Genomic DNA, 115,343 nt, shown 5'->3' on the forward strand with positions numbered 1-115,343 from the left:
GCACACCACTCGAAGCTCTGCGCGACCACGACGGACTCGGACTCGCGGCATAGAAGGACAGCAAACAAGGCGTCCGGAAAACGCGGGGCCCCTCAGGCGGTTGTGCTCATGTGTTGGGGTGGCGTAGGTGGAGGGTGGTCAGCGGGATGAAGCCGGGCTGGGGGTGTTCGGCCGGGGGGTTGGGGGTGGGTAGGTGGCGGAGCATGGATCGGGCTATTCGGTCGGCTTGGGATTTTGCTCGTTCTGCTCGGGTGCCTGTGTGGGCGCCGTCCACCGCTGCGTGCCATAGCTGGAGCCAGCGGCCGAAGTGGTGAGCCGTGAGGGGGGCTTTCTCGTGGAGGGTGCGGTGGATGGCTAGCGGGTCGCCTCGGTAGTCGGCGCCGCGTAGCAGGGCGCGGTCCCAGAAGTCGGTGATTCGTGGGAGGTGGGTCTCGAGGTTGGTGCCCGCGATCTCGGTGAAGTGGGCGCCGATGACCGGGTCGGCGAAGGCGGCCTCGTAGAAACGGCGCAGGAGGGTTTCCAGGTCGGCGCGGGTCTGGATGTCCGGGCGGGGCGTGCCGAGGGGTGCGGGTTTCACGCTGCCAGCGTAGGTGGACGGGCCGCGCGGGCGAGGTCCTGGGACCTCGCCCGCGCGGTTTGTGCCGAACCCGTCGTCCGCGCCGGTGGACGACGGGCCCGCCTTGGGGGTGTCGTGACCGGGCACCCCGGTGGGCCCGGTCACGACCGTGCGGTCACGAAGCGGTGAAGGCGGCCGCGTTCGTGGCCGCGCCTTCGGGGCTAGCCCAGGCCGTTGTGGATCGCGGCCGCGAGTTCGCCGTTGGTGGTGTCACCGCTGAACTCCCAGAAGAACGCGCCGCGCAGGTTCTGCGCCTTGGCCCAGTGCATCTTGGAAGCGACGGTGGCCGGGGTGTCGTAGCTCCACCAGTTGCTGCCGCACTTGGCGTAGGCGGTGCCGGCCACGAGGCCGGTGGTGGGGCAGCTGCTCTTGAGCACCTTGTAGTCCTCGATGCCGGCCTCGTAGGTGCCCGGGGCGGCGCCGGTGGCGGTGCCGCCGGGCGTGTCCTGGGTGACGCCGGTCCAGCCGCGGCCGTAGAAGCCGATGCCGAGGAGGAGCTTGTTCGCCGGTACGCCCTTGGTCTTGAGCTTGGCGATGGCGTCCGAGGAGTTGAAGCCGTCCTTGGGGATGCCGGTGTACGAGGTCAGCGGCGAGTGGGGGGCGGTGGGGCCCTTGGCGTCCCAGGCGCCGAAGAAGTCGTACGTCATCACGTTGTACCAGTCGACGGACGCAGAGGCGCCGCCGTAGTCGGCCGCGTCGATCTTGCCGGCCGAGGAGGCGTCGGCGGTGATCGCCGCGGTGACCAGGTTGTTGGCACCGAACTTGGCGCGGGTGGCCGCGAGCAGCGTCTTGATCGACGCGGCGCCGCTGGTGTCGCAGGTCAGGCCGCACGCGTTGGGGTATTCCCAGTCGAGGTCGATGCCGTCGAACACGTCGGCCCAGCGCGGGTCCTCGACCAGGTTGTAGCAGGACTCGGCGAACGCGGCGGGGTTGGCCGCGGCCTGGCCGAAGCCGCCGGACCAGGTCCAGCCGCCGAAGGACCACAGGACCTTGATGTTGGGGTACTTGGCCTTGAGCTGGCGCAGTTGGTTGAAGTTGCCGCGCAACGGCTGCTCCCAGTTGTCGGCGACTCCGCTGACGCTTTGATCGGCCGTGAACGCCTTGTCGTAGTCGGCGTAGGAGTCGCCGATGGTGCACTTGCCGCCCTGGACGTTGCCGAAGGCGTAGTTGATGTGGGTGATCTTGGCGGCCGAGCCGGACGTGACGATGTTCTTCACGTTGTAGTTGCGGCCGTAGATGCCCCAGTTGGTGAAGTAGCCGAGCTTGACCGCGTTGCCACCGCCGCCGGGGTTGCCGCCGCCGGTGGTGTGCACGGTGACCGGGGAACTGGCCGGGCCGGTCTGGTCGGCGTTGTCGCGGGCGACGACGGTGTAGGTGTAGTCGGTGCCCGCGGCGAGGCCGCCGTCGGTGTAGGTGGTCGTGGCGACGGTGGCGACCTTGGTGCCGCCGCGCAGCACGTCGTAGTTCTTGACGCCGTGGTCGTCGGTGGCCGCGGTCCAGGTGAGCGTGGCGCCGTTGTCGCCGACGTTGCTCGCCACGGGCGTTCCGGGTGCCGATGGCGGGTTGTCGCCGGGGTTCGTGGGTCCCCCGTCGCAGGAGGCGCCGTTGATCTTGCAGCCCGTGGGGTTGCCGGGACCGGTGCCGTTGAAGCCGAAGGTCACCGAGGCGCCGGGGGCGACGGTGCCGTTCCAGCCGACGTTCTTGGCGCTGTAGTGGTCGCCGGTGCGCGTGACGGTGGCGTCCCAGGACGAGCCGACGGCGGTGCCGGCGGGGAAGTCCCATTCCAGGGTCCACGAGCTGATCGCGGCGGTGCCGGTGTTCTTGACGGTCCAGCTTCCGCCGAAGCCGGAGCCCCAGTCGGAGGTCTTGACGAACGTTGCGGTGGTGCCGGCGGCCTGTGCGGGGGACGCGAGGCCGACCATCGCCGCGAGGGGAAGCAGCAGGGCGCTCATCATGGCGACGAGAGTGCGTCGGGACAAGGTGGTGCGTTGTTTGGTTCCTGTGCTCAAGGGTGCTCCTCGAGTGGGGCCAGACATGCGGGGACGTGCACCAGCCGGTGGGGAAACGATTCGACCACCACCCCACCGGGGTTCCCGTGAGCGTAGGAAAGGTCTGGACCAGAGGTCAATGGTCTGTACCAAAATGGTCTGGACCAACCACCGCGGCCGGCGCCGAAAACGCCGCACGCGGGCCCCGAAGGACCCGCGTGAGCTGGGGTTTCGACGAACTTTCCGGAATTTTCTGGCAGTTGCTCCGGTACGAAGTCAGCGACGGGCCGGTGCGTACGGCGCGCCGGGAGCCGGCGCGGTGCCGTCCACGGCGGCCCGCCAGCGGTCGTGCAGCCACATCTGGGTGCGCCGTCGGGCGGCCCGCTCGTCCCACTGCACGTCGCGCTCGTAGGTGAGCACGGACAGGTCCCCCGCGAGCACCGCCCACGTGTAGAGCCCGTTGATGTGACGCGCGTTGACCCTCATTCCGCTCACCGAACCCGCCCGACCGGAGGCGGTGGCGATGGTCTCGTCGTGCTGGGCGACCCACTGCACGGTCAGCCCCTCGGCGTGCAGCGGATCGACGTGGTGCCAAAACGCCTCGGCGGCGGCGTGCGCCTCCTCGGTGCCGGGCAGCGGCCCCGGGCGCGGGCCGTCCAGCCGGGTCCAGCCCAGCAGCGTGCCGTCGGCGCGGTCGACCACCACGCTGGCGTGCGCGCCGCCGGGGCGCGGATCACCGGCGGGTTGGTGGCGCAGGACCACGACGGGGCGCTCGTCGTGCCACGCGTAGTCGAGCGCGGTGAGTATCCACGTGCGGGGTATCGACAGTCGGCACTTCGCCAGCAGAGCGGCGACGGCGGTGGTGACGTCGGAGTCCCTGCCGGGGAACAGGGTCATGGTGCGTCCTCGCGGTCGTGCGGGATTCGAACGGGCTCGAAGCGGATCAGGTCGGTGCGGCCGCCTCGCCGCTGGGGCGCGGCGCCGCGAACTCGCGTACCGGATCGGGACCGAGCCGCCGGCAGGCGACCTCGATCACGCCGCGGTGCGCGGGCGCCGCCAGTTTGCCGCACACACGTTCGCCTTCGCCCGTGAGGGTGAGTCGACCGGGCGCGGCACGGGCGGGCGGTGCGGTCGCGAGGCTAACCCGGGGCGGGCCGTGGCGCCGAGGCCGGGCGCGACCGTGGTCCGCGCCCATCGCGATCGGCGCCGAAGGGCCGATCGTCGCGGCGGCGCGCAGGAGAACTCCATGGACGGGACCCTAACGATCGGCGAGCCGGATGAGAACAAGTTCCACGGTTTCCATACGCTCACGTATGGACTTTTGCCCACCGTTGGGCTACCTCGCGTGCGGTTGGTGCTTCCGTTCGTGTGACGCGGGGCACGAACTCGGGGAAGGCCATGTGTCCTTGGGCTAGTGTCCGGGCAACCCCGCTCGGGAAGGAGCGCGTGTGTCCACCACCGTCGACACCGATCTGCTCGTCGTCGGCGCGGGCCCGACGGGCCTGTACGCCGCCTACTACGCGGGATTTCGGGGCCTGCGCACCGCGCTCGTCGACTCGCTGCCCGAACCCGGCGGGCAGATCTCCGCGATGTACCCGGAGAAGATGATCTACGACGTCGCGGGCTTCCCCGCGATCAAGGGCCAGGACTTGGTCGACGCGCTGGTCGAACAGGCCGCCCCGTTCGAGCCGAACTACCTCCTCGGGCACCGCGCCGAGCAGTTGGCGCAGGACGAGGAGGGCGTCACGATCACCTGCGCGAGCGGCCTGGTGGTGCGCACCAAGGTGGTGTTGATCAGCGGCGGCATCGGTACCTTCAGCCCGCGCCCGCTGCCGGCGGCCGACGCGTTCACCGGCGAGGGTGTGCGCTACTTCGTGCCGCGCCTGGCCGATCTGGCCGGACTCGACGTGTTGATCGTGGGCGGCGGCGACTCGGCGTTCGACTGGGCGACCAGCCTGGAGCCGATCGCCAAGTCGATCACCCTGGTCCACCGGCGGGACAAGTTCCGTGCGCACGAGCACACCGTGCGGCGGGTGTTGGCCTCCACCACCGAGGTGATCACCTCCGCCGAGGTCACCGCGCTGCACGGCAACGGGCAGGTGCGGGCGGCGGATGTGGTCGGCAAGCTCGACGGCGCGGTACGCACGCTGCCGGTCCAGGCGGTGGTGGCCGCGCTCGGCTTCGTCGCGGACCTGGGCCCGATGACCCACTGGGGCCTGGAGCAGCGCAAGCGGCACATCGTGGTGAACCAGGCGATGCGCACCAACCTGGAGCGGGTGTTCGCCGCAGGCGACATCGTCGACTACGACGGCAAGGTCAAGCTGATCGCCACCGGCTTCGGCGAGGCGGCCACCGCGGTCAACAACGCGATGACCGTGATCGACCCCTCGGCGCACGTCTTCCCGGGCCACTCCTCCGACGTCCCGTAGGTCGCCGTCGGGCCGCGCCGGCGACCGCACGGTCGACCGCGCCGGTCGGCCCACCGGCGTCGGCGATATCGCCGGCGCCGGGCCTGCGGGTATTGCCGCCCGATGCGGGTTTTCGTACCCCCGCCACCGAAAAGCGGAATTACCACTTGTTGTCGCCACTACGGACTCGATAGGCTCTCGCCGGTACGGATATCGATCCATTGTTGTCGAAGGACGTCATGACGCTCGTGGTGCCGGTCACCGCCTCCACCCCCGGGGTCTCCTCGCGGCGTGTCGAGGCCGTCGCGCCCCTCGGCGCGGCCGTGCACCGCCCACGAACTCCCCTGTGCACGCGCAGGCATGTCGATTTCGGCCGGGTCCACAGCTCGGCCTGTCGAGCCCGCTGACCGCCGCGGACCGGACTGCTCCGCCGCCGGACCCCCTCGTCGATCCCGCCGATCCCGGTGATCGCGAGGCGTCCGCCCGCCGTTCCACATTCCTCCCCTCGATTCGCCGCGTCCCGCGCCGGCCCGATTTCCGTCGGGTTTCACCCGCCGCGCGCGCGTGAATCGATGGATATCCCCTGCCCGAAATCACGCGCGCCGCCGCGTGAATTCGTCCTGCCCGGAGATATACATGCGCCTTTCGCGATTCGCCGCCGACCCCGCCTCCGCCGCCTTCCGAAGACTGCGCCGCGCCGCCGGCTCCGGCGCCGCCGCGACCGCCGCCCTGGCCCTGGTCGCCGCCTGCAACGGCGCCGGCGGCCCGGCGGCGAGTTCCGCCGAGGTCGGCCCGCCGAAGGCCGGCGGCACGCTCACCTTCGCGCTGGCCGCCGACCCCGTGTGCCTGGACCCGCAGCAGTTCGGCACCAACGCGAGCCTGAACGTGGGCCGCCAACTCGTCGACTCGCTGACCGACCAGGACGGGCGTACCGGCGAGATCAAGCCGTGGCTGGCCACCTCGTGGGAGGTGAACCCGCAGGCCACCGCGTTCACCTTCCACCTGCGCCCGGGGGTGACCTTCGCCGACGGCGCCCCGCTGGACGGCGCGGCGGTCAAGGCCAACCTGGACGCGGTGCTCGCGCTGGGCGCCAAGGCGACCGTGGCGAGCAGCTACCTCGCCGGTTACCGGGGCACCACGGTGCTCGACCCGACCACCGTGCGGATCGAATTCGCCGCGCCCAGCGCCCAGTTCCTCCAGGCCACCTCGACCATGTCGCTGGGCCTGCTCTCCCCCGCCACCCTCGCCAAGACCCCCGAACAGCGCTGCCAGGGCGACCTGGTCGGCTCGGGCCCGTTCACGCTGCGCTCGTACAAGCCGAACCAGAGCGTGGAGTTGGCCAAGCGCGCCGGGTACGGCTGGGGCTCGTCCCTGTTCGCCCACCCGGGCGAGGCGTACCTGGATCGGCTGGTGTTCAAGATCGTGCCCGAGTCCGGGGTGCGCGCCGGCAGCCTGGAGTCCGGTCAGGTGGACGCGATCAGCGACGTACAGCCGCAGGACGAGGCCCGCTTCGCCGCCGGCTACACCGTGTTGACCCGGCCCAACCCGGGCGTGGTATTCGTCCTCCAGGCCAACGTCTCACGCCCGATCCTGGGCGAGGACGCGGTCCGGCGGGCCATCGCCAAGGCGGTGGACCGGCCCGAGGTGGCGCAGACCGTACTCACCCCGAAGTACAAGGCGGCCACCTCGCCGCTGGCCTCGGTCACGCCCGGCTACGTCGACCTGTCCGCGCAGCTGGGATACGACCCCGAGGGAGCGAAGCGGCTCCTGGAGGAGGCCGGTTGGCGGGCCGGCTCGGACGGCGTCCGGGTCAAGGACGGGCGCCGGCTGAGCGTGGATGTGATCTTCGCGCCGCTGTTCAACGCCAGCCAGTCCGTCCTGGAGCTGGTCCAGCAGCAGTTGCGCCGGGTCGGGGTGGACCTGCGGCTGCGCAAGTTGGCCGCCGGTGAGCAGAACCAGGTGCAAAACGCGGGCGACTACGACTTCGCCTACTACAACGTCACCCGCTCCGACCCGGACATCCTGCGCACCCTGTTCGGCACCAGGACGGTGAACCGGCTTCGGATCCCCTCCGGCGATCTGGACACCGTGCTCGACGACCAGGCGCAAAACCTCGACCCGGCGCAGCGCTTCGCGAAGGTCGCCGAGGCGCAGCGCATCGTCACCGATCGGGCCTATGTGGTGCCGCTGTTCGAGCTGGCGCAGGTGCACGGGCTCGGTCCGAAGGTGCACGGGCTGACCTTCGAGGCGTCCTCGCGCCTGCAGTTCCACGACACGTGGGTGGGCTGATGCGCGGATATCTGCTGCGCCGGCTGCTGCAGGCGGTGGTGGTGTTGTGGGCGGCGTTCACCGTCTCGTTCGTGGTGTTGTATCTGCTGCCCGGGGATTCGTTGTCGATCAAGCTGGGCGGCCTGGAGGGCACCGCGACACAGGCGCAGGTCGACGCGGTGCGCGCCGAGTACGGCCTGGACGATCCGCTGTATGTGCAGTACGCGCACGCCCTGGGTGACGCGCTGGGCGGGGATCTGGGGCGGTCGGCGCAGACGGGGGCGCCGGTGGTGCGCACGATCACCGACGCGCTGCCGCAGACGTTGGCGCTGACCGGGTGCGCGATGGTGTTGGCGGTGCTCGGTGGTGGGGCGGTGGCGCTGGCGGCCACGTTCACCCGGGTGCGGGCGCTGCGTCAGGTGTTGTTGTCGTTGCCCGCGATCGGGATCTCGATGCCGGGCTTTTGGGTGGGTCTGCTGTTGGTCCAGGTGGTGTCGTTCCAGTGGGGGCTGCTGCCGGCGATGGGCAACGAGGGATTCGAGAGCCTGGTGCTGCCGGCGATCACGATGGCGCTGCCGGCGGGCGCGATGATCGCGCAGGTGTTGGCGAAGAGCCTGAGCACCGCGTTGGCCGAGCCGTATGTGGAGACCGCGCGGGCCAAGGGGGCGGGCCGGGTGCGGATCCATCTGCGGCACGCGCTGCGCAACGCGTCGTTGCCGGCGCTGACGCTGGCGGCGGTGGTGGCGGGGAATCTGCTGATGGAGTCGGTGGTGGTGGAGACGGTGTTCTCCCGGGCCGGGGTGGGCCGGTTGACGGCGGCGGCGGTGGACACCCAGGACCTGGCCGTGGTTCAGGGCGTGGTGTTGCTGGCGGCGGCGGTGTTCGTGGTGGTCGCGCTGGTGGTGGATCTGCTGTATCCGCTGCTGGATCCGCGGGTGGGGAGGACGGCGTGACGACGGCGACCGGATTCGGCGCGCGGGTGGGGCCCGCGGCGCGTGGGCATGCGTGGTTCGTGGTGCGCCGGCCCGGGTTGTTGCTCTCGCTGGTGGTGCTGGCGCTGGTGTTGCTCGCGGCGCTGGTCCCGACGCTGCTCGCGGACGGGGATCCCCTGGTGGGTACGCCGCGCGAGCGGTTGCAGGGGCCGAGCGCGGCGCACCTGTTCGGTACCGATCAACTCGGGCGGGACCTGTTCACCCGGGTCGTGCACGGCAGTTCGCTCTCGCTGCGGGCGACGGTGGTCGCGGTGGCGGTGGCCCTGGTGGTGGGCGGCGGGCTCGGTCTGGTGGCCGGGTTCGTCGGCGGGTGGTTGGACGCGGTGTTGATGCGCACGGTGGACGTGGTGCAGGCGATTCCGCGGCTGTTGTTGTCGCTGGCGCTGGTGAGCGCGCTGGGTTTCGGCACCACGAAGGTGGCGATCGCGGTGGGGGTGGCCAGTGTCGCGTCCTTCGCCCGGGTGATGCGCGCCGAGGTGTTGCGGGTGCGTTCGTCGGTGTATGTGGAGGCGGCGCGGGCGAGCGGGGTGCGGTCGGGGGCGATCCTGGCGCGGCATGTGTTGCCGAACGCGTCCGGGCCGGTGTTCGTGCTGGCCGCGTTGGAGTTCGGGGTGGCGATCCTGTCCGTGTCGGCGCTGAGTTTCCTGGGGTTCGGCGCGCCGCCGCCGACGCCGGAGTGGGGCGTGTTGATCGCCGACGGGCGCGGGTTCGTGGCCACGGCGTGGTGGTTGACCACATTTCCCGGGCTGGTGATCGCGGCGACGGTGTTGTCGGCGAACCGCGTCTCGCGGGCCCTGGACGGAGAGCGGAGGCGGGAGCGATGAGCGGCGGCTTGGTGCGCGGTGGGCGGGCTCGGCGGGTGGAGGGGGCGGTGGCGGGCGTCCCGGGAGAAGCGGGGGTGGCGGGTGCGCTCGGTGCGTCCGGGGCGCCGGGTGCGCTCGGTGCGGTGGGCGCGTCGGCTGTGGCTGCGCCCGAGGCGCCGTTGCTGGACGTTCGCGGGTTGCGGGTGTCGTATCGCACCTCGCATGGGTCGGTGGACGCGGTGACGGCCGCCGATGTGAGCGTGTTGCCGGGTGAAGTGGTGGCGGTGGTCGGCGAGTCGGGGTCGGGCAAGAGCACCACGGCACACGCGATCGTGGGGTTGCTGCCGGCGGGCGGACGGGTCGGCGCGGGGCGGGTGTTGTTCGAGGATCGGGACCTGCTGGGGCTGCGCGAGCGGGATCTGCGTGCGGTGCGCGGCCGTTCGATCGGGCTGATCCCGCAGGACCCGATGGTTTCGCTCAATCCGGTGCGGCGGATCGGCGACCAGGTCGCCGAGGCGCTGATCGTGCACGGGTTGGCGAGCGGGAAGGAGGCCGCCGAGCGGGCGGTGGCGGCGCTCGACGAAGCCGGCCTGCCCGAACCGGCGTTGCGGGCCAGGCAGTTCCCGCACGAGTTGTCCGGGGGCATGTGCCAGCGGGTGTTGATCGCCATCGCGCTGGCGTGCCGGCCGAAGCTGGTGATCGCCGACGAGCCGACCAGTGCGCTCGATGTCACCGTGCAGCGGCGCATCCTGGACCACATCGAGGAGCTGACCCACGCGCACGGCACCGCGATGTTGTTGATCACGCACGATCTGGGGGTGGCGGCCGACCGGGCCCGGCGGGTGGTGGTGATGTCGCGCGGCGAGGTGGTCGAGCAGGGACCGGCGGAGCGGGTCCTGACCGATCCGGAACACCCGTACACCCGGGGGTTGATCGCCGCCGCGCCCAGTTTGACCCGGCGGCGGGCCCGGCCGCGTCCGGTCCGCGATCCGGTGCCGCGGACCGAGCCGCTGTTGACCGTGACCGCACTGGTCAAGGAGTTCGCGCTGCCGAGGACCAAGGAGGGGCCGCGCACGGTGCGCGCGGTGGACGACGTCTCGTTCACCGTGCGGCGCGGTGAGACGTTCGCGCTGGTCGGCGAGTCGGGTTCGGGCAAGTCGACCACGGTGCGGATGATCCTGGGCCTGGAGACGCCCACCGAGGGCCGTGTGCTGATCGAGGGCCGGGACGTCACCCGGCCCGGGCGCGGCGAGGCACGGGCGCTGCGCCGGCGTATGCAGTTGGTGTATCAGAACCCGTACGCGTCGCTGGATCCGCGCTTCACCGTGTCCGAGATCGTCGAGGAGCCGTTGCGCGCCTATCGGGTCGGCACCCGGGCGGAGCAGCGGGCCCGGGCGGCGGCGCTGATCGATCAGGTGGCGCTGCCGGCGGACGTGTTGCGCCGCAAACCGGCGGAGTTGTCGGGGGGACAGCGGCAACGGGTGGCGATCGCCCGGGCGTTGGCGCTGGAGCCGGATCTGGTGGTGTGCGACGAGCCGGTGTCCGCGCTGGACGTGTCCGTTCAGGCGCAGATCCTGGATCTGCTCGCCCGGCTCCGGGAGGAGTTGGGGGTGAGCTATCTGTTCATTTCGCACGATCTGGCCGTGGTGCGGCAGATCGCCGACCGGGTGGGTGTGCTGCGCGCGGGTCGGCTGGTCGAGAAGGGCACCTGCGAGCAGGTGTTGGCGGCGCCGACCCATCCGTATACGCGCGAGTTGATCGCGGCCATTCCGGGGCGGCGGCGCCCGCGACCGCTGGGGGCGGTGTCATGAAGTTCGCGGTGTTCACCCTGGGCGCCAACGCGCCGCATCCGCTCACCGGCGAACAGGCGCCGGCGCACGCGCGGTTGCGGGAGTTGGTGGAGAGCGCGGCGCTGGCGGAGGAGTTGGGGTTCGACGCGTTCGGGGTGGGTGAGCGGCACGGCGAGCCGTTCCTGTCCTCGGCGCCGCCGGTGATCCTGGCGGCGGTGGCGCAACGCACGTCGCGGATCCGGCTGTTGACCACGCTGACGGTGATCAGTGTGCTGGATCCGGTGCGGGTGGCCGAGGACTACGCGACGGTCGACCAGTTGTCCGAGGGCCGGCTGGATCTGATGGTCGGCAAGGGCAACGACCCTCGGCACTTTCCGCTGTTCGGCCTCGACGAGGCGGATCAGTGGGAGTTGCAGGAGGAGAAGTTCGAGTTGTTGCGGCGGTTGTGGAGCGAGGAGAACGTGACGTGGTCGGGGCGCTTTCGTACCCCCCTGCACGAGGTCACCACCCAGCCGCGCCCGTTCCCGCGTGCGGAGGGGCGGGCGCCGGTGATCTGGCACGGCAGCGCGACCAGCCGGGCGTCCACGGAGTTGGCCGCGAAGTGGGGGGATCCTCTGTTCACCGCGAACGGGTTCCATCCGATGGCCAAGTACGCGGATCTGATCGACCACTATCGCGAGCGCTGGGCGGCGTACGGGCGTGATCCGGCGGACGCGGTGGTCGGTTCGGGTGCGGGCGGCTGCTATGTGGCGCCGACCTCGCAGGAGGCGTTGGCGCGATATCGGCCGTACTACGACGCGTTCGCGAAGTCGGCGGCGGCGCAGCACAACCGTTCGCCGTTCACGTCGCTGGAGGACAACGTCGCCAACGGCCCCGCGCTGGTGGGCAGTCCGGCGCAGATCGTGGACAAGATCGGTCGCTACCACGCCGCGTACGGACATCAGGTGCAGGCGATCGGGACTGAGGGGCTGGATCGGACGGAACGGCGGGCGGTGTTGGAGCTGTTCGCGGACGAGGTGGCGCCGCAGTTGCGTCGTGCGTTGCCCTCGCGGGTGTGGGAGGGGGCGGGATCGGCGGGTTCGGGAATCGGTGCCGGGGATCGGTGAAGGCCCTTGCGGGGGCGGTCCACAGCGCGAATAATCCGAGCCATGGACGGCTGCGTGTGTCACGCGGGCCCCCGCCCGGTTCTGCCGAGGGCGCGGGTCCTGATCGCCGTTCACCTGTTGATCCGCCGCCACATCGACTTCCTGCGCGTGTGCAGCGCGAGTTGTCGCGCGGTCTGAGTTTCACGCCACCGGTCCGCCCGGATTTCGGGGTGGGGCCGCGCCGTGCCGTGCCGTCTCGACCGTTGCCACACTCAACGACCCGCGCGAGGGAGACCCGTATGTCCACGACATCCCCGAAGGCCGCCGGACCGATCGACTTCCGCACCCACGGGCGCTACCGTGCCCGCCACTCCGGGTCGCCGCTGCCGGGCCTGGAGACGATCCGCCCGCCGATGCAGCGCTTCCGCGGCCGGATCGGCGCCGGGTTCCGCGCCGAGCCGTACCGCTTCCACCTGTATCTGTGCCTGGCCTGCCCGAAGTCGCTGCGGGTGGCGATCACCCGGGATCTGAAGGGCCTGGGCGACGTGGTGGGCACGTCGCTGGTGGACCCGGTCCGCGACGGGCGCGGCTGGGCGTTTCGCGACGGGGACGGCCACGGCCTCGACCCGGTCGGCGGGTTCGCGTTCCTGCGCGAGGCATACGAGGCGACGGAGTACCACTACGACGGGCCGGTGAGCGTGCCGGTGTTGTGGGACCGGTGGAGCGGACGCATCGTCAGCAACCACGCGCCGCACGTGCTGCGCGACCTGGCCACCGCGTTCGGGGGCGGGCCGGATCTGTATCCGGCCGATCGGCGCGAGGAACTGTGCGCGCTGGACACCCTGTTCGAGGAGGACGTCACCGACGCGGCGCAGCGGGCCGGGCGGGCGCCGGCCGGTTCGCGGCGGGCGGAGGCGATGGACACCGTGCTGGCCACCCTGGCGGTGGCCGAACGGCGCCTCGCGGTGCGGCCGTTCCTGCTGGGCGATCGGCTGACCTCGGCGGACGTACACCTGTGGGTCACCCTCGTGCACCTGGACGCGGTGCACAAGCGGCACTTGGACGCCGCGGACGTGCACCGGCTCGCGGCGCACCCGCATCTGTGGGCGTACGCAAGGCGGTTGAACCTGATCCCGGCGTTCCGCGACAACCTGCGTCTGGACCACATCGCCCGAAACCACCGGAGCCACTGTCGTGGCCCGGCGGCTTCGGGGGTCTCGATCGCGCTCAACGACTGGAGCTGAGTCGGCGGGGCGGTGGGGGCCTCGGTTTCGGGCCGGGGCTCACACCGCCACGTCGTCGTGGCGGTGGGTGCCGGCCGCCGGGCCGGGGGCGGGCAGGTTCAGGTGTTCGCGCAGGGTGGTGCCCTCGTATTCGGCGCGGAAGACGCCGCGCTCCTGGAGGATGGGCACCACCTGGTCGACGAAGTCGTCGAGGCCGGTCGGGGTCAGGTGTGGTACGAGGATGAAGCCGTCGCTCGCGCCGTCGCGCACGTGCACCTCCATCCGGTCCGCGATGTGCTCGGCGGTGCCGATGAACGTCTGGTGCGCGGCCACCTCGATCACCACCTCGCGCAGGCTCAAGCCGCCCTTGGCCGCCGCGAGTTCGCGCCAGGCGCGGGCGGTCTCCAGCGGGTCGGTGCCGGAGCGGACCCGGCCGCGGCTGATCGAGGCGGCGTCGGCGACGGGGTCGAAGTCCGGGAGCGGCCCGTCGGGGTCCAGGTCGGACAGGTCGCGGCCCCAGACCTGTTCGGCGCTGTGGATCGCGTTGCGTGGGCTGACCTGTTGCCGGCGGATCCAGGCGGCCTTTTCCTGTGCCTCCTCGGTGGTGGCGCCGACGACGGCGGTCACCGCGGGCAGGATTCTGATCTCGTCGGGGCCGCGCCCGTGTCGGGCGGCGCGGCCCTTCATGTCGGCGTAGAAGGCGCGTCCGGCGTCGTAGTGGCCGTGCCGGGAGAAGATCACGTCGGCGTACGCGGCGCCGAACTCGCGGCCGTCCTCGGAGTCGCCGGCCTGGATCAGCACCGGCCTGCCCTGCGGGCCGCGCGGCACGGTGAATCGGCCCTCGATGCCGAAGTGCCGTCCGTGGTGCGCGAATCGGCCCGCGTCGGGGGTGGCGAACGTGCCCGTGTCGCGGTCTGCGAGGAGTGCGTCGGGGGCCCAGCTGTCCCACAGGGTGCGGGTGGCCTCGACGAACTCGGCGGCGCGTTCGTAGCGTTCCTCGCGGGGCAGGAAGCCGCCCCGGCGGAAGTTCTCCCCCGTCCAGGCGTCGGGCGAGGTGACCACGTTCCAGGCGGCGCGGCCGGCGCTGAGGTGGTCGAGCGAGGCGATCCTGCGGGCCAGTTCGTACGGCTCGTTGTAGGTGGCGGTGGCGGTCGCGGCCAGGCCGATCCGGTCGGTGACCGCGGCCAGGCCCGCCAGTACGGTGAGCGCGTCGGGGCGTCCGGCGACGTCGAGTTCGAGGATGCGGCCCTGGTGTTCGCGCAGCCGCTGGCCCTCGGCGAGGAAGAAGAAGTCGAATCGGCCGCGTTCGGCGGTGCGGGCGAGGTGTTCGAACGAGTCGAAGTCGATCTGGCTGCCCGAGTGCGGGTCGCTCCACACGGTGGTGCTGTTCACGCCCGGGAAGTGCGCGGCGAGGTGGATGCGCGTGCGGTGGCGGGGGTGCTGGGAGTGGGGCATGCGTACCCTCCTCAGGTGTGGGCGTAGCGGTTGGCCGGGCGCGGCAGGTCCAGGTGGCCGCGCAGGGTGTCGGCGGTGTAGGCGGTGCGGGCGAGGCCGTGCTCGCGCAGGATCGGCACCAGGTCCTCGACGATGCGGTCCAGGTCGTACGGCAGCACGCCGGGGAGGAGGGTGAAGCCGTCGACGGCGTTGCCCGTGTACCAGGCGGCGATGCGGTCGGCGAGGGCGGCGGCGGTGCCGACGAAGGCGAGTCCGTCGGGCACGGGGACGTCCGAGCGCGCGTCCAGCAGGGCGCGTTGCCGGCGGGCCTGGGGTTCGCTTTCGGCCAGGTGCACGGTGATGTCGGCGAGTACGCGCAGTTCGGCGGGGTCGCGGTCGTTGCCCTCGGCGATCGCGTGGGCACGTTCGCGCAACCGTCGGGCCTCGTCCGGGCCGGAGGCGTCGACGAACAGCACGTCGGCGAACCGGGCCGCGATCTCCAGCGTGTCCGGGCCGTCGACGGTGATCCCGATCACCGGCCGGCCCTGGGGCGGGCGGGGGGTGATGGAGGGGCCGCGGACGTCGAAGTAGGTGCCCTCGAAGTCGACGTAGTGCAACTTCTCCCGGTCCAGGAAACGGCTGGTGGCCACGTCGCGGATGATCGCGTCGTCCTCCCAGCTGTCCCACAGCCGGCCGACGACGTCGGTGAACTCGCCCTGCTCGTCGGTGAGTTCGCCGTCGGGGGCGACGGGTTTGCGGCCGAAGTGGCGGGCCTCGGCGGCGGTGCGCGAGGCCTTGGGCCACCACCCGGCCCGGCCGCGGCTGACGTGGTCGAGGGTGGCGATCGCGGTGGAGACGTGGAACGGCTCGGTGTGGGTGGTGGTGGCGGCCGGGATCAGGCCGATCGACGCGGTCGTCGGCGCCACGCGGGCGGCCACGGAGACCGCGTCGAGCCGGCCGGGAAGGCGGGCCGACGGTGGGCCGAGCGAGTCGTCGAGGCGGATGAAGTCGAGCAGGCCGCGTTCGGCGGTGCGGGCGAGCGCGACCCAGTAATTCGGGTCGAACAGGTCGGCGGGGCGGGCGTGCGGCGAGCGCCACGCGGCGGGGTGGCGGCCCGCGCCGTCGAGGGCGACGCCGAGGTGGGGGTGGCCGGTGGTCATGCGAACTCCCTGGGGTGAGGGGTGGATCGGACCGGGCCGGTCGGCGGGGCGGGGCGCCGAGCGGCGCGGATCAGGCGACGGCGGCGGGGCGGCGCAGCCGGGCGGAGAACGCGTCGGCGAGTTCCTCCAGCGGCGCCACGCCCTCGGCTTCGATCCCACCGGCGGCGGTGACGAAACGTTCGTGTACGAACCAGCCCTGGGCGACGTGGTCGGCGCCGAGCGAGGTCAACACCGGGCGCAGCGCGTAGTCGAGGGCCAGCACGTGTGCGGGGGTGCCGCCGGTGAGGACCGGAAGGATCTCCTTGCCGCGCAGCGCGAATTGCGGAAGCACGTCGAGGAACGTCTTGAGAACGCCGCTGTAGGCGGCCTTGTAGACGGGGCTGGCGATGACGAGGGCGTCGGCGGCGGCGACCCGGGCGAGGGCCGCGCGCAGGTCGGGGTCGGCGAAGTCGGCGTACAGGAGGGCCTGGGCGGGCAGGTCGCGCACGGCGAGGGTGGACACGTCGTGCCCGTCGGCGGCCAGCCGGGCGGCGACGTGGCGGGCGACGGCGCCGGTGCGGGAGGTCGCGGAGGGGCTGCCCCATACGGTCAGGACGGTTGCCATGGGATTACCTCGGTTCGGGTGGTTCTGGGGTGGGGGGTGCGGGTGGGGCGCCGGGCCGGGGGCACCGGGTTGTGCGGCGCCGGGGTGGGGCGTGCCGGGGTGGGGGCGGGGGGTGCGCGGTGCGGGTGCGCGGCGGGTGGTCGGGCCGTGGGCGGCCGTCCGTACCCGGGTGGCGACTCGTGCGCCATATCCGTCCGGCGCCGGGGCGTTCGCCGCCGATCGGCCGCTGAAGCGGGGCCGTGGCGGGTCTACGGGTCTACCCGTGTGCCTCGACGGCGCGCCGGGCGTGGCGACGGTGGTGTGCGACGAGTCGATCGGGTGCGCCGATCCGGGACGATCGGGCGCCGGCCGCGCGGCCTCGGCCGCGTGCGCGTACCCCTGCTGCGGTCAGCGACAACAGGCGGCGCTGGTGACGCGCCCGAGGTCGATGTGGAGGCGGGCGGACAGCAGCCAACCGGCGGCGGACCTGACCGCCCCGTCGCTGCGTCGCGCGTGGTGCGCCACCGGGATCCCCTCGCTGAGCCGTGGCGGAATGCCACGGCGAGATGGTCCGGAACCTAACCCGCCGGGCGGTGCTCGGTCAATTGTCCGAAGCCGGCCGCGGTGGTCGGCGTCGGGCATGCGTCGGGTGGCCGGGCGGTGTCGGTGGGGTGCGGACTCGGCGGCTGCCGTAGCGTGGACCGGGCGTCTGCCGGGCTGCGGACTCGGGTGCTGCCGGGCTGCGGCCCACCTCGGGCGTGGCCATATCGGGGGGCGCCATAGGTGAAAGGTTCGCTCCGTGGACAGGGAAAGATGCTCCGCCTCGGAGCACATCACGCTCACCCTCGGCCGGAAGACGGAGTTGGCGTCGGGCCGGTTCGGTGGACCGAGGTCGTCCGGGATTCGCTGTACGGGATCGTCGTGACGGTGCTGGTCGCGCTGGGGATCTTCGTGCTGTTCAATCCGCTGCCCGCCGGTGGCTTCCTGGGCCTGGTGCTGCTCCTGGAAATCATGGCGCTCGTCTGGCGCCTCGGGTCGGGGCACAGGTTCGGATGCGCCGCCAAGTTGGCGACACTGACCATGTTCCGCGTCTACGACTACGTGTTCCAGGCGCTCGAACTCACCTTGCCGGCAGGCGACTTCCTGCTCTCCGGGAGCGCGGCGACCAGGCGTTCACGGTCGTTCGGCGTTGACAACTCGTCGGACGGCTCCGTAGCGTCGACGTCGTGAGCCCCGACCTCTTCCTCGTGTCGTGCCGCCCCATCGACCTGTGTCGTGTGGCCGGCGGGCTGTGTCGTCCGCGCGGCTGACCTCGCCGCCGCGCTCCTCGGTATGACCGTGCGCCGCCGTTCGCGGTGCCGCCCCGAGGACTCCTGAGCTCCCGCCCGGGTTGCGCACCCGGCCTTGTGGCGCAAGGCCCCTCTCACCCGATTCCCGCCGGATTCCCACCCGATCGAACCGCCGCCACGTGGCGTCCCGTCGTCCGGACGCCGGCGCGCCGGTTCGTGTACTCCTGCTGTGCCCCACGAGGGGAGAGCCATGCCCGACCATCCGTCCGGCCGCCTCCGCCCCGTCGCCGTCTGCATCGTCGGCGCCGGTCCGGGCGGCGCGTCCGTGCTCGAACGCCTGTTGGCCAACGTGCCCGAACTCCTCGGCGACCGCCCGCTGCACATACACGTCGTCGACCCCTACCCACCGGGTGCGGGTCGGGTGTGGCGGCGGGCCCAGTCGCCGCTGCTGTGGGCGAATTCGTTGGCCGCCGACATCACCCTGTTCACCGACGAGGCATCCACGATCGAGGGGCCGATCCGGCCGGGACCCTCGCTGGCCGAGTGGGCCGCGGACCGCGCCCGGGAGTTGGACGAGGGTCGCGGTTCCGACGAACTGGCGCCGTTTGCAGTCGAGTTGGCTGCCTGCACGCCGACGTCGTTTCCGTCCCGGCCGTTGCTGAGCGCCTACCTGGCCTGGTTCTTTCGGGCATCGGTGGCGGGGGCGCCGGCGAACGTACGGGTGTTGGTGCACCAGACGGTGGTGGTGGACGTCACCGACGGACCGCGTCGCCAGCGGGTGCACCTGGCCGGGCGCAGGCCACCGCTCCAGGTGGACGCGGTGATAATGGCCCAGGGTCATCTGGACGTCGAACCCTCGCCGGACGAGCGCGAGCAAATCAGGTTCGCCCGCCGGCACGGGCTTGCCTACATCCCGACGGGCTACACCGCCGACCTCGACCTGGACGCGCTGCGCCCCGGCGAGCCGGTACTGGTGCGCGGGATCGGGTTGGCGTTCGTCGATCTGATGGTGCGGCTCAGCCACGGACGCGGCGGTGCGTTCGAGCGCGACGCGGAGGGTGTGTTGCACTACCGGCCGTCGGGGCGTGAGCCGCTGTTGCTGGCGGCGTCGCGGCGCGGGGTGCCGTACCGGTCCAAGACCGGCTATGCCTGGTCGGGCGAACGGCCGCCGCTCCCCCGGCACTTCACCGTGGCGGCGGCGCGGGAGGCGACGGACCTGTGGCCGTTGATCCTCCGGGAGTTGGCCGGCGCGCACTACCACCGACTGTTCACCGCGCACCGCGAGCGCACCACGATGGACTGGGCCGAGTTCGACGCGGAGTTCGAGGCGGCCGAGGATCCGGACGAGGTGGTCGCGCGCGCGGTGCCGGATCCGGCCGACCGGTTCGACCCGGAGCGGTTGGATCGGCCGGTACAGGGACGTCGGTTCGCCGACGAAGGCACGTTGCAGGACTGGATGTTCACGCACATCGAGGGCGACTTGGCCCGCCGGCACGATTCCGGGTACAGCCAGGATCTGGCGGTGATACACGCGTTGTTGAGCGTGTACGGGGTGCTGCTGCGGCTCCAGGACGGGGGCGAGGGCGGTGCCCAGTCTTTGGCGCAACTGCCAAGGCTGCTCGGCTTTTTCAGCTATCTGGCCAGTGGTCCACCGGGGCCGCGTCTGGAGGAGATGTTGGCGTTGGCCCGGGCCGGCGTGGTGCGTTTCCTGGGCGAGGATGTGACGATCACCGCCGACGAGGAGGCGGGTGGGTGGTGGGCGTCGAGCCCGACCGTGCCGACGGCGCGGGTGCGGACCCGGGCGCTGGTGGAGGCCCGGTTGCCCGAGCCCTCGCTCGCCCGCACCCGGGACGCGCTGCTGCGCCGGCTGGCCGCGCGCGGCGACGCGTCGGCGGATCCGAGCGGGCGACTGGCGACCCGGGCCGGCGACCGCAGGTTGGTCGACGCGCGGGGCGCGGTACACCCGGACCGGTTCGCGGTGGGGCACGGCGTGGCAGGCGGTGCCGGGAGCGCGGGGTTCTCCCGGCCGCGCTTCGACGCACCGTCGTTCCGGGTCAACGATGCCTTGGCCCGGAACGTATTGGATCATGTACGGACCGTCGATCCGACGGCGGAGCGGGCGGTCGACGGCGCCGCCGACCGGACCGGGGCCCGGACCGGGAGGCGACCCGGTGCGCCGAGCGGCGATCGGTTGGAACTCGTGACAGGAGCAAGTCAGTGACCACACAACTCGGTTATGCGAGTCCCGTCGACGTCGACCGCTACGGACCGTACAGCGCGACGAACCCGGAGTATCCGTTCGTCGGTGCGATCGGTGATGCCGAGTTCCCGGCGGAGGCCGGGCGATATCACGTGTACCTGGCGCATGGTTGCCCATGGGCGCACATCGTCGCGATCGTACGACATGCGCGCGGTCTCACCGGGATCGTCGGCGCGTCGTACGTGGACGAGGAACGCGACGCCCGGGGCTGGGCGTTCCGGGAGCGGTTCGGCCCGGATCCGGTGAACGGGTTCACCCTGCTGCGGGAGGCGTACGAGGCGACCGTGCCCGGGTACGCGGGGCACATCTCGGTGCCGACGTTGTGGGATCGCGAGACGCAGCGGATCGTGTCCAACGCCTACGACGTGATCCCGAACGATCTCGCCGTCGCCTTCCCGGAATTGGTCGGCGAGCAGGCCGCGGACCTGTATCCGGAGGATCTGCGCGAAGCGATCGACATCACCGATACCGACTTCGCCACCGCCGCGCGCAAGGGCGGGCTGTGGACGTCGGAGGAGGGCGAGACGATCCACACCCTGGAGCGCTCGGACGCGCATCTGGCCGACAAGCGCTACCTGTTCGGGGATCGGCTGACCATCTCGGACATCCGGTTCTGGGTGAAGCTGGTGCGCTTCACCGAGACGTACCGGGCGGCGATCGCCGAGGACGGACGCACGCTGGTGGACTACCCCCACCTGTGGGGATACGCGCGTGACCTGTACAGCCGGCCGGAGTTCCGGGAGACCACGGATCTCGCGGTGCTGGCGGAGAGCCGGCGGCGGCGATTCCCCGAGTCGCCGGAGTCGCCGACCGCCGCGCAGTGGGCGTCGGCGCACGATCGGGCCGCGTTGGGGTGAGCCGGACGGTGAACCGGACGGTGCGTCGAATGGTACGTCGAACTCGCGGAGTTCGTGGAGTTCGTCGAGTTCACGGAGTTCGTGGAATTCACGGAGTTTGTGGAATTCACGGAGTTCGTGGGGTTCGCCGGGCCGGCTTCGGTCGGGTCGGTGTCGGTCCTGTGGGATCTGCGCACGTCGGGACGCGTGCGTGACGGGGATCCCGAGGTGCGGGACCGGTTCGAGGATGCGTCGCCGGACGGAGGGGGCCGGCGGCGCAGCCCCGTAGGGTCCGGGCGATCCGGTGCGGAGGACCGACGGATCGCCCGGCCGGGGGCAACGGTGGTGGGTGGCAACGAGGTTGGGGAGCAACAAAGGCTGAGAGAACAAAGGCCCGGTGGAGTGGCCGAGAGGTTAGGCAGCGGCCTGCAAAGCCGTTCACGCGGGTTCGAATCCCGTCTCCACCTCGTAGTCCCGATGGAGTGGCCGAGAGGCAAGGCAGCGGTCCGCAAAACCGTGTACGCGGGTTCGAATCCCGCCTCCATCTCCGAAGCGGCGCGCGGGCGTCGCACAGATGTCGATACGTGCCGGCTGCTGCTACACGCCGCGTGCTGCGCTGTGTGTTGCTTGGTGCTTGGTGCTTGGTGCTTGGTGCTTGGTGCATGGTGCGTCGTTGTGCGAAGGCCGACGGGCCCGAAGGGGTCGGGCGGAAAAGATTCGGGCGCCGGGTGAACCTTGGCCCTCTTCGGGCCGCCCAAACGATGGACGCCGTTCACCCTGAGTCCGGAGAATGTCCCGAACCTGTCCCTTTCCCACTTCGGAGGCTCTGGGTGACATTCCGTCAGCAATCGTCTCGACGACGATCCGCGTCGGGGTCGCGGCGCCGAATCGGTGTCGTGGCCACGACCGTGGCCGGCGCCCTCGCCGGCACCGCGCTCGTCGTCGCGCCCGCTCCGGCCGTCGCGGCGCCGGCCGTGGACGTACTGCTCGCCGAGGTGTACGGCGGTGGCGGCAACACCGGCGCGACCCTGACCAACGACTTCGTCGAGTTGGCCAACAAGGGTTCGGCCGCGGTCGCGGTCGACGGTTGGAGCGTGCAGTACCTCCCGGCCGCGCCCAAGCCGACCTCGGCCTGGCAGGTCACCGCGCTGACCGGCTCGGTGGCGCCGGGCGGCCGGTACCTGATCGGCGAGGCCAAGGGCGCAGGCGGCACCGTCGCGCTGCCCGCCCCGGACGCGGCGGGCTCGATCAACATGTCCGGGACCGCCGGCACCGTCGCCCTGGTCCGCGGCACCACCGCGCTCACCTGCCTGACCGCCGCGGACTGCCTCGCGGACGGCCGGGTCGTGGATGTGGTCGGCTACGGCGACGCGGTGGTCCGCGAGGGCACCCCGACGGCCCCCGCCACGAACTCGACGTCTGTGGCCCGTACTTCGGCGCTCGCGGACACCGACGACAACGGCGCCGACTTCGCGGCGGGCGCGCCGACGCCGCTCAACGCGCACGGGCAGGGTCCGACCGACCCCGGCGGTGGCGAGCCGGAGCCGACCAGTGCGCGGATCCACGACATCCAGGGCACCACGCGGGTGTCGCCGAAGAAGGGCGCGCGGGTGACGAGCGTGCCCGGTGTGGTCACCGGTGTTCGCGGTTTCGGTTCCGCGCGCGGCTTTTGGTTCCAGGACACCCAGGCGGACGACGATCCCCGCACGTCCGAGGGGCTGTTCGTGTTCACCGGTTCGGTGACGCCGAAGGTCGCGGTCGGCGACGCGGTGAAGGTGACCGGTCGGGTCGACGAGTTCTACCCCGGCGGCGCGGACATCGGCGGCCAGTCGTTGACCCAACTCGCCGACGCCACCTGGGTGATCGACGCGTCGGGTCAGGCGCTGCCCGCCCCCGTGCTGCTCGACGCGGCCTCCGTACCGGATGCGTACGTGCCCGTTGGGGCGCCGTCGATCGAGGCGCTGCCGCTGGAGCCGACGAAGTACGCGCTGGACCTGTACGAGTCGCTCGAAGGCCAATTGACGCGCGTAGCCGACTCGCGTGTGGTCGGCCCGAGCAACACGCACGGCGAGTTGTGGGTCACCGTCGAGCCGACACAGAACCCGACCGCGCAGGGCGGCACGCTGTACGCCGGCTACGACGCGCAGAACAGCGGTCGGATCAAGGTCTCCTCGCTGATCCCGTTCTCCCAGGAGCCGTTCCCGCAGGCGAACGTCGGCGACACGCTCTCCGGCGAGACCACGGGCCCGCTCACCTACGACCAGTTCGGCGGGTACACGCTGGCCGCGACGACCCTGGGCAAGGTGGCCAAGGGCACGTTGACGCCGGAGACCACGCGGGATCAGAAGAACTCCGAACTCGCGGTCGCCACCTACAACGTGGAGAACCTCTCCCCCAAGGACCCGCAGGCCAAGTTCGACCGCCTCGCGAAGGGCATCGTCACCAACCTCTCGACGCCCGACGTGGTGGCCCTGGAGGAGATCCAGGACAACAGCGGACCCACCAACGACGGTGTGGTGGCCGCGAATCAGACCCTGGACCAGTTGGTCGCGGCGATCAAGGCCGCGGGCGGGCCCGCCTATTCGTGGCGTTCGATCGAGCCGGTCGACGGCAAGGACGGCGGCCAGCCGGGCGGGAACATCCGCACCGCGTTCCTCTTCGACGCTACGCGCGTGGAGTTCGTGGACCGTCCCGGCGGCGGCTCGACCAGCGCGGTGGGTGTGCGCAAGGACTGGCTCGGACGTACCCAACTGACCCAGTCTCCGGGCCGGGTGGCGCCGACGGACGCGGCGTGGGACAACAGCCGCAAGCCGCTCGCGGGCGAGTTCCGCTTCCGTGGCAAGACCGTGTTCGTGATCGCGAACCACTTCGCCTCCAAGGGCGGCGACCAGGCGCTGGACAGCCGATTCCAGCCGCCGACGCGCGGTTCCGAGGTGCAGCGGGTGGCGCAGGCGAAGGTGCTGCGCGGCTTCGTGGACGAACTGCTCCGCTCCGACCCGCGGGCGAACCTGGTGCTCCTGGGCGACCTGAACGACTTCGCGTTCTCCCCGACGCTGAAGACGCTCACCGACGGCGGGGCGCTGCGCACGATGGTCGACACGCTGCCGGCGAACGAGCGGTGGGGGTACGTGTTCAACGGCAACAGCCAGATGCTCGACCACATTTTGACCAGCCCTCGGCTCAGCCGGTTCGAGTACGACATCGTGCACGTGAACGCGGCGTTCGCGGACCAGGCGAGCGATCACGATCCGCAGGTGCTGCGCGTGCATCCGAGTACGGGCAACGACTTCTTGGACCAGCTGGAGCGGTTGTGGGAGGAGTTGTTCGAGCGTTCGTAGCCGGAACTTCGAGGTGATGGTGCGTCGACTCGCGCCCGGTGTCGGTGGTTTCGGCATCGGGCGCGAGGCGTGTGTGGGGGCGAGGCGGGTGTGTGTGGGGCGAGGCGTCTGCGTATGCGGGTCGGTGCCTATTCGGGCTGCTCCGGCGCCAGCGCCCGGGCGGCGGCTTCGGCCAGGGCGCAGGCGTCGGCGACGCAGTCGTAGTCGACGTGTTCGGGCAGGTCGGTGTGCAGGTGGTAGTGCGGGATCAGCTTCTGGTCGTCGATGGAGACCAGCGTCGCTGTGGGGTAACCGTGCCGGTTGGGCACCACGCCGTCGGTGGAACTGCGTGAGCGCAGGCCGGTCAGGACCTTGATGTCGTTGCGGGTGGCGCACTCGGAGAGCAGGTTGTTGAACGGGACGTCGTAGGGCTCCATGCGCAACGGGCCCTCGGCTTCGAGGAGTACGAGGTTTCCGGAGCCGACGGTGTCGACGTTCAGGAACCAGGTGCGTTCGCGATCCAGGTCGGGGAAGTGTCGACGGGCGAAGCCGCGGATGCCTTCCTGCAGGGCCTCCTCGGCGCCGGCGGAGACGAGCAACACCCTGACGCCGTCGATGGGTTCGTCGCGCAGTGTGCGGGCGAGGGCGACCAGTACGGCCACCCCGGACAGGTTGTCGTTGGCGCCGGGGACCGCACGGCTGCGGCCGATCTGGGTGAACGCGGCGGTGGACAGGGCGGCGAGGCCGATGCCGGCGCGGCGCAGGCTCTTGGCGCCGGTGGCCGCGCCGAGCGCGATCAGGGCCGGACCGGCGACGACCGGCCACCACAGCGGCGGATTCTCGTTCACCCGGTCGAGCAGGTGCGGGTAGCGGGTGGCGAGCCGGCGTGCGGCTCGTTCGTCGAACACCGCGCCGGTGGGCGCCGCGTCGTGGTGCGCGGTCACCACGAGGGTGCGTGGCGCGTCCGGGTCGCCCACGGAGGCGACCACGTTGTGGGCGCTGCGCCGGCGACCGCCGAGGGCCCTGCGGGCGTATTGGCGCCGGTAGGAGATGTCGTCCGCGATGCCCACGGTGGCGGCGGTCGCGACCGCCGTCGCGGCGAGGCGGGAGCGGCCTGCGAGCAGGCCGGCGGCGGTGGCCAGGGCGGTGAGGGTGCCGATCGGGCGCGCGTAGGAGGTGTACGCCGGCTCCTCCTCGACCGCGGCGTCGGTCGCGCCCAGTGTGCGCAGCAGGTCGGCTATCCGGTGTGCGGCCTCCCGCTCGCCGGGCGAGGTGGGCAGCCGTTCGATCCGGGCCAACGGCTCGATCACGGCGCGCAGTTCGGCTTCGGTGGGCCGGCGTGAGCGGTGCCTTCGGCCGGTGCCGCTCGGGTGCGGATCCATTCCCCCATGGCTCGTCATCCCGCCACGATGCCACGCGGGGTCGGGCGGTGTCCGAGGGGAACGGGCGTTTGTTACCGATGGGTTGTGATGGGGCGAGGGCTTCCGGGGACGGGGGCAGGCGCGCCTTCCACCGACCGGGGGTCAGCTGCTCTGCGTCGAGGCGTCCATGGCTCCGGGCAGTTCGTCGGTCGTGGTCGTCGCCTCGGCCGCCTCGGCCGCCTCGGTCTCCCCGGCAATCGGCGCGGCGTTCTTGCGGGTGGCCAGTACCGCCCCGCCCAGGATCAGGACGAACGACGCGCCGATCGCGAGGGTGAACGTCTCGTCCAGGATCAGCACGCCGGCCGCCACCGCCACCGCCGGGTTGACGTACGTGATGACCGTGGCGCGGGCCGCGCCGACCTCGCGGACCAGTTCGAAGAAGATCACCATCGCGATCGCCGTGCACACCAGGGCCAGTACGCCGATCGCCCCGAGCGCCTTACCGCCCGGCACGTGCGCGGGCCACTGCACGGCGGCGAGCGGTGTGTACACCAGCGCGGTGAAGCCGAGGCAGACCACGGTCATCGGCAGGCTCGGCACGTCCTTGAGCCGGCGCTCTGCCACCAGCGCCGCGCCCGCGTAGCACAGGGCCGTGGCCAATACCTCGACCGCCGCCCAGGGGTCGCCGCCGCCCAGCGTCGGCCCGGCCAATACCGCGACCCCGCCGAACCCGATCGCGAGCCCGGCCCACCGCACCGGCCCCATACGCTCGGTGCCGCCGGCCAGGTAGACCAGTACCGCCCCGAAGATCGGCACGGACGCGATCAGCAGCCCGGTGGTCGAGCTGGACAGCCGCCGCTCGGCGTCCGAGAGCATCCACCACGGCCCGACGAACTCGGTCACCGCGAAGACGAGCAGCGGCCACTTGTACGGGGCCAGCCCGCGCATCCCCCCGCCGCGCAGCGCGAACGGCAGCAGCAGCAGGGCGCCGAGCCCGGTACGCGCGAACACCAGCACGCCCGGCGACACCTCGTCCACCGCGACCTTGATCAGCAGGTACGGGATCCCCCAGATCACGCACATGCACGCGAACAACAACGCTCCACGACGACTCACGGCCGTGTCCCCTCAATCTCTGGATCGAAAAGGATGATCAACCACACGGGGCCGATCGGTCTAGAACGTTGTTGCACAGCACGCTGTCGCGCAGCACGCTGCTGCGGTAGCCGGCGGGCGTGACGCCGAGTACGCGGCGAAACCACCGGCCCAGATGCGCCTGGTCCGCGAAGCCGACGGCCAGGGCGGCCCCGGCGGGCGTCATCCCGCGGGCCAGGAGCTCCTGGGCGCGGGCGACGCGGTGCTGGGCGAGCCAGGCGTACGGGGGCAGGCCCGCCACGTCGCGGAAGGCGCGCAGGGTCTGGTAGCGGGACAGGCCGATCCCGGCCGCCAGCTCGCTCAGCGACGGCGGCTCGACGAGCTGGTCGGCCAGCCGTTCCCGAACGGCGCGGGCCACCCGGGCGGCGTCCGGCGAGGTACGGCGGCGCGCCTGTTCACGGACCGCGTGTCGGCCGACGAGGGCGCGCAGCACCTCCACGAGCCGGGACTCGCCCTCGAAGGCGTCACCGCCGGTGGTCAGGTGCACGTGTACGGCGACCATCTCGGCGGCGAGCGCCGGGTCGGCGACGATCAGCGACGGGAAGTGCGGCGCGGGGCCGGGCAGGTCCTCGCCGACCAGGGTGGTGGAGGGGTAGAAGACCCGATAGGCGTACCCCTCGGGGACGCCCGGCCCACCGGTGTGCGTCTCGCCCGGCTCGGCGACGACCACCGCCCCGGGGCCGGAGCGGTGTACGGCACCTCGGTAGTTGATCTGCTCGATGCCCTCGACGCAGACGCCGATCGCGTACTCCTCGTGCGCGTGCGGGGCGTAGCGGTGCCGCCGGAAGCGGGCGGTCATCAGGTCCAGGGGCGCGTCCTCGACGCCGTGTACGCGAGTCCACACGGCGCGGTCCACGGCGGCGGGGCCGAGGACGTCGCCGCCGCCCCGGCCCGCGCGTCGTGCCCCGGGGTCGGGCTCACCACTCATGTCGGTTCGCTCTCAGATATCCGTGGACGGCCCGTCCGGGCACGATGGGGTCGAACCACTCCTCCGGGCCGGGGTCCGACAGGCGCGGCTCGACGGTCTCGGGGTCGTCGGAGGCCGCGTCGCTGAAGGTGACGAAGGCGGCCTCGACGTCGTCGTCGTACAGCCCTTGCCGCTCCAGCAGCGACGCCGCCTGATCCACCAGCAGCCGCAGTGCCATCTCCTCGGCGAAACAGCCGGGCGGCGCCCACTCGGTACCGGCGAGCCGCCCGGTGACGGTGACCGCGGCGACCACGAAGCGGCGGACGAACCCCTCCTCGGTCAGCGGCAACGCGTCGAGGACGAAGAACGAGGCGCCGTCCTCCTCGCGCAGATTGACGAGGTCGGTGAACAGGAGGTCGATCAGCACCCCGACGGAGGCGGCGACGGCGCCCGCCGCGAGTCGGGCCTTCTCCTCCGGCACGTCGGGCTGCGCGGTGTCGGGCTCACACCCGAACGCGTCGAGTCCGAATGCCCGCACCCCCGCGGCCTGCCGCTCGATCCGCAGCCGCTCCTCCGGCATCGGCCGCCGCGCCCGCATGGTCGGATCCTCCGCGGGCGCGTCCGGCCCCTCGGCGGCCAGCAAACTCTCGTACACGAGCTCGTCGTGCAGCTGCACCTCGCTCCGCACCACCCGCCAATCCGCGAGCAACACGCTGGCCTCCAACACCGCGAGCACGATCTGCCGAGCCGTCCGCTCGGCCGCCTCCAGTGTCGGCGCGTCCACCGACAACAACACCCCGGCCCCATCCGACCGGGGCGTGACCCGATGGTCCACCAGATCCACCCCGACCCCGTCCGCCTCCTCGAACCCCTCCACGGCATCGAGCCCGTCACTCAGCAACGCCCCGACCCCGAGCCGCTGGAGTTCATCCAGATCGGGATAGGTCTCGAGGGGCACGACATCGACATTCACCGGATAAGCCACCCGAAGATCTTCCCGGACCCACGCCCCTTCCCCACCCCCGACACCACCGAACAACCACGTGGCGGACCACCCCCCCAAGTGCGATATGGTTTCCGTGTTCGGCCAGCCGAACACCGGGACGTGGCGCAGCTTGGTAGCGCACTTGACTGGGGGTCAAGGGGTCGCAGGTTCAAATCCTGTCGTCCCGACGGTGTTCAAGAGGCGCTGACAGGGGCAAAAGCCCAGGTCAGCGCCTCTTGCAGGTTTAGACCACTCGCAGGTTGGTTGTACGGTTCAAGATCATCTGTGGACCATTTGTGGACCAAGCCGGGTCGAGATGCACCTGGAGCGCCCCTCCGGCGTCGATGATCGACTGCCTCGCGGGGTGCAGATATCGCTGTGTCGTCGACAGCGATCCGTGCCCGGCGATCTTCCGCAACACATGCACCGGGATGCCCGCGTCGGCCATCCACGTCAGCCCGGTGTGCCGCAGATCGTGCCGGCGCAGGAACTCGTACCCCAGCCCCGCGACCACTTCGTCCCAGTGCGTCGCGTCACGCAGCACCGCCGTGGTGATGCGTCCTCCGCGCGGCCCGGTGAACAGCCGGGCCATCGGGTCGGGTTCCGGCCCGAGGAGAGCGATCCGGCGCAGCACGAGCGGGCGGACCTGCGGAATGATCGGCACCCATCTTCGGCGCTTGCCCTTGGTGCCCTTGTCGACGAGCCCGCCCGGCGAAGGCGTGGTCTGCCGGCACAGGTTCCACATCCACTCGCGCGTGTCGATGTCCTTGAGCCGAACCCCGGACACCTCCCCGATCCGCGCCGCGGTGCAGCCGGCGAAGCGAACGACGTCGCCCCAGCCGCCGAAGTCGCCGTGTGAGCGCCGGACAAGGGCGTCGGCCAGGGTGTCGAGCGCGGCCCAGTCACGCAGCGCCAGTTCGCGCGGGTTGTCGAGCTCATCCTCGGCCATGCGAAACGCGTGCTGCCACCCGCTGATCCGGGCCGGGTTCGTCTCGACGAGACCGTCCCGCTGTGCCTGCTGCATCACCCGCACGAGTACGGCGATGGTGCACTTGATCGTCGAGCGACCGGCCCCGTCCTCGATCCACTCGTACACGGTCCGGTCCACCGCGCCGTAGGTGAGCGAGTGCACCGGCAGGTGGCCCAAATACGGCTTCACCCGCAGCCGCCAACCGGCCATGTACGGGTCCGTGGTCTTCTTCTCCAGACCGCGCAGCGCCATGTCCATCACCAGGTCCCCGTATTCGCCCAAGGGCATCGTCGCCATCCCGGGATCGACACCCGCAAGCGCCAACCTCCGCAACCGCTCGATCCACGCCTCTGCCGCCTCCTCCGTATCGAGACTCTCCGACGCGGACCTGCGCTCCCTGCTCACCGGATCCACCCACCGCAACCGCGCCCGGTACGGCGTCGGCCGATCCTTCAAAAACTCGATGTCGGACGACAACGGGATGCCGGCAGGCGGTATCCGAGGAGGCATCAGGCGGCCACCTGCGGATCCACCCGACGGCTCGCCAGCCACGCCTCGACATCGGCGGCGCTGTATACCGTCGTCCGCGCCGAGAGCGGCACGAACGGCGGCCCCTGCACCGGCCGCCCGGTCCGCCACCGCCGCAGGGTCGACGGATCCACCCCCAGCAGCTCCGCAACCTCCTCGGTGGAATACCACCCGCCCTCCAACAAGCCCGCCCCGGCCATGTCCCGCTCCGCACTTTCGGGCCGAACTCGCGTCCGATGCAGATGACGCATCGCCACCACCCCTGTCCGTACATGTCGTTCTTTGCATCGGCCAGTTATCGATGCATACCTTCGAAACGCCCGAGCTTCCGCTCATCGATCCGGTCGAGCACCCGCGCCGTCCGTCGACACGGACTTGACGGGCCATGCGGATCCTTGTCGTGATCGACTCCGACTCCGCCTCCAGGAATGGCGGTGCCACTCCAAGCCGGCGATTCCCCGCGCACGCCGTAAGCTCTGCGGGCACAGTTCTCCGCCCCCGATGGCCACTCGGTCGTGTTCGGAGTCATCACCTCAACGGCGTTGATGCGGCGAGCCGTTCACGCGCCGGACGCCTCCGTCGCGGCGCCGTCGTCGACGTGAGCGAGTCCGGCGGGAAGCGCGGGCGGCTCCAGGCCCCGATCGCGCATGCGCACACGCAGATCCCGTAGGGCCAGGACGTCCTCGAACGCCAGCCGCTCGTACCGTGCCGCAACCTGCCCCAACCGCTCGTGCTCGGCCGGATCGAGGTTGACCGTAGCCAGGCGGCGCCGATCGTGCGCCAGCCGCCCGGACGCCACGGCCGCCTCGACGGCAACCGCGTGCTGCCGGAAAGCCTCAAGCCGCGCACGCGGCGAATCCGCGGGCGGCAACTCGGACAACGGCGTCTCCCCCGTAAAAGCGGCAAGCCCATCCCACGTATCAACGACGACGCCAGGTGTCGGAGAAACCGTGGCAACCTCACCCACGGGAAACAGAAGACTGATCGCCGGCACACCCAACGCCTGAGCCAGGGCCACCAGTTCGGTCACATCAAGCGACTCGCGCCGCCCGATCTCCAGATTCGCCAACACCCCACGCTGCATCTCCACACCCAACGCCGTACACGCGTCCGCGAGCTGCTGCGCACTCATCCTCCGCGCCTTGCGATGGCGCCGCACCTCACCCGCGACAACCGCCACCAGGCTCGATGCCGATTCGTTTTGCGTCATGAGTGAACAGTACATCATTATTCTGATCTTTGACGAGACAGTCTTCGCTCGCGAGACATCACTGGCTAGACCGGGCGCAAGAATTGTTTTCTCTTGACACAAGCAGCGATTCACGGCGCTGACGCGCGATGAGAGGGGTGACACTCCGAGCTGTCGTGAGCCCCAGGCACCCTCGACCGATCCCGCGAACGGCGGATCCATACCTGGTCGACTCCACGCTTCAGGGCAACGCGTACGCCACAGCCCGACGCAACAGGACCCGGCACGCCGCCCCGGAGGGAGCCCGATCAGCCCGACCGGACTGGGCTCGATTCGAGGGGGCCCAACGAGCCGAACCACCCACCCCTGCTTTGTAAGTGCCGATGGGACGGTGCCGAGGGATGCCACAGAGGGGCGCTGTGTCCCGTTTTGGATCTCCCAATGCCGCGAAATCGGGGGATACCGCCGGATGTCGGCGGGTGCCGGAACCGTCGTGCACGCGCCGTACGCGCAAATGCGTGCACTGGTCGGAGGTTTCCGTGATGCGCCCCGGGATTCTTCCGGGGCGCATCACGTCGCGTTTTACCGCCCTCGATGGCTGTGTTCGCCGCGACCTCGACAACCACCGTGGACGCGACTGACCTCTGCCCTATCGTGCACATCCGACTCACTAGTGGGTCGCGATCACGGACGCCCGGTGGTCAGTCGATCGAGGTGTTCAAGCATGGTGGCCGCATTCAATGAGCAGCTTTGCGCCACTGCCCACCACCAACGACTGGGCGTGGTCGGATAGGGATTGCCCTTTTTGGATATACGTGACCTGGCCGCGGTAACCACGAGGCCGTGTCGGGCTCGGGAGAGCATGACGAGCAGCACGCGCAGTTCCTCGGCGAGGTCTTCAGGCTTCGACTGTCCACTGGGGATGTGGAATTCCTCGATGCCGGGCACGAAGACCCAGTCGAATTGGCGTCCCTTACCGGTGTGCGCATTGAGCAGGTGGACGCCGGGCTGCAAGGATCCGCTCATCTCCGGGGGGCGCAGTTGGCTGAGTGCCGATGCGGGCGACCCGAAGAGTTCGGCCTGTTCGAGGAATGTGTCCAGCGCCGTTGCCACACGATCGTGGGTCTCGACGTCGGACGGTTCGACTGCAGACAGAACGAACTTGCGCAGGTTGTCGCCCTCGGCCTTGGGGTGCTGCGCGGCGACGGTGTGCAGAAGTTGCAGCACTTCCTCGTCGTCGATGGCGAGGTCCCAGCGTTGCCGGGGCAAGTGCGAAGCGTGGCCGAACTTCTCGTCGGTGACAGCGCGGCGCCAGCCCTCCCGGGTTATGACGCCGATCGTTGCAGTTGGGTCCGAGTCCAGGATCTTGGTGGAGATGTCCACAATCCATTGCGACTCCTCGTCCTCGGTGTCGAAGACGTGAGCCACGGCGGCTCCCCCGCCTATCCAGTTTTCCGGGTGGGCCGCGACGAGAGTCTCGCCACCGGCCAGTACGGCCACCTTGTTCACCACACCCAACACAGCGGGCGAGGAGCGGTACGACATCGTCAGGCGGTGTGGAGGGCCGCAGACGACGCGAAGTTCGGCCTCAATCTCCACGGGTCGGGCGCCGGCCCAACTGTAGATGCCCTGCAGCGGATCGCCCACGCACGTAATCGATTCCGTGCAACTGCCCAAGGCTATACGGAGTTGCTGGGGTGACAGGTCCTGGAATTCGTCGACCAGGATCGCTCCGAAGTGGGCCCTGTACAGAGCGCCCACGGCCTCGATGCCCAGTAGGCGTTGTGCATGTCGAAGCAGGTCGTCGTAGTGAAACAGGCCGGCCGCGGCACGGTCGCGTTCTATCTCACGGGCGAAAGGGTTGCCGATGCGGTCGAGTTCGCGGCCGACGGCGTCGTCATCGTGTGCGTCACTCTTCGCTTCCCGGAGTGCGGACTCGATGCCCTTTCGGGCGTCCGCAGCCTGTTCTCTGGTCATGTCGACCGTGTACCGCGCAACGGCGCAGGTCAGTGTGTTGCGGGTGGGCATCGGGAACTTCGGGTCGATGCCGATGGTCTGTCCGTGAGCACGGATGATCTCCGCCGCGTACCCGTGGAAGTTTCGGACATGTACGCGGCGGCGGAATTGTTGAGCGCCCACGGCGCGGATGAGCCTGTCCGTCAGGTTCTGTCTGGCCCGATTGGAGAAGGTCAACGCCAGGATCTGCTGGTGGGGACCGAGTCGTGGGATGAGGTAGTCCGCGCGTCGGGCGAGGAGTTCGGTCTTGCCACAGCCTGGTGGCGCAATGACCAGCATGTGGGGGTCGGGGTTCAGGGCTGGGTCGGCTTCGACCGGGATGCTCATCGCGCGGCCAACTCCCTTACCTTCTCCAGAATCCCCTTGACGGCGGGCATCCTTGTGACCTGCTCAGCCGTCAAGGACGCGCTCACGGCCTCCGCAGCCGCCGTCTTGTTGTTACGGCAGAAGCGGGCTATGCCCTCAATAGTGAGGTCGTCGTCGCCGGCAACTCCGGAAGCCTCCCGGAGGGCCCCTTCGCGGCAGACCTTGGCAGCGACGAGGAGCTCGTTCATGCCGGTTGCGGTCAATGCGGTGCAGTACTCGTGCTCAAGATCGATTTGGCAGGCCCACACGCGGTCGCCCAGCACGATCGACTGCTTGCCGCCGTAGGCCCCGCAGAAGATGCCCTTCTCCGCCTCGTCCACCAGGCCGAGGACACACACGCCGAAGCCGTTCTTGCCCAGGAGAGCGTAAACGTGCCGAAACTTGTCCGCGCCGTCGAGCGTGAACACCATCGCACCGATGCGGTCCAGATCGATGCCCAGGACGCGCGCGGCACGCTGCACGATCCGACGGTCCGAGATGCCTTCGACCGCGATCACGTATCGCGCGGTAAGCGCTTCCAGCAGGTGCGGTGACCACCACTGCAGCCGCAGCTTCTCGATCGTGTCGAACCTGTTCTCATTCAGTTGGTGCGCGCTGCCGTCGGGGGCGATGACCAGCACGTGCGCAGGTTCGAAACACTGAAGGACGTAGGCGGAATGCGTCGCCACGATCTTTTGGTTGGCTCCGGAGGCAAACAGTGTCGCGACGTTGCGCTGATTCGAGGGCTGCAGATGAAGCTCCGGTTCGTCTACCGCGACGATGTTGGCACCGGCTTCGGCGAGGTCGAACAACGTCATCGCGACCAACTGCCGCATCCCGTCGGACTGCTCGATCAGCGGGACGTACTGTCCGTTGCGGCTGAAGAACATCGAAACACCCGCGAGGACGGAAGCGGCGGGATCCGATTGAGTGCGTATCGCCAGGTCATCGGCGGTGACGGTCTGCGGCATCGCCTTGCTGAGGTGATCCGCTACAGTCCCGCGCAGCTCTCCCAGCCGCTCGCTCACGCCGAGCTTCTCATTGAAGTCATCGAGCAGGCCAGTCAACTGGTGTGCTTCGGGGCCCATGTCGATGGCGTCGAGCAGAGTGCGCAACGCGCTGTTGGGGCCGTCCAACAGCGAGGCACCCGCCGTGCGGTTTGCCGACAGGTACCGCCAGCCCAGAGCGGCGATTTGGTCCCGCGTGGGTGCCCGACCCTCCGCGGTTCCGGGCAGCCATCGGCGGATGGTGATGGCCTCCGGATCACCGTCCACCGGCTCGACATCAAGGCGAATCTTCAAGGTCGCCGTCGTTTGGTCCTCGGGATCGATATCAATCTCGCGATAGAAGAGTCGCCGCTCTTCGCCCGTGAGTTCGGCGAAGGCCGCCTCGACTATCAGCGGCCTCATCGGGTCGCGAAGGTCGGCCCGGGACAAGCTTTGGTAGAGCTGGCCGACCGTGCACGCGAACGTCAGATTGAGTAGGCGCAGCAGCGACGACTTGCCCACGTCGTTCGCCCCGACGATCACCAAGTGCTCGCGGACCCGGATCTCCAGGTCCTGCAGGCGTTGGGAGTTGACGATCTTGAGCCATGTGAGCTTCACGGGGCTGCCCCGGTTTCTAGGATCACGACCAGCAGGTACCAGGGCAGCTTCGGGTTGCCGAACAACTTGCGAACTGTGCCATGGATCACCGACAGCCTACGCATCGATTTGGAGGGCATGCGTGCGATTTACGCTCCCGAACGCGCCGAACCCGGTGGGCTTACAGAGTCTGATGACCGATCTCGGCGCTGCCGGCAACGTCTCCCGCTGAAACGCCACCACGTCCGGGGCCAGGCATCCCACCTTGATGCACGGCGGCCTGCTCCCTGGCCGCCGTGCCGAAGGCTTGAACGCGGTGGATGCCTGTCGCGCGGTGGATGGCGGCGAGGCGAAGCCCGGCCGTCCAACCGCTCGGCACCCGCCCGTCTTTCGCCTGTCGACCTACAAGCCGGAACCCGACAGTCGGGCCAGTGCGCGGGGAATGCGCTTGAGCAGAGCGACGGGCGGGAGTTCGTGTTCGGCGCGCAGGAGGTACCCGGCGGGCGAACTGCCCATGGCGGCATCCCGGGCGGCGGCGGTGGTTTGACGGAGCGCGACCATTCCTAGGGCCACCGTGCCACCGGTTGCGACAGCGGTCGCGAGGGCGCCTTGGCCGAATGCGGTGGACGCGGCGTATGTGGTGGCGCCGCTCGGCACGAGGCTGAGCCCCATGATGCCGGTCGCGGCCTTCATGGGGGCGCCACGCAGGGCGGCTCGGAGTTCCCGCAGCGGTTCCCGGAAGCTGTTGTTCACCGCCTGGTCGAGGTACAGCCGGAGCGCTTGCGGGTCCTCGATTCCGCCGAGAGCCGGTTCAAGTTCCCGTGCGAGGTCGGCCACCGCGCTGGTGAACGCCGTGAACTCCGCGCCGTGATCGGTACGCAGCTTGATGATCCGCTCGACCGGAACGCTCTCCAGGTCGGCGGGTACCACCAGTTCGATGGCAAGGTGCCCGACCATCCGCGCGATGTCCTGGTCCGGCACGGGCGTGGACTGCCCCAGCAGGACCTCGGCGATTCGGGTGTCGTCCCACGTTCCCGTCGCCGAGTGCGCCCCGACCCGATCGGTCAGCGGAGCGAAGCGCGTGCGACGCGCCAACTCCTGGGTGAGCACGCACTTGTACGCCCACGCCAGACTCGGATCGGTGGCGACCCACTCCCCCGGCCACGCGTCCGTATATCGGGACCGCGACGTCGCCACCGCCAGGCCGGACGCGAACAGGGCGTCGCGCAGCGCCGGATCCACTTCATTCCAGTACAGACCGGCGAGCGGCCTCTGCCGGGTCGGCAACGCAAGGTGGGCGGTCGAGGATGCCGGTTCGACGGTCACCTGAGCACCCACACCGCGCACACGGTGGCCGGGATCGTTGACCTCAAGCAAGCGTCCGGGGCCCGCAAGATACCGCCGGCGCAGATCCGCGCTGTGATCGTTCAGGATCCGTAACCAGCCCGGCGCGATTGCCGAGGCCGCCGCCGAAGGATCCACGTCCACGAGGAAATCGAGGCCGTCCTTCAACGCATACGCGGTCTCCGTGTCGTGGACCCGAAAGCCCTGCGGCACCACGCGCGCGACCTGCGGCCAGTACAACGCTGCGGCCTTTATCCAGCTCTCATCCCGAACATGCACGTACGGGTAGTACAGACCTATTCGCTGCATAACCGTCCTTTTGCATAGGGCCCCTGGCCGCCCACGAGGCTCACGCTCCATCCAAACGCATGCCTGGCAACAGTGAACCTCACATTCGCTCACCGCCCCGATGCTCCCACCGGTGCCACGCGGTGGCCGTCACGCACACGGTCCGCATTGGGATATCCGTGCGCTGGTGGGGGGTTTTCGTGATGCGCCCCAGGGGCCCCTGGGGCGCATCACGTCGCACAGGGAGCGCGGGATCAGCCTTTCGGGCCGTCCTGTCGTTGCGGCGGTGACGAAACCAGGGCAGTGTCCGCAATTCGAGCCCCGGCATCGAGTGCTCTCGTGGCCGCGCCACGCCCCAACGGTGACCACGCGATCGGCGCTGCGATGAGTACAGCGGCGGCGGCCAACGCGCGTGTCCACGTTTCGGCCCTGCCAGCCGTTCCAGCGCTCAGCGCAGTTGCGCGGCGATGGCGAGGGTCCATCCTCGCCGCGGCGTCACGGGCCCGATTTGCGATCCCCGAGCAGACTTGGGCGGCACGGGCCAGTAAACACACCGCGGCAAGCCACAGGCCGACGCAACCAACAAGCCCGCCGAGCACGCGCTGCGGTAAGGACGGCGGAGCATCCGCAGTGGTCTGCACTCCGACTACAGCGAAAACGACGGAGGTCATGCAACCGACAGCAAGGAAAGTCGCCGCCAACAATCGAAGCAGCGGCCGTTCCTTGGCTTGTTGACTAACTTCCTGTTCCTCATCGGTGGAACCGGGCGCTGGCCCAGGCGGCGGACGATCTATCGCCGCACGAGACTCGTTGGCGTGATGATGGTGGATGTGTATGCCACCGTCGACGTAGCCGTCGACGAAAACCCCTGAGCCCTCGTTGCGTTGCACGTGCGGGCGCTGTACAGGTTCGGACATCTCCCGTCACCGCCGCAACAGCTGTGGGTCGCGATCCGAAGGCTGCAAGTCCTCTCTTTGTTCGTGGAGCTGAGGAGCCGATTGGTCTTGGATGAACAGCCGCGGCGCACGATGGATCGACCGACACGTCATCGCGGTTCGGCACCGTACGTGTTGTGCACGCCTCCGAAGATGTTGCCGTTCACCAACATCCCCGATCCACTGTTCAGTTGCGTCCCCACGTTCGTTGCGCGTGAAGCTTCGGCCAGCGCCTGGAGATCGCTCCATGCTTCCGGGTGAGCCGACACATGGTCGTGCAGACGACTGACCCACGCCTGCGTGATCCGCTCCCGCATCAAGGCCAGCTCGGGGCCGAACGTCGCGTCGGCTTCTGCGGCACAGGCCAAGTCAATGAGGATTCGCTCGTCGTTGTCATGTGTGGCGATCGCATCTCGCTGCGCTTGGGGTGTGTCGTGGCGGAACAGCCGTACGAGTCCGGCTCGGGCCGCACGGCTTCCCCCGGACACCATCGAGGCCACCAGGGTGCCGGCAGCACCCGTCACTATCGCCATGGTTGCGGGATCGAGCATGGTCCAAAACCCCCCGGAGCTGGAATGTCACCGCATACACGCACAGTCCGTAGCTGACGAGTCCAGCCAGGGTGGGTGCGGACCAATTACCTTACGCGATAACGCAGTACGTGTTGGCGCCTCAACGAAGGCCTTTCGCACCCGCTCCTGACCTGCTCAGCTACCGAAACGATGTTGGAGGATTGGGAGCGGCTCGTCTGGCAGGCACGTTTGCCGCCCGCTCTGGCGTCGGCTCTGACATACCGGGGGCACGGAACGCGGTGGTCCGTGATCGTGCGGCGCCCACAGTCGCGTCGTTCACAGGCCCAGCCGTCTCGCCTCGGGTTGAGTACGTGGGTTCTCCGAGGGCTGTGTGCCAGCGTCTCCGGATCTCGTCGAGTGGGCCCATAGCCAGGCGTGTTACGGCGAGGAGGTGGCGGATCGGCAGCGTCGGGTTGTTGGCATGGGTGCGGGCGGTGTGCGCGGTGGCCGCGGCGGTTCGGAGGAGGGCGGCGCGCAGGACGCGTCGGGCGTGGTAGTCGGTGCTGCCGCCGGTGCCGTATGCGGTGATGGTCAGGGTGAGTTCGGGGGTGAGGGTGCCGTCGGCGAGATGTCCGCGGCGTTGGGCCTCCCACAGGACGGTGAGGGGGTCGATCGTCTCGCCGCGGTGGGCGAGGCCGGCGATGCTTTGATACAGGGCGCGGTGGGCGTGGTCGGCGAAGTCGTCGGGTCGCAACCAGTGGCCGATCCGGGACAGGGGGGTGGGGTCGGCGACGAGGGCTGCGATCAAGGCCTGTTCCTCGGTGAGGTCGCGCGGACACGGAGTCGTGGGTGGCAAAACCACGGGGGCGGGTGGGGTGGTGCCGTGGGGTTCGCCCCAGCGGTGGGCGAGTTCGTCGAGGGCGGCGTGGAGGGCCTGGTGGTGGGTGAGGGTGTCGGCGAGTCCGTCGCGGGCCTGGTCGGCGACGGCGACCTGGCCGAGTCGGGTGGCGTGTTGGGCGATGGTGCGGTGGTCGGCGGCTTCGACGATCATGCGCGCGTACAGAACCGCGTTGCGCGGGTAGGGGCACGCGGCCATGAGGGTGTGGGCGTAGACGGGTGTGATGCCTGCGGCGTGTTCTCCGGCCGCGGCCACCAGGGCGAGCACGCGCGTTGCCATGGTGGCGGTGGCGTCCGGTGGGGCGGGGTGTTCAAGCAGCGCGCGGTACAGGGCGGTGTGTGCGGGCCGATACATGTGCTCGGGCAGCAGTCGCCCGCGTACCTCCTCCACACGGGTCGGCTCCAGCAACAGCGCGCCCAGGAGCGCTTGTTCCGCGTATAGGTGGGGGTGCACGTCGCCTCCTCGGAGTGGCGCCCGGGCCGGGAGCGGAGCGGGTCAGCGGGTGCGGCGGAGCGGAGGCTCGCCGGCGGGCAGCGGCGCTGATGCCGCGGGTGTGGTGGCCGGGCCGGGCCTGGCGGTGGTGCTCGTGGTCGCGGCTCGGGTGACCATGTGGCTCGGGCGGGGGCTTCGGCGGGGTCGCGCTTGATAATGGCGGCGGCTCGGTCGAGCAGGGTTGCGGCCTCGGCGAGACGCGCGCTGTAGGCGCCGTCGTCGAGGCGTTGATCGCTCCACGCACTCAGCGCTCGGGTGAATTCCGTGGTCCGGCGGAGGGTGGCGTCGATTTCCGTGGTGGCCTCCGCAACGTCGTCGGCGTCGAAGCAGAAGTCGAGTTGCTCGGTGAGATCGGCGATGCGGCGTTCAGCACGGCCGATGTCGTGGTCGGGGCGCGGATTGGTAAGGAGGGACGTTTGAATGCTGACGCGGTAGCCGACGGCGCTCAAGAGGTCGAGGGCCGTGCTGGCGATGTGGGCGCGTTGCTCGGGTCCGGCGCCGTAGGGGGTGCGCCATGCCCGGAAGCCGGCGCCGAGATCGGCGGAGCGGAACCCGGTTTTGCTCAGGATGAGTTCGGCGAGGTTGTCGGCGCCAAGCGTGTGGGCGATGCCCAATTCAGGGTTGTCGCGGATGACGACGGCTTCGTGGTCGAGGTCGTCGGCGCCGATGTGCTCCAACGGAGCGTGGTTCTGGTCGTGGATGCGGGTCTCGATCTCGCGGCAGACGTGGTGGACGTGTTCCGTTTCGACACGTAGCGGTTCGTCGTTGTTGCCGACCGTGGAAGCGATCAGGTGGAGGGTGTGGTCCTGGCGGGAACGCGCCGCTACCCAGCGTGTGGTGGGGCGGGCGCCGTCGTGGAACCCTGCGGCAGCCGCGACGTCGTGGGTGATCGCGGCACACTCGCCGTCGTCGAGGTCCGCGATGTCGGTGATGCCGCCGATGGCGATGTGCCAGACGCCGGTGTCCTCGGTGTTCGTTCCGTGGACGCGGTCGTGCTTCGCGGCGGGCTCGGCGAGGTCCTGGACGAGGCGGTCACGGGGGTGATCGGCGAGCGCCCAGGAAGTCTGGACGCTGTCGTGGACGATGCTCGGCGCCGACCATGGGTTGGCGGCGTGGAGGGCTTCGGCGGCGTGTCGGGCGGTGATGTGGGCGAACATTTGGTGCGGGGCTCCCCTGTTGCTGGGCTGTGAGGTTCGATCGGAGGAATCGGCGGGTGCGCGAGCTGCCCGGTGCTTGAGAAGGAGTGGCACGGGTTCTCGGGGGCTCGGTGATGCTCGCGCCAGGACGACAGACGTTGTCCACGAGCCGGTGAAGGGTTCGCGCTATGCCGCGAGGTCGAAGTCCTCACGCGTCGGGCATATGTGCGGGGCCAAAAGGTGGCGAGCCATGAGTGGTGGGACCGCGTTGCCGATCTGGGAGAACTGGCGGCTGCGACCCCCCTGCCACGGGTAGTCGGGCGCGAACGATTGGAGCGTCCCGGCCTGGGCCACGGTCAGACGTAGTTCGGGAGTCTTCGTCTTCGCGATCGCGGGCGTACGTGGCGGAATCTCGGAAGCTGACTCCCAGCGGGCCTCGTTGGCACGGTGTCCGAAGAACATCGTCGGTGCGGGTTGGTCGAGAGCGCGGACCGCGGCGTGGGCCTGGCTGTTCGAGCGCAATACCCAGCTGCGGGCGCTGCCGGTGAGAGCCCACGAGGGCTGCTCGGATCCGAATTCATTGCCTCCCGCGCCGGGGCGGCGTGCGCCTTGGGTGTTGACGGTCCCGGGCCATTCCCAGCCCAGCGCCTCGGCCATCGAAAGCCAGCGGTCGCGTCCCGGACCGAACAACCCGACGGGTTCGGCGTGTTCGGCATGGGTGGGTTGAGGTGGCGTGGCGGTGCGGGTGCGGGAGGCGATGAGGATGGCGCGTCTTCTGGTCTGGGGCACCCCGTAGTCCGCGGCGTTCAGCAATCCGGTCCACACCGAGAAGCCCCAGCCGCGCAGGATTTGGGCGTACTGCTTCCACAGCGGCAATACGTCGGGGACTTCCTCCATGCACACCCACCGGGGTTGACCAGAGTGGATGTGGAGGGCGTGGAGGTAGCGCATGGGCTCGGCGGCGAGCAGGGATCTGGGGTCGCGGCAGGCGGTCAGGAGGTGTTCGCGTTCGTCAATGCCGCGGGCAAGGTCGGCGACGGCGTGGTGAACCAGGGGTTGGTCGAGCAGGCCGAGGCGTTTGCCGGCGGTGCTCCATGCCTGGCAGGGCGGGCTGGCGATCACTCCGTCGACCCAGCCCAGGAATGGTCCGGTCGGCTGGGCGGCGACGTCGACGCGCAGGGTGCCGTGTCCTGCGGCCAGGCGGGTGGCGCAGGCCGCTGGGTCCCATTCCAGGCCGAAGTCGAGGGCGCCGAGGTCCCGTAGGCCTTGGGACCATCCCCCGGGCCCGGCGAAGAGGTCGAGGATCATCAGGCCGCCAAACCGAGGTCTTCACGAACCGGGGCCCCGGAGCGGCATGACCACGGGGAGCAGCCATCCTGGTCGCCGAGTTCCATCTCCGCGTCGGCGACCGCGTCGAACACGTCGACCTGGCGGGATCTCCACTCGTGCGAGGTGACCCGGTCGATCGGAGCGATCGACAGTGGCAGGAGGCTGCGGTGCAGATACGCCTCGCCGAGGAGCGGGCTGCCCTCGGCGGTCGCCCGGGCGTTGCCCGAGCGGATGGCCGCGTCGAATTCCACGACGTCTCGCCATTCGTCGGGGGATTCGTCCCGCAGGGCTCTCCACTGCTGGTTGCCGTGGAACGGGCAGCCCAGGCATGCCGATTTCGGGGTCTGTCCGAATCCTCGTGCGCGGAGGAGTCTTTGGCAGTCCGCGCGGGTGTATCCCAGATCCAGGAGTGGATGCCGGTTGCGCATGTAGCCGATTCCGGAGTCCTTGGCGCGATGAACCTCGTCGACCGATATCCCGATCCACTGTTCCACGAATACTCCGGGCGGCACGCGGATCGGATGGGGGTAGCCGAGGAGTCTTCTGACCTGCTGCTTGATCGGCTTCAGCTTGTATTCCGAGGTGCACTGACGCCGTGTCAGGCCGTGTTCGCCGTTCGCGTTCTTGATGTGGAGTGGCATGGACGCGAATCGATGACCGGGGTCGAGTGCGTCGGCTCTGATGTTCCCCGACGATACGCGCAGGATCGGAATGCCGGCGGGTACTGCGATTTCCCGTTCGATGCGATCCAGGTGGGAATACACCGACTTGGGCTCCCATCCGGTGTCGGCGAAAATCGCGAAGTCCAGTTTCGGGAGATGGCCCTCCGCGGCGAGGAGCAGGCAGGTGGTGCTCTGCACTCCGGCACCGAGGCTGAGCACGCGATACCTCGGCTCACCCGTGCGAGTGTCGGGGGTCCGTCCCGACGTGCCTGCGCAGGTCATGCGGCCCGCCCGAGGTCGTCACGGAGCAGCGCGGTGTACTTGGCGACGGCGCGTTCGGTGATCTGTGCGGTGGCGCGGGCGGAGTCGGCGCCGATCGCCTTCGCCGAGGGCTCCCTGTACCAGGGTTTGAGGTCGAGGAGGCCGGCTCGGATGCCGGTGGCCATGAGGAGGGCCTTGCCCTTGGGGAGGGCTCGGATCGCGTCGGCGGGGAGGATGCGTTCCTGGCGCATGCTGGTGCTGGTGGAGCGTCCGGATTCGCTCGTGGAGTGGGACACCGTTTGTACGTCGTGGTCGCCGACGAGTCTGCTGAGCTTGTCCGCGAAATCGGCGTCGTCGATGCCGCTGCCGATCATCTTGATGGTGGCAGCGCTCCACAGGGAGTCCATGCCGGATTCGCCCCAGACGCGTACGCCCTGGCGGTAGCTCTGAAGGATCGTGATCGGGATGACGCCGCGCGATCCGAGGTGGGAGTACAGGTCGGGCAGGTCCGAGATCTTGCAGACGTTCGCGGCCTCGTCGAGGATCGCGAGCATCGGCGGGTCCAGGCGACCTCCGGCGCGTTCGGCTTGGGCGACGGCTGCGCGCATGACGGCGTCTGCGGCTGCGGCGATGATCGCTCCGGCGGAGCCTCCGCCGTCCTTGCTGAGCAGGAACAGGCTGTCGGTGCTGGTGGCGAAGTGTTCGGGGCGGAACTGGGCCAGGCCGCGGGTGGGGGTGACCCAGGCGGCGATGCGGGGGTCCAGGAGGCAGGCGGCGTACTGCCTTGCCGTCTCGTAGATGCCGTCGCGGGTCTCGACCGCTCCGGACACGGTGCCCTGCAGTTGGGCGGCGACCGCGTCGAGGTGGTGGTCCTGGAGGAGGTCGACCGGGGTGCGGTCGGCGGGTGAGGCGAGCCATGCCAGGACGTCGGTGATGGGTCGCTTGTCCTTGGCCGCGGCCAGGAACAGGGCGGTGAGCGTGTTGGCGGCGGCGGTGCTCCAGAAGTCGCCCTGGTTGCCCTCGTCCACCGAGGCGGACACGAAGTGACCGGCCAGTCGTCGGGCTCCGGCGAGGTCGTCGGCTTCGCCGAGGATGTCCCACCACATCTCCTGCCGGGCGTGCGCGATCTGCTGCGGGTCGAGCGTCCACACCGTTCCCAGTCGCGAACGAGCGTCGATACAGGCGGTGTAGGCGTCGTTCGCCGCCTTGTTGGACGTCAGCAGCACGGGGCCGGGGGCGGCCAGGACGGCGGGGATGGCGAGACCGCTGGTCTTGCCCGAGCGCGGGGCCATGATCGCCAGGAGGACGTCCTCCCAGGAGGAACGCACCTCGTGGGAGCCCGGTGCGAGGGTGCCCAGGAGGATGCCGCAGTCGTCGGGGTTGATGCCCTTGGCCGTTGCGTTCTTCAGTGACGGCCGCAACGACTGGGCTCTGGTGGTCATTTCCTTCGGCAGCAGGATCTCCAGTTCGCGCCGACCGGCCAACCCTGCGCTGTGGCCTTTGAATCGGGCCCTGATCTTGAGACCCAGCACGGCCGCGATGGCGAGGACGAGCGCCGGAACGAGGTAACACGTGATGGTCAGGACCGGGTGCGGGAGCGCGGGCCATATTCGGTCGGGGTGAAGCAGCGCCGATATCGGCTCGTATGGTGCCCACTCCCCCTCCCCCATGAAAGCGTTCACGGTGTTGGCGGTCAGCCAGGCGAGGGTTCCGCCGCCGGCGGCAAGGGCGGCGGCACCGAGCATGGCGTAGAGCGCGGCGTCGGTGCCGGGGGTGTTCGAGGGTGTGGATGCGCGCGGAGGCAAAGTGGGTGGCTCCTTGGGGCATGGGTGATCGACACGCGGCTGTCTCACGCAGAGCCGGTGCCTTCAATCGGGCTGGTGCCGGGAGGAGGGTGAAGCTCGGGCGGTGGTGCTGTGGCCCGGGTGGCTTCAGCGTGCCCGGCGAGGTCGAGAGCCAGCCGCAGCAGAGTCGGCGTAGGCCACGGTGCCCGTGGTCGAAGGAATCCGGCGAGGCGACGCGGGCGTAACCGCGTGTTTTCGCGTGGTGCCGGGCAAGGGGCGAGCCAGTCGACCCTGGGCTCGCGGAGACCGAATGAGTCCCAGGGCGGGGTCCGCCCTCACGATCCAGCCAGCGGCGACCAGCCGGGAACGGACATCGCGGGCGAGGTCGACTACCTCGGTCGCATCGGCGCCGAACGGAGTCCGATGCCAGTTGGCCTGATATCTGGGGGCGGGAATCCAGTCGAGGTCGCGCAGGATCTCGGCGATGCTCTCGTCGCGGTATGCGAGCGTGGCCACACCTTCCGGGTGGGTGCCGATGTGGGCGACGCCACGTTCGAGGGGTGGTTCGGGATCCGCGATGTCCAGAGCGGCCAGGATGTTTCCGATCGTCCGGCATTCGGCAAGGACCCGCGCCTGGTCGACCTGTCGGGGCGCTTCCATGACTGCGGCGGTGGAGGCGACCAGGTGCACGTTGTCGTAGGTGTCGCGCAGCAGGACCCAGGGACAGTCGCGGCCCTCGCCACCGATGAGACCGGCGGCGCCCAGGACCCGTCGGGCGATGGCGTCCCATTCGCGGTCTCGGGGCCACGATCCTCCGGCGTAGCCGCGCAGGCCGCAGTACCAGGTCATGTCGGGAACGGCCTCGTCCGGCGGAACGCCTTGTCGGTGCAGGATCGCGGGGAGGTCGATGCCTCGGGCGAGGCGGTCCAGGGAGTGACCGCACCACGGGACGGTGTCTCCCTCGGTGGTGGTCGCGGCATCGTGCAGAACAGCCACCGGCCGGACACCGGATTCGCGCCGTCTGGTGAGGAGTTCGAGCAAGGTTCGGGTGTCACTCACGGTCGACATTGCGGGCAGCAGCGACCCTGCCCCGGGGATGGGTGTGGAATTCACGTGCGCCTCCTACCTGCTTGCGCGCTCGTCGTAGCGACGGTGTGCGCGGTCGGGGTCGCGGACGCGGTGGCTCGGCTGGAGAGTGCTCGTGCGATGTGCGTAACCACTCGGGTGACGTCGATGTCGGGGCAGGATTCGATCAGCCAACCGATCGCGTCGGTCAGCGTCGAATGGTGCGTGTGGTTTGCCACGTACAAATGCTCGGTCGGGCTGTTCCACAGTACGGACGCGAGGTATCGCCGGTGGTGGGCCGCGGCCTCGTCTCGGGCTATCGTCGCGCGGCCGGGGTGATCCCACCTGTCGCGCGTGGGCAGATCCACGGCCCAGGCCAGACGTGGCCTTCGAGTGGCGACGTACCATGCGGACCCTGCCGACTCGGGGTCGGCCGGGATACAACCCGGGGGCTCGATGCGGTCGTATGGCTCGGGCTGTGCCTTTTCGGCTTCGCCGGTCACTGGAAGGGGTTTTCGCTCAGGCGATCCCTTTCCGTGGCAGCTTCGAGTAGTTCGGGGAGGTCGCTTGGGACGTTGTCGCGCTGGTCGATCCACCATCCCGCGCGAGTGATCGTTCTGGCCGTCTCCTCGATGGTCTGCCACTCCTCCTCGCCGAGGTCACCCTCGACTACCAGGGCGGCATAAGCGGCCGAGACGAGGTCGTACCGGCAGCGAGTGCCCCAGGCGACTGCCCGCTCGGTGCCTTCCAATAGGGGCATCGCGTACTGCTGCGACCACGCGTCGGCGGTCTCCTGCTCGGCGGCGCGGCGCTGCTTGAGCCAGGTGGCTCTGCCGGCGTCGTCACCGGCCCGGCTCGCGCGCCAGCAGTCGCTGCAGTCCCGGGTCGCGAGCCAGCGCGCGAATCCGCTGCGTTCGTCCGCGGGCTTGTGGGAGAGGTCCTTCTCGGCGCTGTGGCCGCAGACGTGGTCGACGGTCCAAATGGTCTGCACGGGCATGACTCCTCCGGGTCGTTGGGGTGGGCGGTGACGTGACCACGTCACCGGGTAGCCCTGCGGTCAGCGCGTACGTCGACCGGGCATGGGGGCGGTCCATGTCGAGTGGGCAACGACGGGTGTGCGGCTGGTCGGTGGGGTGGGCTGCTTCGCGGCCGAGCGGGCCGCCGCAGCGCGGGCGGTCGTGGCTGTGTCGACGGGACGTCGGGGCATGTCGGCGAGGTGGTCGCTGACGTGGATCAGGGCGCCTCCGACCCGATCGAGGGTTCGGCCTGCCTCGCGCAGTTGCGCAGAGAGTTCGACGCCCATGTCGCCGGGGAGTTCAGCGCATCGACGGGCGGCCTGCTCGACGAGTTGGTGCACCGCGGTCAGGGCACCGGCGTCATCGGTGACTCGGTCCAGGGCCGTGCCGATTTCGGCGGCGCCGGCCTCGGCCTCCAACGGCGCGACGAACCTCGGGTCCGTGGTCGGGTTCCGTGCGGTGGTCGTGGTCGTCGTGATGCGAGGGCGATCTGTGCGAAGGCGCTCGCTCGCCTTGTCGAGGGCGGCTTCGACGCGAATCAACGCCTGGGCCGCGTCCGTGAGTCGGTTGGCCACGTGGGCACCGGCGACGGTAGCGCGGGTCGTGCACCATGCGGCGGCGGCTTGGATCAGTCGCCGGATGGCCTCCAGCAGCGCCTGAGCGCCGGTGGGTCCGTCGAGTTCATCGACAGTCTCAGGGGGTTCGTCGAGGACGGACGGCTTTGGTGTCCACGTGCTTTTGGTCGATGCGGACTCCGTTGCCGGCGTGGTCGTTTCGGTGCTCAAAGTGCCTGGTACGACGTGGACCGTGGATCCGGTGGCGGTCATCACCTGGCGAGCGTTGCGGACGATGTCACTTGCGGCGGCATGATCCGTACCGGTGGGCAGGGTGTACACGTCCAGGTCGGGGTCGTGCCTGAAGCCGGCTACACGCAGGACCATCCGGGCGTAGGGACGGTCGTCCGAGACGGCGGCGACAATCCCCTTGGTGGGGTGCTTGCCGAAAGCGACGTCCGGTTCCTCTCGCGTCGGAGTGGCCCGTGTGGGCTGCGAGTTGGATGCGGCCCGCAGCGTGCCGGGTTCGGGTTCGTAGGCGAGGTCGGTCTGGACCTCGAAGCGTGCGGCGCGCAGGATCGCGACCGCTTGGGCGGCGCGGTCGGCGGCGGGTCGGTTGCTCGCGGTGAGGGTGTAGAGGCCCTTGTCCGCGGTGCGTTCGAAGCCGAGGCGGTTGAGGAGTTGTTTGGCGGCGGGCTGGTTGGAGTGGTTGTTGGCGACGACGCCGAGGGTGGGGTGGTCGCCGATGACGATGTCGGGGGTGGTGGCCATGGTTCGGCTCCTGGGGTGGTGCGATGTCAGCGGTGCCGGGCGGGGCGCGGGCTGCCGGTGAAAGGCGCCGGTGGAGTCTGCGGTCGGCTCGCGACTGCTGGCGTCGCGGCGCGCGCGACGGTGGTGGTGGTCGATGCGGGTGGCAGGTCGGAGCGCACGGGGACGCCGGCGTCGCGCAGGACGGTGACGACGTTGTGGGCGTGGAGCAGGTCGTCGACCTCGTCGTCGGTGGCGTCAAGGACGTGGATGCCGGTCCCCGTCGCGTCGAAGCCGGCGACGGCAAGCAGGCGAACGGCCAGGGTTGGGGTGTCGTCGGTGGTCAGGGCGACGATCCCGAAGCGGGGGTGGATGCCGATCGAGAGGGTCGGACGAACGTGTCCTGGTGGCTCCGGGGTCGGTTGAGTGGCCGTTTCCGTGACGTGGTCGGTCATACCTGGGGTGGAGCTCGAATCGGCAGACGACCGGGAGCCGTGGGCGAGCCGGATGTTGTGCTGCATCGCGGCGCCGACGGCTTCGCCGATGCTCGGGTAAACCTCGGGCACAGGTCTTCCTTGGTGGTCGGTGAGACGGAATTACGAACTTCGCGAATGTGCGGCGCGAGTCAGCGGCGGCGGGGCGTGGGGCGCACGGGTGGGGTGCCGGGAGGGCGCGGCGGGCTCGGCGCCGGTGGGCCGGGCGCGGTGGTCACGGTGGTCGCCGAGGTCGCGCCGCTTTTGCGCGCGGCGCCGGCCGGCGCGGGAAAGTCGGGTCCTCGGCGTACGCGGATACCGGCGTGCTGGAGGTGTTCGACGAGGTGTTCGGCCTGCTGCTGGTCCCAGTCGGCGCGGGTGTAGACGCAGTGGTCGGTGCGCGTGAGCCCGTGGTATTCGAGGTCGTTGACGGTTCCCCAGTGGGCCGTGTCGGTGACGTGGGCGGTGAGTTGGCCGGCGTGCCTCCAGGTCCGTCCGACACCGACGACGACTTCGGTACCTCCCGCGACGGCGGACTGACGCAGCGCGGTGACGGCAGCCTGCTGCCGGGGCAGCAGGGTCGCCGCGATGGCTTCGACGGCGCGGTGGGGGTCTGCGGGGACGTGGAGCACGGCCGGGGCGTGGGGGTCGCGGGTCCAGTCGTGGTCGAGGTTGACGTGCGTGGGGGCCAGGCACGCGGCGAGGAAGATGTCGGGATCGGTCGGGTGCCGGACCAGCAGGATGTCGCCGTCGCGGCGCAGGCACAGGTTCAGCTTCTGGCCCGGGGTGGTGGCAAGGGCCTCGCGCATCTCGTCGGCGCCCCATAGCTCCTCCCCGAGTTCGATCATCGATGCGCGGTCCAGGTTGTATCCGCCGATGTGGAAGGGGATGGGGATCCGGTCTGCGGCGGCGGCGCCGATGGCCCGGAACCTCTTCGCAAGGTCGATGTCCTGGGCTGCGGCCTCCTCTTCGGGGGAGGCGAACCCGATGCGGCGGGGGCCGCTCATGACCTCACGGCTTTACCGCGTGGGCTCGCGGGATCGGCGGTATGGGCTGTTGAGAAGCCCTCGGCGCCGGTGAACTCGGCGGCTCTCCGGTGCATGCGGGCGTCGGTGTCGAAGAGGTCGAGCTCGAAGGGGTGCAGGAGGTGTTGGACGATGAAGGACCGGCCGGCGACCTTCCACAGGCCGCGGCCCTTGGTAAGGGCCGCGACCGCCTGCGTCTCCACGCCGGTCAGTCCCAAGAGCCCGGCAGCTGTGGCGAGTTGATCGGGTTCCTGGCGGTAGATGATGCGTGTGCTGCAGTCGGCGAGCAGGCCCTCGGCGAGGGCTCGTCCGCGGGATCCGGCGTCGCCGGCGCTCATCAGGTCGCTGAGGCGGTGGATCACCATGAGGTTCGCGATGCCGAGTCCGCGGGAGAGTTTCCACTGGGACTGCATGCGCTCAAGCAGCGGGACGTGGCGCATCACGCGCCAGGCTTCGTCGTAGATCACCCACCGTCGGCCGCCGTTGGGATCGGCGAGAGCCGATTCCATCCAGGCGGACGCACAGGTCATGGCCAGGACCAGGCCCGTGTCGTCGCCTCCCGCACCCAGGCGGGAGAGGTCGATGCTCAACATCGGCGCCCTGGCGTCGAATCGGACCGTCGACTCCGCGTCGAACATCCCGGCCAGGTCGCCCGCCACCAACCTTCGCAGCGCGTGGGCGAGGTCCCGGGCTGCGGCGCCGAGGTGGCCGGCGGGTTCGCCGAAGGCGGTGTCGAGGGCGGTGGGGTTGCCCATGATGTGGGCCACGTCGCCGAGGAGCGGGGGGCGATTCTCGTCGGCGGCGACGGCAACGGCGCGGTCGAGGGCGACGTCGAGGCCGGTGTGTTCCATCGGCAGCAGGTCGCGCCGCAGGACCGTGCGCGCCAACGAGCCGAGGAGAAGAAGGCGACGCTTGCGAATCTCCGTCGACCAGTCCCGTTCGTCGACCCCGTCCGGTCGGGCGGGTGCGTCCAGGGGGTTGAGCCTGCCGGGGAGACCGGGGCCCAGTGCGATCGTGTCCCCGCCCAGGGCGCGGCTGACGGTGGTCCACTCGCCCTTGGGGTCGCAGGGTACGTAGATGCGGTAGCCGTGGGCGATCGCCCGCACCGCCAAGGACTTGGCCAGCGCCGACTTGCCCATACCGATCACGCCGGCGAGCAACACGTTGGGATTGGTGAAGCCGTCGAGCTTCCCGTAAAGAGTGAACGGGTCGTAGGTGAAGGCGGCTTCGGCATGGACGTCGCGGCCGATATAGAGGCCGTTGGCGCCCAGGCCGCCCTCGGCGAGGAAGGGGTAGGCGCCACTGGCGATCGCGGTGGTCATGCGGTGCGCCGGGAGCCGAAGTCTGCCGCCGCGTGCCGAGGCAGGCCCGGGGCGTCCGGCGGACGGGTACAACGGCGCAACGTCGGGATCGACACCGGACGCGCCGCGTCGGCGGTCGCGGCGCCCGGCGAGGCGGGCCCGGCCCTGGGCGCGGTCGAGTTGGGCTCGGGCGGCCTTGCGTTCGGCACGCGGGGCTGCGGTGGGGGTGAACAGGGGGCTGGCGCTGGCGCGACGGAGGCTCACCTCTACTTCTCCTTCGTGTGGTGGGCCGGTCCCGGTGCGCTCTTGCGCAGGTCGGCGGGTGTGGCGTGGCGGCGGACTCGGGTCAGGGCCGCGATGTGGCGTTGGCACACGGTGAGTTCCGGTGCGCCTTCGGGGGTGCCGCGGCGGCAGACGTCGCGGTCGGGTGTGGCACCGTCGGTGTGGGGCGCGTGGTGGTAGGCGTGGTGGAGTTGTTCGGCGGCTTGCCACAGGTGGGTGCGGGCGGCCTTGAGGTGGTCGCCCTCGGCGTCGGCGATCGGCGTGGTGCGGGTGGTATGGGCGTCGATCAGGTGGTGCAGTGCGATCAAGTGGCCGTGCAGGTCGTCGAGTTCGTCGCGGGTGGCGGCGCCGGTGAGGCTCGGTAGGTCGATGGTGCGGTGGCAGTCGAGGGCGATCGCGGCGAACAGGAGGAAGTTCGAGTCCGGTGCGTGCGGCTGTTCCGGGATGCGGGGCATGGCGTCCGTCTTTCGCGGTGGGGTGGGTGACGGCGCGTCAGGCGGCGCGGGCGATCGGCAGGGCAGCGGTTGTGAACGCTTCGCTTTGTTGCCAGGTCAGGCGGCGCAGGTCGACCAAGGCCGCGACGGCGGCGGTTTCGATCTGTGCGCAGGCGGCGTCGAGGTCCTTGCCGGTCTCGGCGCTGACGGTGACCAGTCCGGTCAGGGCGACGTCGGCGTGGCCGGCGATGAGTTCGCGTTCGCGCTGCTTGATGTCGGCGTACTCGACGCTGTCGGATTCGCTGTCGACTTGGCCCTTGCGGATGCGTTCGTTGGCGTCGGCGATCACCGTTGCCTTGCGGCGCTGGACGTCGCGCAGCGCCGATTCCAGGCCCTGTGGGGTGTAGACGAGGGAGAGGGTGCGGCGGACTCCCGAGGTGAACAGCAGCTGGTGGAGGAATCCCGAGTGGGTTTCGGTGCGCGGCCAGTTCTCGATCCAGAACGTGGCGTGGTGGGCGGTGTCGGTGCGGATGCGATCCGCCTCCTCGACGACAACCACCGGTCCGGCCGCCGCCGGTTCGGCCTGGGCGCGGCCCTCGTCGGACCAGCGGTCCAGCGCGGTCAGGGACGCGGGGTCGTAGGCGGTGCGTACGACGGCGGCGATCTCCTGGGCGGTTAGCCATCCGTTCGGTACGACGCCCGCCGGTCGTGCGGCCTGGTCGAAGGTGGCGGTCAGCTGGGCGAGGACGGCAAAGGCGCCGGTGAGGCCACCTCCGGCCTGGTTGATCAGGCGACGGGCCGCGGTGAGGTCCAGCGCGATGGCCACGTACGCCTCGTGGGGTGCCGCCGCCGGGCCTGCGGCGGTGAGCAGGTCGGTGTAGATGTCAGCCGCGAAGGGCGCGTCCGGGTTGCCGTTCTCGGCCCAGTACCGCTGGACGGCGTCACCGCTGGAGGGCACGGTGCGCTCCAGGACCTGGACCCTGGCAACCTGCCCGGTCCGCGCCATCGACGCCAGCACTCGGCCCCAGCCGTGCACGTTGTGGTTCTGCGTCGCCGGGTCCAGGAGAGCGAAGGCGCGTGAGGCGACGCGGACGACGGCGGTCAACGTGGCCGCATGCGGGTCGTGGACCGCTGCGAGTTCGCCGTTGGCGGCAGTAACCACACGCGCCGACGCGGCGGTCCCCGGCAGGTGCAGGACGCCGTCTCGGCGCGGCCGTGAGGCGGGGCGGGCGAGCCAGACGAGTTGGCCGCGGGCACGGCGGCGGGCGTAACGGCCGGCGATGGGCGCCCATTCGGCGAGGGATCGGCCTCGGTATCGGACGATCACGAGTGCGGCCAGTAGTCCCCATAGGGGGATCAGCTTGAGGGCTGCGAGCAGGCCGAGGGTGAGCATGGTGGCCAGGAGCAGGACCCCGATGGTGGCGGCGACGATGAGCTGGGGCCAGGCGAGGCCGAGGAGGACGCCGCGCCGGGAGCGGTGCGGAAAGCGCACGGTGGCAGGGATCTCTTCGGGAGTCATGGGTGGTTCCTTCGACGGATGGTCGGCGGGGCGGGTGCCGTGCCCGCCGCCCATGGGGATAGCGGCGGGCACGGCTGTCGGATGGCGTCCGTCAGTCGCCGGTGGGCGGCTCGTCCGGGTACACCCAGCGGTTCGGCGTCGCCGAACCCTGTGGGGACGGACCCGTGCTTCCGGCCCCGGGCGCGACACCCGGATCGATCGGCACGGGCGTCGCGGCCCGTCCACCTCGCGCTGCGGGCGAAGGAGTTGCCCCTGTAGCGCGCGGCGCGGAAGCCGGAGCCGGAGCCGGAGCCGGAGCCGCCGAGGAAGATCCGCCTTGAGGTGCGGACCTCAAGGGTGATCCCGGGCGAACCGAGGCGACGGCCGGTGCCGAACCTCCGCTCGGAGGTGGCGTCGATCCCGACTCGGGTGTCGCCGCGACGCCTACAACCTCTGTCGTCGGGCCGGACGCACCGCCGGTTGGCGCGGGTGTGGATTCCGGTGCCGCAGCCGACCCGGAATCGGGGGTGGCCGGGGCGCTCGCCGAGGCGGACACACCACCGGTGGGGGCCGGTGCCGAGTCGGGGACCGCTGCGGAGTCGGACTCGGGCGCCTTGATCGAGGGGCCCGCTTCTCCCGCCCGGCGGATCAGGGGCTGGCCCTGGTCTCCGTCGGACTGTGGCCTCTTGATGAGTGGCTTGCCCTTGTCGCCCGGAGCGCTCGGGTCCTCGCCGAACTTGAACCGCGTAGGACCTCCCCCACCACCATTGCCTCCGCCAGAGGGGTTGATCCCCCCGATGACGCCGTCCTTGCCCATGCCGGGGAACTTCAACGGACCTTGCGGGGATCCATGCTTGGCGGCGGCGCCCATCGCCATGCCGCCCGCCTTCTGCGCAGCCGCCGCAGCGGTGGACAGCCCCGTAGAGCCACTGCGGTGCAGGTCATGGCCGTTGCCGCCCTCCCCGGCCCAGTGGATGAACTTGTACGTCACCATCGGGCAGCAGAGGACGATCGCCATCACGACGATCCCCGCCATCGCGTCGCTCAAGGCCGCGAGGCCGTCAGAGGTGTCCGACTTGCCTATGGCCGCGACGCCAAGGACGAAGACGATGGTCATCAGAAGCTTGCTCACGACGAGTGTCGCGGTGGCCTCGATCCAGCCGCGCCGCCAGCGGCGTGCGGCTTCCCAGCCGCCGCCGGCGCCCGCGAAGACGGCCAGCGAGACCATGATCAGGATGGACACCTTGCGGAAGACCATCACGCCCCAGTAGAGGAAGCACGCCACGGCGCACCCCAGGGCGACCAGCGCGGCGACGGCCCAGCCCAGCGGATACATCGAGCCGAAGCTGGACACCTGGACGATCCGGCGGATCGACGCCTCGATCGAGGTACCCGCGGCCTGGAACAATCCGGCGGACAAGGCGTCCACGACGGTCAGGGCGACGGAGGTGAAGGCGATCGCGCCGAATTGGAACATCACGCCGATGACGGTGCCGGTGACCGCCTGCGCGAGTGCGCGCTCATCCCGGCGGATCGCGGCCCGGATGAGCTGTGCGCAGAACGTCCCGACGATCATGACCAGGCCGATGGGCAACAACAGCGCGTAGTTGTCGCGGAACCACCCGGCGTTCAGATCGACGCCGGTGGTGTTGTCGACGGCGCGTGCGGCCAAGTCGGCTGCGCTGGCGGCGAGTTCGCCCATGCTCTTGGCCATCCACGCGCCGATGCCGTCCGTGATGGCCGCGCCGGTGCTGGAAACGACGCCCCCGACGGCGTCGCAGACCTTGTCGACCAGGGGCACATTGCAGACCCCCATGGGGTTTCCTCCTTTCTACGTGGATGGGTCAAGGTGCGATGTTCGGCGTGATGCCGACGAGTGCGCAGTCCTTGTCCGGACGGCACTGGACGGCGAGTGTCACCGTGCGCGGTTCCGCGCCGCCGCCCGAGCCGTTCCAGCGGATGGTCTGCTTGCCGGTGACGGTCACCGCGTAGGCGTAGGCGTCGGTGATCCGGTCGGGCTCGGCATTGAGCGCGGCGGTGAACGAGGCCGGGATGTGGCCTTCCGCGACGTCGGCCGTGGCGTACTGGCCGCCGTCGCGCATCCGCGACCACAGAACCGGATCCGGAACCGCGCGGGCGACGGACTCCCCGTCGGCGTAGTCCCTCTCGCGGGTCAACCAGCCTTGCAGAGCGACGAGATGCCCCGACTGCGTGTCGACGCGCGTGTCGTACGACCAGAGCTGCTTCGCGAACGCCTTGGCGAATACCACCGGGTCCGAGGTCCGCGAGGGACTCGCAATCGGGGACGCCGGAGCATCCGCGCCTCCGGCATTCCCAGGCACCGCCGCGGGGTGCTTCGACGACCCGGATCCGCGACGGGACGGCGCGTCGTCGGTGGTCGCCCAGGCCAGCAACGCGGTGGCCGCCATCAGGACGAGCAGCACGGTGCTGCCCAGCAGGATGCGGGTGCGCATGTCCAGGTTCGCGCCGAACGCGACCGGGTCCTTCGTACGGCCCTTCACTGGATCTTGGTGCCCATGGCCGAGAAGAACGCGACGATGCCGTTGGCCCCGCCGAGCAGCAACGCGGCGCCGCTGCAGATGAGGACGCCCTTCTTGCCGTTGGCCTCGGCCTGGTGGGAGCCGGAGTGGTTGCCCCAGGCCCACACGGCGCCCGACACGCACAGGGCGCCGACGATCGCGATGATCCCGAAGAGGTTGACCGAGGAGACGACGTCCTTCAGGACGGACAGGCCCGGCAACCCGCCCTCCTTCGGCTGGACACCGGGGTCGAAGGCGAGGTTCTGGGCCTTTTCGAGCAGCTTCATGAGAACTCCTGGCGCGGATGCGCAATCAGAGGGAGGAGCGCCGCGGCAGAGCGCCTGCGGCGAGAGGTCGCGCGGCACGTGCGGCTGCGCGGAAGGGCTGTGGCCGGATCAGCCGGTGACGATGCGGCGGGCCGCGAGGATCTGCGGCTTCCAAGCGGCGATGGTCGCGACCCGGGTCACGTCACCCGTCTTGGGCGCGTTGACGATCAACCCGCCGCCGATGACCATCCCCACGTGCTCGGGGACCGCCGCAGTACCGCGCGTGAACACGAGGTCGCCAGGGCGAAGGTCGGTGACGGCGACGGCCGTACCTTCGTTGACCTGGGTGTACGTGGTGCGGGTGAGCTGGATCCCGGCCGCCGCATACGCCCGCTGCATGAGCGAGCTGCAGTCACAGCGACCCATCGGATCCGGTCCGTGTGGATCCATACAGGTGCCGCCCCACTGGTAGGGCGTACCGAGCTGGCCCAGCGCCCACCGGATCGCCGTCTGCACGGCGGGCGGCGCGTCCGTGGGGATCGCGTAGCCGTCCGGCAGCGCCCCGGCGGGAATGGTGCCGAACCCCGATCCGTCACCGCCGGCACCGGACCCGGCCGTCGTCCTGCAGCCGGCCAAACCGGCTCGGGCAGGGGGCGGGGGCGGTGCAACCGGCGAAGAGGGCGTGGTCGAGGTGGGCGGAGTGGTCGCGGGCGGTGCGGGAGCGCCGGGCGTCGGCTGGTCGACGAAGGTCGGGCCGACGACGGGCGGTGCGGTGGGGTTCGTCGGCGGGGTTGCGTTCTGGGGCAGGACTCCTTCAATGGCCCTCTGGAGTGCTGTGGCCAGGGGTTCCCACTTGTCGTACGCGTCGGGGAACCCGGACTGCTGGACGGTCTGGGCGGCCTGACCCAGCGTCAGCTGCTCCCAGCCCCGGACCTTCTTGAGGGCCGTGTAGAACTTCGTACTCGAATAGACCGGATCCATGATCTGCTCGACCGAGCCCCAGCCCTGAGAAGGGCGTTGCTGGAACAGACCGACCGAATCCCGGTCCCCGTAAGGCAGGTTGATCAGCGTCGACTCCTGCATCGCCACGGCCAAGGCGATGGTCTGCCCACGGGCCGAGACCTTCAGGGCCTGTCCGGTCGCAACGATCGTCTGGGCGTTGGGGATCTGTTCGCGAGGGTTGAGCAACTGCGGGATGTACACGTTGCCGCTGAGCCCGGCCAGGATGCGTTTGACCTCCTCGGCGATCGCGGCCGAGTCGACCGCACCCTCTGTGGTGGTGGCGCACTTGGCGGACGCGGTGCCCGACAGCGCGATCACGATCGGGGTGATCATCACCAGCGGCGATAGGGCGATCGCTCCGACAACGAGGCCCGCCTTCTTCACGGACGACCCTCGCGCATCCGCCCGGGCCATGAGAGTCGCTGCACCGCAGGGGCTCCCGGCGGCCGTATCCCTTGTGATTCCATAACCCCTCGATTCATCGGCGAATGCACACCGCTGCTCGGTTTCCGATCGCAACGCGTACCCGACTCCGTCCGGACATCCGGTGTTGGTACACCGAGAATCCGATTCGCCCCACCTGGACACGGGGCATCGCATGCGACGTCAATCCAATCCGCACAATCGACGCCATGCCGCTCCACGGATTTCGCCTCACGGTCCAGGAGTTTCGGTGTCGGGTCTTCCCTTGGAGCACGACCGGAGACTAGACCCGAGCCGTGACGCCGCAAAATCGCGACGACTCACGGTTCCACGTGATTCGACGAGTGCGGACTGCGTGGCATCGTGCGGCATTACCAGGTGCCCCCGAGGCTACCCACCTGCAGATTCATTGCGGGCGGGGCTGCTCTCGGCCGCCGGTGGACGACGCTGCGGCAGAGTCCGCGGCGTCCCCGATGAATTCGAGAGTGCGATTTTGCGGCGTCACACATCGGGTCTAGTCTCCGTTTCCCATCGCCGGCGTGAATCGCTCATCAAGATCCCGGGATGATCTCCTCAGTATTCTGCGAAAGGCCGCACGCCTATGCCCTACACCTTGCATCGAGGGGATGCCTTGAGCGTCCTCTCGACGCTTCCGGACGATAGCGTGGACGCGCTCGTCACCGACCCGCCATACAACAGCGGCGGGCGCACCAGTTCGGACAGGACCACACGCAGTGCGCGCTCGAAATACACGTCCGAAAAGGGCGGGCTCCCGGATTTCGGCGACGAGAACAAGGACCAGCGCGGTTTCACCAGGTGGATGACCGAGATCCTGCGCGAGTCGTACCGGGCCACGGTTCCCACGGGTACCGCGATCGTGTTCATCGACTGGCGGCAGCTGCCGTCGCTCACGGACGCGATGCAGATGGCCGGGTGGACGTGGCGCGGCGTCGCCGCCTGGCACAAGCCGGCGTCCCGGCCGCAGAAGGGCCGCATCAAGCAGTCCTGCGAGTTCATCGTGTGGGGCAGCAAGGGAAGGGTCGACGCCGCCCGAAATCCGGTCTACCTGCCCGGTCTGTACACCGCGTCACAGCCGCGCAAGGACCGTAAGCACATCACGCAGAAACCCTTGAGCGTGATGCGCGAGTTGGTCACGCTCTGCCCGCCGGGCGGGACGGTCCTTGACCCGTTCGCGGGTTCGGGCACGACCGGAGTCGCGGCCCTGATGGAGGGGCGGCGCTTCATCGGCGTCGAGTACTCGCCGCAGTACGCGGACATCGCCGAGGCACGACTGGCCGGGACCGCCCAGTACGAACTCGCGGCATGACTCCGAGCGGCCGGGTCGACGCCCGGCCGAGGATCGACCCGGCCGCTCGGCCGGCCGCCCCCGCCTCCCGAGAAAGGGCATCTCCCCATGACCGGAACCGACTGCGAGCCCCTGCCTCCGGACCCGCGTCCTTCCGATCCCGACGCCGACGGACCCGAACGTGACACCACCTCGGTTGCGTCCGAGGACGTCGCGACGGAGGAACTGTGGGCCATCATCGACCGGCTGACCCGCGAACTCCTCGCGCAGCGCCAGGTACTGGACCATCTCACGGTCGCGAACGAGGACTTCGACGACGCCGCGCATGAACCGCCGAGCGCGGACGGCGCGAGGAACGAGTCAGCGTCGACGAACACGTCGATCTGCATCCTGGCATTCGATCCGCCGCAGTACGCCGCCGAGTTGGCCGCATTGCGCATGTGGGTCGAGGACCTACTGCTCCCCGTATACGGACGCGAGACCAGCACCAACCGGCCCTGGTGCTCGCAGTGGCAGGAGCACCCCGAGGCAGTGGTACGCCTGCACGGCTTGTGGCTGGCATTCCAGCAGCTCACCGACGCCGACGCCGGTCTCACCGGCCCGGCGACCTGGCACCGCGACTATCTCGACCCCACCCTCGCCCAACTGCGCGACCCGGCAGGACCGTTCGGCGCATGCACCACCAACGCGGCCCGCCCCAATCACCGGCTCCTGGCCGGCCCCGCCGCCGCACCTGTAGCCACCCTCGCACCCGCCCTCGTCGACCTGCCGTCGGCGGCCTGAACCTCGTCCGAGGAGTTCCGTGTACGACTTCGACCTGGAGGACTGGACCCCAGCCGACGACAGGGTGGCAAAGGCCATCGAGGACCTGTGGCTCCACGCACCCGACCTGCATCCGGTCGCCGCACAGATCGCGCCGGACGGCAACGAGCAGTTCCTGGCGCTCGGCGATCTGGCCACGCCCTGGAGCCCCGACGGCTACCCGTGGCTTCGCGTGGTGCACATCGCGCGGGACCCTTGGACGGCCACGGTCCACGTCGAACACGCACGCGCCGCCACCCTCGCCCTGGCCGAGGGCTGGCTTCTGGAGCGCGGTGCCGACCCCGATCGGCTGGTTCGTGATGCCGACCAACTCGCACCCGCCGACACCGTCACACGCGAGATCGAGCGCCGCACCCGCGACGCCGGCAACCGGCTCCGCCTCCTGGCGCACTCCGGCGCATACGACACCGACCAGGACGTCGAGACCTGGGTTCTCATGCACGATGACGCCCCCGTTCATGCCGAACTGCCCTTCGTGGTGCAAATCGAACGGATACTTCGCGAACCCTGGGCCTACGCAGTGCGCGAGGAATGCTTCCCCGACCGGGATACGGCAGAGCAATGGATCACCACCCGCGAAGGCTCCCGGTCACAGCCATCCGCCGCCGACTCGTCGGGCCGCACACAAGCGGCGGCCCACAGCCGCACCGCGACGCCGTCGTGCCCGGGGCCCACCGGACCGACCGTGGCCCATCTCGCGCAACGACCAGGCACTTCCCCGACGACCGGACCCGGTCGATGAGCGTCGTGCGGTGGGGCTTCAACGCCCTACCCGAAGCCATCGAGGACCTGGACCGCATGCCCCGCCACATCCGGGCCGACGCCCTGTCCCTGATCCACGACGTCATGCGCACCCACATCCGCGGCCCCCGGCTCGACAACCAGCAAACCCGCGAACTCGACGGCTGCCGCAAGCTCTACGTCGGCCCCGCCGCCGACTGGCGCGTGGTGTACATCGAAATGCCACAGCCCTCCGGCCCCCGCGACCACCGGGACATCGTCATCGTCGCGGCCGGCCCCCGCGCCGACCTGAGCGTCTACGAAACCGCAGCGGCCCGCCTGCGTACCTGCCGGCCCGGCGGCGACCGCACCCCTCAAGCGGCCCGCGCCCGCTCCGCCCACGCCGGCCCCTCACCCACCACGCCCGCCACGCGCATCCCCGCCGCCGCACCTTCATCGCGCACGGCATCGCGCCGCTGAGCCACCCGCACGAGGCCCCATGGACAACGAACTCCCCCCGCCCGTCCCGCTCATGGGAACCCGCGTCCTGGACGAACTCCTGGGCGCGGACGCTTTGCGCACCCTGCGGCATCGACGCCACAAGAATCCCGCTCAGGAAGAGCTGGCCTCGCTGATCGTCCAGCGCGCACTCAACCTCAACACCCGCGACCTCGTCTTCCGACAAGTCGCACACGCCGCCGCGAAGATCCTGGCGGCGGTGGGCACCACTGCCGAAACACCACCGGGAACCACATCGGGCGTGGCGACCGCACGGATCGAATTCCTGGCGGGAGAACGCGAACAGGCCCGCTACCACTTGGGCCTGCTCATCGGCGCCTATCGCGCCTGCACACCTCCGCTCCTTCCTCCGGAGCGCGAACAACGCAGGGCTCGCGAGGTCGGTCCCGAGCACCGCACGCTGTCGGTCGTGTCCAACCCGGCCGGTGACACCGCGAATCGAACGAGTCGGCCCCCCGTGCCAACGCCCACCGCGCAACCCCCGGAGGCCGGCCGCCGCCGGGTTCGCTGACACCGAACGTCCACTGCCGCCACCGCACCCGCCCCCAAGGACCGTCATGCCTACGATCGCTCCGCCGCGCGCCGACGAACGCACCGAACGTGCCGTGGCAATCCTCCATCCCCGTTGGTCGACCTGGGTCCTGCAGACCCTCGCGCACGCAGCCGACACACACCTGCGCGCGGGCGAAATCGCCCGCGCGCTGCCCTGGATCGCCGACGGAGGCGTCTCGCGGCGGCTGGGAATCCTCGCCCAAGACGGCCTCGTCGAAGCCGTCACCCGCCGAGGTAAGCCCGGCTACGCCCTCACCGCAGCCGGCCGGGCCCTCGAACCCGCACACGCGTCCCTCGCCGCCTGGTCGCAAAAGCACTTGCCACACAACAACCCCGTGCCCGCCGCAGAAGCCACCGAAGAAGCCCTCGCCGTACTGAGGAATCGACACACACTCCCGATCCTCCAGATCCTGCGTGATCGTGAGCTGGTCCGATTCAGTGAACTCAAGGAGGCAATCACCGGGATCCAAGACCCCCTCCTGGCCCAGCGACTCCACCAACTCCAGCACAACGGCGTCATCGCCCGCACCAACGGATGGCGCGGCCACTACGCGCTCACCGACCGCGCACGCGCCCTGGAACCGACCATCGGCGAACTGACCGTCTGGGCCCATCACCACGTCGCTTCCGCCGACGTTCCAGCCACCCGGACAGCGGCCAATCCCACCGCAGCCACAGTCCTCAGCGCGCCCTCGCGTGCTGCGGCCCGGACAGCGGCAACCGGCCGCAGCACAGTTCACGCCGCCACGTTCGCAGTGACCTTCTCCCACCCTGGCGACGCTCTGGGGCCCGGCGCGGCCACCCCGACCGCCGCCGGGCCACGGCACGGTGGGATACGCCGGTGACGCCCGAGGAACTCGACGCCCTCACCGCCCACGACGACCTCGAAGAGCTGTTCGTCTCGCCACGCCACCTGGCCGGGTCACGCGCCGACGGGGACGGTGCTATCCGGCCCTTGCTGAACGCAGGTTGGTCCCACCGGTACGACGAGCTCGGAAACGTGTACGTCGACTCGCCCTGCATGAGGGTGCGAGTGGCCTTCACGCCCGAAGGCGACGACATCGGACTGTGGCACGTCACCGCCGCCACTCTGCCGATGCACCTGCCCAAGTGGAAGATGGTCGCCGACGCACAGGTCCCGATCGAGGCCGTCGCGGGATTCACCACCGCCTTGGCCGCGAGCGTCACAGCCGAAGGTGACGAGTTCCTGGTCGCCCCGTTGGGCGCCACGCCGGGCTGGTATCCGCTCTCCGAGGCGGGTTGGCGGGAACGATTCATCGGCACTCGAGCCACCTTCGTCTCGCCCGAGGGCGCGGCCCAGCTGATCTGTAACCGCTCCCCCAGCTCCTACGCCGGGGAGATGTCGAGCGGTCCTCACGCCTGGGACCTGGTGATCGGGGACGGCCGGTATCGCGATCACGCCACGTTCACCAGCGACACCCCCGCGCACTTGATCGCCGCGTTCAGCACAGCCCTCGCCGATCCCGCTCCCGTCCCGCGCACCCGGCGCGAACTCCCGAAGGAGCACCTGCGCTACCTCACTGCGGCACTCGCCATCACCGCAGATGCAGGGCCCGAATCGGCGTGCGCAACCGCGGCGGCAAGCCGCAGCACCACCGGCGCCAAGGCGACACCCACCGTGCCCACGCTTCCGACCGGAGCGATCGTCGCGGCACCGCCTCGCTCGACAGCGAAGCGATAGCACGTGGCCGGTCCCGATTGCCGTCGCCGTATGGCCGTGCCACGTCGCACGGATCGAACCACATCGCCAGGGAGCGCAGTTGCACACGTACTCGGAGATCTCCGTAGTCCTGGAGGAGGACGTCCTTTGCGAAGCGTGGATCTCGCCCCCGTACCTGGCCGGGATGGGCGACAGTGACCATGCCTTCCGCGTCCTCGAAACGGATTTCGGGTGGACGTGGACCAAAGACCCCGGTCACACCGAGAGCGCCCACAGCCCGTGTGACCGCGCCAGGGTCACGCTCGCCAAGCGGGAAGACGACCCGGACGAGCAGTGGGACTGGACTATCCACGTCGACCCCGGTTTCGGTCCCGACGAAGCATGGCGAGCAGAGTTCGAGCATGAGACCCCGGTGGAAGTCGTTCGCGCAGCTGCCACGACCATCGCCCGCGACCTCGCAGGAGACGAACCCACCCGAACACCGACCGACATCGCCCTCACTGCGGTCGTGGACGGCGCAGGTTGGCCCATCCGCCTGTACGGCCACACTGCGGTGGGCACGATGGCTCCGGACGGCCTTCTGGCCATCACCCGCTCGTACCCCTCATCCGGACCGCGCGCCGACGACTGGACGTGGCATCTTCGCGCCGGCGAGGTCGACGACATCGTCTGGGCCGGACGCTTGTCCGCGTCGATGCCCCACCACGTGGTCACCGCCGTGGTGGACGCCCTCACCGACCCTCAACCCGTCCTGCGCGAGGCCCGCTGGCTCCCCAATTCTTCGCTCCACCTGATCAGAGTGCGCCCTTCCCACTGGGTGCCCACCGCAGCAATGAACACCGCAGCCGTGCCGCCGGCCCGCGGAACACACGTTCCGGTGGGCCTCACTCCGGATCAACTTGTTCTCGCCGCCTGGCACCACGCGAACAACCCACCGACCACCTCGTCCGCTCCGCCCCGATGACCAACCGCGCCGGTCACCAACGGAATTGACGCGATGCGCAGGACCACGGCCACTGGCGCGCCGAACCGCCGCCGCGCTCCATCACCACCCTGAAGGTCCCGACCATGGCACCCGACCCCTCCGCCGACCGTGGTGGCATCCACGCGATACCTCGACCCGGCACCCACCTCGCAGTCACGGCCCTTGGCACAACGCCACGGGAGGTGATAACAACCTTCCGCCTGACAGCCCACACCTGGTGATCGTCAAGCTCGTCCAACGAGCCGCGACCCATCTCGACGGCCTCGATGACGAGTTCCGCCACCACGCCCAGTGGCTGGCCACCGACCTCATGCACGCCGCCGACTGCTCCCACCGCCTGCTGAACCCATCCGGAGTGGTGCAGATGGCAGGGCAAAGGATCGACCTCCTTGCCACCCTCATCAAGGACGCCGACACCCACCTCCAGGCACTCCTGGACGCTTACACCGACCTCGGCCCCGCACCCGCCCACGCGCCAGTCCGGCCCACCCCCGCCCACACCACCAGCACCGAGGCCGCGCAGACGCGCGCCGCAGCAACCCGCCGAAGCCCCACACCCCAAGATCACGTCCGCCCCACCGAGACCGCGCCCGTGACCAGCAGCCCGGCATCGCACGGCATCACATCGCGAGCACGCCGCTGACCCCACAACCCCCATCGGGCCTGGGAGCACCGTGTTCATCCCCGGGCGATAGAACACCGATCATCGCGACCTGAAGTAAGACACCCTCGCGGACGAAGGCTGAGCCATACGCCCGACCCCGCCCGGTGAACGAGTTCATGCCCGCCTGCCCCTCACCCCGGCACCGCTCACGCGTGGCCGCGGCGCAGCGAGCCGCACCACAACACCGGCCCGACCGTCCACGCCGCCACAAGGCGCGGTAACGCCCCACGCCCTTCGGGCCGTCGGCAACTCTGCGCGGCCATAACGCCGTTGACACGACGTCGCCGCATCCGATGCCCAGCAACACGCTGCCCCGGCCCGGGTTTCTTTCCCGGCCGGGGCAGTTCCATTTCCGAATGGATCCTGTCAATCAACCTGTTCGCCCACGGCAGACGCACACGACTGGATACCACCCGCCAACCGATGCCAACGTACGGACGTCGGTGAATCCACCGGCAACTCCGCAGGTCAGCGAAGGATTCCAGATGTTCGACAATGGCTCCCACCACTCCCCCAGCAACCCTGCCGAGGCGACCTCCAGCGGTCTGTACACGGACGCTTCGCCCCTTTCGATGTCCCCCAGAGCTGAGCGGATGTGGCTCACCGACCCTGGTGACGCGCACCCCGTACTCGACATGCTGCGTGGCGCTGGCTGGGGCATCGCTTCGGACTCGTCGGCCAACGTCTACACGTCCTCGCCCGACAATTGCGCGTTCATCCGGTTCACCCCCGAACACCCCGGCGGACGACGCGGTCCGCTGTGGGAGGTCACGGTCGACGACCATCGGGGCTACGACTGGACCCAGACGTTCGACAGCAGCACACCGAACGAACTGGTCCACGCGTTCGTCACAACCCTGCTCACTGCGCAGCGGGCCACCGAGTCCGTCTGATCCGACCGGCAGTCGACCAGACCCGATGTCGAAGGGCCCGCCTGTGCACCTGACTCTCCTTCCCCCGCCAGCTCGCCAAGTCCCAGCAGTGACCGCCCACTCGGCTTCCGTCCACATGGAGGGGGATCGCTGGATAAAGGGGGCGGGCACTCCCTATCCCGTGCTCGACCTCCTGGTCGCGAACGGCTGGTCGATCGTTCTCGACCACCGTGCCGACGTACACGCCGCCTCCCCCGACGGCCGCGTCTACATCGGCTATCTCCCGGAAGCCCCGGACACCCGGCTCGGCGACCTGTGGCACATCACGGTCGAGGGCACCCCGGACAGGCCCGGCTGGGAACAGGTCTTCGACGCGGCCGTGCCGGCCGAGGTCATCGCCGGCTTCGTCGCCGCCCTCTTGGCGGCACACGATCGACCCGACGAATTCTGAGGTCCTTCTCGCAGCACGCCGGAAACCGGGCCGCCTCCCGCTATCCCCGAAGGGACCCCGCACTGCTGACACCCCACGAGTACGCCCTGATCCGCGCCCGCGTCATCGGCGGCAGCGGGGCCCGTGGTCGGTCCGGACCGAAACTCGCGGCCGGCACGCCATCGTTCGCCTCTTCGACCGCCGTGAGCGCATCGTCGCGACCACCGTCGCGTGCCTTCACGACGAGTCCGACACGCTGGAACGGGCGGAGAACGATCTCCTGTTCATCGCCCACGCCCACGAATGGACCACGAGCCTGCTCGCCGACATCGTCCAACTGACGGAGCAACTGCGCGTGGTGGAACACGCGACCGCAGCCCGCCGAGGTCTCACCTGACGTCCCCATCCCCCTGACTACGCGCGAGACCAGCCGCACACGCGAACAGCGTGCGCGGCTCTCGTCGATTTGTACGGAACGGGGATCCCCGTGCGAGCAAGACAAGCTCCCGTGAGTGCACGTCCGGTGAAGCATCGTTCACTCGCTGATGGCCTACGACTGTCCTGAGGTCTGTCAACATGATCTCCGGTACCCGGACGTAGGGAGTGGTGTCGGTGGATGTGGTGCGGGAGTCGGCGGGTGCCGGGGGGGGTGGTGTTCTGGGAGGAGTCGGCCCGGGACGGCGCACAGGCGAAGACGCTGATGACAGCGGACTTCCGGGTGCGTTTAGCGCATGAGACGGGCCGCGTGTTCGGTTCGGACGGGCCCCGGCACGTGGTGCTCGCGGCCGGTTTCCCCGCCGTGTGCGGGGACGAGTTCGAAGCCGTGCGGCAGGTTGCGGTGGAAGCCGAAGGCGCGGTGAGCGTGGCGGCCGTGTGCCGTGGGGCGCAGCGGGACCTGGAGCAGGCGGTGGCGTCCGTGAGGGGCAGCCGTCACGCCCGGGTGATGGTGGTGGTGCCCGCGTCGGAGGCGATGGCGCAGGTGATGGTCCATCGCACCGCGGCGGAGGCGCTTCAGGCCGGCGTCGATCTCGTGAAGCGGGCCCGCGATCTGGACGAGGCGGTCGCGGTGGACGTGTGCCTGGCGGACGCCTCCCGTGCCGACCACGCCCTGATGGCGCACCACGCGCAGGCGATGACCGGCGCGGGGGCGGGTCTGGTCGTCCTGGCGGACACGGTGGGCGCCCAACTGCTCTCCGACTGCCGGGAGATGTTCCGGCGGGTGCGTGCGGAAGCAGGCCGTGACGTCGTGTTGGCCTCGCACCTGCACAACGATCTCGGACTGGGTCTGGCCAACACCCTGGAGGCGTTGGCCGCAGGGGTGCGGGTGGTGTCCTCCTCGTGGCTGGGCATCGCCGAGCGGGCCGGCATCGTCGCCACCGAACATTGCTCTTCCTGCTCGCCCGGCACGCCGACGAACTGCTCGGACCCGACACCACGCCCTGGTGGATCCCGCCCGATCTGACCCGACTCCCGGTCATCGCACGGATGGTGGCCGAGGAGACCGGTGTCCCGCTGACCGTGACCACACCGATCGTCGGAACCGGGGTGGGGTCCATCTCCCCGGCACGCCCTTCGTCCACCCTGAACTATTCCAGCCGTACGACCCCCGGGAAGTGCTGGGCATCGCCCCGCGCGTGGTCCTCACCCACCTGGCCAGTGCCCGGGTCGTCACCGCCGTGGCCACCCGCCTCGACCACACCCTCGACCGCGAACAGACCCACGCCGCGATGACGTGGGTCAAGGAACGCGCCTACCGCACCGGCCGAGCCGTGATCGAGGACGACGCCTTCGCCGACTACCTCGCCGGCCTCACCCACCACCACGACGGAGGCACACCGTGAGCCCCGACCTCGCCGCACAGCGGGCAACGACCGGCATGGACGACGTCCGACGAGCCCTGCGCGCAGGCACGGCCGTGGTGCTGCCGAACCCCCCTCCCCTGACCCACGTCGTCACCGCCACCACGCCCCACAGCGTCAACGAGGCCAAGACACGACCCCCGGGCCAGCCCGTCGCCCTCTGGGCCCATCACGCCGAGACCCTCCAGGCCATCACCGCCTGCGCCGAACTCGCCCCCGCACACCTCGCCCTGGCCGCCCGACTACTGGCCGAGGAACACCTCACCCTGCTGCTGCCCCTCCGCGCCGGGGCCGATCGACCCGCCTGGCTCACGCCCGCCTGCAAGAACGACCGGGTACTGCTCTTCGGCACCCGCTGGCAACCACTCGCACCGCTCCTGGACGAACACCCCGTGCTGTACGTGAGCAGCGCCAACCGCACCGGCCACCCACCCGCCGCCACCCACGACGAAGCACTGGCCATGTTCCCCGCCACCGTCCCCGTCCTGCGCCCGCCCCACCCCGCCACCGGCGACGACGACCCGGCGAACGCCCCCGCCCTCCGCGCGACGACCACCGTGGCCCTCCACCCCGACGGCCGCCTGACCCTCCACCGCCACGGCGCCCAGGACCGGCCCTACCCGAACCCGGACGACTACCTCACCCACCTGCACGAACGCTACGCGCCCCCACTCCCCTGAAGCAGACCGTCTCCGGGCTGTGACTGCCGGGGTGGACAGACCCCCAAGGCGAGCAGGGCGCTGCCACCGGTGCGGTTACGGACCATCTCGCTCCAGATGCCGCCGGCGAACTCCCTGGACAGGGATGTTCTCTCCCGCAGATCACCGAGGGCCCGATCTCGGCGGTGATCCGATGCACGGGCCTCGGCGAACCCAGGGAGCGATCCCTGCGGGCACCCCCGCCCCGGCAAGAGGCAAAGCGCAAGGCGCCTCCCTCTATCGACTAGAAGTACGTTCCGCGCAAGGTTCCGTCGAATCCCATGGACATAACCGCCTCTTCGAAAGAGGACCAGTACCGATCAGGAGGTCCGACGCCCAGCTCGTCGAACGCCTCCGTGGTCAGCTCGCGTTCGTGCCACTGGTAGGCACATCTACATCGGATCCACACGTTGCCGCGGTGGAGGATAACCAGCCAGTCACGGCGTGCGGAGCAGGAAGGGCAGCGGATCGGGATTCCTCGGGCGCGCAGTTCATCCGAGTGTTCGGTGCACCGTACGAGGTCGTCGTGATCGTAGGTACGGGGGTCGGGCATGGGGTTGAGGTTGAGCGGCACTTCCGGATCGGGCTCGGGCTCGTGATCGGGTCGCTGCAAGGCGGGCCTCTCCGTAGGGAAGGAACACCATGGACTTCGAAGCGGACGAAGTCCATGGTGTTCAGGATCACTTCCGGGAGGCTCCTTTGCAGGTCACCGACGGTTTGTGTGCCGTGGGGCGTCGAACTGGGTGGGGGTCGCTGCGGGTGCCGGGGCAAGTTTCGGCGAGGTTGAGGCGCGCTTGGTGACGCGTCGAGAAGTGGGTGCGGGGAGTTGGGCGATGTGGCGCAGTCGCCAGACAAGGACGTCGGCGGTGTTGTCGGCGCTGTTGAGTTCGCGCATGGCTGCCGCTTCGGCGAGGAGTGCCTGCGGGTCGTATCCGGCGCGTTCGACCTGGTCCAGAGTGGCAGTCAGCGCGTTCCATAGAGAGTCCTCGGCCGGGCCGATGACTTGGTCCGGCAGGACGGTGGCGATCGTGTCTCGGTGACGGTCGCGCTCAGGAGCCGGCAGGGACCGTCCCGCATCGTGCAACGCCCGCATCGGTGGTGCGGCAGCGTTGCGGTAGGCGGCGCGCAGGTGTCGAGCGCTGGCTTGTGCGGCTGCGGCCTGTTGGGCATGGCCGTGGGCGGTGTGCCAGCGTGCGGCGGCCACAGCGACCAGGACGAGGGTGCACAGGACGGCGGCCGTGGCCGCGCCGTCCTCGCCACGGCCCAAAGCTCCCCCGGCGTAGACGATTTCGCGGGCGACAGAGCGCAGCGCGCGTTGGTCGGCACGTCCCGCGCGAATGTGAGATCGACTGGCACGTTCGAATTCACGTGCGGCAGCTCGTAGTTCGGCGCGGACGTCGGCGGAAGCGGTCTGGGAAAGCGCATCGAGGACTTCACCGACCCCAATCAGGCCGGCGGCCGTGCCTGCGTCGTCCTCCGCGTCGAAGACGGCAGCGGCACGGTCGAGGGCGTCGGTCGCCCGGTCTCGCGCTTGCGCCGGCCGCAAGCGCGTGGGTTGCGCGCGTCCGCTCCTGTGGGGCCGCTCTTGTGTGGTCCCGGTGGTGATCCACATGTCTTCAGGGTCATGGTCGAGACGGCGTCGGATGGCGGGCAAGGACAGGTCGGGCGCGAGTTTGGAACCGGCGTACCAGATCGGTTGGCCCTGGGCGTTGTGATCGCCGGGCAACGCAACGGTGTAACCGATGATGTCGCCGGAGGGTGCGCGGCGTTGATTCACCCGGACACCTTCGCCGCGCAGGCGGGTGAAGAATTCACTCTCGTCGGCGGCGCCGGCGAGGGAGCGGCGGACGGCTTCGCGGAGGAGTTCGCGTGGGGTAGATTCGAGGCTGCGGCGTGCGGCCTTGTGGCGTTCGGCGCTGGTGGGGCGCCTGGCTGCGGTGCCGTCGCCTGCGGCGAGTTCGCGCAGGCCCAGGTCTTTTTCGATGCGGCGGGCTTCGGCTTGGGCGCGTGGGGCGTCGAAGTCGAGGTCCGGTCGGTGGCCGTCTTCGCGGACGAGGTTGGCGATGATGTGGATGTGGTCGTCGGCGTGGCGTACCGCGACCCATCGGCATCCGGCGTCGTCGCCTTCGGGGTCGATGCCGGTGGCGGCGACGATGCGGCGGGCGATGTCGCCCCATTCCTGGTCGGTCAGGATGCGGTCGGTGGCTGCGGCGCGCACGGAGCAGTGCCAGACGTGTGCGTTGGGTCGTTCGTCCTTGGGCAGGGCGAGCAACGGGTGGTCGAGGACGCGTTCGAGGGGTTTGAGGGAGTCGCTGGGGTCGCGTCCGGGGTCGGGTGCCATGCCGTCGAAGGACGCGACGATGTGCGGGTCGACGTGTTCCTCGGCCTTTCCCGGGCCGTAGAGGTAGGCGAGCAAGCCGATCGTGCGGGGTCCGCGTTTGTGAATGCGTGGGATCACCCGGCGGCGTCGCGGTGGTCGAGGAGGCGGTCGGTGGCCGCGTCCAGGCGGGTGACCGCGTTCATCACGGCGGTCAGGACGGTCGCGGCATGGGGAGCCTCGGCGCCGGAGTTGAGGAGCTTGGCGATCTGGTTCAGGTTGTTGCCGACCTGGGCGAGGTGGCGGCGGGCGGCGAAGAGTTCGGTGACCAACTCGCGTTCACCGGCCACTGCGGCGGCCGTGGTGTTCAAGTCGCGGGCTGCGGCGAGGGCGGCGTGGGCGAGGAAGCCGGCGGGCGTCATGCCGCAGGCGGCTGCGGCTGCGGAAATCAGCGCGAGTTCGTCGTCGTCGAGGCGGGTGCTCTTTTGGTGGGGACGTTTGTGCTGGGGCGCTTTGTGCGGGCGATGGCGCACGCGCGGCTTGAGTTGGGCGGCGTGTGCGCAATCGGTGTCGTGGCACAGGTGTTGGTCGTTCCCGGTCTGCGGTCCGCCCTCGGTCGCAGTCCCCTCCTCCGGCGCCCCCTGGTGCCGGAGGAGGCCCGCCACCCTTGGGGCGGGGCCTCCCAAAGCAATGCTCCCGGCGGGTGCATTGCTTTGGGGATAACTTGCTCCGGCAACGTCGGGAAGCTTTTGACCTGCGGAAATGCTGTCCCCGGGTATGCCTTCGCGCGGGCTCATGCGGTTTCCTCGAGGGCGGTGCGACGGGCGGCAAGCTGCATGGCCGCAACGAAGATGCCTGCCTCTTCCGGGGAGTGCAGGACATCGGGGTAATCCGCCTCGGTACGGCGCACGATCCAACAGCCGTCGGGGCCGTGAGCGGCATCGTGGATCACGTCGAACGCGAGCAGGGCGAGCAACCACGCGTCGATCTCTGCGCGGGTGATCGGAAGGTCGTGCACGGGCTCTCTCCAACAGATGCAGGTGAGTTCGGCAGGGCCGGTGGGTACCCAGCTTGCGCATCGCGGGTCCGGGTACCCACCGCCGAAAGTGGGATGTGGCGGTCGGCGGCTTCGAGGGAAGTGCAGTCGGCGGTCAGCGCAGTTCGCGCATGAGGAGCGTGAGCCGGTCGTTGGACAGCGGGATCCCCTGTCCTCGGATGGCTGCGGCCACGACCTTCCGGGTCACCTGTCCGCTGTCCGCGACGGCTGTCCTGGCCACGGACAGCAGGTCCTCGTCGGTCATCACAGGGGTGCGGTCGGCACGGTCGATCGCATCTCGGACTTGGTCACCGCCCGAAGCGGGTTGGTGACCGGACGGGCGCTTCGGTGCAGTGTCCGGGGCTTGTCCGTGCAGGTCGGGAGCCTGCTCAGGCGGTCGAGGGGGCGGGGCGGCCGGCGCCGTCCGGAGGGTTGTCCCGGTGTCCGGGCGCGGTGACCGGCCAGCTTCCATCGGTGTCCGGGCCTTCTCGGTCAACGAGGGTCCTTCTGCGGTGGAGCGGTTCACAGTGGCCCACCGCTCGATCTTGGGGTCACGAAGCGCGGTCGTGGCCGACACCTGGTAACCGGCGGACGGTAGTCCGGCGGGCTCGGACACCGTGGAGGTGGTCGGTTGTTCGCCGTCGGCGCCGGTAGTGCGTGCGATGAGGATGTACAGGTGCACCGCTCCGGCCAGGGCCAATGGCGCGAGCGTGGACAGGACGCCGACCGTCGTGTCCCCGAGCCGCAGGCCGCCCGCGCCGGCGTCGCCTTGGGCGTTGAGCCGCACGGCGTGCAGGGCGTTGGCCCAGATGCTCGCTGCCGTGGCGGTGCCGAACAGCGTCCAGGCGTAGGCCCTGGCAACCAAGGGCGCCGTGCGCAGGACCAGCAGGGCGCGGATCCCGTAGGCGATGAAGCCGTCGATGAGCAGGGGAAAGAGCAGGGTCAGAGGTCCGCGCACGTGGACGGCCTGGGCCATCTGTCGCAGGGCGTCGTAGGACAGGGCGAAACCGGCGGCGCCGAGCAGCGCTATCGCCGTGCGGTCCAGGGCGGTGACGCGGTGGGGTGGGGCCGGAGCGATGGTCACGCGGCCTCGCTGCGGACGACGATGATCGGCGAGCGGGTGTGACGGCGAGGTCGGCGGCGGGCTTCCCGGATCAGCCGGAGCACCCTCTTGGGCGCGCAGTCCAGGAGCACCGCGATCCGCGCGACAGGCATCCCCGCCGCCCTGGCTTCCACGGCGACGGCGCGTTGTTCGGGCATGGTCAGGTGGATCCGGCGGCCGGCGAGCGCGGCGGTGACGCGGGCGCGGTCCAGGCGGCGGTCCAGGTTGTGGCGGAGCGGCTTGCGCTCCTCCTCGGTGAGGCCGCCGCGGATGCCCCAGCGGTCACCCTCTTCGAGGGAGGCTTCCAGGCAGGTCGAGCGGACGGGGCACCAGTCGCAGATGGCCTTGGCGCGGTTGATGCGTTCGGTGAACTCGGCGCCTTCGCCGCCCGGGAACCACAGGTCGGGGTCGACGTGGCGGCGGCACGACGCGGTGTTCTTCCAGCTCTGGTCGCCGAGCGTGCGGAAGCTCGAGGCGGGTCGAGGCGGGTTGGTGGCGCTCATGGGGATGCTCCGTTCCCCCGCCGTGGCCCGAGCGTGGCAGGCCGGGAGCCGACGGGGTCGTGCGGTCATGGAGGGTGCGACGTGCCGTGCGTCAGGCGGCGTCGCGGGCGTGCGCGCGGTCGAGTTCGCGTTGCGCGCGGATGGCGCGGCGCAGGTCCTCGCCGGTGAGGTGTACCTCGGTGGACATCTCGATCAGTCGGGAGGCGATGCGGTCGCCGAGGTAGGAACCGAGGTGGTCGAAGCGCAGGTTGGTCGTGATCAGGGTCGGGAGCATGCGTTCGTACCGGCGGTTGATCAGCCGGTAGATCAGCTCCTCCGTCCATTCGGACGGCTTGGCCGCGCCCAGGTCGTCGAGGATGAGCAGCGGGCTGTTGGCGATGGCCAGGAATTCGCGCTCGTTGTCGGCGTCCTTGCGGGGGCGCAGGTGGGCGTGCAGGTCGGGCTGGTTGTACGCCGTCCAGCGGGCGGCGCAGCCGGAGGCGATGAGGCGGCGCAGGGCGCCGAAGGCGTTGTGGGTCTTGCCGGTTCCGGTGGTCCCGCCGATCAGCAGGGTCGACCCGGTGGTGATCCTGCGCATGCCGGTGATGCCCCGGTCGGCATTGCGCAGGACCTCGTCGACCCAGGACAGGACGTCGGGGTGCCAGGGCTGGGCGTCGCGGAAGAGCGGCGGGATGCGCTCGCTCGCCAGGCGAAGGGCTTCGCCTCGGGGGTCGTCCGGTTCGAGATGGACCTCGGCGGTCGGGTCGATGCCGCGTGCGGCAAGGATGTCGGCCATGCGCTTGTCGAAGCGGCCGATCGGCTGGGGCTCGGTCACAGCGAGCCCCACGAACCGGTGCCCACCGCGACCAGGTCGGTGACAGGCGGCGAGTTGGTCCAGGGTCGGTACCCGGTACCGCCGGTGCCCGCGCCGGACGTTGGCGGGTTGAGGGCCTCGTTGACCAGGCTCGGAAGGACGCTCGGGTGTAGCGCCTTGGCACGCAGGCGTTCCAGCCCGACCCGGACGGCTTCGGGGGCAATGCCCTCGTCCAACAAGCGGGCGACGAGCTTGGCGGTCTGTCCCAGGACGTCCTTGGGCGGTCGGGTTCGGCAGGCACTCACGTGTTCGGCGATGAGCCGGGAGGCGGTCGGCGCGTCCGTCGGTGTCGAGGGACGGTCATCGAGTCGCTCGGTGGCAGTGGGCGCGGGCGCCTTGCGCCCCCCGGAGGGAACAGGTCCTAGGTCCAAGGTCCCAGGTCCAGGCGCCGAGCCTTCGGTGAGGGCTCGGCGAGTGGTCCCCGAGGACTCGGCGAACGTGTCCCGACCTGCGGATTCGCTGCCAACGGCGACAGGCGAACGCGGCTCGGAGCGAGACACTGCGGTCGGAGTCGCCGGGGCGGCGGTCACCGGTTCGACGTCCCTCGGGGAACCTACGCAAGGCGTTGCAGCCGTGGCGAGAATCCTCGGTGACGGCTCGGCGAGGTCCCGGGAAGCCGTCTTCGAGGCCTCGGTGTCGCGCGAGAGGCGCTTGCACGGCCCGCCGCACTTGGAGCATCGCTGGGTGGCCTGGTGTACCGGGCACGAAGGCCAGTGCGGCGCGCCGGGCTTGTCGATCTTCTGGTGCTCGTCCCAGTTGACGGTGTGCAGGTAGTTCTTGCCGTCGCAGCCGACGTAGCGGCAGATGACCCCGACGGCCGCGAGCTGGCGGAGGTCGTCGGCGACTCCCTCCTCGGGGTGTTCGGTGCGGACGCACCACACCTTGGAGCGGATGAAGGCAGGGTTGTCGCGGATGCGGCCGTAGTCGTCGGAGAACGGCCACAGTCCACTGAAGGTGCGCTCGGCCGACAGGGACACCATGGCCAGCGTGTCCGACTCGTAGAACTCGGGCTTGGTGGTACGGATTCTGGGCATTCAGCACCCCCTCGGTATCGCGGGGGTCAGGCGTCCGGTCGTCGGGTGGAAGTCGTGCGGGAGGTCCCAGGCGACGCCGGGGAAGGCGCGGTCCGCGCGCCATGCGACGGTCGCGCAGAGCTGAACCGGCAGGTCCAGCAAAGCGCCGTACTCGTCGAGCAGGCGCGCGGTCAAGATCCCGCTCGCCTCCAGGACGAGCCGGACCACGGCCGGATCGTCAGCGAGGTCACCGACCAGTCGGCCCAAGTCGTGGTCCACCGCGCGGTCGCAGGGGCAGTGGTCGGAGCAGCAGGGAGGCGGTGTTGTGGCGTGGACCTGCTCCGCGGCGCCGGCTGCGGGCAGGTCTGTACGCACGATGTCGGTCATGCGAGAATCCCCGAATCGTAAGTGAAGCCACCGGCACGGCCCTCGACAGTTGGGCCGGTCGCTTCGGTTATGGAGTATCCGAGCCTCTTCGTGGGGTTCGAGCGCGGCGTCCGGGGGTTCCCGCCCCCGGGCGCCGTTGTGCTCTCACCGCTCGTCGTGGCGGTTCGATGGGCTAGGTCATGGGATCGCGCGCTCCTCGCGTGGGCCGCAGGGCGGCGTCGGACGGACACGATGGCACCGGGTCGGCGACCAAGTCCACCCTTGTTCGTAGCCCTGGGTCGACCGGCCACAACAGTCCGATGTCACGCCGGATGACTCCCCGTCGGGTCACGTGGGCTGTCTGTAGTAGATCACGAAAATTAGCCATCGCGAAGAGGTGATCTCAATGCGACCAATTTGCTTCCGCGCTAGCAGATCGGGCAGAGTTGGATCACACGGTCCGACAGGGAGGTGACGCCATGGCCGACGATGTGGACGAGGCGGCGCCCGAACCGGGCATGCTCGCGCAGCGCCTGGAGCACCTGTTCGCGACCGTGCACCCACCGGACCGCGGCCCGTACTCGACGGCCGAGGCCGTGGAGCTGATCAACGAGGCGGCCGGCGAAACGGTCATCGGCGCCACGTACATGTGGCAACTGCGAACCGGGCGCAGAGACGACCCCACCCACAGCCGCCTGAACGCGGTAGCCAAGTTTTTCGGCGTGTCCGTTACCTACTTCTACGACGACGCCGTGGCCGAGCGGACCGATGCCCAACTCGCGATGCTCGCCGCCGTCCGCGACGCGGGAGTTCGCTCGATCGCCCTCCGCGCCAACGGGCTGTCGCGGGAGAGCCAGGCCAGCATCGCCGCGATGCTCGACCGCGTGCGCCTCTTGGAGGGCCTTCCCGAGCCGCCGGAGGACCCGGGGCCGGTCGAATAGGACCCGGCTCCATCGCGCGCTTCGCGAGCAGGGGTCGCATGTCGCCCTCACACCCGTGCAACACCGTGTCGAGCCAGTTCGCGACATCTCCAAGGCATCGTGCCTCTGGTCACACATGTCGGATCTGATGCCGAATCGTCCTGATTTGTGTTCTAACATCTCGCGTGGAGTCGCGCGGGTCGTCGGCTTCGCCGCGAGCGGGGGTTCGCACTTCCCGCCCGTCGGAGCTTGAGGAACATACGTGGACGACTTGCAACCGTTGCTCGCCGCCTGCGAACAGCGGCTCGAGGGAATCGCCATACCTCGCCCGTTCGACCTGGACGCGTTCCGCCGTACCGTTGAGGAGTTGCGCTGCCGCGACATAGGCATCGCGGCAGCGGCCGATCCCGACCCCAGCGGCGGCGTCCACGCACTGACCGTCCCGCTGGAGACGACCGACTGGATCTTCCACGACCCGGGCCTGACCGGCGCGCACTTCGAACTGGTCGTCCTGCATGAGCTGGCTCACCTGATCTGCGGCCACACCGCACCGCACTCGGACGCCCCGGATGTGGAGACCTCCGGGCTACGCGGACGTCACGGTTTCGCCCCCGCCCAGGAAAGCGAGGCGGAAATGCTCGCCTCGCTCATCTACGCACGGGCAACGTCCCCGTGCCTGCCCGCGCAACGGTCGGACGACGGAGTACCGGGTCGCCTCACGACCATGCTCGATCGCCACTGGACCCGAATCACCCATGAGCGCCTTCGCGCGCTTCGCCCGCTCTGGGATCTCGTCGTGCCGGCGATCCCCGACGCCGTCCTTCCTGCACCCCCCGGCACGCGCCCCGATCCGCTCGGCCTGGAGGCGGCGCACATGCGCCTGGTCCGGGACGTCGTCGAGATCCGAGACGGCATGCTGGCCCTTCGCCGCTACGCCGACCCGGACCTGTGCGACCGCCTCCGCATCGACCTGGAGGGACGTGGACTCACAGGCGCCGAGCTCCAATTGGCGACCGTCGCGGCGTGGACCGTCCTGACCGCCGACGCGCTGCGCCGAGGCAAGGCTCCGCAACGCGTGGAGTTGGTCCCCCCGCGGCCACCGCTGCCGGATCTCGACGCTCAGGCCGATCGCCTCATCGACATCGAGGCCGCGCTCCACTGGCCGGCGACCGGGGCGTGTGTCGAGGAATTGAGCCGTACTTTGGCCGGCAGGGTGTAGGGAGGCTAAGTCCGGTCGAGGTTCAGCCGAGAGCCCAGCATCCTGCGGCAATCACAAAGCCGACGATGGCGCCGGCGACCGTCTGCGCTCGTGTGTGGGCCCGCAGAGCCACCCTCGACCATGCGACAAGCGGAACGAGCACGGCACCCAATGCCCACCACGCGCCCAGCGCGTAGGCGGTCTGGGTGACCGCCCCGGTCATCACTGTGGTGTGGACGCTGATCTTCCACACGCTGGTGATCGCGGTGAGCACGAGCAAGGTCACCACCATCACCACGACGAGAAGGACCATGTCGTGTGGTGCCCCGAGTACGGCCATCGACGTCAGTCCGGCTGCCACCAGGGCGATCACGACCGGCATCACGCGCATCCGCTGGGTTCGCCTACTCACGTGACGATCCGCCCACTTGCCCCGGCGAATGCCGATCTTGACCAGCATCAGTGGCAGGACGGCGGCGAACAGGATCGCCCACATCGCCCAGCCGACCCCGGTCCATCCGCCTGTCACCGCACCGACGAGCAACAGCAGCACCACAACGATGTACTGCGGCGCGAGCACGTTGGTGACCGTCCGCGCCAGATGCTCCCCCGACGGGACGGACTTCGGGGATCGGTGTGTGGTGCTCATGTTGCCTTCTCCGGAATGGCATCCTCGACTCGGCGCATCGTGGGCGAGGCGAACGCCCGGGCCACACGCACCAACCAGGCGGTCTCCGCCTCCGACTCGGCCGCCGGATGCGGCGTGTACGAGAGGTCGCCCGAGGCCGTGATCCCTTGTTCGGCCAACCGCAGGACTTCCTTGAGCCAGTACGCCTCGGCCACCGCAGCGCGCTGATCCTCCGGCACCTCCGCCCGCTCCACCGCGAGCACCACGTCCCGGTGCAGCCCTGGCGGCGCGGTGTCGCGCAGCGTCAGGGCCGCGTCGCGGATCTCGATCCCGCGGCGATGCAACCGATACGTCAACTCCACCGGGCTGTACTCGCCGGGTTCGTTCTCGCCGCACAGGACGACATGCGGCACCGCTTCCGTCAATGCCCACCACAGGGCGTACAGGCGGCGCATCGCCACCCATTGCCTCCACCGGCGCAGGGCCGCCGCGAACGCCGAGTACGACGTCCCGGCGATGATCAGCATGATGGCCGTCAACTTGACCGCGTTGGACGCGGTCTCGAAGGCGTCGTCACCTCCGGGCCAGGCTCCGTCGGTGGCGGCGATCAGGAGGTACGCCGCGCGAAGCAGGCAGTAGCCCACGCCGAGCAGGTTCCCCAGTGCCAGCGTCGCCAACGACCGCCGCAGACCGCCCGCCGGGGCCGGGCGCGCCGCACGGGCCACCAGCAGGGTGCCCACTCCCGTCGCCAATGTCGCGCCGGCGACGAACACGAGCTGGTATGCGGTCGCGACGGCGTCACCCGCATGGTCGGTGATGAAGTAGTCGCCATCGTGGTCCCGGTCGGGGATGAGGAAGAACAGCACCACCAACGCGCCGATCATCACCCCGGTGGTGATGTACCGAGGCGAGGTGAACGCCGGTGGCTCCTCCGTGGGAGACACCAGAGCGGTGATCCAATTGACGATCAGGAGCATCGCCACGAGCCCGACGACGTGCTTCATGAGCGTGCCCACCTGCGCCACGCCGGTGATGTTCTCGATCGCGTCGTCGACTCTGGGCACCCGGATCGTGAGGGCGACGGCCAAAGCAACGAACGCTCCCCAGAGCGAGCGCGTCCGGTACGAGCTGTCGGTGGTGGGGCGTCTCCACACGACGATCACCCAGGCCAGCACCACGACACCCAGCTCCAAGACGTGCATCACGACCGCCTGCCGGAGCGCCGCGCGGGCTCGGTCAAACTCGCGTGCAACCGCGACAACACCCGCCCGGGCAGCTCGGGTTCCGCCGGCCCGGCAGGAGCGGTGAGCAGGGACGCGAGCGTCTCGGCCTCCAACTCCTGGACGTCGTCATACGACGTGCGCCCGAGCATGCGCTCGATCGTGGACGGAGCCAGGTCCGGCGAGAACTGCCCGGCCAACAGCGCGTCCATCCCACCGCTGTGATCACACAGCACATGCGCCAGCTCGTGCGCGATGATGTGCCGTTGGTGCGCCGGACTGGTCGAGGCGTCGTACCAGACCCAGTCGGCCGTCTCGGTCGCGACCCACATCCCGCACGGCATCCCCGCCGGAAGCCCCTCTGCCAACGGCATCAGGCGCAGGTCTCTCCCCCGCGATCGCGAGATGTTCCGGCACAGGAGCTGCGCGTCGAACGGATCGGGAACGTCGATGTCCAGGGTCTCCAACCGCTTGCGACAGTCGTCCCGAAGCCGCCTGAGATCCACGCACGAAGTCCTTCGATAGTCCTGGGACGAGCGCCAAAGCCGATCGACGCCGCTGACGTCGCGGGTGAAGATCTCAATCACGCTCGCCCGCCCGCGTCTCACCCGCGTCGTGGGCATCCGGCTTGAGCCCTTCGAGGCGCCGAGCCTGCTCGATCACCGCGCTCACCATTCGCAGGCTGTCCGCCGACAGGCCGTCGGCGCGAAAAACCAGGCGGTGGACGTCGTTCTCCCGCATCCGCGACCACGCGTCCCGCTCGGCCGCGATGCGCTCCGCCGCCGCGTCGTCGAAGAAGTAGACGGGCTCGACGCCGAAGAACCGGGCGAGCGCGTCGATGGTCTTCAGCGTCGGATTCGTCTGCACCCCGGTCCGAAGCTGCTGTACCAGGCTCGCGGACACGGTCGCCCCTCCCGAGCCCGCCTGCTCCTTGATCCCCCGCGCGACCTCACCGTTGCTGTACGCACCGCCATCGGGCTTGCGCACGACATCGAACAGTCGGTCGAGCTTCGCGGCCAGCGTCATAGCCGGCGTATCAGGCTTCTCGCCCACTTCGGCACACCTCCTCCATCGGAGGCACAGACTGCACGAATCGTCGTCGCTACGTCCACCAAACTGTTGGATGACGAGAATCACATGCCACTGGACTGTGAGCTTGGAATCCGGCCTTGCCGCGTCGGCGACAAGGCCGGATCGAATCTCCTTTGGCCCTCCGGTTCCCTGTGCGTTCCGTCCGGCCAATTGGAGGTTCAGCGGGCGGGACACTTCACGTGCGTCGGGGCACCCGTGGACTTCCCGATCTCCCTGGAGGGCGGTTCGGAAGGGACCGTCCATCCCGCCATCGAACCCTGAACACGGAACTCGAGGCGGAACCCGATGCCGCGAAGCAGACGCGGCCGAAGTACGGCTCGTCGCCGCGCCGCGGCCCGGCCGTCCGGGCCACCGGATCCCTGGGCAGGCCGTCCGCCGGGCACCGACTATCCGCAGGTGGAGTCGGTGGGTGTGTCGTGGGTGAGGGCGCAGATCATCTTCTTGCCGCGCCCGGGGTACTTGGCGAGGAGTTCGTCCCGGAAGTCCTGCCACTGGCGTTCGATGTCCGCGACCGCGACCTTGACGGCCTGGTTGAGGTTATCGCCGACGTTGCCCCGCGAGACTTCCTTGCTGAGGCCTTTCTGGCCGGCGGAGTCGTAGTGATTGATGCGGCCCTTGCAGTCGGCCTTCTTCCCGTCGGACTCGTACTCGCCGGGGACGCAGCCGGTGGTCAGCTTCGGGTCCACGGCCACGGCCGCGTCCTTCTTCCACGCGGCGGTGGCTTGGTGGCTGTAGGTGCGCAGGGTGAAGAAGGGTGCGGGTTTCCTTTGGCGTAGCCCGGGCGGGTTGCCCAGACCGATGCCGTGTTTCGGATCGGCCTCGTCGCTCCAGTTGCTGTGGGCGTAGAAGTCCTCGACGACGTGCCAGGCGTGTCCGAGGTGTTCGAAGACCTCGCACTTGGCGCGGCCGCGGCGGTCGTCGTATGTGCAGGGGTGGCCGAGGGCGACCTCTGCGGGCTTGATGTGCCCCCCGGCATCGACGAGTCGGTCGGCGGCGGCCACCGCCTTGTCGAATCCCACGATGGCGGTTTCCACGCAGGCGAGGAGTTCGTTGGTGGCCTGTTGCCTGGTGCGCGGGTAGGAACTCGTCGCCAGGTAGTCCGCGTCGTCGCAGTGGTAGCGGGTCTGCTCGGCGTGGATGTGGTCGCTGATTTGGATGGCGCCCCAGTGGGTGTTGTCGATCTTGTGCGCGGCCATCGCGGCGAGGGACACCTTCTGGAAACCGGACAGGGCCCGCGTGGTGATGTCCGTGTGCGTATCGGGGCCGAAGGCATACGCGGGGACGGCGGCGGCCGGGACGGAGGCCAAGGCTGCGGAGACGGCGAGAGCCGCGCGTATGCACCACGGCCCACGGTGGCGCGCGCGGCGGGTGGTGGCGGAGCGGAAGGCGAAGGAGGCGTTCATGGCTGCTCCCTGGGGACGGGCACGGGCGTGCATGCCGACCGGAGGACTCGAAGCGACGGGGACGTGTGGCCGCGTCGGGTTCCCGCCTCAGCTTGGCTCGGGGAAGGCTCGTACAACCTGTCCAACTAACCCATTGGTGGGATTCTTGTCGCACCGAAGCCGCTAGGCGACACATCGATACCGTCGATCGGTAACTCTGGACCGACCAGCCGCTATGACGGCGGGGGTACCGTGCCTGCGGATCGTCGACCGACGCAAACACCGCGGTCCTCGACGAGACCGATCCCGGCGAATCCCGGCCCGTCGATGCCGTACCCTGGCGCGCGACCGTACCCGCGAGCCGCGAAACCGTGCGACCCCAGCAGCCGAAGTCGCTCTCCGGGTGGACCGGCATGCACAGGACATCGACTTCCGCTCGTGGCGCGCTGCCCTTGGCGCTGCCCACGGCCCGAGAGCCGAGCACCTGATGAACGATCACGTGATCGGCGTCGTTCGAGTGATCGGCAGGCGATTCGGACAGGTCGAATGTCTCATCGGGATTCGGCCGGGGTCGCCGCCGCTCGGCGGGCTCCGCCGAGGCAAGCCGCTCGGGGAGCGCACCGGTCCGGGTCACGCCCGGAACACGGGGTCGCCCCCCAAGGCCGAACCGGTCCTTCTCCACTCGCGATGCCCTGTATGACCGACTATCGGTCGACGAAGTGGCCAACCGCCGATCGTGGCCTCACCTCGTCCTAGTCCTCGAACCGGAGAACCACCTCCTGCGACACCCCCACATCGGCCCCTTCTCCCCACGTCGTCGACGAAGGCGCGCCACGCACCGTCCGCCCCGCGAACGGGCGTCCGCGCTACACGGTCGCCGACGGCAACCAGCGGTTACGGATCGGCTCCCGGATGGGGCACCCCTCGGGGTCGACGCCGCCGCCCTGACGACCCCGGCGAGACCAAGATGCACACGACGCAACCGCCAGGAGTACTCATCGCCGGGGGCCTCGGGGCGGGCGGCGTCTTCGATAAAACCGTCCATTTGGTTGTATCAAGATGCGGCCCATCCGATACCCGGACATCGTGGATGCCGTAGAGCACGCGAAGGCGGACACACGATCGATGAGATGAGTACGTCCGGTAGATCGGCGCCGTGCGGTTGAACTGCCGCCCTTCTCGGCCGAGTCGGACGACGGGCATGTCGATGGGGGTTACGCGCCGTCGTTGCATGGATGACGCGAACCACGGTTCAGCTTCCGGAGACCAAAAATTGATCGGCCCGGACCGGTCGAGTCATCCGGATGAACCCGGGGCCGTCTACCGGCGGAAATCACCGGCGGGAGATCGGCGAAATTCTGAACGGAGAATCGCATGAGCTTCCATTTGCACGTTGCCGCAGCCAAGAACAAGGAGCACTGCAAGGCCTTCGGGAGCGGGAAGGAGATCCACCACGTCACCGACAAGGAGGCCAAGTCCTTCAGGCTCACCGGGTCGACCATCAAGGAGGGATTCGGAAAGATCCTCGACGGGAAACCCGACCACGTCTACTGGAGCGACGAACATTACAAGACCTTTGGTTGGACCGTTCCCAGCACGACGCTGATCCTGGCCAAGTCCGAGATCATCGGCATCGACACGAAGCCGGTCATCGTGAAGGACCAGACGTTCACCAACGATTCGACCAAGGCCGGCGAGTTCAACGCATCCGTCCAGGACAGTGTGACCTGCAGCGTGAGCGACACCTGGACCCAGAGCAACAGGGTCGACGTCGGCCAGACCTTCAATTACCAGGTCGAATTCCTCGGAACCGGAGGCGGAGGGTCGACACAGCTGACCTACTCCCACGAGTGGGGACACAGCAAGACAGAGACCAAGGACATCACCGTCGGATCGCAGAGCGGGGTCAGTGTCACCTTGCAGCCGCACCAGTCGGTCGTCGCCGAACTCTCCGCAAGCCGCGGAACCCTCAAGGCGAGGTTCACGTTCCATGCGACCGTCAGCGGAGACCTGATCGGCTATTTCAACGACAAGCACAAAGGCCACTGGTGGTGGTGTGCCCCCATCAACGAGGTGCTGCAGTGGGCGAAGCTGCCCACCACGTTGACCATCACCCAGGAAGTCGACGTCGACTACTACTGCAACGGAGAAGTCAGGCTGAAGGACAAGGACAACAAGTTGCTCGCCTTCTTCCCGTTCGGCGTACGTGCGGGCGAGGAGAGCCGGCCCATGTGACAGGTGGTTCTGCTCCGACTCCGAGACGACGCCGGTCGAGTACCACACCCGGACCGACCCACCCAGGCGCCGGCCGCCGGTCGCCGAGGACACCCCCGGCGGCCGGCGGCGCCGGACCGCCTCGACCGTCCGACCGGCCTGGTCCAGGCCGGGGTATGTCCTCACCCGGCCGGAATGGTTGAAGCGTATAGCGGACGCGTCGCCCAAAGGTGCGGCAATCCTCCGGCCCGCCGCACCGAACCCACTCACCACACATCACACCGCCTGCGAACCCGAAGGGAGCACACCGGTGCCACCCCCGAAACCCACGACCAAAAAGCCCACGACCAAGAAACCGACGACCACCCTAAAACCCACCACGACCAAAAAACCGACGACCACCAAAAAGCCCACCACGACCAAAAAACCGACAACTACCCAAAAACCCACCACGACCAAAAAACCGACAACCACAAAGAAACCCACACGACTGGTCCAGAAGAAGCTCAAAGAATGCACTGGGGCCAACTACGGCTGGACTGTGGTCGAGAAGGCCATCTCAGACGTCAAGCACGGCACCGAAGCCGGCTTGGAAAAAGCCGGGAGATACCCACACAGCTACAGCAACAGCGACGGAAGTCTTCCCAAGGGCTATACGTATAAGTCTTATGACCTCATTCCCACCACCAGCGGAGGGAGGGCGAGCGAACGCCTCTATCGAGGGGAACCCACCGGCGGTGCCGGGCCATCCACCTGGTACCTCTCGCCGGGACATAACAAGGGCGTCATCTATGAGATCACCGATGCCAACGACAAGGTGAAATGACCCGCGAGGCCGGTGGGCTTCCCATCCCGTTCCGATGCGGACAGGGGAAGTGTTGGGGAAGTGTTCTCGCATGGGAGCCAGGCAGGTGAGGTCGTGTTCAGGGGCCGGCGTCCTCGGCCGCCTTGGACGCGAGCCACGCGGGCACGGGTTCGTTCCGGTCGAGCCAGCGTCGCGCCGCCCGCGGGCCTGCGGGCAGTTCGGCCAGGACCGACCGATAGGCGGCGCGTCGGTAGGCCACCATCATTCCCGCGGTTCCACCGTTGCCTCGGCCGTTCGCCTCCGGGAGGTGGACGGCCAGGTCGGGTTGCGGCGCGTGCCCGCACCGCAACCTCTCGTGCGTACAGGCGGACAATGTTTCGAGACTGTCCGCCACCAGAACGCTGTCCCAGCCGTGGAGATGGGCATGGGTCAAAAGCCGGCGGTGAGTCAGCAGCTCGGCGACCTGTGGGTCGTCGTGGGTAACTGCGGCCACGGCATCGCCGCAGGGCACGGGTGGGCGCGCGCTCGTGCCCTGCGGCGGATGTTCGGCGGTGGGCGGCGGGCGGCCCTCCCCCAGCTCCATCGGGTAGAGCGCGCCGTCGAAAAGGGCCGCTGGGTGTGTGAGTTCGACACCCACGGCGTCATGGATGGACCGGACGGACTCCGGTGCCATGTGTTCGGCGAAGTGGCGCAGGACCGGATCCGTATCCCAGCCGAGTTCACTCCACGCGATGAGGTAATTGCGCAGGTGGTCCTCCCAGGCGAGGCGGTAGGGGACACCAGAGGGACGTTCGAAGCGATGTAGCCAGCGCAGTGCGGGCAGGCACACGGTGCGCCCGCCGTTGCGGCGGATCTTCTCGTGCAGATAGCCCTCCTCGCATCCGAAACCCCGGAACCGGGTGTTCAGGCCGGGCCAGGCGTCACGGCGGCAGGCGAATACTCCCGTGCCCTGCATCGGGATATCGAACTCCGCGGCCGTCGGGTCCTTCGCCCGGTCGTCCACCGCCCACTGCCCGTGCATCCCGTCGGACCACACCGGCGTGAAGTGTGTACCGCACACGGTCACCGCGTCGTCGTGCAGTAGCGGCCCCTGCACCAGGTCACGGCAGCCCGGGCGCCGGTCGAAGTAGTCGAGCACCGCTCGCAGGGCACCGGCAGCCAGCAGCACGTGGCTGTCCAGAACAACGACGATCTCGCCTGCGGCGAGCGGGAACACCATGTGCTTGACGGCCGTGGAGCGCACCGTGGTCACCGGAACGTAGCGCAGGTTGGGCACACCGGCCTCCAGGGACTTCAGGACGCCCGCTGCGGCTCCTTCGGGATTGTTGTCGATCAGCAGGATCTCGGTCACCGGCATGACGTCCCCGTGATGCAGCAGCAGCGAGGCGATGGTGAACCAGGCGCCATCGAAGTCGTCGTAGGTGCAAATCCCCACGGTCAACCGGGCCGGCCCTCTGGCGGGAGTCGCCCGAGGAATGCGGCCCGCGCCCGACACGACGGGAGCGAGAAGCCTGCGTAGTTCAGTGGCCGAGATGCGCATGCGCCCACCTCGGCCGAGCCCGCCCCGTACCCGATCCGAGCTCGGACTTCGTGGGTCGTTGTCGCAAAGTGAGCCCTTTCGGAGGTGCTCCGGGTGGGGGTGCGGCGTCGGGCGGAGGGCCGGGTCGGCGACCGGCGACCGGCATCGAGCGGGGCCAACCGCGGGTGACGGCGGCACGGACACCCCGGCGAACCGCTAGTGACTGGCGGGCCAGGCCCAGCGCGCCTTGTAGACCGGTCCGAGATCGAGGGTGTGCTTCTTTCCGTCCTTCACCACGGAGACCGTCTTGGCGTCCGTTTCGTCGCCCATGATCTGGGTGTACATGATCGTGCCGTCGTGGATGTTCGGGCTTTTGAGGTTGGTGGCGGACGTCAACGGGTCGCCCTGCTCGTGCGCGGATTGGAAAACCGAGCGGGCCAGCGGGGCGGCACCGACGGTGCGGGTGGCGAGGTTAAGGCAACGACGCGAGATTCCGTGCTGATCCACAGGGTGTCCCGGTCATGGCGGGCGATGTCGTGGGGGCTCTCCCACCAGCCCGTCTTCTTCAGGTAGGTGAGTTCCAGGGGTTTGGCGACCAGGTCGTACTGGGCCACCTGTGTCAGGGACGGGTGATCGCCGGACTGATAGCTGTACTCCCGCAGGACACATTTGCCCGTCTTGTCCTTCGCGTGCCCGGTGCGTCCGACCGCCCACAGGTGGCCTCCGCCGTGGCCGTCCCCGGCGTCGATCCACACCGACGCATGGGAGTCCTTGAAGTCGTAGGGAATCACCTTGCCCGGGTCGGCGGCGCGGACCAGGGCCAGGTTGTCCTTGGTGGGGGCCTGGGAGCAGGGGGCGTGGACTACCACGTTGCCGTCCGGCAGGGCGGTCGCCGAATGCACCCCGCCCGAGAGGTCCTGGAGAGCCTTGTCCTTCTCGTGCCAGAGCGTCTTGCGGGTCGCGTGGTCGATGACGACCACGTGCGGCTTGATCGTGGTGCGGGCCGCGACCACCACCTTGCCCCACTTCTTGTTCGTCACGGCCTTGGCGTCCGTGTAGTGGCCGCTACGGGAGGTGTCGCCCTGTGCCGGCGACCACACGCTCTTGGCCTTCAGGACGCTCATTCCCGAGTCCTCGACCGTGAACAGCTCCGGGCCCGCCTGCTTCGGGGCGGCCAGCAGCAAGGGGTACGGGGGCATCGCGGACGTCTCCTCTTCATGGCGGTGATCGCGAATACCCCCCGAGGAACGTGCGCACTCCCGGCAGGCAACGCCGTGCGAAGGCGGTTCTCTTCCACGACTGCCCGGCGTCACGGCCCGAATGACCAGGGTCGCCGCCCCGGCGCCGCAGCCCTCGGTGCCGGTCCGTGCGGCCGTCAACGGCGGCGTTTGTCCTTCGCGAGTGGTGCGCGCAGCCCGGCGTGCCAGGAAGTCGCAGAGGGACGCCTGCTCGGAGTGTGGCCCAGGGCGCGACGTGGAGAATGGTCGGTCGGGTGGGTAGTTGTCGGTTCCGCCGGCCGGCCAGTCGATTTCGCGGGCATCGGTGGCACGATCGATGCCAGGCGGGGTCGGCTCGTGCCGGCTCATCGGGCCGCGCTCCGCATCCGGGTCGAGGACTGCCTGAGGTCGGCGCGTGGTGCTGCGGCGCGGCGCAGGATGTCCGCGAGCGTGGGGCGGTGGAAGCGGGCGCGGACCGCGTGGTGGTCGGAGAGTCCGGTCATGTCGATCACGTTGACGTCGACCAGGGCCGGCAGGAGCATCCGTGACAGCCAGAAGCCGTCGACGGCGGTCGCGGGCCCCTGTTCGGGTTTTTCGACGACTGTGGGTGCGAGTGCGGACATGCGCCCGTAGGTGAGTGCGACGTGGCGGGCGGCGTCCTCGGCGCCTGCGGTGCGGATCTCCTGGTCGGTGTGGGTGTCCGGGATCCGCACTCCGTCGGGGCCGCGGCGGGAGCGGTGTGTTTGGTGGACGCGGTCGGTGAAGGTCTCGATGGGTGGCAGGAGCGGGCCGCCGGGGACGGGTGTGGTGTAGCTGTTGCGGTCGCCGCCGAGGACCGCGGGCAGTTTTACCGTGTTGCCGCTCCCGGTGATGTGCGCCTTGTCGAGGAAGCGGGTCAGGTACTCCCCCTCGATCGCGCGGCCGGTGCAGGAGGCGTAGGGGAGGTGGAGGGACACACAGACGATCGGCAGAGTTTCCGCGTGAGTGTCGCGCAGGCGCAACGCGCGTGCCGTGGGCTCCAGTTGCCATCCGCTGTCATCCCAGCCGCGCGGGGATTCGAACACCGCGGGGTCGATGTACAGGGCGGTGGAGCTGCCCTTGCCGACCCATCCGGTCATGCCGAGTACGGTTTCGGCCGCGTCGGCGAGTTCACCGTTGTTGTCGAGGGCGTCCCACATCTCCTGCCGGAAGAGCACGGCGGGGCGCAGCGAGGCGTAGTACTCGTGGGTCCGGTGCCATTTCTGGCGGTCGCCGCCTCCGTTGTTCTCGAAGTTGGCAGTGATGAAGTCGATGGTGGTGGTGGTCATGTCGGGGCCTTTCGTTCAGGCGTGGATACGTGGATCGGTCGCGGTCGGGAGGGGCGTTGTTCGTTTCGTGTGGGAGTTGTCGAGCGGTTCGGGGCGGCGCCACGGTCTTGTGGAGCGCGTCCTTGTCGGGCGGCCGTCAGCCGTGGGATGCGTTGCGGGTGCCGGGTCGGTGCTGTCGGGGAACGGCGCAGGCGGCGTGGACGCGGGCCAGGGCCGAGGTCAGGGCGTACTCGGGTTGTGTGGGGCGGAGTTCGAGGCCACGGGCGATGGTGGCGACGATGCTCAGCACTCGGGTCGCACGGCGCGTCGTGTGGCGTTGGGTGTCGGTGGGCCCGGGGACGCACGGAGGCAGGGCGAGGCAAGTGGCCAGGATGGTCAGGGTGTCCATGGCCCACAGCCGAAGGACCTCGCGTAGCGCGGTGGACCGGTCGTGGTCGGGCGGAAGCGGGCCGGTGTCCGCGGTGAGCCAGGAGTGCAGGGAGTCGGTTACTGCGACGACCGTGTCGGGGGGTGCGGCGCTGCCGATCAGGAGTTGGATCAGGCGGCTGACCAGCAGGGCGAGGTCAGCCTCGGGGGTGGCGAGGTGTGGTCGCGGGCTGGTGGTCCAGGTGCCGTCCGTGGCCAGGACGAGGTGGTCGCAGTCCAGGTTGCCGTGGACCAGGACGTGCCGGTCCTGGTGATCGTCGGGGCGGTGTTCGTCCAGGACCACGGACAGGTGGTCGATCCGGTCGCGGAACGCGCGACGATCCTTGGCGCGGATCCACCCGGTGCCGATGTCGGCCGGCCACGCGGGGGTGATCCGGTGCCAGAGCGAGCCGAACTCGCCCTCGATGCCCGACCGGCCGCTCGACGCGGACACGGGCACCGTCCTGGCGAGGCCGGGGTCGCGGGTGGCGGTAAGGGCGGTCCACAGGTGTTCCAGAAGTGCGCTCGTGCGGTGCGGGTGTTCCAGGACGGCCGCCGACAGGCTGGTCCCGTCCGGGTGTTCGGTGATGGTGATCGGCCCTTGGGAGACGAGGGTTTCGGGTCGGTCGAGCCCGGTGGCGCGAGTGAACGCGAGCGCGTCGGCGAGATCGCGTTGGACGCGGCGGCCGACGCGGTCGTGGCCGTGGTGCAGCAGCGAGGTCACGGTCGCGTCGGCGGCTTCGGCGTCGTACAGGAGTGCGGCGACCGGTCGCCCGTAGTCCATGCGGACCGTCACAGGCCGCTTGTCCACGGTGGCGCTGACGGTGTGGCCGGATAGGTCTCCGAGGTCGGTGCCCGGGACGATGTGCGCACCGTCGAGGAGTTGGCGAAGGGCCACATCCATGCGGTGTGCCGCCCATCCGCGGGCTCGGTTCGCGTCACGCAGTCTCCGTCGCACGGTGCTCGCGTCTGCCTGGCGAAGTCGTGGTGACGAGCCGTGGGATGTGGTCCGTGGCGTGTTCGGGCCGCCGGTGATGGCGTGGTCGTGCACGTGTATCTCCTGTGCGGGGTTGGCGTTCGGCCGGCTCCGGGCCGGGCTGTTCCGAGACCGGGCGGCGCGCGGGGCGAGTTCAGGCGCGGGCGGCGACGATGACGCGGTCCAGGGCGTCGGCCAGGGCGGTCGCGGGTGGAGTGTGGGCGCCGAGGAGGCTGTGCGTGATGCTCTCGACCAGGTCGAGGACCTCGATCGCGCGCTCGGCGAGGCCGCGTTGCGCCGGTGTCAGGATCGGTACGTCCGGAGGCAGCGCGAGGTAGCCGGCGACGGTGGTGAGCGTGTCCATCGCCCACAGGCGCAGTACGTCACGTAGCCCTTGGGTACGGCGGATCCCGTGTGCGGCCAACGGGCCTTCGACCGCGGTGATCCACGTGTACAGATCGGTGGTGACGGTGTCCGCGACGACGGTGCCGGTTCGGGCGCCGATCAGGTGTTGGGCCGTGCGGCTGACGAGCGTCGCCAGGTCGGCGTGTGGGGTGGCCAGGTGTGGGCGCGGGCAGGACGGCACGGGCGCCGGGGGGCGGATGACAATGTCGGCGGAGTCGAGTCCGCCGTGGGCGAGCACTCGCTCGGAGGTTCCGGGGACCGTGAGCATGAGGCGCACGGCGACATGGACCAGACGTGCACGCAACCCCGACAGCGCGGCGCCGGAGACCCATCCGCGGCCTGCTTCGGCGATGTGGTCGGGCAGCGGGTCCGCCATCCACAGCTCGGCGAACTGCGCCTCGATCGAACCGACTCGGTCCAGCGAGGCAGCGGCGGCCATGCGATTCGCGGCGGTCCGCAGCCGCAGCGGAGCCAGCGAGCCCCACAGCCGGTCGATGTGATCGACGACCTCGTGCGGTGTGTCGAGCATCTTCGATGCCAGGGTCGCGCCGGACGGAGTCCGTTCGACGACCAGGACCGGGCCCAGGTGGGCCGGCACGGCGGGCGCCGGTGGGCAGCCTATCGCGGCCAGGACCGCCCGGTGGGCCACGACGCGAGCGGTTTCACGGCTCGCCCGCCCGTGGGCGGCGGTCATGCGCGCCGCGACGTTCGCGCCCTGCTCGTGCAGCAGTTCGGGCAGCGGGGTGCCGTAGGCCAGGGACGCCGTGACCGCGAATGGTTCCTGTCCGACCCGGTGCAGCAGCGCGTCGCGGATGTGGTGGGTGGACGTCGAGTGGGCGTCACCCCATTCGATCGTGCCGTCGAACAGGGTGGGCACGATCGCGGCCAGTCGTGCGTCAGCGAATGCGGTCACCTGGTCGTGGGCGCGTCGTTGTCGGGAGTGGTTGTGGTGGGTGGTCATGGTCCTGTCCGGGTTCGAACGGGCAATGGGAAGGAAGGGCGAACGAGGTACGCCGGCGCGAAGCCGCCTGCCGGGGCTGCTCCGGCGCCGCGTATCAAGGCGCGGTGGCATTGCCGAACCGGGCGCCGGCTGCGCTGGTCGGTGCACTTCCGCGAAGGGATCGGCGGGTCGAGTGAGCGTCAGTTCGAGGTGGACCAAGTGGCGACAACCGTGGCGCCGGTCCGGGCGAACGGTCGCCAACCCACCGTCGGCGGCGGAACACGACGGAGCCCGGGGCCGGCCGGTTCGCACGCGCGACGGTGCAAGGCGTGCAGGACCGTCGGCGTCGCGCGGTGCGGGCTGCCCCCGGGCAGGTGGGGCCGGCGAGGAATGCGGTGCCCGAAGGCCGTTCGGATGGCGGCAATTGCCTGACCCGCGGTGACGACCCGTACTGCCGTCGGATTGTCCGGCGAGGTGATGACGATCCGCAGCACGCGCTCGGGATGAACCGTGGCCGTCGGCGCGGAACCGACCCGTCCTCCCCCGGATTCGCGCAGCACCATCTCCATCGCGAGCGGCCTGTGCCCGGCCGTCGCCATACCGCCCGAACGCATTGCGGGCGAGGCGCCTTTCGAGGGATCGGGGGTCAGTGGCACGGACGGTCTCCGGCGTGGTGGCGACGATAGGTGACGGTGGCCGAGGCCCGCAGGTATCTGCTCTCGTTTGCGCCCATGCCGACCCACAGACGCGGGTGCACGGCGAGGACGCACGGATCCGATCCACCACAACCACCCATCCGACCAGGGCCGTTGCGCCTGCGGCAGAACAGACCGGGACCCGGGGACATCACACGGACGTGGCTTCGCAAGACGACCCGCAGGCACCACGAGCCGTCTCGTTGAATCGGGATCCACAGGTGGACGCTGTCGTTCGACGAGCCCATGGCCGAACAAGGTCCGCACGGCACCGGTGGCGAAGGCGGTGTGCGCGGGAGCATGTACCTCAAGGCAAGGCCAACCGGCTCGACCGCGCCACCCAGGATCCGAGCTGCCCAGCAGTTGAGTTCGCGGTCGTGCAGCAACTCGTCAAAGAGCACGGACAGCGCGGCACCGTCGAGCGAGTCAGCGTTGCGGGCGGCGCCCACAGGGTGGCGAAGTACGTCCCGGCGCGTCGGACCCCACCGTTCGTACAGGCGCACGGCCTCCGCCTCCAGGCGCGCCACGCGGTCTTCGGCCAGCACGTTGCCCAACTGCGCGTATCCGTCGCGGTGGTACATCCGGCGGGCCGCGTCGACATCGGCATCCGAGACAGAATCGTTCACGACGCCACCACCCGGATCGTTCGCGCCTGCGGGCCCAACCCGTCGCCACGGCGGCGCGGGGCTTCCGTAATCGGGGATTCCATGTCGGGCTTCGGCACGGGCCGCGATTCGACTCCTCGGTAGAGGATCCGTACCACGAGCAGATCCCGGCCACCGGCGTTGTTGGTCCAGCCGTGCGGCAGCCATCCGTGGACGAACAGGACATCGCCCGGGTGTAGTTGGATGTGCCGCGCGCCCGACGCCGGTAACGCGCTCGGGTCGATGCCGGCTGGATCCCCACGATGCGTCCGGGCCCGATCGTGGGCCTGCGGGTACACCATGACGGCGCCGTGACGTGCGTACAGCGAGTCCAATGCGACGTACGCGCACACGTGCGTGTCGGCGTCGAAACCCTCGACGACGGCGTCCTGGATGGGCGCCTGTTCGCCGTCTCGGGCGGGTATCCGCAGTAACTCGTAGGTCACGATGGCGACGTGATCCGCCGCCAACACCCGGCGAACTGCCGTCTTTACGGTGACGGAGTCCCCGAGGATGTCGATCTCTCGCGAGAGCGACCGGACGTTCCGAGCCGGCCTCACCAACTTCGCGTCGCGGCCGTCGTGGGCAACCGGGGTGAACAGACCCACGGCTTCCTCACGGATGCGTTCGGTCCAGATCCGGCCGATCTCGCCGGCCAGGAGGGCGTATCCGAAACGTCTCAGGCCGGCGCGCATGGTGTGTTCGTGCGTGGTGTTCGTGATCACAATTCCTCGCAGGCGACGAAGATGTATGTGGGGGAAGTACGAGCGCAGGCGAATCGCCGTTGATTCGCCTGCGCCGCCGTCGGATTGCCGTTGATCCCCGTGCGAGCAATCCGGGCCCGGGCTCCCTGCAGGGGGTCGAAGGGGGGATCGGGGCGGAGAGGCTGAATGGGATCGGACGCGAGCCGCGCGGGCGGCTCGCGTCCGACCGGCCGACCCGGAAGGCAGCGAGGCGGCCCGACCCGACGCAAGGAGTTCATCGACCTGTGCCGGGAAGAAGGGGCGAATTCGTAGCTCAGCTACGCGGAAACAGGTCTCCGCCGTCGACGCCGGGCCGGGAGAACCGATTGTGGTCCTCGCTCGGGGCAAAGCCGATCTGCGTGCCCGGCGGTCGGAGGTTGAGGCCAGGATGGCGAGACACAGCGCCGGACAAAGCGAGCGCGACATCTGGATGTGGCGACTCGCGGTCCGGCACCGCCTCGACGGTGTGCCTGACTTTGAGTTCGGAACAATTCCCGTACACGCATCAGCCACGGCTGCGCCACAGCCACCGCACGACGGTTATGCGGCCCGCCGCGCATCACGGGTAGGCCCGAGACCGCAATCGACGGAGGCCCGGCTTGTCGGGTAGCCCCGTCGTCGGCGTCGCACCTGTACGACGCTGCGGGCGGGGCGTCGTGCCAGATCGGGCGCCCAAGAGCAGCACGACGCCGCGCCGCGAGCGTTTCGGGGGCGGACGACGCCGGTAGGGCGAATGCCGCCCGGATCCATTTCCCGCCACCCGGGCACGGCCCGTAGGCCACCTCGTCCGCCAAGACGAGGGCCATCTCCAGCCCCCGTCCGTCCTCCGCATCGGCATCGGGCTCGGCGCGCGGTGCCCTCCAGGCCAGTACCACGAAAGTGTCATCCGTCACCGCGAAGAGCAGCCGTTCTCCATCGACCCACCAGAACAAGTCGATGGATCCGTCGGTGTGTTCCAGCGCGTTCGTGACCAACTCGACGACCACCGAGCGGGGATCGTCGTCGGACAACGCGCCGACGGCAGCGCACACGGCATCGGTGTGCAGGCGGGCGCTCTTGGCGGAGAGCGCGGTTCTCGGGAGTTCCAGTCGTTGAGCGGGCAGTTCCATGCGGGTCTCCCTGCGGGTCGCACGGGCATCGCACACTGCTGCGTCTTGTGATCATGACAACGCAGTCGGTGACTGGAAACAGACTCCATCTCTCCTTGGTATGACGTCAAGTCACTTCCAGGAATACTTCCTGGAACATTCCCATCGGACCTTGGTGTATAGGCTCGCAGCGGCTCCGGGATGCTGGGCGGTAGCAGGCACGGCGGATCTACGCGACGACGACGGGGAGGACGACATGGCCACGAGCGGCCCGGGCAACCTTCGAGCGCGACGAGACTTCGGATCGCGACTTCGCGCCCGGCGCGGAAGAACCCCTGCGAAGGCGGTGGGCGACGCGATCGGCGTCACCGCGGCGCAGGTGACGAGGATCGAGACCGGAGACCGCACCTGCACGGACCAGATGTTCGACCGCTTCGTGGAGCTCTACGGAATCGAGGGCCAAGACCTCGTCGACCTACGCGAACTCCTGGAACAGGCCCGCGATGAGACGCCGCCATGGTGGTACGCCTTCGGCGAGGTCGTGTCGGCCAACTACGCCACGGTCCTCGAATACGAGGCCGACGCCCGCCTGCGCCGCGACTACCAACCCGTCCTGATCCCCGCCCATCTCCAGACCGAGGCGTATTCGCGGGAGGTGACGAGTCTCGGATGGAGCGCCCTTGGCCCGGACCAGATCGACAGCTTGGTCGAGGTTCGCTCGATGCGGCAACGCCGCCTTTACGAGCCGAAGCCGCTCTTCGTCGAAGCGGTTATCACTCAGGCCGCCGTCACCTTCGAGGTCGGCGGCCCCGAGGCACATCTTGAACTTCTCGATCACCTTCTGGAAATCACAAAACTCCCGAACGTCGACCTCCGCATCATCCCGTACACAGCAGGTGCGGGAGGTACCCATACCGGAGCCTTCAACGTCTTCTCCTACGACGGCGGCGACCCCGACGTGGCGTTCTCCGAAGGCGTCAGCGGTAGCGTATTTATGAACGATCCCCGTGACTTGGTGCGCGTGAACAGGCTCTTCAAGAACCTGGGGAAGGTCGCGCTCAGCGCGGACGACACCCGTGCCCTCATCAAGGCCAAGAGAAACCGGACCTGACATGGACCTGAACGACGTCTATGCCCTCGACCTCGACGGCATAACTTGGAAGAAGAGTTCCTTTACCGCCAACGCAGGAGACTGCGTCGAAACGGGCGTCATCCCCGGGTCTGCCGCCGTGGCGATCCGAGACAGCAAGAACACGGATCTGCCCGTCACACGCGTATCCGCCTCTGCCTGGCACGAGTTCGTCGACGCCGCCAAGACCGGAAGGTTCGTCCAGGCATGACCTCGGACGACAAGGCGAACCTCTACGCCTTGGATCTATCCGAGGCGCACTGGCTGACCGCGCCTGGAGCCGACCCCAACGACCGGATCGAGATCGCGGCACTCCCCGATGGGGGAATGGCACTGCGAAACCCGGCCGACCCGAACGGAGCCGTCCAGAGGTACAACGCCCGCGAATGGGCCGCGTTTCTGGCAGGAGCGCGAAACGGCGAATTCGACGACTAGCCCTCATGCAAGACGGAGGGCCCCAACGCTGGTGGGGCCCTCCAACACCGTGCCGCCGGCAGCTTCGTAACGGGATCCAAACGCGGACGGTAGACGTACCCCTCATGGGCGTACGTGCTGCTTCATGTCCAGCAGTTCGACCGAGACCCGCACCCGTACCTCGGCCCCGGACAGGGTGGAGGCGGGGGCGGGACCCGGCTCGGGGATGGTGCCCTGTCCACCGCCGGAACCTCCGCCGACAACGAGTGCCCCCGAGCCGGCTCCCCGTTCCGGGTTCTCGACGCCGCCCATTCGCCTGCCCATGGGTCCGGCGAGGTCCGGAGCGGTGAGCAGGCGAGGCGGTACGGGGCTCAGTCCAAAGCCATGAAACTGCCGACTTGCGCAGTTCGGGTCTGGCTCGGCTCCAGCGGGTCGTAGACCTTCGTCTGGCAGCTGCCGTCGGGGAACAGCAGGATCGTGCCCTTGGTCTTGTTGGAGATCGTGGTCCCGGTTCCGAGTCCCGGTTGGCACTGGTCGGCCTGCGGATCGTAGACGGCCTTCTCCTGGCCGAGGCGGTACATGACCACCACGCCCGGGGCCGCCGTGGCGATGGCGAGGTCGACGAGGGACAGAGCAAGGACGCCGGCGGTAACAGCCAGAGCCGCACGCGGTCGGAGGCGCATACGCATGGGGACAACTCCTGAAGGATGGGGGCTCGAAACCGGGAACCGCCAGGCTCGCTTGCAACATGGCGCCCCGCGACTTCCGGGGACCGGCTACCCCTGACCCGCCACCGCCTCGCCGAACGGGCGGGGGAGTTCACCCGAACGGTCTCGGCGGACGGTGACGTCGCCCAACGCCTCGGCACCGGAAGCGGTCGGCTGGAATCCGCAGGTGAGACAGTTGACTTCAAAGGCTTCGGTCCCTCTTTGGAGGTGATACGTGCCGTATTTTGTCCAGGCGTCGCCTTACACGGGCTTGCGCTCATCTCTGGTCGACGGCACGTACGGGCAAGGGGTGTTCCGATGCATGTCGGTCACGAGTCTCCTCCCGGCCGGTAGGCGTCCCGGTCCTGCTGAAGACGCCACAGGTCCTGCATCAGGCCGGGTCGGCCAATCAGTTCGTGGAAGGTGCCGCTCTGCACGACACGGCCTTTTTCCATGACGACCACGCGGTCGGCGACGGAGGTGTTGGCCAGGTTGTGGGTGACGAGCACCACCGCGCGGTCGCCGGTGAGAGCGCGGAGACCGGTGAAGATCCGGTGCTCGGCGCGGGGGTCCAGGTCGGAGGTCGGCTCGTCCATGATCAAGAGACCGGCATCGCGATGGATCGCTCGGGCGACGGCGATACGTTGCCACTGTCCCGGGGAAAGGGCCACGCCGCCCCACCACTCCCGAGCCAGGAGGGTGCCCATTCCGGAACGCAGGGTCTGGATCACGTCGTTGGCGCCGCTGGCGCGGGCCGCCGCGAGCACGGCTCGCTCGCCCTCCTTGCGGGGTTGGCCCAGATGAATGTTCTCCCGCGCGGTCATGGGCCAGCGGGCGAAGACCTGCGGAACCACCGAGGTCTGTTTCCACATCGCCTGCGCCTCCAGGTCCGCGACGCCGACCCCGTCCCAGGTAACGGTGCCGGTGGTGGGCAGGTTGAGCCCCGACAGCAGCTTCATCAGGGTCGACTTGCCGGAGCCGTTCTCGCCGACCACGGCCACGATCTCTCCTTGGCGCACGTCGAAGTCGACGCCGCGCAGGGTGTCCCGTTCGGCCTCGGGGTAGCGGAAGACGACATCGCGAAGGGCGATGTGCCGCGGTCGGTCCGGGACGATGTCGCCGCGCTCCAGGCGTTGTCCCGCCGCTTCGGTGACGAACCGTTCCCAGTCGTCGAGGTACAGGCCGGTCCGGAGCAGGTCGCGGCCGTAGCCGACCAGGCCCTGCAGTCCGGTGCCCGCCGACCGCAGGGCGAAGATCGCCGTACCGGCGGACGCCGCGGAGATGCGTCCGGTCCCGAGCAGGAGCAACACCGCGCCCCACACCACCGCGGACACCAGTCCGGTGGCGACGGCGCCCACCACGGCGATCTTCGCCCGCTCCCAGGCCGCTCGGTCGTTGGTGGCCTCCACCCGCTTGGCGCTCGCCTTGTACTTGTCGAGGAGATAGGGGGCCAGGGTGTCGGTGCGAACCTGGTCGGCCTGTTCCTTGGCAATCAAGTGCCAGCGCAGCATGGACATCACCCGGCGGTCCTTGTGGGTGGCCACAACCGCCAGGTACGTAACGCGCTCGCCGCGGATCGCGGCCATGGCCTGAGGGACGGCCGCCAGCAGGAGCAGCGGTAGCAGAAGCGGATACAGGGTGGCCAGCACCACGCCTGCGGCAACGAGGGTGGCCAGGGAGGAGATGTAGTTCTGCGACTGCCCGATCATGTCCTGACTGACGTCCACGCCCCGTTCGGCCGCGTCGTATCTGTCGTTGAAGCCGGGGTGGTCGTAGGCGGCCTGTTCGGCGTTGGTCGCCGCCTCCAGCATCCTGTACTCCGCCTCGCGGCAGATCCGGGGCGAGAGCCGGTTGGACAAGCCCTGGATCACGATGCCCAGCAACGCCCGCAGGCCTGCTGCGCCGGCCAGTACCGCTACCGCCGGGACCGCCGTGCCGAGCCGACCGGGGTCGTGGGCGGTGTCGATGAGCACGGAGAACGCGGCCGTGGTGGCGAACAATCCCAATGCGGCGGACACTCCGGACACGAGCTGGCAGGCCAACAGCCACACGACCGCCGTGCGGTCGACCTCCCACGCCAGGGCGAACGTTCGGCGGATCAGCGACGGCAACCGGCGGGCCATGCTGCGGCCGGTCAGCAGCTCGGCCAACTCCAGGCTGTCGCCGCCCGGGTGGTCGAACGTCAACGTCTCCCGCGTCGGGGTATCAGCATCCGACTCCCCCGCGTCGGCGTCTCCACCGCGCAGTCGGCCCGTGGTTTCCGTCATGCCCCGCTCCCCTTCTCAACAGGACGTTCGGCCGGCATCCGTGCGGCCCTCCCGGGCAGTGCCGCGCCCACGTCACCGACGGCGGGGACCATGCGCAGCCGGGCCTTCGTGGCGTCGTACGCGATCGGATCACCGGGGAGTTGGAAGTGCACGGCGAGCCGGACGCCGGCCCGGTAGGTGTCGAGTCCGGCCCGGCAGTAGGCCACCATCGGTGCCGGCAGCGCGTCGAGGCGGCACCAGCCCATCGCGTCGCACACGGCCGGTTCCATGACCTGCGGCGTGCCGTGCCATCGCCGGACCTCGAAGAAGAATCCGACCCGGGCGCCCCCTTCCGGGCTGCGATGGTGCACCGTGGCTGCGACGCGGACATCGGCCGGGTCGACGAGAACGCCGGTCTCCTCCGTCGTCTCCCGCAGGAGCGCGTCGACGACGTCCTCGTGCGGGCCGTCCAGGTGGCCCGACGGGAGATGCCACAGGCCCGACGCATACACCGCCCCCGCTCGCCGCGACAGCAACACCTGCGGCCCAGCGGCGCCGTCGCGGCGCAGGATCAAGTGGACGTCCACGGGCTCCACGTGTCGGTCCGGCGCGCTCAATTCTCACCCCCCGACGGGCCGGCGTCCGGGTGAGCGCACTTCGGCCCAGCCCTGCGACCGGCGGTCGTCGCTGCTTGATTCGGGGCGGTGGTCTTCGGTGGGCGGGTCGTCGGCGCCCCGGTAGTTCGGTATCCAGGCGACGGAGGAACGGTCACAGGGGCGGGTGGTGCATGCTCGCTCACGGGCGGGAGACCTCTCTGCGCGGACGGGGCACGTGCTCGGTGTCAGGTCCAGCCGAGCTCGGTATACAGGCGGCCGGCTCGAATGGCTTGGATCGCGGCGCGCGTGTAGGCAACGGTCGGGTCCGGCAGGTCGTCGGGGTGCCACCATCCCCAGCCGAGGCACTTGTCGGGTTCGAGGACTTCGGGTGTGCCCGTCCACCGCCGGGCCCTGAAGATCATCTGCAAGCGGGGGCGGGTGCCCGGCGGCTCCATGAGGTGGACGGCGTGTGCGAACTCGATGTCGTCGGGGTGGATCAGCAGTCCGGCTTCCTCCCGGGCCTCGCGCACGAGGCAGGCGACGGCGGACTCCTGCTCGCAGTGCCCGGCCAGGAAGTGGTGGGTCGAGGGCGCGTATACGGAATCGGGGTGCCGCAATCCGAGCAGAACCCGCCCCTGGGAATCCTCCAGATAGAGGTGGGCGCCGACGACGTTCAGAACTCCACCCGTACCGGACCCGACGCGCCGGTTCGGTGTCGTGGCGCCTTCCTCGCCACTCATCGAGACGCCCCCGATGGTCGGCAAAACCCGGCTTCAGCCTGCGGTCTCCTGATCGCGCCGTCGGTACGAGCCGGATCAGAAAGGGCTGTGTATGGGAGGGGAAGACACGGACTCGAATTCATCACGCAGAGTGTAGAGATCCCTACCGACAGACATCATGGGGTCGAGGAGGAGGCCCGGCATTGTTGTCCGCGACGACACGATCGTCCGATGGGCACGTCAAAAGCTGCCTGCGGAGTGCACTCTCGGCCGCGTCCACGGCCCCGGCAAGGGCATGTGCGTGGACTGCGGCGAGACTTCCGGCACCGAGCCCCGATGCGGTCAGTACGGCTTGAAGTTCCCGCGTCTGCCCGCCGCTCAGGCGGGAACGCAGCGGGCCGTGGGTCAAGATGTCGCGGGCGGCGTAGGCGTCGAGGACGGCGACATCGACGAGAGCGTCCCGCACGAGGGCGGCGTCGGAGTTCATGGATTCGCGGCACAGGTCGAGCGCGGTGAGCCCGACTCGGGCTTGGAAGGCGGCGGTTGCCGGGTCGGGTGGGGCGATAACCGGGAGTACCTCCATCAGGGCAAGGTCAGGCTCGGGTTGCCGGGGCGGGCAGCAGGCTCGCAGGAGGGCCGCGACGGCGTTCTCCCACGGTTCGGCGGGGACGGTCGCTTCGATCATGGCGCGGGCCTGACGGTCGAGGCCGCGTTCCATCATCGACATGATCATGATCTGGCGGCCGTCGAGCAGCCGGTTGCCGAGGCCGCGGTATGCGGCCATGGTTTCGGCGGCCTCGGTCCATCGGCCTATCCGCGCCAGAGCCCTGGCACCGTCGATCAGCACCGTCACCCACAGTTCCTCGCAGACTTTCCGGTGGTCCGCGTCCGTGCCGGTCAGCAGTGACAGGTCGACCGCCTGGTCTCGGATTTCGGTTGTACCGCGCCGTTGGGCGGCGCGGTACAACCGCCCGAGGACCTCGTAGGCGCCTTCCCCGTCACCTTCGCGGATCAATAGTCGGGCGATGTTCACCACCGGCATGAGCGCCATCACGGCGATGTCCCCGGTGAGGCGTCCGGCTTCGGCGAAGACGCGGTGCTGCCTCCAGCACAGTTGCGCGGCCAGGTCGGGCATCCCGACGTCGGACGCGACCAGCGCGGCGTAGTTGAGGACCCCACTCGCGCGGGCCACCAGGACGCGATGGCCTGCATCGGCAGGCGGGATGGCCAGCGCGGTGAGTTCGTTGATCCGCTCGCCCAGGGGTAGCCCGGGTGCCTTGGGCCGGCGCACGAGGGGGATGCGGGCTGCAATGGGGGGAATCATCGGCTCAGCTCCTGCGTGGCCAGTCGACGACGAGGCGGCTGTTGGGCTTGTCGATGACGAAGCGCGGTTCGGCGGCGATGAGTTGGTCGCGGGCGTCGCCGACGGCCATGCGGAAGCCGGGTTCGGGCGCGGTGTTGCCCCAGCCGCGGTCCCACTCGCCGATCTCACGGGAGACCTGCTCGGCGAGCGTGGCGGCGCGTGGGCCGTGGCCAATGGCGCCGATCTCCCAGAACCTGCCTTGCTCGTCCTCGCCTTCGCGCACGGTCAGGTACGCCAGGGTGTCCTCGTCGAGCGCGGCCATGGAGCCCCATCCGAAGTGCGGGGTGAAGCCGGGGCGGGATCCGGGCATGCGGGACAGGCCGTTGGGCAGTACCGACGCCAGGTACAGGTACAGCCACTCCCACGGGTCGCCCTGGCGGAACTTCACGCCGGAGTAGACCTTGGCGGAGGGGGCGTCGAGGACGGTGCGCATCGCGTCGCGGTCCACGTCCTGTTCACTGAAGGTCTCCAGGCGCACATTCCCTTCACCGGCCATGGGTACGAGGGTGTAGACGTCGTCGCAGACGCCCTTGCGCAGCGGCACGAAGGTGGCCATCTCGCACGAGACGGTTTTCCAGGTCCGGCCGTCGCGTTCGAAGGCGAAGCTGCGGGAGATGCTGCCGCGGATGCGCATCGGGAGGACCAGGCGTCCGCCGGGGGCGAGTTGGTCGAGGATCCGCATGGGCACGTCGCCGGCGCCGACGGTGAAGTGGATGCGATCGAAGGGCGCGTGTTCGGGCAGGCCGGCTGCGCCGTCGGCCAGGACGACGCTCACGTTCGAGGCTCCGGCCTGCGCGAGGTTCTTCCGGGCGCGGTCGACGAGGTCCTGGTCGACGTCCACGGTCCACACGTGGCCGTCGGGGCCCACGAGTTGTCCGAGCAGATGGGCGTTGTAGCCGGTCGCGGCTCCGGCTTCCAGGACCTTGTGGCCGGGCTCGGCGCCGAGTTGCTCGATCTGGGTGGCGACGATCGAGGGTGCGGAGATGCAGGAGATCATCTCGCCGCTGTCGTCGTGCTTGATCGGCACCGCGTCATCCACGTATGCGGTCTGAAGGTCGACACCGGGAAGGAACCGGTGCCGCTCGGTGTCCCGGAAGGCGGTGACGACGGCGCAGGTGTGCAGGTGGCCGCTGTCGACGAGGCGATTCACGAGCGCTTCGCGCAACTCGGCGGGGTCGGTCGCGGGGCTCAGGGTGCTCTCCATCCGAGTGAGGGTAGGGGCCGGAGAGGTGTACCGGCCGGTGGACACGTCCGCCTCATCCGCACCGGTGAAAGCGACTTGCCGGCCCAGCCATGCCGTCGCCGCCTGCTCGTCGACGGGCACACCGGCGCGGTTGAGGGCGAAGACCGCGTGATGCGCGAGTACCGCACGCAGCCCCCGCGTCAGTCGCCCAGCGGCGGCCAGTCGTGCGAGCCGAAGGCCCGCGTCCTCGAACGCGGCGACGCGCTCGGCCCAGCCGGGCTCCGCGTCCGGTCGCCGGGCGGGGTCGGCGTTCATCAGACGCCGCATGGCCGTGATCGCCCGCTCGCGTGAGAGGCCGGTGGGCGCGATCACAGTCGGCCGCAGGAAGCCGAGCTTCGCCCAGACATCGCCGACCTCGAAGGGGTCCAGGCCGGCCGCCCGGTTCAAGCCGGACAGCAACAGGACGCAGCGTTCCCTGGCGCCCGAGGTACCGATCTCGGCCAAGGCGGCACGGCTGTCCGCGCAGAACACGTCGTGCGCGACGTCCATGCCATGGGGGCCGCCGAACGCTTCGATCTCCGGCTCGTAAACGCCGCCGACCCAGCCGTCGACCAGCCGGTCGGTGACGAGCTCGTCCAGCAGGCGGGCTGCGGACTGCTCAGTACGTAGCCTCACTCCCCCGTCCTTGCGTAGGAAGTGGAACCGCTGGTCGTGTAGTACGCATGACAGTGCCCGGGCGGCCTCTGGGCTCGCTCCGGCGTTTCCCGGAAAGGACACGGTGGCGTGCCACCAGCCGTTCTCGGTGGTGATCGGAAGGTGCTCGTCGTCGATGTCCATGGTCGTGGGCGCTCCTGGGTGGTAGGGCTCGGGGCGGATGAAGGCGGGTCACGAGATCAGCAGGGCGCGGGTCCAGCCGGTGGTGTTCGTGCCGTCGAGTGCCAGGCTCGCGCCGGCTCGGCCCTCCATGAAGCCGGGCCTGGACAGCGCGTTCGCTTCGGCGGCCAAGCGCTTGTACAGGTCTTCGATCAGCGGCGTGAACGGGGCCGGATCAGCGCTGTCTTCGGCGATGGCACGGGCGAGGGTCAGCAGGCCGGCCCAGCCGTGACACAGCGAGGCATCGGTGATCCGTTCCAGGCGTTGCGGCTCAGTCAATGTGCTGACGAAGGTGTCCTCCGCGGCACGTCGGCCGGCCTGGTCGCCGAGGGCGATCGCGGCCAGTTGCCGAGTGCGGGCGATGCCGGGTTCTCCGTAGCACCACGACGGTCGAGCGGCGTCCGGCGCGGGCGGCTCGTCAAGGGACAGTTGGTCGCGGGTGATCCAGTAGCAGTGGCCGTACTTGTCCAGCGAACGGGCGAACACCTCGATGGCGTCCCGCTGCCCGGTCACTTGGACGCCGTGCCGGGCGGCGAGGGACAGTACGGCCAAGGGGCCGGCGATGCCGTGCGCGACACCGTTGTTGCCATGGCCGCCGCGCATCTCCTCGCCCCCGGGACCAGTGTTGGACCACCAGCCGGGCAGCTCCCGGCCGTCGACGGGGACCGGCTGCGACAGGGAGACCAGGTAAGCCAGCACCTCCCGCAGCAGCGACGGGGCTCCGTCGCGGGTCAGCAACAGCACGCCGAGCCCGCTCAGGCCCCGGATGAGATCGAACTCCGCGAGATGCGGCAACGCCCCGCCGGCGTTCCTCCGACGGGCTGCGGCCAGCCGGGTGGTGACAACGCGGTCGACAGCGCGTTGCACGTGGCGGTCGGCACGCCCGGCGCAGCCGAGGACGAACTCCAGCGCCGGGGCGCCGTGGAACAACGACGCGTTACGCCCGGCGCTGACCCCACCTGCGACAGCCTGCGCCAGGCTGCGTCGCGCGGAGGCAAGGTCAGCGCGTTCCAGGTGCAGCAGCGCCATCCCCAGCGGGCCTTCGGAGAGGTCCTGCGTCCTGGGCGCGGTCGTCGCCTTCATGGCCGTGCCCGGAGCGGAACGACGATGCTGTGGGCGCGTCCACCGAGCCAACTGTCGGCATCCGGTGGCGGTGCGTCGTGCAGGACGGCAACGCCGGTCGGGGCCGCGGCGAGGTGGGTGCGTAGCACGTCCAGATGCATGTCGTGGCGCAGGTCGAGCGGCAACTGCTGGTCGTCTTGGACCAGGAGCACGCGCTCCGGCACGCGGAACCGGTGCATCCAGCCGTGCAGTTTCTCCGCCCACTCGTCGTGTGTCGCGGTAAGGGCGGGCAGGTTCCGGGCGGGCAATTTCCATCGTGCAGGCGCGAGGATGGAACGCCGGTAGTGCAGTGCGGGGGTGAACGGGAGGATCCAGGCGGCGCCCCAATCGAACCACGTCACCTGCGGAGTTCCGGCGCGGCCGATCTCGGCCAGGAATCGAACCAGCGGTGGGGTGTAGTTGTTCCACAGGAAGTTGATCGCGGTCGGCGCGAGCAGTTCCAGACGCTTACCGGTGGCGACCTCGGCCAGGTGGAGTCGGCCGTCACGGAATCCGACGACCAGATCGGACGGTAAGAGCACGCCCCTTTCCCGGGGGCGGAATTCCCCGACGCTGACCAGACGAGGCAGGACCTGAGGAGCGCGGGTGAGCAGGTCGGCCGGAACGCGGGCGGCGTGAAACGACAACTGGGCCGGCTCCGCGCCGGGTTCGACCGTGGGCAGGTCGGCATACGTCGAGCCGGTGGGCGGGATCAGGTGCCAGAAGCGGCCCGTCATCGACCCGGCCGCGCGGGAGACGGCGGCCACGCGAAGACGGAAGTCCCCACGATCCAGGGCCCGCGTGGAGGCGGCCTGGACCTGGACGCACAGTTCGAGATGAGGAGGGGTGTGCGTTCGCCGGCCCGCCGCCGCCTCCAGCCTCTCGATCATCGCGCCGCAGAGCACGACCGACCTGTTGCCCTCGACGGCTGCGGTGCAGGCCAGTTCCAGAAGCAGCCGATCGCGCCGAGTCATCGGTCGAGGCGGCTCCGAAACGTGGTCGAACCCCTCGGGGAAGCCCAGACCCCGGTCGGGATCCGTCACCAGCTCCAGCGGAGCCTCGACGTTCTCGCCGAAGCGGTCGGCGAACCGTTCGACATAGCGGCGCCACGCCTCGGTGCCCGTCGGGTGGGCGGCGAGCCTGGTCAGGACGGTCGCGGCGGTTTCCGCTTCCGTCTCCACCGCCGTCGGCAGCCGGACTGTGGCGTCCAATCGCAGGTCCGGCGCCGCCGTGCGGTTGCGGGCGCTCCGGCGCAGGTCGGGTGGCAGGGTGTCGGTGGGGTCGACGACGGTGGCAGGTGCGCGCAGCAACGACCGCAACAGCCGCACCCGCAGGAGTTGTCCGAGCAGCCCGGTGCGATCGCGCTCCTTGGTGCTCGGGAATTCGGCGGTGAGCTTGTCTACCAGTGCCGAGTACCGGATCGGCGACCGAGCCGCGTCCAGGACCATCGCGACCGCGGGTGTCATCGCAAGTGAGAACTCCAAGGCGCCTTCGGACGGGATGAGTACGCGGCCGTTTCGCACACGTGCCAGGTTGTTGGCGCACACGTCGATGTCGGCCATCCGCGCGTCGTCGGCTTCCCAGGCGCTGATCGCGGCATCCAACGCCACGGGGTCCGGCCGGGTGACGATCCGATGCCGGTCGCCGAAGCGTGCCTGTGCCACGTCGCCGAACTCGATCGGGGCCACGCCGGCGAACAGGCCGAACGGGGTGGAGCGGTGCGTGTACCTGATCGCGTACCGAGCGGTGGCCAGAGCCGCCCGGCGCACCCGGCGCACCTTCGCGGGTCGCCCGTCGAGAATCGCCCTGACCTGGCGCGCCAGATCGGGACTGGCCTCGGACACGGCCTGCCGGAATGTGTCGTCCGCCCACACCGCGGCCAGCCACGCGCGCCAGTCTCCGAGCCGACCTGCCGGCCCCGGCCAGGGCGGCATGTCCGGTCCTGCGAGGTTGACGGCGGCGCGTAGCATTCCTTCGCCGAGGCCCACGTACAGGTTGTGCCGTATGCGCGTCATCACCCGCACTCCGTTCTTGGAGGGGCGTGGGCCTGGACGGACGGCTCCGTCCGGGCCCACACACCCGGATCGGCTCAGGGCTACGAGGTGGTGCAGGCGCTCGGGCAGGAACTCCCGCAGTTGTCACCGGTGGTGCACATCAGCACCGTCTCGGTCGCCGGAGTGTTCTCGATGATGGTGATGTCGAGCCGGAATGGGTCGTCGGCTTCGTCGACGACATCCGCCTGGGGCGGCTCGACGCTCGACGCGATGCTCTGCGTGCTCATCTGTGCTCCTGATCCTTGTCGGAGGAACCCTGGTGGGAACATCGGGCGGCGGTCCGGTGCCGGCGCGTGGCCTGCCTTCACCGGCCCCAGGCTTCCGCAACGCCCGCTGGAGGACTCGGATCACCCGCGCAGGCATGGCGGGCGGATGGGCGATGACCTTCGCTTTATGTCCCGAGACGAGCACACACCGCCACCGAACGGGAGACAATGGCGTTGCCCGATCCAGCACCGATCCCAAGCAGGGAGAGGCCGTCCTCGATGTCCGAACAGCTCCGTGACGCCATGCGGGAAGCACGCAGGGCATCCGGCATGGTTTGGGCAAGACTCGCACGTGAAGCGGGGTTCGGCGAGGCGTACCTGCGCAATGTGGAGAACGGGAACCGATCGGTGACTGCCGCCGTTGCCGCCGCCTACGACAGGGTGCTGGGCACCGGCGGCACCTTTGCGGCGGCGCTCCACGAAGCCGGTTCGACGATCGGCAGGGACGTGCCGTGGGACCGGCCGGAAAGCCTGGCGGTTCTCGCCGAACTGTTGAATGGAAGCAACGTGGATCGCAGAGGTTTCCTGACGGCCGGGGCGGCACTTTCCGTTTCAACGAACAGTTGGTGCAAAGCCCTGGAGCCGGTCCGGACAACCAGGACACCCACGAAATTTCCCAGCGGGCCAGCCTTGTTGGCCCATGTGGAGAGCCGTCTTGCTCACTTGAGGCATCTGGATGACGAACTCGGAAGCGGCCAGGTGTGTCAACTGGCGCGTGGCGAGCTGACATTGATCGTGCGACTGATCAAGTCGGGGCGCTACGACGCATCGACCGTGGGGCACCTGTACTCCACGGCGTCCGAAGCGGCTCGGCAGGTGGCGTGGAACGCGTTCGACCAGGGCCACCCCGGCGTCGCCCAGCGCTTCTTCGACGCTTCCCTCCGAGCCTCCGCCGAGGCCCGGGATCCGATCAGCGGCGCGTACGCGCTCTCGTTCGCCGCAGTCCAGTGCTACTCCACTCCCGGACAGGCGGGAAGAGCATTGTCGCTTTTGGAGACGGCGCAAGAGCAGGTGCAGTGGAAGGCGACTCCGCGCATGCACGCGATGCTGGCCGCCCGCACCGCTCGGGCGCAGTCGAAGACCGGCGCCAAGAGGGAGTGCGCGCACCAACTCCAGGTCGCTCGTGCCGCGTTGGACAAGGGAACTCACGACGACGATCCCAAGACCCTCTACTGGGTGGACTACGGCGAGATCGAAATGATCGCCGGTTCGGCCGCCCTGCAACTCGGCGACCCGGCCGAGGCGGTACGCCGCTTCGAGGCCGCTGCGACAGCGTCGTACCCCGGCGACGACGAATACCCACGAACTCACGCCATCTACCTGGCTCGCGCCGCCGAAGCGCACCTTGCCATGCACGACCTGGACGCCGCGGTCGCCAAAGCGCGCAACGCGGCCCGATGCCTCGGCTCGGTGGACTCCGCGCGCTCGGCCTCCGAACTGAAGGGACTTCGCAATCAGCTGGCGGCACACACCGCGCACGCAGCCGTACGCGAATTCCTACAGGTCGGGTAGACCGAGCATTTCCCGCAGACGGGAGGCCACGACCTCCTCGTCAAGTGCCAACAGCGGCGTGATGCCGAGCCTGTACGCGGCAGCGAGATTCCCTTCACTGTCGTCGATGAACAAGCATCGCCCGGCCGGCACACCGAGCTTGTCGAGCACCAGGTGAAAGATGACGGGATCGGGCTTGCGCACTCCGTGATCCGCAGAGAACACCACCTCGTCGAAGGTGTTGTGAAGGTCGAACCCCGCATAAGGGTCGTACGGTTCCCGCCCGAGACTGTTCGACAACACCGCAGTCTTAATCCCGGCGGCCCGCGCCTGCCGCGCCACTTTGAGTACGTGGTAGGCCGGGAAGGCATCGTGGAGATAGCGGGCGAGCAGGTTTTCAGGCGCGACGTCGATCAGGGCGCCAAACCCCTCGTTCCAGTCACTCTGGCTGATCGCGCCGAGCTCGAGCTGCCGGAAGAGCTCCTGCCCTCGCGGGTCGGCCCAACCACGAAGGAACGTCCCCCGCGCGATCTTCTCCCGATCCTCGAAGGAGGAGATCACCTCGACCATATTGAAGGTCAAGACCCCGAAGAAGTCGAAGATCAGGCCGCCGTACTTGGGCTCCGCGGTTTTCGCCATCCTCAAAGCCTACGATCCGTACGGAAGTTGCGGCACCGCCACGCGCACGTTGTCTGCGGCCTGCGGCAGTGCGTGCCCGGGCGCTGCACGCCGGCAGCTGTGTGATTCCGCTATGTGATCCTTTCGCCAGTACGGGCAGCATCATCTGCATCCCGCCCGTAGCAGGATTCACCCCGTCCCTTGCCAGGTTCCGTTCCGTGCCCGGACCACCCCAGGCCCGCTTCTCTACCTGGCCCGTCTCGGTCAAGGACGTGATTGTCGACCACGAAGACCGCGTCCTGCTCCTGTGCAACGAATGCCAGGAGTGGGAACTCCCCGACGGACGCCTGGAACTCAGCGAAAAGCCCGACGAGTACATCGTCCGCGAGATCGCCGAGGCGGGCCCTGCTCGGCACATGGGCATACCGGCCCATCCCTCCACCACCTCACCGGAGTCCTCGACCCAACCCCGGCACACCGTGTGGTCCGACGTATTCGTCGTCGCCAGCGAATCCTTTGACGGAGTCCGGCTGCGCCTGGCAGCGTCCGCGCCCGGCACCTGCCGAATCGTGGCCGACCTCACCGCCGTCGACTCCGGCCGCTGCACACCGGCCATCGCATCCCGCAGCGCCCCCTCCCTCGCCTACTTCAGGTGCGCCGCGAAGACGGCAAATGAGGCCCCACACGCTGGGAGCTTGACGCCCATGCCCACGGCCCAGGGGGCACGACCTCGCCCAACGCATGTGCGACCGAATCCGCGCCTGGAACGACAACCGCGGACGTCAAACCCCGTATTACCGTCTACCCGGTGAACGCCCACGATGCCACCGCGCCCGCCAGTGGTGCGATCACCAAACACTTCTCCGAACTGTCCGTCGTCCGCTCGTCTCCCCTTGGCCCGGCCACCTTCGAGGGGACACCCCCTCACGCACGAGCATGTCCGCAGTACGCCCCGTTTCCGTCTTCAGACTCAGCGGAGGCCATACGCCGCTTCAGGCCGCGGCAGGGGCGTCGTACCCCGGTATCGACGAGTACCTGGAGCCCGTGATCTACGTGGCCCATGCTGCCCTTGACCCTGCCCCGGGTCTCAAGGAGTGCGCTAGACAGATGGCTGTCGGGATCAATGGCCCACCCTCCGCGTCCTGCATGCCGTCGCCGCCCTTGATAACCGCTGCCATGATGGACCGCAAGACCTCCCTGAGGGTGCCCGCAAGGTCGTTCAGGGGAGATGACCTGGTAGTCGCTTTTCCGGGGACACGCGTCATGGGGAGGCATCCCCGCGACACCCTGAACGTACCCGGTCGTGACATCGGGAAGCTGGCGTCGGAACAATGCATGGCAACGGGTAGTTGCGTTGTACGGCAGGCATTTCGACGGGCTGGGGGGACATGCCGACCGAGATCGCGATATGGCGGATGGACGACGGGGGACGACCAGAGCGCTTGCGGTCGGCGAGGATGCCTCTGGAGCGCGACCTCGAGGATGTGATCGAGGCAGAGCCGGACGTCCTCGGTGAACCCGTCCTGCTGATCGGGCGACAGGTGCCCACCGCCCACGGAGGGTTCGTCGATCTCCTCGCCGTGGACGAGGAGGGTGGTCTGCGCGTCCTGGAGCTGAAGCGCGACCGAGGAGCGCGAGAGGTGATCGCCCAGGCCTTGGACTACGCGTCGTGGGCGGCGACGCTTTCCCACACGCAGATCCTGAAGCTGTTCGCCGACTATCGCGGCGGCGACACGACGTTCGAGGCCGCGTTCGAGGAGCGGTTCGGCACGTCCGCGCCCGAGGAGCTGAACGCGGCACATCGCGTGACGATCGTCGCGGCGCGCCTGGACGAGGCCACCGAGCGGATCGTCGGCTATCTCGCGGATCTCGGTGTACCGGTCAACGCCGTCTCCTTCCACTACTACGAGGACGACGACCGGCGTTATCTCGCCCGAACCTGGCTGCGCGACGAAGCCGAATCCGTACCCGCGCCCCGCGTCGGCAAGTCCGCGACGCGCGAGCCCTGGAACGGCATCGACTGGTACTCCGCGATGGGCGAGGAAGACGGCACCCGGTCGTGGGACGACGCCCGCAGGTTCGGGTTCATCTCCGCTGGCGGCGGCAAGTGGTACTCCCAGGGACTGCGCCGACCGCGGCCGGGACAGCGGATCAACCTCCACATCCCGAAACTCGGGTACGTGGGCATCGGCGAGGTGTGCGGTGAGCCGACCAGGTTCGCCGAGGCCGTTCTCGGAGACGGGACGGTGCGCCTGGCCGAACAGCAACTCGTGGGGAGGTACCGCCACACCGGCGACGAGAACGACCCCGACGTCGCCGAGTACGTACTGCCGGTCCGCTGGCTCAAGACGGTCGACCGAGCCGAAGCCGTCTGGGACAGGGGCATGTTCGCCCTGCAGCTTCCGATCTGCCGACTGACCAACGCCACGACACTCGCGATCCTGAACAACAGATTCTTCCCGGAGTCCGTCACGCCGTGATCGGCAGCCCGTCGCGGCGCATCGGCGAGAGTCGGGTTTCCGGGGCCACACCGTGCTCCTCCAGGTCGTCACTGCCCCCTCGTCCCGCTCCAACGCACGCCGCGCGCCGCTGCCGTGACCAACCGTGCGCTCTCAACAGTCGCCACACGCTGGACGGCGACGCATACACAACCCCGGTGACCTGCGTGATCACCCGCCCGACCCGCGCGAGCGTCCAGACCTGCCCCGTGAACCCCGCCGCCTCCGGACCGGCCTCCAGCACCGCCCCAACCTCGGCGAACCCCTCGTCCGACGCACGACGCCGGGCACCCGGCGGCCCGGCCGAACGCAACGCGTCCGCTCCACCGTCCAGCCAGGCGCGATGCCACACCGACACCACCTGCGACACACCCCTCCGCAAACCAACCAGCAGCTCGCAACCGCGACTTCTCCCGGTGCTCCTGCTCGACCGGGGACATCCCCGAACTCCCCATACAACGGATATGCTCATATTTGACATACTGTCAACCGAATCCGGAAACCTCAGTAGCTGTCCAACGGTCCCTCGTACATCAGTGACGCTCGTCCGTCTGAGAACGACCATCCCCTTCGTCGAAGACGTGTACGTCATCCGCCGTGATGTCGTGGATCTCCCAGCCCTGTTCCCCCAATGCCTCCAGGTAAGGAAGGGCATGGTCTCTCAAAATGGCCATGGCCAACAGATGTGTGGGACGGGTCGCACCTACGAAGACGAGTTGCGCGATGTCTCTTTCCCTCGCGGTGAGTGACGTTTCTGCCATCGGCTCGCCGTTGACGAGGGTGGGGAGTACTCCTTGGAGGACGTAGTTCTTGCCCGTCGCGTCGAGGCATTCGAGGATAAGCGTCGCACTGTGAGTCTCGCCTTTGCTGTTCTGGATCGTTCCGGCGTACAGCCCTGGAGTGTTGGGGCCAGCCTTCTGGGGTGCTGTCTGGTCGAGGTGCTCCGCAGGGACGACGAATTCGAGCAGTTCGGTGGGATACGTCGCCGGGGTCCATCGGCGGTCAGTGATCTCTTCGAGCAGGGCCTGTAGACGCTCTGTTAATTGGACCCAGGTGTCCTTGTCTCCGAGATCTGCTTCAAGGAGAGAGACGAACAATGCCCTCAGTCGCCAACCCTGCTCGCCGGGAGCCCGTTCGAGATGTGCGAGCACAGGGGGGCGGAGCCTGTCACCGTGCTCGTTGCGGCTGTCGACGTGCCTGAGGAGCGCACGGGCGGCTCCCCAAAGGTAGTCGACTGCCTTCGCTGCGTCGCCCCCGGCATTCCAGATCACCTGGGCTTCGCGAGCGGCCGTGATGAAACCGCCAGCACCCTCGGATCGACCCGGGGCAGCGAATCCGGGGACATAGCAGGAGATCGATTGCGGCCTCTTCTTCGATCGTCCGGGGGCCTTGCGCGAGCCCAGAACCTTGGGGGGAAAGCGCGTCCTTATCTCTAGTGGGATACGTTCGGTGGTGAGGCGCTCGAACGTGGGCACCACGTCAGTGACGGTCCTGTCGTCGAAGATGATCAAGACAAGGAAGCCGTCTGGTCCCGAACCGATGATCTCTTGGCGTCTGTTAACCGTCAGAGCACTTGCGACGCGTGCGATTTGCGGCCCGAATCGACGACTCACCGAGAGATCCCGTGAATCGAGCTCGGGAAAAGATCCTTTTCCTCCCGGAGCATCGCCGAGGATTCGCTGGTTTACATCGCCGACGCGCTGCAACACAGTCCGGTCGGAGGTGAAGAGTGTGGCCAGGAGTCTCTGTTGCATGGCGCTGGTGTCCTGCATTTCGTCCAGCAGGACGAAAGGGAAACGAATTCTGGCGGCCTCGATAAGAGACGGATTGTTGGACAAGTATCGCGCGGCGAGAGCGAACATGTCTTCGTATCGGAAAACTCCGCGCCACGCGAGGGCGTTCTTGAGGTGAGAGAGCTGCGCGCTGCTGGTCGCCGATGGACTGAATGGCATGGGCTCGACACGGAGCGCGCCGTGCTCGAAGACGAACCTGGACTCTGTGAGGATTCTTTCGCCGTCGTTTCGGTGTTCCAATGCGGCTCGTAGGGTGGCGTATTTCCATTTGTGCACGAGCCGTTTAGCCGCTGCAGCGTAGGCATCGTCGTCGATCGCGCTCACTGCCACCCCGCGTGCCCGTAGGTCCGGAAGAGCGAAGAAGGTGTGAACGAATGACTGGATCGTCCCGATGAAGTGCGGATGCCGGCCGAGGTCCCGCCCCGCCGGCAACACCGAAATCCGATCTCGGATCTGGTCCCTGGCCGTGTTCGTGTGCGACAACACGCACAACCCTTGCGTCGTGGACGTCCAGGCATCCGCGATCAGGCAAAGTTTGAGACCCACAAGGCTGGTCTTCCCGGCTCCGGGGGCGGCCTGCAGGTCGAACGATGTGGTGCTGCGGATGAAATCCCACTGCTGGTGATGGGAGATCGTCAGGCCGAGTCGGCGGGCGCATAGTTCGACGCGTTCGGTCGCAAAGGCGTCGGCGGTCCAAGGGTTCGTCACGAGTCAGGTCGGTCCGCACAGGTGGTCCAGGGCCCGGCTCAGGTAGGCCGGGAGGTCGGTCGTCGCCAATGTGGTGCCCTTGAGTAGTCGAGCAGCGTGCTGCGCGGCAACTGCCTTGCTCGCCTTCCCCGCTTTCAAGGGGCGATAGATCTCGAAGGCGACGGCGCTCAGGGCCAAGCCGCGACGTTTCCAGTCTTCGATCTGTTCCCTCGCCATCTCTTCCACTGCGGCGAGTTCGTCGTCAGTAAGCCATCCATGTTTCGCTTTCCGGGCGGACTCGACTGCTTGATGCATGACCTCGGCAAGGGTCCAGGAAGCCGCAGCGAGGTCGTATTCCAACGTCCACAGATCGGATACGAACGTACGGACGGGCCCTCCGTCGTCCACCATCAACTTGCCAAGATGATCGGAAATCTGCTGAGGGGTCATACTCGAGGCGCGCGGAAAGTTCTCCCCCACCATGTCGTCGGGAATCCCGTCCGGAGCCAGGTCTCGGTCGGTGATGCATGCCACCCTGACGGCGAGTTGCC

General features: G+C 69.4%; 105 protein-coding genes and 3 tRNA genes (1 of these 108 running past the window's edge). 39 read left to right on the forward strand and 69 right to left on the reverse strand.

Going from position 1 to position 115,343, the window contains the following annotated elements:
• Positions 1-106: 106 nt before the first annotated feature.
• From ACFXKZ_RS07080 to ACFXKZ_RS07095, 4 genes are all read right to left on the reverse strand, one after another.
• Positions 107-577, reverse strand: a complete 471-nt coding sequence (locus ACFXKZ_RS07080; protein ID WP_379997347.1) for a group III truncated hemoglobin — start codon at positions 575-577, stop codon at positions 107-109.
• A 200-nt stretch (positions 578-777) separates the two neighbouring features.
• On the reverse strand, positions 778-2,571 hold the full coding sequence (locus tag ACFXKZ_RS07085) for a glycosyl hydrolase family 18 protein (RefSeq protein ID WP_379998653.1): 1,794 nt from the start codon (positions 2,569-2,571) through the stop codon (positions 778-780).
• 309 nt (positions 2,572-2,880) lie between these two features.
• The gene (locus tag ACFXKZ_RS07090) at positions 2,881-3,501 is read right to left on the reverse strand and encodes a hypothetical protein (protein ID WP_379997349.1); all 621 of its coding nucleotides are present in this window, start codon (positions 3,499-3,501) and stop codon (positions 2,881-2,883) included.
• Positions 3,502-3,547: 46 nt separating this feature from the next.
• Positions 3,548-3,676 carry a hypothetical protein gene (locus ACFXKZ_RS07095; RefSeq protein WP_379997351.1) on the reverse strand — a complete coding sequence of 43 codons (129 nt, stop codon included), beginning with the start codon at positions 3,674-3,676 and terminating at the stop codon, positions 3,548-3,550.
• Between the two features lie 376 nt (positions 3,677-4,052).
• Between ACFXKZ_RS07095 and ACFXKZ_RS07100 the strand changes: the two genes are divergently transcribed.
• From ACFXKZ_RS07100 to ACFXKZ_RS07130, 7 genes are all read left to right on the forward strand, one after another.
• Positions 4,053-5,033, forward strand: a complete 981-nt coding sequence (locus tag ACFXKZ_RS07100) for an NAD(P)/FAD-dependent oxidoreductase (protein WP_379997353.1) — start codon at positions 4,053-4,055, stop codon at positions 5,031-5,033.
• A gap of 615 nt (positions 5,034-5,648) precedes the next feature.
• Positions 5,649-7,301, forward strand: coding sequence for an ABC transporter substrate-binding protein (locus ACFXKZ_RS07105; RefSeq protein ID WP_379997355.1), 1,653 nt, complete (start codon positions 5,649-5,651; stop codon positions 7,299-7,301).
• On the forward strand, positions 7,301-8,233 hold the full coding sequence (locus ACFXKZ_RS07110) for an ABC transporter permease (RefSeq protein WP_379997357.1): 933 nt from the start codon (positions 7,301-7,303) through the stop codon (positions 8,231-8,233). Before ACFXKZ_RS07105 ends, ACFXKZ_RS07110 begins: the two co-directional genes overlap by 1 nt.
• Positions 8,230-9,096: an ABC transporter permease gene (locus tag ACFXKZ_RS07115; RefSeq protein ID WP_379997359.1), complete on the forward strand. Its 867-nt coding sequence runs from the start codon at positions 8,230-8,232 to the stop codon at positions 9,094-9,096. The genes ACFXKZ_RS07110 and ACFXKZ_RS07115 overlap by 4 nt, the downstream gene beginning before the upstream one ends.
• Positions 9,093-10,886, forward strand: a complete 1,794-nt coding sequence (locus ACFXKZ_RS07120; protein WP_379997361.1) for a dipeptide ABC transporter ATP-binding protein — start codon at positions 9,093-9,095, stop codon at positions 10,884-10,886. The genes ACFXKZ_RS07115 and ACFXKZ_RS07120 overlap by 4 nt, the downstream gene beginning before the upstream one ends.
• Positions 10,883-11,971 (forward strand): LLM class flavin-dependent oxidoreductase, encoded by a 1,089-nt coding sequence (locus ACFXKZ_RS07125; RefSeq protein WP_379997363.1) that lies wholly within the window; start codon positions 10,883-10,885, stop codon positions 11,969-11,971. The genes ACFXKZ_RS07120 and ACFXKZ_RS07125 overlap by 4 nt, the downstream gene beginning before the upstream one ends.
• 278 nt (positions 11,972-12,249) lie before the next feature.
• Entirely contained in the window at positions 12,250-13,194 is a 945-nt protein-coding gene (locus tag ACFXKZ_RS07130; RefSeq protein ID WP_379997365.1) for a glutathione S-transferase C-terminal domain-containing protein, read from the forward strand.
• Between the two features lie 39 nt (positions 13,195-13,233).
• On the opposite strand, the gene ACFXKZ_RS07135 is transcribed toward ACFXKZ_RS07130, so the two are convergent.
• From ACFXKZ_RS07135 to ssuE, 3 genes are all read right to left on the reverse strand, one after another.
• The gene (locus tag ACFXKZ_RS07135; RefSeq protein WP_379997367.1) at positions 13,234-14,628 is read right to left on the reverse strand and encodes an NtaA/DmoA family FMN-dependent monooxygenase; all 1,395 of its coding nucleotides are present in this window, start codon (positions 14,626-14,628) and stop codon (positions 13,234-13,236) included.
• Positions 14,629-14,639: 11 nt separating this feature from the next.
• Positions 14,640-15,767 carry an LLM class flavin-dependent oxidoreductase gene (locus ACFXKZ_RS07140; RefSeq protein ID WP_379997369.1) on the reverse strand — a complete coding sequence of 376 codons (1,128 nt, stop codon included), beginning with the start codon at positions 15,765-15,767 and terminating at the stop codon, positions 14,640-14,642.
• Between the two features lie 70 nt (positions 15,768-15,837).
• Positions 15,838-16,371, reverse strand: a complete 534-nt coding sequence (gene ssuE / locus ACFXKZ_RS07145; protein ID WP_379997371.1) for an NADPH-dependent FMN reductase — start codon at positions 16,369-16,371, stop codon at positions 15,838-15,840.
• Positions 16,372-17,271: 900 nt separating this feature from the next.
• Between ssuE and ACFXKZ_RS07150 the strand changes: the two genes are divergently transcribed.
• The 6 genes from ACFXKZ_RS07150 to ACFXKZ_RS07175 all read left to right on the forward strand — a co-directional run bounded on the left by ACFXKZ_RS07150 (position 17,272) and on the right by ACFXKZ_RS07175 (position 24,073).
• Positions 17,272-17,580, forward strand: a complete 309-nt coding sequence (locus ACFXKZ_RS07150; RefSeq protein WP_379997373.1) for a hypothetical protein — start codon at positions 17,272-17,274, stop codon at positions 17,578-17,580.
• Between the two features lie 309 nt (positions 17,581-17,889).
• Positions 17,890-19,860 carry an FAD/NAD(P)-binding protein gene (locus ACFXKZ_RS07155; RefSeq protein WP_379997375.1) on the forward strand — a complete coding sequence of 657 codons (1,971 nt, stop codon included), beginning with the start codon at positions 17,890-17,892 and terminating at the stop codon, positions 19,858-19,860.
• Positions 19,857-20,756: a glutathione S-transferase C-terminal domain-containing protein gene (locus tag ACFXKZ_RS07160; RefSeq protein WP_379997377.1), complete on the forward strand. Its 900-nt coding sequence runs from the start codon at positions 19,857-19,859 to the stop codon at positions 20,754-20,756. Before ACFXKZ_RS07155 ends, ACFXKZ_RS07160 begins: the two co-directional genes overlap by 4 nt.
• Before the next feature lie 375 nt (positions 20,757-21,131).
• Positions 21,132-21,202 (forward strand) — tRNA-Cys (locus ACFXKZ_RS07165).
• A 9-nt stretch (positions 21,203-21,211) separates the two neighbouring features.
• Positions 21,212-21,282 (forward strand) — tRNA-Cys (locus ACFXKZ_RS07170).
• A gap of 349 nt (positions 21,283-21,631) precedes the next feature.
• On the forward strand, positions 21,632-24,073 hold the full coding sequence (locus ACFXKZ_RS07175; protein ID WP_379997379.1) for an endonuclease/exonuclease/phosphatase family protein: 2,442 nt from the start codon (positions 21,632-21,634) through the stop codon (positions 24,071-24,073).
• A gap of 128 nt (positions 24,074-24,201) precedes the next feature.
• Here ACFXKZ_RS07175 and ACFXKZ_RS07180 read toward each other — a convergent pair whose 3' ends face one another.
• From ACFXKZ_RS07180 to ACFXKZ_RS07195, 4 genes are all read right to left on the reverse strand, one after another.
• Positions 24,202-25,452, reverse strand: coding sequence for a M28 family peptidase (locus ACFXKZ_RS07180; protein ID WP_379997381.1), 1,251 nt, complete (start codon positions 25,450-25,452; stop codon positions 24,202-24,204).
• Positions 25,453-25,575: 123 nt separating this feature from the next.
• Entirely contained in the window at positions 25,576-26,529 is a 954-nt protein-coding gene (locus ACFXKZ_RS07185; RefSeq protein WP_379997383.1) for a DMT family transporter, read from the reverse strand.
• 37 nt (positions 26,530-26,566) lie between these two features.
• The gene (locus ACFXKZ_RS07190; protein ID WP_379998655.1) at positions 26,567-27,367 is read right to left on the reverse strand and encodes a helix-turn-helix domain-containing protein; all 801 of its coding nucleotides are present in this window, start codon (positions 27,365-27,367) and stop codon (positions 26,567-26,569) included.
• 118 nt (positions 27,368-27,485) lie between these two features.
• The gene (locus ACFXKZ_RS07195; protein ID WP_379997385.1) at positions 27,486-28,433 is read right to left on the reverse strand and encodes a hypothetical protein; all 948 of its coding nucleotides are present in this window, start codon (positions 28,431-28,433) and stop codon (positions 27,486-27,488) included.
• A gap of 141 nt (positions 28,434-28,574) precedes the next feature.
• On the opposite strand from ACFXKZ_RS07195, the gene ACFXKZ_RS07200 reads away from it, so the two are divergent.
• A tRNA-Pro gene (locus ACFXKZ_RS07200) sits at positions 28,575-28,648 on the forward strand.
• Positions 28,649-28,704: 56 nt separating this feature from the next.
• Here ACFXKZ_RS07200 and ACFXKZ_RS07205 read toward each other — a convergent pair.
• From ACFXKZ_RS07205 to ACFXKZ_RS07240, 8 genes are all read right to left on the reverse strand, one after another.
• Positions 28,705-29,940, reverse strand: a complete 1,236-nt coding sequence (locus ACFXKZ_RS07205) for a tyrosine-type recombinase/integrase (protein ID WP_379997386.1) — start codon at positions 29,938-29,940, stop codon at positions 28,705-28,707.
• Entirely contained in the window at positions 29,940-30,158 is a 219-nt protein-coding gene (locus ACFXKZ_RS07210) for a helix-turn-helix transcriptional regulator (protein ID WP_379997388.1), read from the reverse strand. Before ACFXKZ_RS07210 ends, ACFXKZ_RS07205 begins: the two co-directional genes overlap by 1 nt.
• Before the next feature lie 359 nt (positions 30,159-30,517).
• Positions 30,518-31,168, reverse strand: a complete 651-nt coding sequence (locus ACFXKZ_RS07215; RefSeq protein ID WP_379997390.1) for a helix-turn-helix domain-containing protein — start codon at positions 31,166-31,168, stop codon at positions 30,518-30,520.
• A 663-nt stretch (positions 31,169-31,831) separates the two neighbouring features.
• On the reverse strand, positions 31,832-33,490 hold the full coding sequence (locus ACFXKZ_RS07220) for a UvrD-helicase domain-containing protein (protein WP_379997392.1): 1,659 nt from the start codon (positions 33,488-33,490) through the stop codon (positions 31,832-31,834).
• A complete protein-coding gene (locus ACFXKZ_RS07225; protein ID WP_379997394.1) occupies positions 33,487-35,112 on the reverse strand; it encodes an ATP-dependent endonuclease in 1,626 nt (541 codons plus the stop codon). Before ACFXKZ_RS07225 ends, ACFXKZ_RS07220 begins: the two co-directional genes overlap by 4 nt.
• Before the next feature lie 381 nt (positions 35,113-35,493).
• Positions 35,494-36,744: a DUF6236 family protein gene (locus ACFXKZ_RS07230; RefSeq protein WP_379997396.1), complete on the reverse strand. Its 1,251-nt coding sequence runs from the start codon at positions 36,742-36,744 to the stop codon at positions 35,494-35,496.
• Positions 36,745-37,768: 1,024 nt separating this feature from the next.
• Complete coding sequence (locus ACFXKZ_RS07235) at positions 37,769-38,209, reverse strand: hypothetical protein (protein ID WP_379997398.1); 441 nt, start codon at positions 38,207-38,209, stop codon at positions 37,769-37,771.
• Between the two features lie 160 nt (positions 38,210-38,369).
• A complete protein-coding gene (locus ACFXKZ_RS07240; RefSeq protein WP_379997400.1) occupies positions 38,370-39,521 on the reverse strand; it encodes a DnaB-like helicase N-terminal domain-containing protein in 1,152 nt (383 codons plus the stop codon).
• Between the two features lie 266 nt (positions 39,522-39,787).
• Here ACFXKZ_RS07240 and ACFXKZ_RS07245 point away from each other — a divergent pair, with 266 nt between their 5' ends.
• Both ACFXKZ_RS07245 and ACFXKZ_RS07250 read left to right on the forward strand, forming a co-directional pair.
• Complete coding sequence (locus ACFXKZ_RS07245) at positions 39,788-40,315, forward strand: hypothetical protein (protein ID WP_379997402.1); 528 nt, start codon at positions 39,788-39,790, stop codon at positions 40,313-40,315.
• 36 nt (positions 40,316-40,351) lie between these two features.
• Positions 40,352-40,750 carry a hypothetical protein gene (locus ACFXKZ_RS07250; protein ID WP_379997404.1) on the forward strand — a complete coding sequence of 133 codons (399 nt, stop codon included), beginning with the start codon at positions 40,352-40,354 and terminating at the stop codon, positions 40,748-40,750.
• A gap of 132 nt (positions 40,751-40,882) precedes the next feature.
• Here the strand turns inward: ACFXKZ_RS07250 and ACFXKZ_RS07255 are convergent, their stop codons facing one another.
• The 15 genes from ACFXKZ_RS07255 to ACFXKZ_RS07325 form a co-directional block, all read right to left on the reverse strand.
• The gene (locus ACFXKZ_RS07255; RefSeq protein ID WP_379997406.1) at positions 40,883-42,004 is read right to left on the reverse strand and encodes a DNA cytosine methyltransferase; all 1,122 of its coding nucleotides are present in this window, start codon (positions 42,002-42,004) and stop codon (positions 40,883-40,885) included.
• The gene (locus tag ACFXKZ_RS07260) at positions 42,004-42,906 is read right to left on the reverse strand and encodes a hypothetical protein (RefSeq protein WP_379997408.1); all 903 of its coding nucleotides are present in this window, start codon (positions 42,904-42,906) and stop codon (positions 42,004-42,006) included. Before ACFXKZ_RS07260 ends, ACFXKZ_RS07255 begins: the two co-directional genes overlap by 1 nt.
• A 59-nt stretch (positions 42,907-42,965) precedes the next feature.
• On the reverse strand, positions 42,966-44,693 hold the full coding sequence (locus ACFXKZ_RS07265; RefSeq protein WP_379998657.1) for a type IV secretory system conjugative DNA transfer family protein: 1,728 nt from the start codon (positions 44,691-44,693) through the stop codon (positions 42,966-42,968).
• A 186-nt stretch (positions 44,694-44,879) separates the two neighbouring features.
• Positions 44,880-45,791 (reverse strand): hypothetical protein, encoded by a 912-nt coding sequence (locus ACFXKZ_RS07270; RefSeq protein WP_379997410.1) that lies wholly within the window; start codon positions 45,789-45,791, stop codon positions 44,880-44,882.
• A 505-nt stretch (positions 45,792-46,296) separates the two neighbouring features.
• Positions 46,297-46,794: a hypothetical protein gene (locus tag ACFXKZ_RS07275; RefSeq protein ID WP_379997412.1), complete on the reverse strand. Its 498-nt coding sequence runs from the start codon at positions 46,792-46,794 to the stop codon at positions 46,297-46,299.
• A 60-nt stretch (positions 46,795-46,854) separates the two neighbouring features.
• Complete coding sequence (locus ACFXKZ_RS07280) at positions 46,855-48,138, reverse strand: hypothetical protein (protein WP_379997414.1); 1,284 nt, start codon at positions 48,136-48,138, stop codon at positions 46,855-46,857.
• A gap of 26 nt (positions 48,139-48,164) precedes the next feature.
• The gene (locus tag ACFXKZ_RS07285; RefSeq protein ID WP_379997416.1) at positions 48,165-48,680 is read right to left on the reverse strand and encodes a hypothetical protein; all 516 of its coding nucleotides are present in this window, start codon (positions 48,678-48,680) and stop codon (positions 48,165-48,167) included.
• Positions 48,681-48,739: 59 nt separating this feature from the next.
• A complete protein-coding gene (locus ACFXKZ_RS07290) occupies positions 48,740-49,594 on the reverse strand; it encodes a hypothetical protein (RefSeq protein WP_379997418.1) in 855 nt (284 codons plus the stop codon).
• Positions 49,591-51,177, reverse strand: a complete 1,587-nt coding sequence (locus ACFXKZ_RS07295) for an ATP-binding protein (RefSeq protein ID WP_379997420.1) — start codon at positions 51,175-51,177, stop codon at positions 49,591-49,593. The genes ACFXKZ_RS07290 and ACFXKZ_RS07295 overlap by 4 nt, the downstream gene beginning before the upstream one ends.
• 2 nt (positions 51,178-51,179) lie before the next feature.
• On the reverse strand, positions 51,180-51,650 hold the full coding sequence (locus tag ACFXKZ_RS07300) for a DUF6238 family protein (protein WP_379997422.1): 471 nt from the start codon (positions 51,648-51,650) through the stop codon (positions 51,180-51,182).
• A 37-nt stretch (positions 51,651-51,687) separates the two neighbouring features.
• The gene (locus ACFXKZ_RS07305) at positions 51,688-53,148 is read right to left on the reverse strand and encodes an SCO6880 family protein (protein WP_379997424.1); all 1,461 of its coding nucleotides are present in this window, start codon (positions 53,146-53,148) and stop codon (positions 51,688-51,690) included.
• Between the two features lie 91 nt (positions 53,149-53,239).
• Positions 53,240-54,943, reverse strand: coding sequence for an ATP-binding protein (locus ACFXKZ_RS07310; protein ID WP_379997426.1), 1,704 nt, complete (start codon positions 54,941-54,943; stop codon positions 53,240-53,242).
• 28 nt (positions 54,944-54,971) lie between these two features.
• On the reverse strand, positions 54,972-55,649 hold the full coding sequence (locus ACFXKZ_RS07315; protein WP_379997428.1) for a hypothetical protein: 678 nt from the start codon (positions 55,647-55,649) through the stop codon (positions 54,972-54,974).
• A complete protein-coding gene (locus tag ACFXKZ_RS07320; RefSeq protein ID WP_379997430.1) occupies positions 55,646-55,954 on the reverse strand; it encodes a DUF6112 family protein in 309 nt (102 codons plus the stop codon). The genes ACFXKZ_RS07315 and ACFXKZ_RS07320 overlap by 4 nt, the downstream gene beginning before the upstream one ends.
• 108 nt (positions 55,955-56,062) lie before the next feature.
• Positions 56,063-57,268 carry a C40 family peptidase gene (locus ACFXKZ_RS07325; protein ID WP_379998659.1) on the reverse strand — a complete coding sequence of 402 codons (1,206 nt, stop codon included), beginning with the start codon at positions 57,266-57,268 and terminating at the stop codon, positions 56,063-56,065.
• 691 nt (positions 57,269-57,959) lie between these two features.
• Between ACFXKZ_RS07325 and ACFXKZ_RS07330 the strand changes: the two genes are divergently transcribed.
• The 14 genes from ACFXKZ_RS07330 to ACFXKZ_RS07395 all read left to right on the forward strand — a co-directional run bounded on the left by ACFXKZ_RS07330 (position 57,960) and on the right by ACFXKZ_RS07395 (position 68,448).
• A complete protein-coding gene (locus tag ACFXKZ_RS07330; protein ID WP_379997432.1) occupies positions 57,960-58,685 on the forward strand; it encodes a DNA-methyltransferase in 726 nt (241 codons plus the stop codon).
• Between the two features lie 87 nt (positions 58,686-58,772).
• Positions 58,773-59,447, forward strand: coding sequence for a DUF4913 domain-containing protein (locus tag ACFXKZ_RS07335; RefSeq protein ID WP_379997434.1), 675 nt, complete (start codon positions 58,773-58,775; stop codon positions 59,445-59,447).
• Positions 59,448-59,466: 19 nt separating this feature from the next.
• Positions 59,467-60,228, forward strand: coding sequence for a hypothetical protein (locus tag ACFXKZ_RS07340; protein WP_379997436.1), 762 nt, complete (start codon positions 59,467-59,469; stop codon positions 60,226-60,228).
• Positions 60,225-60,686 (forward strand): type II toxin-antitoxin system RelE/ParE family toxin, encoded by a 462-nt coding sequence (locus tag ACFXKZ_RS07345; protein WP_379997438.1) that lies wholly within the window; start codon positions 60,225-60,227, stop codon positions 60,684-60,686. Before ACFXKZ_RS07340 ends, ACFXKZ_RS07345 begins: the two co-directional genes overlap by 4 nt.
• A gap of 19 nt (positions 60,687-60,705) precedes the next feature.
• Complete coding sequence (locus ACFXKZ_RS07350; RefSeq protein ID WP_379997440.1) at positions 60,706-61,236, forward strand: hypothetical protein; 531 nt, start codon at positions 60,706-60,708, stop codon at positions 61,234-61,236.
• Positions 61,237-61,282: 46 nt separating this feature from the next.
• Positions 61,283-62,122 carry a winged helix-turn-helix transcriptional regulator gene (locus tag ACFXKZ_RS07355; protein WP_379997442.1) on the forward strand — a complete coding sequence of 280 codons (840 nt, stop codon included), beginning with the start codon at positions 61,283-61,285 and terminating at the stop codon, positions 62,120-62,122.
• Complete coding sequence (locus tag ACFXKZ_RS07360; protein ID WP_379997444.1) at positions 62,119-62,979, forward strand: DUF317 domain-containing protein; 861 nt, start codon at positions 62,119-62,121, stop codon at positions 62,977-62,979. The genes ACFXKZ_RS07355 and ACFXKZ_RS07360 overlap by 4 nt, the downstream gene beginning before the upstream one ends.
• Before the next feature lie 79 nt (positions 62,980-63,058).
• Positions 63,059-63,922, forward strand: coding sequence for a DUF317 domain-containing protein (locus tag ACFXKZ_RS07365; RefSeq protein ID WP_379997446.1), 864 nt, complete (start codon positions 63,059-63,061; stop codon positions 63,920-63,922).
• A 238-nt stretch (positions 63,923-64,160) separates the two neighbouring features.
• Complete coding sequence (locus ACFXKZ_RS07370) at positions 64,161-64,586, forward strand: hypothetical protein (RefSeq protein WP_379997448.1); 426 nt, start codon at positions 64,161-64,163, stop codon at positions 64,584-64,586.
• Between the two features lie 506 nt (positions 64,587-65,092).
• Positions 65,093-65,500, forward strand: coding sequence for a DUF317 domain-containing protein (locus ACFXKZ_RS07375; protein WP_379997450.1), 408 nt, complete (start codon positions 65,093-65,095; stop codon positions 65,498-65,500).
• Positions 65,501-65,588: 88 nt separating this feature from the next.
• Positions 65,589-65,930 carry a DUF317 domain-containing protein gene (locus ACFXKZ_RS07380; RefSeq protein ID WP_379997452.1) on the forward strand — a complete coding sequence of 114 codons (342 nt, stop codon included), beginning with the start codon at positions 65,589-65,591 and terminating at the stop codon, positions 65,928-65,930.
• Positions 65,931-66,546: 616 nt separating this feature from the next.
• Positions 66,547-67,371 carry a hypothetical protein gene (locus tag ACFXKZ_RS07385; RefSeq protein ID WP_379997454.1) on the forward strand — a complete coding sequence of 275 codons (825 nt, stop codon included), beginning with the start codon at positions 66,547-66,549 and terminating at the stop codon, positions 67,369-67,371.
• Between the two features lie 151 nt (positions 67,372-67,522).
• Positions 67,523-67,750, forward strand: coding sequence for a hypothetical protein (locus ACFXKZ_RS07390; RefSeq protein WP_379997456.1), 228 nt, complete (start codon positions 67,523-67,525; stop codon positions 67,748-67,750).
• A complete protein-coding gene (locus ACFXKZ_RS07395; RefSeq protein ID WP_379997458.1) occupies positions 67,747-68,448 on the forward strand; it encodes a Sua5/YciO/YrdC/YwlC family protein in 702 nt (233 codons plus the stop codon). The genes ACFXKZ_RS07390 and ACFXKZ_RS07395 overlap by 4 nt, the downstream gene beginning before the upstream one ends.
• A 724-nt stretch (positions 68,449-69,172) precedes the next feature.
• Here ACFXKZ_RS07395 and ACFXKZ_RS07400 read toward each other — a convergent pair.
• The 8 genes from ACFXKZ_RS07400 to ACFXKZ_RS07435 form a co-directional block, all read right to left on the reverse strand.
• Positions 69,173-70,924, reverse strand: coding sequence for a relaxase/mobilization nuclease domain-containing protein (locus ACFXKZ_RS07400; RefSeq protein WP_379997460.1), 1,752 nt, complete (start codon positions 70,922-70,924; stop codon positions 69,173-69,175).
• Positions 70,921-71,448, reverse strand: coding sequence for a plasmid mobilization protein (locus ACFXKZ_RS07405; protein WP_379997462.1), 528 nt, complete (start codon positions 71,446-71,448; stop codon positions 70,921-70,923). The genes ACFXKZ_RS07400 and ACFXKZ_RS07405 overlap by 4 nt, the downstream gene beginning before the upstream one ends.
• Before the next feature lie 128 nt (positions 71,449-71,576).
• Complete coding sequence (locus tag ACFXKZ_RS07410) at positions 71,577-71,801, reverse strand: hypothetical protein (RefSeq protein WP_379997464.1); 225 nt, start codon at positions 71,799-71,801, stop codon at positions 71,577-71,579.
• 133 nt (positions 71,802-71,934) lie between these two features.
• Positions 71,935-72,903: a DUF2637 domain-containing protein gene (locus ACFXKZ_RS07415; RefSeq protein ID WP_379997466.1), complete on the reverse strand. Its 969-nt coding sequence runs from the start codon at positions 72,901-72,903 to the stop codon at positions 71,935-71,937.
• Positions 72,900-73,424, reverse strand: a complete 525-nt coding sequence (locus ACFXKZ_RS07420; RefSeq protein ID WP_379997468.1) for a WhiB family transcriptional regulator — start codon at positions 73,422-73,424, stop codon at positions 72,900-72,902. Before ACFXKZ_RS07420 ends, ACFXKZ_RS07415 begins: the two co-directional genes overlap by 4 nt.
• A 91-nt stretch (positions 73,425-73,515) precedes the next feature.
• Positions 73,516-74,238, reverse strand: coding sequence for an ATP-binding protein (locus ACFXKZ_RS07425; protein ID WP_379997470.1), 723 nt, complete (start codon positions 74,236-74,238; stop codon positions 73,516-73,518).
• Positions 74,235-75,311 carry a hypothetical protein gene (locus ACFXKZ_RS07430; protein ID WP_379997472.1) on the reverse strand — a complete coding sequence of 359 codons (1,077 nt, stop codon included), beginning with the start codon at positions 75,309-75,311 and terminating at the stop codon, positions 74,235-74,237. The genes ACFXKZ_RS07425 and ACFXKZ_RS07430 overlap by 4 nt, the downstream gene beginning before the upstream one ends.
• Positions 75,312-75,677 carry a hypothetical protein gene (locus ACFXKZ_RS07435; protein WP_379997474.1) on the reverse strand — a complete coding sequence of 122 codons (366 nt, stop codon included), beginning with the start codon at positions 75,675-75,677 and terminating at the stop codon, positions 75,312-75,314.
• A 458-nt stretch (positions 75,678-76,135) separates the two neighbouring features.
• Between ACFXKZ_RS07435 and ACFXKZ_RS07440 the strand changes: the two genes are divergently transcribed.
• Together ACFXKZ_RS07440 and ACFXKZ_RS07445 are read left to right on the forward strand one after the other, a co-directional pair.
• Entirely contained in the window at positions 76,136-76,597 is a 462-nt protein-coding gene (locus ACFXKZ_RS07440; protein WP_379997476.1) for an XRE family transcriptional regulator, read from the forward strand.
• Between the two features lie 241 nt (positions 76,598-76,838).
• Positions 76,839-77,795, forward strand: a complete 957-nt coding sequence (locus tag ACFXKZ_RS07445; RefSeq protein ID WP_379997477.1) for a DUF6545 domain-containing protein — start codon at positions 76,839-76,841, stop codon at positions 77,793-77,795.
• Positions 77,796-77,817: 22 nt separating this feature from the next.
• Here ACFXKZ_RS07445 and ACFXKZ_RS07450 read toward each other — a convergent pair whose 3' ends face one another.
• The 5 genes from ACFXKZ_RS07450 to ACFXKZ_RS07470 form a co-directional block, all read right to left on the reverse strand.
• Positions 77,818-78,354: a hypothetical protein gene (locus tag ACFXKZ_RS07450; protein WP_379997479.1), complete on the reverse strand. Its 537-nt coding sequence runs from the start codon at positions 78,352-78,354 to the stop codon at positions 77,818-77,820.
• Positions 78,355-78,419: 65 nt separating this feature from the next.
• Positions 78,420-79,604, reverse strand: a complete 1,185-nt coding sequence (locus ACFXKZ_RS07455) for an MAB_1171c family putative transporter (RefSeq protein ID WP_379997481.1) — start codon at positions 79,602-79,604, stop codon at positions 78,420-78,422.
• Positions 79,604-80,128: an ImmA/IrrE family metallo-endopeptidase gene (locus ACFXKZ_RS07460; RefSeq protein ID WP_379997482.1), complete on the reverse strand. Its 525-nt coding sequence runs from the start codon at positions 80,126-80,128 to the stop codon at positions 79,604-79,606. Before ACFXKZ_RS07460 ends, ACFXKZ_RS07455 begins: the two co-directional genes overlap by 1 nt.
• Positions 80,129-80,201: 73 nt before the next feature.
• Complete coding sequence (locus ACFXKZ_RS07465; RefSeq protein WP_379997484.1) at positions 80,202-80,759, reverse strand: Secondary metabolite protein; 558 nt, start codon at positions 80,757-80,759, stop codon at positions 80,202-80,204.
• Positions 80,760-81,100: 341 nt separating this feature from the next.
• Positions 81,101-82,117 (reverse strand): CinY protein, encoded by a 1,017-nt coding sequence (locus ACFXKZ_RS07470; RefSeq protein WP_379997486.1) that lies wholly within the window; start codon positions 82,115-82,117, stop codon positions 81,101-81,103.
• Positions 82,118-83,470: 1,353 nt separating this feature from the next.
• Here ACFXKZ_RS07470 and ACFXKZ_RS07475 point away from each other — a divergent pair.
• Positions 83,471-84,331 (forward strand): ETX/MTX2 family pore-forming toxin, encoded by an 861-nt coding sequence (locus ACFXKZ_RS07475; protein ID WP_379997488.1) that lies wholly within the window; start codon positions 83,471-83,473, stop codon positions 84,329-84,331.
• Between the two features lie 289 nt (positions 84,332-84,620).
• Positions 84,621-85,136 (forward strand): hypothetical protein, encoded by a 516-nt coding sequence (locus ACFXKZ_RS07480; RefSeq protein ID WP_379997489.1) that lies wholly within the window; start codon positions 84,621-84,623, stop codon positions 85,134-85,136.
• 97 nt (positions 85,137-85,233) lie between these two features.
• Here ACFXKZ_RS07480 and ACFXKZ_RS07485 read toward each other — a convergent pair whose 3' ends face one another.
• The 8 genes from ACFXKZ_RS07485 to ACFXKZ_RS07520 form a co-directional block, all read right to left on the reverse strand.
• A complete protein-coding gene (locus ACFXKZ_RS07485; RefSeq protein WP_379998661.1) occupies positions 85,234-86,550 on the reverse strand; it encodes a glycosyltransferase in 1,317 nt (438 codons plus the stop codon).
• Positions 86,551-86,850: 300 nt separating this feature from the next.
• Positions 86,851-87,030 (reverse strand): hypothetical protein, encoded by a 180-nt coding sequence (locus ACFXKZ_RS07490; RefSeq protein WP_379997491.1) that lies wholly within the window; start codon positions 87,028-87,030, stop codon positions 86,851-86,853.
• Positions 87,027-87,833, reverse strand: a complete 807-nt coding sequence (locus ACFXKZ_RS07495; protein WP_379997493.1) for a hypothetical protein — start codon at positions 87,831-87,833, stop codon at positions 87,027-87,029. Before ACFXKZ_RS07495 ends, ACFXKZ_RS07490 begins: the two co-directional genes overlap by 4 nt.
• Before the next feature lie 383 nt (positions 87,834-88,216).
• Positions 88,217-89,158, reverse strand: coding sequence for an endonuclease/exonuclease/phosphatase family protein (locus ACFXKZ_RS07500; RefSeq protein ID WP_379997495.1), 942 nt, complete (start codon positions 89,156-89,158; stop codon positions 88,217-88,219).
• 136 nt (positions 89,159-89,294) lie between these two features.
• Entirely contained in the window at positions 89,295-90,467 is a 1,173-nt protein-coding gene (locus tag ACFXKZ_RS07505; protein ID WP_379997496.1) for a hypothetical protein, read from the reverse strand.
• Between the two features lie 226 nt (positions 90,468-90,693).
• On the reverse strand, positions 90,694-91,905 hold the full coding sequence (locus tag ACFXKZ_RS07510) for a hypothetical protein (protein ID WP_379997498.1): 1,212 nt from the start codon (positions 91,903-91,905) through the stop codon (positions 90,694-90,696).
• 1,296 nt (positions 91,906-93,201) lie between these two features.
• Positions 93,202-93,948 carry a phytanoyl-CoA dioxygenase family protein gene (locus ACFXKZ_RS07515; protein WP_379997499.1) on the reverse strand — a complete coding sequence of 249 codons (747 nt, stop codon included), beginning with the start codon at positions 93,946-93,948 and terminating at the stop codon, positions 93,202-93,204.
• A 296-nt stretch (positions 93,949-94,244) separates the two neighbouring features.
• Entirely contained in the window at positions 94,245-95,075 is an 831-nt protein-coding gene (locus ACFXKZ_RS07520) for an ATP-binding protein (RefSeq protein WP_379997500.1), read from the reverse strand.
• 235 nt (positions 95,076-95,310) lie between these two features.
• On the opposite strand from ACFXKZ_RS07520, the gene ACFXKZ_RS07525 reads away from it, so the two are divergent.
• Genes ACFXKZ_RS07525 through ACFXKZ_RS07535 form a run of 3 tightly spaced genes read left to right on the forward strand, consistent with a single transcriptional unit; the run spans position 95,311 to position 96,618 of the window.
• Complete coding sequence (locus ACFXKZ_RS07525) at positions 95,311-96,165, forward strand: helix-turn-helix domain-containing protein (protein ID WP_379997502.1); 855 nt, start codon at positions 95,311-95,313, stop codon at positions 96,163-96,165.
• A gap of 1 nt (position 96,166) precedes the next feature.
• On the forward strand, positions 96,167-96,394 hold the full coding sequence (locus tag ACFXKZ_RS07530) for a DUF397 domain-containing protein (protein ID WP_379997504.1): 228 nt from the start codon (positions 96,167-96,169) through the stop codon (positions 96,392-96,394).
• Complete coding sequence (locus ACFXKZ_RS07535) at positions 96,391-96,618, forward strand: DUF397 domain-containing protein (RefSeq protein ID WP_379997506.1); 228 nt, start codon at positions 96,391-96,393, stop codon at positions 96,616-96,618. The genes ACFXKZ_RS07530 and ACFXKZ_RS07535 overlap by 4 nt, the downstream gene beginning before the upstream one ends.
• A gap of 102 nt (positions 96,619-96,720) precedes the next feature.
• On the opposite strand, the gene ACFXKZ_RS07540 is transcribed toward ACFXKZ_RS07535, so the two are convergent.
• The 10 genes from ACFXKZ_RS07540 to ACFXKZ_RS07585 all read right to left on the reverse strand — a co-directional run bounded on the left by ACFXKZ_RS07540 (position 96,721) and on the right by ACFXKZ_RS07585 (position 107,666).
• On the reverse strand, positions 96,721-96,921 hold the full coding sequence (locus ACFXKZ_RS07540) for a hypothetical protein (RefSeq protein WP_379997507.1): 201 nt from the start codon (positions 96,919-96,921) through the stop codon (positions 96,721-96,723).
• Positions 96,922-96,968: 47 nt separating this feature from the next.
• Positions 96,969-97,286, reverse strand: coding sequence for a hypothetical protein (locus tag ACFXKZ_RS07545; RefSeq protein ID WP_379997509.1), 318 nt, complete (start codon positions 97,284-97,286; stop codon positions 96,969-96,971).
• 347 nt (positions 97,287-97,633) lie between these two features.
• On the reverse strand, positions 97,634-99,571 hold the full coding sequence (locus tag ACFXKZ_RS07550) for an ATP-binding cassette domain-containing protein (RefSeq protein ID WP_379997510.1): 1,938 nt from the start codon (positions 99,569-99,571) through the stop codon (positions 97,634-97,636).
• Positions 99,568-100,137, reverse strand: a complete 570-nt coding sequence (locus tag ACFXKZ_RS07555; protein WP_379997512.1) for an NUDIX domain-containing protein — start codon at positions 100,135-100,137, stop codon at positions 99,568-99,570. Before ACFXKZ_RS07555 ends, ACFXKZ_RS07550 begins: the two co-directional genes overlap by 4 nt.
• A 254-nt stretch (positions 100,138-100,391) precedes the next feature.
• On the reverse strand, positions 100,392-100,886 hold the full coding sequence (locus ACFXKZ_RS07560) for an NUDIX domain-containing protein (protein WP_379997514.1): 495 nt from the start codon (positions 100,884-100,886) through the stop codon (positions 100,392-100,394).
• A 142-nt stretch (positions 100,887-101,028) separates the two neighbouring features.
• Complete coding sequence (locus ACFXKZ_RS07565) at positions 101,029-102,189, reverse strand: hypothetical protein (protein WP_379997516.1); 1,161 nt, start codon at positions 102,187-102,189, stop codon at positions 101,029-101,031.
• Positions 102,190-102,193: 4 nt separating this feature from the next.
• Entirely contained in the window at positions 102,194-104,248 is a 2,055-nt protein-coding gene (gene fxlM, locus ACFXKZ_RS07570; RefSeq protein ID WP_379997518.1) for a methyltransferase, FxLD system, read from the reverse strand.
• Positions 104,249-104,296: 48 nt separating this feature from the next.
• Complete coding sequence (locus ACFXKZ_RS07575) at positions 104,297-105,367, reverse strand: lanthionine synthetase C family protein (RefSeq protein WP_379997520.1); 1,071 nt, start codon at positions 105,365-105,367, stop codon at positions 104,297-104,299.
• A complete protein-coding gene (locus tag ACFXKZ_RS07580) occupies positions 105,364-107,400 on the reverse strand; it encodes a lantibiotic dehydratase family protein (protein WP_379997522.1) in 2,037 nt (678 codons plus the stop codon). Before ACFXKZ_RS07580 ends, ACFXKZ_RS07575 begins: the two co-directional genes overlap by 4 nt.
• A gap of 80 nt (positions 107,401-107,480) precedes the next feature.
• Positions 107,481-107,666, reverse strand: a complete 186-nt coding sequence (locus tag ACFXKZ_RS07585; RefSeq protein WP_379997524.1) for an FxLD family lanthipeptide — start codon at positions 107,664-107,666, stop codon at positions 107,481-107,483.
• Positions 107,667-107,924: 258 nt separating this feature from the next.
• On the opposite strand from ACFXKZ_RS07585, the gene ACFXKZ_RS07590 reads away from it, so the two are divergent.
• Positions 107,925-109,217 carry a helix-turn-helix domain-containing protein gene (locus ACFXKZ_RS07590; RefSeq protein ID WP_379997526.1) on the forward strand — a complete coding sequence of 431 codons (1,293 nt, stop codon included), beginning with the start codon at positions 107,925-107,927 and terminating at the stop codon, positions 109,215-109,217.
• Here ACFXKZ_RS07590 and ACFXKZ_RS07595 read toward each other — a convergent pair.
• A complete protein-coding gene (locus tag ACFXKZ_RS07595; RefSeq protein WP_379997528.1) occupies positions 109,203-109,835 on the reverse strand; it encodes an HAD-IA family hydrolase in 633 nt (210 codons plus the stop codon). The two genes, ACFXKZ_RS07590 and ACFXKZ_RS07595, sit on opposite strands and share 15 nt — an antisense overlap.
• Positions 109,836-111,271: 1,436 nt before the next feature.
• Here ACFXKZ_RS07595 and ACFXKZ_RS07600 point away from each other — a divergent pair.
• On the forward strand, positions 111,272-112,294 hold the full coding sequence (locus ACFXKZ_RS07600; RefSeq protein WP_379997530.1) for an endonuclease NucS domain-containing protein: 1,023 nt from the start codon (positions 111,272-111,274) through the stop codon (positions 112,292-112,294).
• On the opposite strand, the gene ACFXKZ_RS07605 is transcribed toward ACFXKZ_RS07600, so the two are convergent.
• From ACFXKZ_RS07605 to ACFXKZ_RS07615, 3 genes are all read right to left on the reverse strand, one after another.
• Positions 112,284-112,682 carry a winged helix-turn-helix domain-containing protein gene (locus ACFXKZ_RS07605; protein ID WP_379997532.1) on the reverse strand — a complete coding sequence of 133 codons (399 nt, stop codon included), beginning with the start codon at positions 112,680-112,682 and terminating at the stop codon, positions 112,284-112,286. The genes ACFXKZ_RS07600 and ACFXKZ_RS07605 overlap by 11 nt on opposite strands.
• 163 nt (positions 112,683-112,845) lie before the next feature.
• Positions 112,846-114,813, reverse strand: a complete 1,968-nt coding sequence (locus ACFXKZ_RS07610) for a UvrD-helicase domain-containing protein (protein WP_379997534.1) — start codon at positions 114,811-114,813, stop codon at positions 112,846-112,848.
• Positions 114,814-114,816: 3 nt separating this feature from the next.
• Positions 114,817-115,343 carry the end of an ATP-dependent endonuclease gene (locus tag ACFXKZ_RS07615; protein WP_379997536.1) on the reverse strand. Its footprint extends 1,354 nt past the window's final position, so 527 of the gene's 1,881 nt are visible here — the last part of the coding sequence; the start codon falls outside the window, past its right edge; its stop codon occupies positions 114,817-114,819.

The sequence above is a fragment of the Embleya sp. NPDC059237 genome (assembly GCF_042754105.1).
In the GTDB taxonomy this organism is placed as follows: domain Bacteria; phylum Actinomycetota; class Actinomycetes; order Streptomycetales; family Streptomycetaceae; genus Embleya.

Bases quoted from the DNA above. Each gene is read 5' to 3' on its own strand.
- ACFXKZ_RS07085 (WP_379998653.1), bottom strand. From the start codon at position 2,571: ATGATGAGCGCCCTGCTGCTTCCCCTCGCGGCGATGGTCGGCCTCGCG.
- ACFXKZ_RS07090 (WP_379997349.1), bottom strand. From the start codon at position 3,501: ATGACCCTGTTCCCCGGCAGGGACTCCGACGTCACCACCGCCGTCGCC.
- ACFXKZ_RS07105 (WP_379997355.1), top strand. From the start codon at position 5,649: ATGCGCCTTTCGCGATTCGCCGCCGACCCCGCCTCCGCCGCCTTCCGA.
- ACFXKZ_RS07110 (WP_379997357.1), top strand. From the start codon at position 7,301: ATGCGCGGATATCTGCTGCGCCGGCTGCTGCAGGCGGTGGTGGTGTTG.
- ACFXKZ_RS07120 (WP_379997361.1), top strand. From the start codon at position 9,093: ATGAGCGGCGGCTTGGTGCGCGGTGGGCGGGCTCGGCGGGTGGAGGGG.
- ACFXKZ_RS07125 (WP_379997363.1), top strand. From the start codon at position 10,883: ATGAAGTTCGCGGTGTTCACCCTGGGCGCCAACGCGCCGCATCCGCTC.
- ACFXKZ_RS07130 (WP_379997365.1), top strand. From the start codon at position 12,250: ATGTCCACGACATCCCCGAAGGCCGCCGGACCGATCGACTTCCGCACC.
- ACFXKZ_RS07135 (WP_379997367.1), bottom strand. From the start codon at position 14,628: ATGCCCCACTCCCAGCACCCCCGCCACCGCACGCGCATCCACCTCGCC.
- ACFXKZ_RS07140 (WP_379997369.1), bottom strand. From the start codon at position 15,767: ATGACCACCGGCCACCCCCACCTCGGCGTCGCCCTCGACGGCGCGGGC.
- ssuE (WP_379997371.1), bottom strand. From the start codon at position 16,371: ATGGCAACCGTCCTGACCGTATGGGGCAGCCCCTCCGCGACCTCCCGC.
- ACFXKZ_RS07155 (WP_379997375.1), top strand. From the start codon at position 17,890: ATGCCCGACCATCCGTCCGGCCGCCTCCGCCCCGTCGCCGTCTGCATC.
- ACFXKZ_RS07180 (WP_379997381.1), bottom strand. From the start codon at position 25,452: ATGACGAGCCATGGGGGAATGGATCCGCACCCGAGCGGCACCGGCCGA.
- ACFXKZ_RS07190 (WP_379998655.1), bottom strand. From the start codon at position 27,367: ATGACCGCCCGCTTCCGGCGGCACCGCTACGCCCCGCACGCGCACGAG.
- ACFXKZ_RS07205 (WP_379997386.1), bottom strand. From the start codon at position 29,940: ATGCCTCCTCGGATACCGCCTGCCGGCATCCCGTTGTCGTCCGACATC.
- ACFXKZ_RS07210 (WP_379997388.1), bottom strand. From the start codon at position 30,158: ATGGCCGGGGCGGGCTTGTTGGAGGGCGGGTGGTATTCCACCGAGGAG.
- ACFXKZ_RS07215 (WP_379997390.1), bottom strand. From the start codon at position 31,168: ATGACGCAAAACGAATCGGCATCGAGCCTGGTGGCGGTTGTCGCGGGT.
- ACFXKZ_RS07220 (WP_379997392.1), bottom strand. From the start codon at position 33,490: ATGAGCATCCCGGTCGAAGCCGACCCAGCCCTGAACCCCGACCCCCAC.
- ACFXKZ_RS07230 (WP_379997396.1), bottom strand. From the start codon at position 36,744: ATGCAGCGAATAGGTCTGTACTACCCGTACGTGCATGTTCGGGATGAG.
- ACFXKZ_RS07235 (WP_379997398.1), bottom strand. From the start codon at position 38,209: ATGCTCGATCCCGCAACCATGGCGATAGTGACGGGTGCTGCCGGCACC.
- ACFXKZ_RS07255 (WP_379997406.1), bottom strand. From the start codon at position 42,004: ATGATCCTCGACCTCTTCGCCGGGCCCGGGGGATGGTCCCAAGGCCTA.
- ACFXKZ_RS07265 (WP_379998657.1), bottom strand. From the start codon at position 44,693: ATGCTCGGTGCCGCCGCCCTTGCCGCCGGCGGCGGAACCCTCGCCTGG.
- ACFXKZ_RS07275 (WP_379997412.1), bottom strand. From the start codon at position 46,794: ATGCCCGTGCAGACCATTTGGACCGTCGACCACGTCTGCGGCCACAGC.
- ACFXKZ_RS07280 (WP_379997414.1), bottom strand. From the start codon at position 48,138: ATGGCCACCACCCCCGACATCGTCATCGGCGACCACCCCACCCTCGGC.
- ACFXKZ_RS07290 (WP_379997418.1), bottom strand. From the start codon at position 49,594: ATGAGCGGCCCCCGCCGCATCGGGTTCGCCTCCCCCGAAGAGGAGGCC.
- ACFXKZ_RS07300 (WP_379997422.1), bottom strand. From the start codon at position 51,650: ATGCCCCGCATCCCGGAACAGCCGCACGCACCGGACTCGAACTTCCTC.
- ACFXKZ_RS07305 (WP_379997424.1), bottom strand. From the start codon at position 53,148: ATGACTCCCGAAGAGATCCCTGCCACCGTGCGCTTTCCGCACCGCTCC.
- ACFXKZ_RS07310 (WP_379997426.1), bottom strand. From the start codon at position 54,943: ATGGGGGTCTGCAATGTGCCCCTGGTCGACAAGGTCTGCGACGCCGTC.
- ACFXKZ_RS07320 (WP_379997430.1), bottom strand. From the start codon at position 55,954: ATGAAGCTGCTCGAAAAGGCCCAGAACCTCGCCTTCGACCCCGGTGTC.
- ACFXKZ_RS07325 (WP_379998659.1), bottom strand. From the start codon at position 57,268: ATGATCACCCCGATCGTGATCGCGCTGTCGGGCACCGCGTCCGCCAAG.
- ACFXKZ_RS07330 (WP_379997432.1), top strand. From the start codon at position 57,960: ATGCCCTACACCTTGCATCGAGGGGATGCCTTGAGCGTCCTCTCGACG.
- ACFXKZ_RS07335 (WP_379997434.1), top strand. From the start codon at position 58,773: ATGACCGGAACCGACTGCGAGCCCCTGCCTCCGGACCCGCGTCCTTCC.
- ACFXKZ_RS07345 (WP_379997438.1), top strand. From the start codon at position 60,225: ATGAGCGTCGTGCGGTGGGGCTTCAACGCCCTACCCGAAGCCATCGAG.
- ACFXKZ_RS07350 (WP_379997440.1), top strand. From the start codon at position 60,706: ATGGACAACGAACTCCCCCCGCCCGTCCCGCTCATGGGAACCCGCGTC.
- ACFXKZ_RS07355 (WP_379997442.1), top strand. From the start codon at position 61,283: ATGCCTACGATCGCTCCGCCGCGCGCCGACGAACGCACCGAACGTGCC.
- ACFXKZ_RS07375 (WP_379997450.1), top strand. From the start codon at position 65,093: ATGTTCGACAATGGCTCCCACCACTCCCCCAGCAACCCTGCCGAGGCG.
- ACFXKZ_RS07420 (WP_379997468.1), bottom strand. From the start codon at position 73,424: ATGAGCGCCACCAACCCGCCTCGACCCGCCTCGAGCTTCCGCACGCTC.
- ACFXKZ_RS07430 (WP_379997472.1), bottom strand. From the start codon at position 75,311: ATGCCCAGAATCCGTACCACCAAGCCCGAGTTCTACGAGTCGGACACG.
- ACFXKZ_RS07435 (WP_379997474.1), bottom strand. From the start codon at position 75,677: ATGACCGACATCGTGCGTACAGACCTGCCCGCAGCCGGCGCCGCGGAG.
- ACFXKZ_RS07440 (WP_379997476.1), top strand. From the start codon at position 76,136: ATGGCCGACGATGTGGACGAGGCGGCGCCCGAACCGGGCATGCTCGCG.
- ACFXKZ_RS07455 (WP_379997481.1), bottom strand. From the start codon at position 79,604: ATGCACGTCTTGGAGCTGGGTGTCGTGGTGCTGGCCTGGGTGATCGTC.
- ACFXKZ_RS07470 (WP_379997486.1), bottom strand. From the start codon at position 82,117: ATGAACGCCTCCTTCGCCTTCCGCTCCGCCACCACCCGCCGCGCGCGC.
- ACFXKZ_RS07475 (WP_379997488.1), top strand. From the start codon at position 83,471: ATGAGCTTCCATTTGCACGTTGCCGCAGCCAAGAACAAGGAGCACTGC.
- ACFXKZ_RS07495 (WP_379997493.1), bottom strand. From the start codon at position 87,833: ATGCCCCCGTACCCCTTGCTGCTGGCCGCCCCGAAGCAGGCGGGCCCG.
- ACFXKZ_RS07500 (WP_379997495.1), bottom strand. From the start codon at position 89,158: ATGACCACCACCACCATCGACTTCATCACTGCCAACTTCGAGAACAAC.
- ACFXKZ_RS07505 (WP_379997496.1), bottom strand. From the start codon at position 90,467: ATGGATGTGGCCCTTCGCCAACTCCTCGACGGTGCGCACATCGTCCCG.
- ACFXKZ_RS07510 (WP_379997498.1), bottom strand. From the start codon at position 91,905: ATGACCACCCACCACAACCACTCCCGACAACGACGCGCCCACGACCAG.
- ACFXKZ_RS07520 (WP_379997500.1), bottom strand. From the start codon at position 95,075: ATGGAACTGCCCGCTCAACGACTGGAACTCCCGAGAACCGCGCTCTCC.
- ACFXKZ_RS07525 (WP_379997502.1), top strand. From the start codon at position 95,311: ATGGCCACGAGCGGCCCGGGCAACCTTCGAGCGCGACGAGACTTCGGA.
- ACFXKZ_RS07530 (WP_379997504.1), top strand. From the start codon at position 96,167: ATGGACCTGAACGACGTCTATGCCCTCGACCTCGACGGCATAACTTGG.
- ACFXKZ_RS07535 (WP_379997506.1), top strand. From the start codon at position 96,391: ATGACCTCGGACGACAAGGCGAACCTCTACGCCTTGGATCTATCCGAG.
- ACFXKZ_RS07540 (WP_379997507.1), bottom strand. From the start codon at position 96,921: ATGGGCAGGCGAATGGGCGGCGTCGAGAACCCGGAACGGGGAGCCGGC.
- ACFXKZ_RS07545 (WP_379997509.1), bottom strand. From the start codon at position 97,286: ATGCGTATGCGCCTCCGACCGCGTGCGGCTCTGGCTGTTACCGCCGGC.
- ACFXKZ_RS07550 (WP_379997510.1), bottom strand. From the start codon at position 99,571: ATGACGGAAACCACGGGCCGACTGCGCGGTGGAGACGCCGACGCGGGG.
- ACFXKZ_RS07560 (WP_379997514.1), bottom strand. From the start codon at position 100,886: ATGAGTGGCGAGGAAGGCGCCACGACACCGAACCGGCGCGTCGGGTCC.
- ACFXKZ_RS07565 (WP_379997516.1), bottom strand. From the start codon at position 102,189: ATGATTCCCCCCATTGCAGCCCGCATCCCCCTCGTGCGCCGGCCCAAG.
- fxlM (WP_379997518.1), bottom strand. From the start codon at position 104,248: ATGGACATCGACGACGAGCACCTTCCGATCACCACCGAGAACGGCTGG.
- ACFXKZ_RS07575 (WP_379997520.1), bottom strand. From the start codon at position 105,367: ATGAAGGCGACGACCGCGCCCAGGACGCAGGACCTCTCCGAAGGCCCG.
- ACFXKZ_RS07580 (WP_379997522.1), bottom strand. From the start codon at position 107,400: ATGACGCGCATACGGCACAACCTGTACGTGGGCCTCGGCGAAGGAATG.
- ACFXKZ_RS07585 (WP_379997524.1), bottom strand. From the start codon at position 107,666: ATGAGCACGCAGAGCATCGCGTCGAGCGTCGAGCCGCCCCAGGCGGAT.
- ACFXKZ_RS07590 (WP_379997526.1), top strand. From the start codon at position 107,925: ATGTCCGAACAGCTCCGTGACGCCATGCGGGAAGCACGCAGGGCATCC.
- ACFXKZ_RS07595 (WP_379997528.1), bottom strand. From the start codon at position 109,835: ATGGCGAAAACCGCGGAGCCCAAGTACGGCGGCCTGATCTTCGACTTC.
- ACFXKZ_RS07600 (WP_379997530.1), top strand. From the start codon at position 111,272: ATGCCTCTGGAGCGCGACCTCGAGGATGTGATCGAGGCAGAGCCGGAC.